Origin of the sequence: Pseudooceanicola endophyticus, from assembly GCF_018760365.1 — a bacterium.
Lineage (GTDB): Bacteria > Pseudomonadota > Alphaproteobacteria > Rhodobacterales > Rhodobacteraceae > Pseudooceanicola > Pseudooceanicola endophyticus.
Window position 1 is genome coordinate 56,217 of record NZ_JAHIAB010000011.1, and the last position, 110,999, is coordinate 167,215.

General features: G+C 68.1%; 108 protein-coding genes, 1 tRNA gene and 1 pseudogene (2 of these 110 cut by a window edge). 43 read left to right on the forward strand and 67 right to left on the reverse strand.

What is annotated here, in order from left to right:
- Positions 1–198 carry the 3' end of a rhodanese-like domain-containing protein gene (locus tag KM176_RS17865; RefSeq protein ID WP_160896102.1) on the forward strand. The gene continues 201 nt to the left of window position 1, outside the view, so only the last 198 of its 399 coding nucleotides appear in the window; the start codon falls outside the window, past its left edge; it ends in the stop codon at positions 196–198.
- 4 nt (positions 199–202) lie between these two features.
- On the opposite strand, the gene KM176_RS17870 is transcribed toward KM176_RS17865, so the two are convergent.
- The 3 genes from KM176_RS17870 to KM176_RS17880 all read right to left on the reverse strand — a co-directional run bounded on the left by KM176_RS17870 (position 203) and on the right by KM176_RS17880 (position 2,069).
- Entirely contained in the window at positions 203–979 is a 777-nt protein-coding gene (locus KM176_RS17870) for an IclR family transcriptional regulator (RefSeq protein WP_160896103.1), read from the reverse strand.
- A 68-nt stretch (positions 980–1,047) separates the two neighbouring features.
- The gene (locus tag KM176_RS17875; protein WP_160896104.1) at positions 1,048–1,482 is read right to left on the reverse strand and encodes a GNAT family N-acetyltransferase; all 435 of its coding nucleotides are present in this window, start codon (positions 1,480–1,482) and stop codon (positions 1,048–1,050) included.
- Positions 1,479–2,069: an HD domain-containing protein gene (locus tag KM176_RS17880; protein WP_160896105.1), complete on the reverse strand. Its 591-nt coding sequence runs from the start codon at positions 2,067–2,069 to the stop codon at positions 1,479–1,481. Before KM176_RS17880 ends, KM176_RS17875 begins: the two co-directional genes overlap by 4 nt.
- Positions 2,070–2,269: 200 nt before the next feature.
- Here KM176_RS17880 and ahcY point away from each other — a divergent pair, with 200 nt between their 5' ends.
- Together ahcY and KM176_RS17890 are read left to right on the forward strand one after the other, a co-directional pair.
- On the forward strand, positions 2,270–3,658 hold the full coding sequence (ahcY, locus tag KM176_RS17885) for an adenosylhomocysteinase (protein ID WP_160896106.1): 1,389 nt from the start codon (positions 2,270–2,272) through the stop codon (positions 3,656–3,658).
- 119 nt (positions 3,659–3,777) lie between these two features.
- Positions 3,778–4,098, forward strand: coding sequence for a hypothetical protein (locus KM176_RS17890; RefSeq protein ID WP_160896107.1), 321 nt, complete (start codon positions 3,778–3,780; stop codon positions 4,096–4,098).
- Positions 4,099–4,179: 81 nt separating this feature from the next.
- Here KM176_RS17890 and KM176_RS17895 read toward each other — a convergent pair whose 3' ends face one another.
- The 5 genes from KM176_RS17895 to KM176_RS17915 all read right to left on the reverse strand — a co-directional run bounded on the left by KM176_RS17895 (position 4,180) and on the right by KM176_RS17915 (position 10,522).
- A complete protein-coding gene (locus KM176_RS17895; RefSeq protein ID WP_160896108.1) occupies positions 4,180–5,721 on the reverse strand; it encodes an alanine/glycine:cation symporter family protein in 1,542 nt (513 codons plus the stop codon).
- Between the two features lie 16 nt (positions 5,722–5,737).
- The gene (locus tag KM176_RS17900; protein ID WP_160896109.1) at positions 5,738–6,175 is read right to left on the reverse strand and encodes a universal stress protein; all 438 of its coding nucleotides are present in this window, start codon (positions 6,173–6,175) and stop codon (positions 5,738–5,740) included.
- A 478-nt stretch (positions 6,176–6,653) separates the two neighbouring features.
- Positions 6,654–7,049: a DUF1761 domain-containing protein gene (locus KM176_RS17905; protein WP_160896110.1), complete on the reverse strand. Its 396-nt coding sequence runs from the start codon at positions 7,047–7,049 to the stop codon at positions 6,654–6,656.
- A 176-nt stretch (positions 7,050–7,225) separates the two neighbouring features.
- A complete protein-coding gene (locus KM176_RS17910; protein WP_160896111.1) occupies positions 7,226–8,023 on the reverse strand; it encodes an undecaprenyl-diphosphate phosphatase in 798 nt (265 codons plus the stop codon).
- A 486-nt stretch (positions 8,024–8,509) separates the two neighbouring features.
- The gene (locus KM176_RS17915; protein ID WP_160896112.1) at positions 8,510–10,522 is read right to left on the reverse strand and encodes a bifunctional DedA family/phosphatase PAP2 family protein; all 2,013 of its coding nucleotides are present in this window, start codon (positions 10,520–10,522) and stop codon (positions 8,510–8,512) included.
- 134 nt (positions 10,523–10,656) lie between these two features.
- Between KM176_RS17915 and KM176_RS17920 the strand changes: the two genes are divergently transcribed.
- Positions 10,657–11,844, forward strand: coding sequence for an MFS transporter (locus tag KM176_RS17920; RefSeq protein WP_160896113.1), 1,188 nt, complete (start codon positions 10,657–10,659; stop codon positions 11,842–11,844).
- Here the strand turns inward: KM176_RS17920 and KM176_RS17925 are convergent.
- The 10 genes from KM176_RS17925 to KM176_RS17970 form a co-directional block, all read right to left on the reverse strand.
- Positions 11,817–12,875, reverse strand: coding sequence for a lysine-2,3-aminomutase-like protein (locus KM176_RS17925; protein ID WP_160896114.1), 1,059 nt, complete (start codon positions 12,873–12,875; stop codon positions 11,817–11,819). The two genes, KM176_RS17920 and KM176_RS17925, sit on opposite strands and share 28 nt — an antisense overlap.
- 84 nt (positions 12,876–12,959) lie before the next feature.
- Positions 12,960–14,312: a cytochrome-c peroxidase gene (locus KM176_RS17930; RefSeq protein WP_160896115.1), complete on the reverse strand. Its 1,353-nt coding sequence runs from the start codon at positions 14,310–14,312 to the stop codon at positions 12,960–12,962.
- Positions 14,313–14,318: 6 nt separating this feature from the next.
- On the reverse strand, positions 14,319–15,959 hold the full coding sequence (locus tag KM176_RS17935) for a phospholipase C (RefSeq protein ID WP_160896116.1): 1,641 nt from the start codon (positions 15,957–15,959) through the stop codon (positions 14,319–14,321).
- Positions 15,960–16,164: 205 nt separating this feature from the next.
- Positions 16,165–16,902 (reverse strand): sulfate/molybdate ABC transporter ATP-binding protein, encoded by a 738-nt coding sequence (locus KM176_RS17940; protein WP_160896117.1) that lies wholly within the window; start codon positions 16,900–16,902, stop codon positions 16,165–16,167.
- Between the two features lie 24 nt (positions 16,903–16,926).
- A complete protein-coding gene (cysW, locus tag KM176_RS17945) occupies positions 16,927–17,787 on the reverse strand; it encodes a sulfate ABC transporter permease subunit CysW (protein WP_160896118.1) in 861 nt (286 codons plus the stop codon).
- Entirely contained in the window at positions 17,780–18,040 is a 261-nt protein-coding gene (locus KM176_RS17950) for a hypothetical protein (RefSeq protein ID WP_160896119.1), read from the reverse strand. Before KM176_RS17950 ends, cysW begins: the two co-directional genes overlap by 8 nt.
- Positions 18,033–18,860, reverse strand: coding sequence for a sulfate ABC transporter permease subunit CysT (cysT, locus tag KM176_RS17955; RefSeq protein WP_160896120.1), 828 nt, complete (start codon positions 18,858–18,860; stop codon positions 18,033–18,035). Before cysT ends, KM176_RS17950 begins: the two co-directional genes overlap by 8 nt.
- Positions 18,861–18,864: 4 nt before the next feature.
- Complete coding sequence (locus KM176_RS17960; RefSeq protein ID WP_160896121.1) at positions 18,865–19,884, reverse strand: sulfate ABC transporter substrate-binding protein; 1,020 nt, start codon at positions 19,882–19,884, stop codon at positions 18,865–18,867.
- 24 nt (positions 19,885–19,908) lie between these two features.
- A complete protein-coding gene (locus KM176_RS17965) occupies positions 19,909–20,112 on the reverse strand; it encodes a hypothetical protein (RefSeq protein ID WP_160896122.1) in 204 nt (67 codons plus the stop codon).
- A 115-nt stretch (positions 20,113–20,227) separates the two neighbouring features.
- Positions 20,228–20,731, reverse strand: a complete 504-nt coding sequence (locus KM176_RS17970) for an RrF2 family transcriptional regulator (protein ID WP_160896123.1) — start codon at positions 20,729–20,731, stop codon at positions 20,228–20,230.
- A 129-nt stretch (positions 20,732–20,860) separates the two neighbouring features.
- Here KM176_RS17970 and KM176_RS17975 point away from each other — a divergent pair, with 129 nt between their 5' ends.
- From KM176_RS17975 to KM176_RS18005, 8 genes are all read left to right on the forward strand, one after another.
- On the forward strand, positions 20,861–21,331 hold the full coding sequence (locus KM176_RS17975; protein ID WP_160896124.1) for an Lrp/AsnC family transcriptional regulator: 471 nt from the start codon (positions 20,861–20,863) through the stop codon (positions 21,329–21,331).
- Positions 21,332–21,541: 210 nt separating this feature from the next.
- The gene (locus tag KM176_RS17980; RefSeq protein ID WP_160896125.1) at positions 21,542–21,844 is read left to right on the forward strand and encodes a hypothetical protein; all 303 of its coding nucleotides are present in this window, start codon (positions 21,542–21,544) and stop codon (positions 21,842–21,844) included.
- A 39-nt stretch (positions 21,845–21,883) separates the two neighbouring features.
- Positions 21,884–22,186: a hypothetical protein gene (locus tag KM176_RS17985; protein ID WP_160896126.1), complete on the forward strand. Its 303-nt coding sequence runs from the start codon at positions 21,884–21,886 to the stop codon at positions 22,184–22,186.
- A gap of 41 nt (positions 22,187–22,227) precedes the next feature.
- Positions 22,228–22,500, forward strand: a complete 273-nt coding sequence (locus tag KM176_RS17990) for a hypothetical protein (RefSeq protein WP_160896127.1) — start codon at positions 22,228–22,230, stop codon at positions 22,498–22,500.
- Positions 22,501–22,727: 227 nt separating this feature from the next.
- On the forward strand, positions 22,728–22,853 hold the full coding sequence (locus KM176_RS25195) for a hypothetical protein (protein ID WP_268946160.1): 126 nt from the start codon (positions 22,728–22,730) through the stop codon (positions 22,851–22,853).
- Positions 22,850–23,605, forward strand: coding sequence for a metal ABC transporter ATP-binding protein (locus KM176_RS17995; RefSeq protein ID WP_160896128.1), 756 nt, complete (start codon positions 22,850–22,852; stop codon positions 23,603–23,605). Before KM176_RS25195 ends, KM176_RS17995 begins: the two co-directional genes overlap by 4 nt.
- A complete protein-coding gene (locus KM176_RS18000) occupies positions 23,602–24,474 on the forward strand; it encodes a metal ABC transporter permease (RefSeq protein ID WP_160896129.1) in 873 nt (290 codons plus the stop codon). Before KM176_RS17995 ends, KM176_RS18000 begins: the two co-directional genes overlap by 4 nt.
- Before the next feature lie 15 nt (positions 24,475–24,489).
- A complete protein-coding gene (locus KM176_RS18005; protein ID WP_160896130.1) occupies positions 24,490–25,383 on the forward strand; it encodes a metal ABC transporter solute-binding protein, Zn/Mn family in 894 nt (297 codons plus the stop codon).
- Positions 25,384–25,464: 81 nt separating this feature from the next.
- Here the strand turns inward: KM176_RS18005 and queF are convergent, their stop codons facing one another.
- Genes queF through queC form a run of 4 tightly spaced genes read right to left on the reverse strand, consistent with a single transcriptional unit; the run spans position 25,465 to position 27,705 of the window.
- Entirely contained in the window at positions 25,465–25,929 is a 465-nt protein-coding gene (queF, locus tag KM176_RS18010; RefSeq protein ID WP_160896131.1) for a preQ(1) synthase, read from the reverse strand.
- Between the two features lie 20 nt (positions 25,930–25,949).
- Complete coding sequence (gene queE / locus KM176_RS18015) at positions 25,950–26,654, reverse strand: 7-carboxy-7-deazaguanine synthase QueE (RefSeq protein WP_160896132.1); 705 nt, start codon at positions 26,652–26,654, stop codon at positions 25,950–25,952.
- The gene (gene queD, locus KM176_RS18020) at positions 26,651–27,004 is read right to left on the reverse strand and encodes a 6-carboxytetrahydropterin synthase QueD (RefSeq protein ID WP_160896133.1); all 354 of its coding nucleotides are present in this window, start codon (positions 27,002–27,004) and stop codon (positions 26,651–26,653) included. Before queD ends, queE begins: the two co-directional genes overlap by 4 nt.
- Entirely contained in the window at positions 27,004–27,705 is a 702-nt protein-coding gene (queC, locus tag KM176_RS18025; protein ID WP_160896134.1) for a 7-cyano-7-deazaguanine synthase QueC, read from the reverse strand. Before queC ends, queD begins: the two co-directional genes overlap by 1 nt.
- A gap of 248 nt (positions 27,706–27,953) precedes the next feature.
- Between queC and KM176_RS18030 the strand changes: the two genes are divergently transcribed.
- The 3 genes from KM176_RS18030 (at position 27,954) to KM176_RS18040 (ending at position 31,959) form a co-directional block, all read left to right on the forward strand.
- The gene (locus tag KM176_RS18030) at positions 27,954–28,982 is read left to right on the forward strand and encodes a sensor domain-containing diguanylate cyclase (RefSeq protein WP_160896135.1); all 1,029 of its coding nucleotides are present in this window, start codon (positions 27,954–27,956) and stop codon (positions 28,980–28,982) included.
- 136 nt (positions 28,983–29,118) lie between these two features.
- Entirely contained in the window at positions 29,119–30,315 is a 1,197-nt protein-coding gene (locus KM176_RS18035) for a D-alanyl-D-alanine carboxypeptidase family protein (protein ID WP_160896136.1), read from the forward strand.
- A 168-nt stretch (positions 30,316–30,483) separates the two neighbouring features.
- Complete coding sequence (locus KM176_RS18040) at positions 30,484–31,959, forward strand: aldehyde dehydrogenase family protein (protein ID WP_160896137.1); 1,476 nt, start codon at positions 30,484–30,486, stop codon at positions 31,957–31,959.
- 61 nt (positions 31,960–32,020) lie between these two features.
- Here KM176_RS18040 and KM176_RS18045 read toward each other — a convergent pair whose 3' ends face one another.
- Positions 32,021–32,488 carry a DUF1203 domain-containing protein gene (locus KM176_RS18045; RefSeq protein ID WP_160896138.1) on the reverse strand — a complete coding sequence of 156 codons (468 nt, stop codon included), beginning with the start codon at positions 32,486–32,488 and terminating at the stop codon, positions 32,021–32,023.
- Positions 32,489–32,581: 93 nt separating this feature from the next.
- Positions 32,582–33,475 (reverse strand): LysR family transcriptional regulator, encoded by an 894-nt coding sequence (locus KM176_RS18050; RefSeq protein WP_160896139.1) that lies wholly within the window; start codon positions 33,473–33,475, stop codon positions 32,582–32,584.
- Between the two features lie 128 nt (positions 33,476–33,603).
- On the opposite strand from KM176_RS18050, the gene KM176_RS18055 reads away from it, so the two are divergent.
- Positions 33,604–34,782 carry an MFS transporter gene (locus KM176_RS18055; protein WP_202397987.1) on the forward strand — a complete coding sequence of 393 codons (1,179 nt, stop codon included), beginning with the start codon at positions 33,604–33,606 and terminating at the stop codon, positions 34,780–34,782.
- Positions 34,783–34,873: 91 nt separating this feature from the next.
- Here KM176_RS18055 and KM176_RS18060 read toward each other — a convergent pair.
- The 4 genes from KM176_RS18060 to KM176_RS18075 form a co-directional block, all read right to left on the reverse strand.
- Positions 34,874–34,949: transfer RNA gene (locus KM176_RS18060), tRNA-Thr, on the reverse strand.
- An 84-nt stretch (positions 34,950–35,033) separates the two neighbouring features.
- Positions 35,034–36,578, reverse strand: a complete 1,545-nt coding sequence (locus tag KM176_RS18065; RefSeq protein ID WP_160896140.1) for a heme biosynthesis protein HemY — start codon at positions 36,576–36,578, stop codon at positions 35,034–35,036.
- A gap of 10 nt (positions 36,579–36,588) precedes the next feature.
- Positions 36,589–37,917 carry a COG4223 family protein gene (locus KM176_RS18070; protein ID WP_160896141.1) on the reverse strand — a complete coding sequence of 443 codons (1,329 nt, stop codon included), beginning with the start codon at positions 37,915–37,917 and terminating at the stop codon, positions 36,589–36,591.
- A 50-nt stretch (positions 37,918–37,967) separates the two neighbouring features.
- Positions 37,968–38,690: a uroporphyrinogen-III synthase gene (locus KM176_RS18075; protein ID WP_160896142.1), complete on the reverse strand. Its 723-nt coding sequence runs from the start codon at positions 38,688–38,690 to the stop codon at positions 37,968–37,970.
- Between the two features lie 113 nt (positions 38,691–38,803).
- Here KM176_RS18075 and tsaD point away from each other — a divergent pair, with 113 nt between their 5' ends.
- From tsaD to KM176_RS18100, 5 genes are all read left to right on the forward strand, one after another.
- Positions 38,804–39,892 carry a tRNA (adenosine(37)-N6)-threonylcarbamoyltransferase complex transferase subunit TsaD gene (tsaD, locus tag KM176_RS18080; protein WP_160896143.1) on the forward strand — a complete coding sequence of 363 codons (1,089 nt, stop codon included), beginning with the start codon at positions 38,804–38,806 and terminating at the stop codon, positions 39,890–39,892.
- On the forward strand, positions 39,889–40,854 hold the full coding sequence (locus tag KM176_RS18085) for an NAD(P)H-dependent glycerol-3-phosphate dehydrogenase (RefSeq protein ID WP_160896144.1): 966 nt from the start codon (positions 39,889–39,891) through the stop codon (positions 40,852–40,854). The genes tsaD and KM176_RS18085 overlap by 4 nt, the downstream gene beginning before the upstream one ends.
- A complete protein-coding gene (locus KM176_RS18090) occupies positions 40,851–41,123 on the forward strand; it encodes a YciI family protein (protein ID WP_215558805.1) in 273 nt (90 codons plus the stop codon). Before KM176_RS18085 ends, KM176_RS18090 begins: the two co-directional genes overlap by 4 nt.
- The gene (locus KM176_RS18095; protein WP_160896145.1) at positions 41,123–41,545 is read left to right on the forward strand and encodes an EVE domain-containing protein; all 423 of its coding nucleotides are present in this window, start codon (positions 41,123–41,125) and stop codon (positions 41,543–41,545) included. Before KM176_RS18090 ends, KM176_RS18095 begins: the two co-directional genes overlap by 1 nt.
- A gap of 191 nt (positions 41,546–41,736) precedes the next feature.
- Positions 41,737–42,744, forward strand: a complete 1,008-nt coding sequence (locus tag KM176_RS18100) for an Ldh family oxidoreductase (RefSeq protein ID WP_160896146.1) — start codon at positions 41,737–41,739, stop codon at positions 42,742–42,744.
- Here KM176_RS18100 and KM176_RS18105 read toward each other — a convergent pair.
- The 6 genes from KM176_RS18105 to KM176_RS18130 all read right to left on the reverse strand — a co-directional run bounded on the left by KM176_RS18105 (position 42,741) and on the right by KM176_RS18130 (position 47,929).
- Positions 42,741–43,502, reverse strand: coding sequence for a sulfite exporter TauE/SafE family protein (locus KM176_RS18105; protein ID WP_160896147.1), 762 nt, complete (start codon positions 43,500–43,502; stop codon positions 42,741–42,743). The two genes, KM176_RS18100 and KM176_RS18105, sit on opposite strands and share 4 nt — an antisense overlap.
- Before the next feature lie 84 nt (positions 43,503–43,586).
- The gene (locus KM176_RS18110; protein ID WP_160896148.1) at positions 43,587–44,249 is read right to left on the reverse strand and encodes a dienelactone hydrolase family protein; all 663 of its coding nucleotides are present in this window, start codon (positions 44,247–44,249) and stop codon (positions 43,587–43,589) included.
- Positions 44,250–44,279: 30 nt separating this feature from the next.
- Positions 44,280–45,359 (reverse strand): 4-oxalomesaconate tautomerase, encoded by a 1,080-nt coding sequence (locus tag KM176_RS18115; RefSeq protein WP_236045364.1) that lies wholly within the window; start codon positions 45,357–45,359, stop codon positions 44,280–44,282.
- A 76-nt stretch (positions 45,360–45,435) separates the two neighbouring features.
- The gene (locus KM176_RS18120) at positions 45,436–46,107 is read right to left on the reverse strand and encodes a 4-carboxy-4-hydroxy-2-oxoadipate aldolase/oxaloacetate decarboxylase (protein ID WP_160896149.1); all 672 of its coding nucleotides are present in this window, start codon (positions 46,105–46,107) and stop codon (positions 45,436–45,438) included.
- A 66-nt stretch (positions 46,108–46,173) separates the two neighbouring features.
- Positions 46,174–47,130, reverse strand: coding sequence for a VOC family protein (locus KM176_RS18125; RefSeq protein WP_160896150.1), 957 nt, complete (start codon positions 47,128–47,130; stop codon positions 46,174–46,176).
- 67 nt (positions 47,131–47,197) lie between these two features.
- Positions 47,198–47,929: a PIG-L deacetylase family protein gene (locus KM176_RS18130; protein WP_160896151.1), complete on the reverse strand. Its 732-nt coding sequence runs from the start codon at positions 47,927–47,929 to the stop codon at positions 47,198–47,200.
- Positions 47,930–48,131: 202 nt separating this feature from the next.
- Between KM176_RS18130 and KM176_RS18135 the strand changes: the two genes are divergently transcribed.
- Together KM176_RS18135 and KM176_RS18140 are read left to right on the forward strand one after the other, a co-directional pair.
- Positions 48,132–49,301, forward strand: a complete 1,170-nt coding sequence (locus KM176_RS18135; RefSeq protein WP_160896152.1) for a LysR family transcriptional regulator — start codon at positions 48,132–48,134, stop codon at positions 49,299–49,301.
- A gap of 129 nt (positions 49,302–49,430) precedes the next feature.
- Entirely contained in the window at positions 49,431–49,916 is a 486-nt protein-coding gene (locus tag KM176_RS18140) for a MarR family winged helix-turn-helix transcriptional regulator (RefSeq protein WP_215558806.1), read from the forward strand.
- A gap of 10 nt (positions 49,917–49,926) precedes the next feature.
- Here the strand turns inward: KM176_RS18140 and KM176_RS18145 are convergent, their stop codons facing one another.
- Positions 49,927–51,231 (reverse strand): aspartate aminotransferase family protein, encoded by a 1,305-nt coding sequence (locus KM176_RS18145; RefSeq protein ID WP_160896154.1) that lies wholly within the window; start codon positions 51,229–51,231, stop codon positions 49,927–49,929.
- Positions 51,232–51,390: 159 nt separating this feature from the next.
- Between KM176_RS18145 and KM176_RS18150 the strand changes: the two genes are divergently transcribed.
- Positions 51,391–52,335: a class I SAM-dependent methyltransferase gene (locus tag KM176_RS18150; protein ID WP_160896155.1), complete on the forward strand. Its 945-nt coding sequence runs from the start codon at positions 51,391–51,393 to the stop codon at positions 52,333–52,335.
- Positions 52,336–52,395: 60 nt separating this feature from the next.
- Here KM176_RS18150 and KM176_RS18155 read toward each other — a convergent pair whose 3' ends face one another.
- Positions 52,396–53,064: an HNH endonuclease family protein gene (locus KM176_RS18155; protein ID WP_160896156.1), complete on the reverse strand. Its 669-nt coding sequence runs from the start codon at positions 53,062–53,064 to the stop codon at positions 52,396–52,398.
- A 65-nt stretch (positions 53,065–53,129) separates the two neighbouring features.
- Positions 53,130–54,329 carry an L-2-hydroxyglutarate oxidase gene (lhgO, locus tag KM176_RS18160; RefSeq protein ID WP_160896157.1) on the reverse strand — a complete coding sequence of 400 codons (1,200 nt, stop codon included), beginning with the start codon at positions 54,327–54,329 and terminating at the stop codon, positions 53,130–53,132.
- A gap of 157 nt (positions 54,330–54,486) precedes the next feature.
- Between lhgO and KM176_RS18165 the strand changes: the two genes are divergently transcribed.
- The 5 genes from KM176_RS18165 to KM176_RS18185 all read left to right on the forward strand — a co-directional run bounded on the left by KM176_RS18165 (position 54,487) and on the right by KM176_RS18185 (position 60,308).
- On the forward strand, positions 54,487–55,650 hold the full coding sequence (locus tag KM176_RS18165; RefSeq protein WP_160896158.1) for a CaiB/BaiF CoA transferase family protein: 1,164 nt from the start codon (positions 54,487–54,489) through the stop codon (positions 55,648–55,650).
- Positions 55,651–55,854: 204 nt separating this feature from the next.
- Positions 55,855–56,757 (forward strand): bifunctional methylenetetrahydrofolate dehydrogenase/methenyltetrahydrofolate cyclohydrolase FolD, encoded by a 903-nt coding sequence (gene folD / locus KM176_RS18170; RefSeq protein ID WP_160896159.1) that lies wholly within the window; start codon positions 55,855–55,857, stop codon positions 56,755–56,757.
- Positions 56,758–56,781: 24 nt separating this feature from the next.
- A complete protein-coding gene (purU, locus tag KM176_RS18175) occupies positions 56,782–57,666 on the forward strand; it encodes a formyltetrahydrofolate deformylase (protein WP_160896160.1) in 885 nt (294 codons plus the stop codon).
- A gap of 311 nt (positions 57,667–57,977) precedes the next feature.
- Positions 57,978–58,733, forward strand: coding sequence for a siderophore-interacting protein (locus tag KM176_RS18180; RefSeq protein ID WP_160896161.1), 756 nt, complete (start codon positions 57,978–57,980; stop codon positions 58,731–58,733).
- Positions 58,734–59,225: 492 nt separating this feature from the next.
- A complete protein-coding gene (locus KM176_RS18185; protein ID WP_160896162.1) occupies positions 59,226–60,308 on the forward strand; it encodes a dipeptidase in 1,083 nt (360 codons plus the stop codon).
- Here KM176_RS18185 and KM176_RS18190 read toward each other — a convergent pair.
- Genes KM176_RS18190 through KM176_RS18200 form a run of 3 tightly spaced genes read right to left on the reverse strand, consistent with a single transcriptional unit; the run spans position 60,300 to position 62,811 of the window.
- Positions 60,300–61,319 (reverse strand): polysaccharide biosynthesis protein, encoded by a 1,020-nt coding sequence (locus tag KM176_RS18190; RefSeq protein WP_160896163.1) that lies wholly within the window; start codon positions 61,317–61,319, stop codon positions 60,300–60,302. The genes KM176_RS18185 and KM176_RS18190 overlap by 9 nt on opposite strands.
- A complete protein-coding gene (locus KM176_RS18195; RefSeq protein ID WP_311136184.1) occupies positions 61,316–62,005 on the reverse strand; it encodes a sugar transferase in 690 nt (229 codons plus the stop codon). Before KM176_RS18195 ends, KM176_RS18190 begins: the two co-directional genes overlap by 4 nt.
- The gene (locus KM176_RS18200; RefSeq protein WP_160896164.1) at positions 62,002–62,811 is read right to left on the reverse strand and encodes an NAD-dependent epimerase/dehydratase family protein; all 810 of its coding nucleotides are present in this window, start codon (positions 62,809–62,811) and stop codon (positions 62,002–62,004) included. The genes KM176_RS18195 and KM176_RS18200 overlap by 4 nt, the downstream gene beginning before the upstream one ends.
- A gap of 160 nt (positions 62,812–62,971) precedes the next feature.
- Between KM176_RS18200 and KM176_RS18205 the strand changes: the two genes are divergently transcribed.
- The 5 genes from KM176_RS18205 to KM176_RS18225 all read left to right on the forward strand — a co-directional run bounded on the left by KM176_RS18205 (position 62,972) and on the right by KM176_RS18225 (position 68,994).
- The gene (locus tag KM176_RS18205; RefSeq protein WP_160896165.1) at positions 62,972–63,808 is read left to right on the forward strand and encodes a flagellar motor protein MotB; all 837 of its coding nucleotides are present in this window, start codon (positions 62,972–62,974) and stop codon (positions 63,806–63,808) included.
- 156 nt (positions 63,809–63,964) lie between these two features.
- On the forward strand, positions 63,965–65,263 hold the full coding sequence (locus KM176_RS18210; RefSeq protein ID WP_160896166.1) for a flagellar hook protein FlgE: 1,299 nt from the start codon (positions 63,965–63,967) through the stop codon (positions 65,261–65,263).
- A 159-nt stretch (positions 65,264–65,422) separates the two neighbouring features.
- Positions 65,423–66,874 carry a flagellar hook-associated protein FlgK gene (gene flgK, locus KM176_RS18215; protein ID WP_160896167.1) on the forward strand — a complete coding sequence of 484 codons (1,452 nt, stop codon included), beginning with the start codon at positions 65,423–65,425 and terminating at the stop codon, positions 66,872–66,874.
- A 3-nt stretch (positions 66,875–66,877) separates the two neighbouring features.
- A complete protein-coding gene (locus tag KM176_RS18220; RefSeq protein ID WP_160896168.1) occupies positions 66,878–67,885 on the forward strand; it encodes a flagellin in 1,008 nt (335 codons plus the stop codon).
- Positions 67,885–68,994: a flagellar basal body P-ring protein FlgI gene (locus tag KM176_RS18225; RefSeq protein WP_160896169.1), complete on the forward strand. Its 1,110-nt coding sequence runs from the start codon at positions 67,885–67,887 to the stop codon at positions 68,992–68,994. The genes KM176_RS18220 and KM176_RS18225 overlap by 1 nt, the downstream gene beginning before the upstream one ends.
- Positions 68,995–69,474: 480 nt before the next feature.
- On the opposite strand, the gene KM176_RS18230 is transcribed toward KM176_RS18225, so the two are convergent.
- Positions 69,475–70,971, reverse strand: a complete 1,497-nt coding sequence (locus tag KM176_RS18230; RefSeq protein ID WP_160896170.1) for a phosphomannomutase/phosphoglucomutase — start codon at positions 70,969–70,971, stop codon at positions 69,475–69,477.
- A 221-nt stretch (positions 70,972–71,192) separates the two neighbouring features.
- Between KM176_RS18230 and glmM the strand changes: the two genes are divergently transcribed.
- On the forward strand, positions 71,193–72,536 hold the full coding sequence (glmM, locus tag KM176_RS18235; RefSeq protein WP_160896171.1) for a phosphoglucosamine mutase: 1,344 nt from the start codon (positions 71,193–71,195) through the stop codon (positions 72,534–72,536).
- Here the strand turns inward: glmM and KM176_RS18240 are convergent.
- The 13 genes from KM176_RS18240 to KM176_RS18300 all read right to left on the reverse strand — a co-directional run bounded on the left by KM176_RS18240 (position 72,533) and on the right by KM176_RS18300 (position 89,095).
- On the reverse strand, positions 72,533–73,522 hold the full coding sequence (locus tag KM176_RS18240; protein ID WP_160896172.1) for a glycosyl transferase family protein: 990 nt from the start codon (positions 73,520–73,522) through the stop codon (positions 72,533–72,535). The genes glmM and KM176_RS18240 overlap by 4 nt on opposite strands.
- The gene (locus KM176_RS18245; protein ID WP_160896173.1) at positions 73,519–76,152 is read right to left on the reverse strand and encodes a nitrate reductase; all 2,634 of its coding nucleotides are present in this window, start codon (positions 76,150–76,152) and stop codon (positions 73,519–73,521) included. Before KM176_RS18245 ends, KM176_RS18240 begins: the two co-directional genes overlap by 4 nt.
- Complete coding sequence (nirD, locus tag KM176_RS18250) at positions 76,152–76,478, reverse strand: nitrite reductase small subunit NirD (RefSeq protein WP_160896174.1); 327 nt, start codon at positions 76,476–76,478, stop codon at positions 76,152–76,154. The genes KM176_RS18245 and nirD overlap by 1 nt, the downstream gene beginning before the upstream one ends.
- Positions 76,475–78,910, reverse strand: coding sequence for a nitrite reductase large subunit NirB (gene nirB / locus KM176_RS18255; RefSeq protein WP_160896175.1), 2,436 nt, complete (start codon positions 78,908–78,910; stop codon positions 76,475–76,477). The genes nirD and nirB overlap by 4 nt, the downstream gene beginning before the upstream one ends.
- Before the next feature lie 67 nt (positions 78,911–78,977).
- Positions 78,978–80,672: an ABC transporter ATP-binding protein gene (locus KM176_RS18260; protein WP_160896176.1), complete on the reverse strand. Its 1,695-nt coding sequence runs from the start codon at positions 80,670–80,672 to the stop codon at positions 78,978–78,980.
- Positions 80,673–80,677: 5 nt separating this feature from the next.
- On the reverse strand, positions 80,678–81,760 hold the full coding sequence (locus KM176_RS18265) for an ABC transporter permease (RefSeq protein WP_160896177.1): 1,083 nt from the start codon (positions 81,758–81,760) through the stop codon (positions 80,678–80,680).
- Positions 81,761–81,931: 171 nt separating this feature from the next.
- On the reverse strand, positions 81,932–83,299 hold the full coding sequence (locus tag KM176_RS18270) for a CmpA/NrtA family ABC transporter substrate-binding protein (protein ID WP_160896178.1): 1,368 nt from the start codon (positions 83,297–83,299) through the stop codon (positions 81,932–81,934).
- 283 nt (positions 83,300–83,582) lie between these two features.
- Positions 83,583–84,764, reverse strand: a complete 1,182-nt coding sequence (locus KM176_RS18275) for a CmpA/NrtA family ABC transporter substrate-binding protein (protein ID WP_160896179.1) — start codon at positions 84,762–84,764, stop codon at positions 83,583–83,585.
- Positions 84,761–85,345 carry an ANTAR domain-containing response regulator gene (locus KM176_RS18280; RefSeq protein ID WP_160896180.1) on the reverse strand — a complete coding sequence of 195 codons (585 nt, stop codon included), beginning with the start codon at positions 85,343–85,345 and terminating at the stop codon, positions 84,761–84,763. Before KM176_RS18280 ends, KM176_RS18275 begins: the two co-directional genes overlap by 4 nt.
- A gap of 94 nt (positions 85,346–85,439) precedes the next feature.
- Positions 85,440–86,573, reverse strand: coding sequence for an ABC transporter permease (locus KM176_RS18285; RefSeq protein ID WP_160896181.1), 1,134 nt, complete (start codon positions 86,571–86,573; stop codon positions 85,440–85,442).
- A gap of 10 nt (positions 86,574–86,583) precedes the next feature.
- Positions 86,584–87,507: an ABC transporter ATP-binding protein gene (locus tag KM176_RS18290; RefSeq protein WP_215558807.1), complete on the reverse strand. Its 924-nt coding sequence runs from the start codon at positions 87,505–87,507 to the stop codon at positions 86,584–86,586.
- Entirely contained in the window at positions 87,504–88,448 is a 945-nt protein-coding gene (locus KM176_RS18295; protein WP_160896183.1) for an HlyD family secretion protein, read from the reverse strand. The genes KM176_RS18290 and KM176_RS18295 overlap by 4 nt, the downstream gene beginning before the upstream one ends.
- Complete coding sequence (locus KM176_RS18300; RefSeq protein WP_160896184.1) at positions 88,445–89,095, reverse strand: CerR family C-terminal domain-containing protein; 651 nt, start codon at positions 89,093–89,095, stop codon at positions 88,445–88,447. The genes KM176_RS18295 and KM176_RS18300 overlap by 4 nt, the downstream gene beginning before the upstream one ends.
- 375 nt (positions 89,096–89,470) lie before the next feature.
- Between KM176_RS18300 and KM176_RS18305 the strand changes: the two genes are divergently transcribed.
- On the forward strand, positions 89,471–89,974 hold the full coding sequence (locus KM176_RS18305) for an HD domain-containing protein (RefSeq protein WP_160896185.1): 504 nt from the start codon (positions 89,471–89,473) through the stop codon (positions 89,972–89,974).
- A gap of 56 nt (positions 89,975–90,030) precedes the next feature.
- Here the strand turns inward: KM176_RS18305 and gyrB are convergent, their stop codons facing one another.
- The 8 genes and pseudogenes from gyrB to rpsT form a co-directional block, all read right to left on the reverse strand.
- On the reverse strand, positions 90,031–92,448 hold the full coding sequence (gyrB, locus tag KM176_RS18310) for a DNA topoisomerase (ATP-hydrolyzing) subunit B (protein WP_160896186.1): 2,418 nt from the start codon (positions 92,446–92,448) through the stop codon (positions 90,031–90,033).
- 174 nt (positions 92,449–92,622) lie between these two features.
- Positions 92,623–93,243, reverse strand: coding sequence for a LysE family translocator (locus tag KM176_RS18315; protein ID WP_160896187.1), 621 nt, complete (start codon positions 93,241–93,243; stop codon positions 92,623–92,625).
- A 5-nt stretch (positions 93,244–93,248) separates the two neighbouring features.
- Positions 93,249–93,557: pseudogene (locus tag KM176_RS18320) on the reverse strand (VOC family protein); the annotation flags it as partial.
- Positions 93,558–93,568: 11 nt separating this feature from the next.
- Complete coding sequence (gene recF, locus KM176_RS18325; protein ID WP_160896188.1) at positions 93,569–94,681, reverse strand: DNA replication/repair protein RecF; 1,113 nt, start codon at positions 94,679–94,681, stop codon at positions 93,569–93,571.
- Between the two features lie 90 nt (positions 94,682–94,771).
- Positions 94,772–95,890 (reverse strand): DNA polymerase III subunit beta, encoded by a 1,119-nt coding sequence (gene dnaN, locus KM176_RS18330; RefSeq protein ID WP_160896189.1) that lies wholly within the window; start codon positions 95,888–95,890, stop codon positions 94,772–94,774.
- 145 nt (positions 95,891–96,035) lie between these two features.
- The gene (locus KM176_RS18335) at positions 96,036–96,836 is read right to left on the reverse strand and encodes a PhzF family phenazine biosynthesis protein (RefSeq protein WP_202397991.1); all 801 of its coding nucleotides are present in this window, start codon (positions 96,834–96,836) and stop codon (positions 96,036–96,038) included.
- A gap of 154 nt (positions 96,837–96,990) precedes the next feature.
- Positions 96,991–98,412 carry a chromosomal replication initiator protein DnaA gene (gene dnaA, locus KM176_RS18340; RefSeq protein WP_160896190.1) on the reverse strand — a complete coding sequence of 474 codons (1,422 nt, stop codon included), beginning with the start codon at positions 98,410–98,412 and terminating at the stop codon, positions 96,991–96,993.
- Between the two features lie 511 nt (positions 98,413–98,923).
- Positions 98,924–99,187, reverse strand: a complete 264-nt coding sequence (rpsT, locus tag KM176_RS18345; protein ID WP_160896191.1) for a 30S ribosomal protein S20 — start codon at positions 99,185–99,187, stop codon at positions 98,924–98,926.
- A gap of 260 nt (positions 99,188–99,447) precedes the next feature.
- On the opposite strand from rpsT, the gene KM176_RS18350 reads away from it, so the two are divergent.
- Positions 99,448–100,554: an NAD(P)/FAD-dependent oxidoreductase gene (locus KM176_RS18350; protein WP_160896192.1), complete on the forward strand. Its 1,107-nt coding sequence runs from the start codon at positions 99,448–99,450 to the stop codon at positions 100,552–100,554.
- A gap of 1 nt (position 100,555) precedes the next feature.
- Here the strand turns inward: KM176_RS18350 and KM176_RS18355 are convergent, their stop codons facing one another.
- Together KM176_RS18355 and mutM are read right to left on the reverse strand one after the other, a co-directional pair.
- A complete protein-coding gene (locus tag KM176_RS18355) occupies positions 100,556–101,332 on the reverse strand; it encodes an enoyl-CoA hydratase (RefSeq protein WP_160896193.1) in 777 nt (258 codons plus the stop codon).
- Positions 101,333–101,398: 66 nt separating this feature from the next.
- Entirely contained in the window at positions 101,399–102,244 is an 846-nt protein-coding gene (gene mutM / locus KM176_RS18360) for a bifunctional DNA-formamidopyrimidine glycosylase/DNA-(apurinic or apyrimidinic site) lyase (protein ID WP_160896194.1), read from the reverse strand.
- Positions 102,245–102,441: 197 nt separating this feature from the next.
- On the opposite strand from mutM, the gene ubiE reads away from it, so the two are divergent.
- Positions 102,442–103,185 (forward strand): bifunctional demethylmenaquinone methyltransferase/2-methoxy-6-polyprenyl-1,4-benzoquinol methylase UbiE, encoded by a 744-nt coding sequence (gene ubiE, locus KM176_RS18365; protein WP_160896195.1) that lies wholly within the window; start codon positions 102,442–102,444, stop codon positions 103,183–103,185.
- A gap of 3 nt (positions 103,186–103,188) precedes the next feature.
- Complete coding sequence (gene ubiB / locus KM176_RS18370; protein ID WP_160896196.1) at positions 103,189–104,721, forward strand: 2-polyprenylphenol 6-hydroxylase; 1,533 nt, start codon at positions 103,189–103,191, stop codon at positions 104,719–104,721.
- On the opposite strand, the gene KM176_RS18375 is transcribed toward ubiB, so the two are convergent.
- The 3 genes from KM176_RS18375 to KM176_RS25300 all read right to left on the reverse strand — a co-directional run bounded on the left by KM176_RS18375 (position 104,718) and on the right by KM176_RS25300 (position 108,689).
- Positions 104,718–105,617, reverse strand: a complete 900-nt coding sequence (locus tag KM176_RS18375; protein WP_160896197.1) for a phosphotransferase family protein — start codon at positions 105,615–105,617, stop codon at positions 104,718–104,720. The genes ubiB and KM176_RS18375 overlap by 4 nt on opposite strands.
- Before the next feature lie 63 nt (positions 105,618–105,680).
- Complete coding sequence (locus tag KM176_RS18380) at positions 105,681–106,364, reverse strand: flagellar hook capping FlgD N-terminal domain-containing protein (protein WP_160896198.1); 684 nt, start codon at positions 106,362–106,364, stop codon at positions 105,681–105,683.
- Positions 106,365–106,379: 15 nt separating this feature from the next.
- Entirely contained in the window at positions 106,380–108,689 is a 2,310-nt protein-coding gene (locus KM176_RS25300) for a flagellar hook-length control protein FliK (protein WP_311136185.1), read from the reverse strand.
- Between the two features lie 113 nt (positions 108,690–108,802).
- On the opposite strand from KM176_RS25300, the gene KM176_RS18390 reads away from it, so the two are divergent.
- The 4 genes from KM176_RS18390 to flaF all read left to right on the forward strand — a co-directional run.
- A complete protein-coding gene (locus KM176_RS18390; RefSeq protein WP_160896200.1) occupies positions 108,803–109,072 on the forward strand; it encodes a rod-binding protein in 270 nt (89 codons plus the stop codon).
- Complete coding sequence (flgN, locus tag KM176_RS18395) at positions 109,069–109,428, forward strand: flagellar export chaperone FlgN (protein ID WP_160896201.1); 360 nt, start codon at positions 109,069–109,071, stop codon at positions 109,426–109,428. Before KM176_RS18390 ends, flgN begins: the two co-directional genes overlap by 4 nt.
- A 214-nt stretch (positions 109,429–109,642) precedes the next feature.
- Positions 109,643–110,854 (forward strand): flagellin N-terminal helical domain-containing protein, encoded by a 1,212-nt coding sequence (locus KM176_RS18400; RefSeq protein WP_160896202.1) that lies wholly within the window; start codon positions 109,643–109,645, stop codon positions 110,852–110,854.
- 82 nt (positions 110,855–110,936) lie between these two features.
- A protein-coding gene (gene flaF, locus KM176_RS18405) for a flagellar biosynthesis regulator FlaF (RefSeq protein ID WP_160896203.1) crosses the window boundary here: on the forward strand, positions 110,937–110,999 show its 5' portion. Its footprint extends 345 nt past the window's final position; 63 of the gene's 408 nt are visible here — the first part of the coding sequence; its start codon is at positions 110,937–110,939; its stop codon lies off the right edge, out of view.

A 110,999-nucleotide genomic window follows, 5' to 3' on the forward strand; every position in this document is an offset into this window, starting at 1 on the left:
GTCGACCCCGAGAGCCCCTATTACCGCGAAGTCTTCGGGCAGGCCGGCAAGCGCTACGTGCTGCACTGCGCCTCGGGCTGGCGTTCGGCGCTGGCGACGCGAACGTTGCAGGAGATGGGCTTTGAGGCGGCGCATCTGAAGGACGGCTTTTCCGACTGGGTGGCGCAGGGCGGCCCGGTCAGCCCGCCCGAGGGCTGAGGCCTCAGGCCTCGGCCACCAGGGCCGTCACCTCGGCGGCGGCGCGGCAGACCAGGGCACCGAAATGCGCATCGGCATCGGGCGGCAGGTTGAGGTCGGGCAGCGACAGGCCGATGGCGCCAAGGGCCTCTCCCTGAGGCAGGCGGATCGCGGCGGCATAGCCATGCACGCGCGATCGGAATTCCCCGCGATCAATGGCATAGCCCGAGGTGATGGTGCGGGCGATATCGGCCTCCAGCGCCTCGGGCGTGGTCAGGGTGCGCTCGGTGTGCCGGCTCAGCTGACCGTCCAGCAGGCCCCGGTAGGTGGGCCAGTCGGTGGCCAGGATCGCCTTGCCGGTGGCCACCGCATGGATCGGTGCGGCGGCGCCCACCGGGATCCAGCTGCGGATCGGCTGGCGGCTTTCGATCTTGTCGAGGCAGGTCATGGTCAGCCCCTCGGCCACCGCCAGGGTCACCGCCTCGCCGGTTTCGCGCGACAGCATCTGCATGGCCGGGGCGGCGAAGCTGCGCAGGTTCAGCCCCTCGACCACCCGGCGCCCGATGCGCCAGCTTTTCAGCGTTGCCTCGTAGCGCTTGTCGGGTCGGTGCCGGACATAGCCCATGACCCGCAGGGTCTGCAGCAGCCGGAAGGCGTTCGACTTGGACAGGCCCAGGTCCCGCGACAGTTCCGACACCCCCATGGCACCGCCGCGCCGCGCCAGAAGCTCCAGCAGCAGCAATCCCTTGGACAGGGTGGAATCCACCCGGGCGTCGGGCGGAATGCGGGTGAGATCCTCCATCTGCGGGATCCTCCGAAGGCGTCTTCTCCGGACTTACGCTAGAAATCCGTGCCGCATGTCACAACTACCTAAAGGTCGTAGCGTTTGAACCGCCGGTCAGGGCCGGTCGGCAAGGTCTCTTCGAAGCCCCGGCTCTGGTAATAGGCCAGGGCGCCGGTGTTGGTGGCGGGGATCTCGGCCCGGATCCAGAGGTAGCCTGCGGCGCGGGCGGCGTCGCAGGTGTGCGTGAACAGCGCCGATCCGATGGCCAGCCCCTCGGGCCCCGGTCGGGTGAAGGTGGCGATGCGGGCGGCGTCGGGATGGTCGGGCAGGGGTTCGATCCATTGCAGCCCCAGCAGCGTGCCGGTGTCGTCCTCGGCCAGGTGCAGCAGGGTGCGCGGCTGGATCAGCAGGGCGCCCAGCTGCGCGGCGGTGGGGCGATCCCCCGCAGGCCGCAGCGTGGCCAGCAGCCGGGACATGGCACCGGTGTCCAGCGCCCCGGCGCGGCGGACATGCGGCCTCATGTCAGGGCCAGCAGCGCAGCGTGGCGGGCGGTGAAGTCGCGGCGCACCTCGACCGGCGGGCGCAGGGTGATCGACAGCCCCTCCAGCAGCGCCGGATCGGGCTTGCCGAAGAAGCGGTTCGCCTCCGCCTCCGAGAAACCCGCGACCGAAGTGGCCTCCATCCATGCGCTGATCCGGTCGGCCTTCTTGATGCGCGTCTTCAGCCCCTTCGGCGTCACCGCCGGCAGGCCGAAACGGATGTGGATCGCGGCGGTCAGCCGGGTGTCGAGCTCTGAATACCCCGGGCCCACGGCGGCCTTCACCGGGCTGATCATGTCGCCGATGACGTATTCGGGGGCATCGTGCAACAGCGCGGTCAGCCGTTCCGCGGCGCCGGCCTGCGGACAGAGCCGGGCAAACAGCGCCTCGACCAGCAGCGAATGCTCGGCCACGGAATAGGCGTAATCGCCCATCGTCTGGCCGTTCCAGCGCGCCACGAAGGCCAGGCCATGGGCAATATCGTCGATCTCGATGTCGACCGGCGTCGGGTCCAGCAGGTCCAGCCGGCGTCCCGACAGCATCCTTTGCCAGGCGCGGGGTTGTTTCATCGGGGTCTCCTTCGGGTGCTCCGGGATCATGACTAGGCCGCACCAATGCCCGTTGCAATTACGGGGATACCAAAGAGGACGGTGGTTTTTTAACAGTTCGGTGGCAAAGCACCCCGGGAAAGCAGGCCCCATGCGTTGCCCCCCTTGGGGAGCGGTGCTACCCCTGTCGCCAATCTTGAAATTTCCCCGTGGAGTGACGGATGACCCAAGACTACATCGTCAAAGACATCAACCTTGCCGAATACGGTCGCAAGGAGCTGGACATCGCAGAAACCGAAATGCCGGGCCTGATGGCCTGCCGTTCGGAATTCGGCGAATCCAAGCCGCTCAAGGGCGCCCGCATCGTCGGCTCGCTCCACATGACCATCCAGACGGCCTGCCTGATCGAGACCCTCGTGGCGCTCGGTGCCGACGTCCGCTGGGCGTCGTGCAACATCTTCTCGACCCAGGACCACGCCGCGGCCGCGATCGCCGCCGGTGGCACCCCGGTCTTCGCGATCAAGGGCCAGAGCCTGGAAGAGCACTGGGACTACCTCGACAAGTCGTTCCAGTTCGAGGACGGCCCGAACATGATCCTGGATGACGGCGGCGACGCGACGCTCTACGTCCTGCTCGGCGCCCGCGCCGAAGCCGGCGAAGACATCATCCCGGTGCCCTCCTCCGAGGAAGAGGCCGTGATCAAGGCGCAGATCGCCAAGCGCATGGAACAGTCCCCGGGCTGGTTCACCAAGGTGCGCGACCAGATCAAGGGCGTGTCCGAGGAAACCACCACCGGCGTGCACCGCCTGTACGAACTGTCGAAGAACGGCCAGCTGCCCTTCCCGGCGATCAACGTCAACGACAGCGTCACCAAGTCGAAGTTCGACAACAAGTACGGCTGCAAGGAATCGCTGGTCGACGGCATCCGCCGCGCCACCGACGTGATGATGGCCGGCAAGGTCGCCGTGGTCTGCGGTTACGGTGACGTGGGCAAGGGCTCTGCCGCATCGCTGGCAGGCGCAGGCGCCCGCGTCAAGGTGACCGAAGCCGACCCGATCTGCGCCCTTCAGGCTGCCATGGACGGCTTCGAGGTCGTGCTGCTGGAAGACGTGATCGCCGATGTGGACATCGTCATCACCACCACCGGCAACAAGGACATCGTCCGCATCGAGCATATGCGCAAGATGAAGGACATGGCGATCCTCGGCAACATCGGCCACTTCGACAACGAGATCCAGGTCGCCGCGCTGAAGAACCACAAGTGGACCAACATCAAGGACCAGGTGGACATGATCGAGATGCCCTCGGGCTCGCGCATCATCCTGCTGTCCGAAGGTCGTCTGCTGAACCTCGGCAACGCCACCGGCCACCCCTCCTTCGTGATGTCCGCATCCTTCACCAACCAGACGCTGGCCCAGATCGAGCTCTGGACCAAGGGCGACGAATACAAGAACGACGTCTACGTCCTGCCCAAGCACCTGGACGAGAAGGTTGCCGCGCTGCACCTCGCCAAGGTCGGTGCCAAGCTGACCAAGCTTTCCCCGGAACAGGCCGCCTATATCGGCGTCACCGTCGACGGCCCGTTCAAGCCGGAGCACTACCGCTACTGATCCCTTTCCGGATCGCGACGAAGGCCCCCGCCGCACGCGGGGGCCTTTCGTTTGCGCGGTCCCCCGCCTGCGACGCGAAGGCCCTTGAAAGCGATCGCGCAAAGGACGATCTGAAGGGGATGAGACATCCGCTGCGCCTCCTGCTGTGTTCCGCCCTGATCCTCGTGCCGCTGGCGGCGGGGGCAGAGGTCGCGTCCCAGCAGGTGCTGGAGAATGCGACAAGCTCCGCACAGGCGCGCTCGGACGCGCTGAAGGCCCAGCAGGACGAGGATGCGAACCAGCTGCGCCAGTTGCGGCGCAAGCTTCAGGACACCGCCGACAAGGCGCGCCCGGCGCCGACGACGCCGCAGTTCGGGGTCAAGAAGAAGAAACCCTCGGCGCTGGACCAGATGAAGCAGAAGCAGGGCAAGCTGTTCATCGACAAGGGTATCGGGAACTGATCGGCCCGCAACCGGCCCTGCCGCAGACATGAAAAAGGCCCCGGACCTTTCGGACCGGGGCCTTTCGCGTCTGTCAGGGGCTTACTTGAACTTCTTGATCTCGCCCGAGCGCAGCCGTGCGAGGTAGTAGCTCAGCTCGTTCTTCACGATCGGCATCAGCAGGTAGAGCGCGATCACGTTGACCACCGCCATCGAGAACAGCATCGCATCCGCGAAGTCGATGACCGGGCCCAGGTTCGCCGCCGCACCGATGATGATGAACAGGCAGAAGATCACCTTGTAGATCACCTCGGAGGTCTTGTTCTCGCCGAAGAGGTAGGTCCAGGCCTTCAGGCCGTAGTAGCTCCAGGAGATCATCGTCGAGAAGGCGAAGAGCACCACCGCGATGGCCAGCAGGTAGGGGAACCAGCTGAAGGCCGATGCGAAGGCCGCCGAGGTCAGCGCCACGCCCGAGACATCGCCCTGGGTGGCGATGCGACCGGCTTCGGCGTTCCAGACGTAAAGGCCGGTGCTGGGATCTTCCTGCAGCATCCCGGTGATGACGATGACCAGCGCGGTCATGGTGCAGATCACCACGGTGTCGATGAAGGGTTCCAGCAGGGCGACGTAGCCTTCGGTGATCGGTTCCTTGGTCTTCACGGCCGAGTGCGCGATGGCGGCAGAGCCGACGCCCGCCTCGTTCGAGAAGGCGGCCCGGCGGAAGCCCTGGATCAGCGCGCCGGTAAAGCCGCCGGCGATGCCGAGGCCGGTAAAGGCGCCCTCGAAGATGCGACCGAAGGCATAGCCGATCATGTCGTAGTTCATCGCGATGATGATCAGCGACACGCCGACGTAGAACACGCCCATGAAGGGCACGACCTTCTCGGTCACCTGGGCGATGGACTTGATGCCGCCGACGATGACCATGAAGGTGATGATGGCCAGCACCAGCCCGGTGATCCAGCCCGGGTAGTCGCCCAGGATGTTGGCCAGCTGCGCATGGGCCTGGTTCGACTGGAACATGTTGCCGCCCCCGAAGGAGCTGAGGATGGTGAAGATGCAGAACAGCACCGCCAGGATCGGACCGCCGGGAATGCCGCGCTCCTTGAAGCCCTTGGTGATGTAGTACATCGCCCCGCCCGAGACCGAGCCGTCGGGATATTCGTTGCGGTACTTCACGCCCAGGGTGCATTCGGTGAACTTCGTCGCCATGCCCAGCAGGCCCGCGAGGATCATCCAGAAGGTGGCCCCCGGCCCGCCGATGCCCACGGCGACCGCGACCCCGGCGATGTTGCCCAGGCCCACCGTGCCCGAGAGCGCCGTCGCCAGCGCCTGGAAGTGGCTGACCTCACCGGCATCCTCGGGGTCCGAATAGTCCCCCTTCACCAGGGAGATCGAGTGCCGGAAGCCCTTGAACTGGATCCCGGCGAAATAGATGGTGAAGACCACGGCGGCCACCACCAGCCACAGGGCGATCCAGCTGAAGTTGGTGCCCGGCAGGTTGGCGAAGATCAGCGCCACGTACCAGCCGGTATATTGCGAGAACAGGTCGTTGATGGTCTCGTCGAGACCCGCGGCCGAGGCCGCCCCCGCGACAGCGGAGAAGAGCACCGCCAGTGCGGCGGTCTTGAGATGGTTCTTCATGGGTTTGCCTCTGCGCTCAGGGTACGATGACGGTGGGAACCGGGGCGCTTTGCGCCAGCCCCAGCGGAACCGAGCCGAAGACCCGGCTGGCCATGGAATTGCTGCCGGAGCGTCCGACGCAGATCATCCGCGCGCCCTTGGCCCTGGTGATCTCGAGGATCAGTTCGACCACCTGGCCGTAACGGATCTCGGCGGTGGCCTCGACGCCGGCGGCGGTGCATTGCGCCAGCGCCGGGGTCAGGATCGCCTCCTGGGCGCGGGCCATTTCCTGCTTGCGGCGGCCGTGGCGCTCCTCGACCTCCTGCGGGGTGAGGAAGGAATAGGGCGACCATTCCAGCACATGCACGATGTGCAGCGCCGCCCCCGATTTGCTGGCCCTGTCGATGGCATAGGCCAGAACTGTCTTGCTGTCGTCGTCGCTCTCGTAGGCAACAACGATTATCTCTTTCGTCATTGAAGTGACTCCCCTTATAAAACCGGGCCCTGTCTTGTGGCTCTGCCTCCCGCAGGAGGCGGCAGTCGGGTCCCGTTTCCGCGGACGATGCCGCATGTGCCAAGCCTGCCTTGCAGGCTTCCCCTTTGTCATTTTTTTTCGCCGCCATGTCCGTCTGGCATGGTACGAACGCGGCCTGTTTCAGCTCTCTCCTTCCGGGCTGCCCCGATTGGCGGGCACTCACTGGATTTTGCTGAGGCGGTCAATGGGAATCGCCCGCGCCGGCCTGCGACCAAGGCACAGGTCCGGCGGGGGGACCGGTCGAATTTTCGATAAACGGAATTTGCGCGGCGGCGGGAACTGGTCTAATCAGACTCCTGACGGCCCAGAAGGCCCGTTCCTTTCAAGAATTCATGCTTGGTGCTGTGGGAGCATCGGGGTGGCGGAGGGTAACGGGTGAGGCCGACCCTCCGTTCTTGTTTGGCGTGCCAGGGGGGCCTCAGAACAGGCCCAGCACGAAGCCGATCACGGTCGGCCCCAGCACCGCGTAGCCCCCGTCGATCAGGATCAGCCGCCAGGCCCGCATGGCGTGGGTGTAGGACATGGCCATCCAGGGGGTGACCAGGAACAGGCCCAGCAGCGCGCCGGTCAGCGCCCCCTGCCAGGGGCCGTGGATCGGAGTCAGCGCCACCAGCTCGTGCAGCACGATCGCGGTCAGCAACATGGTCAGGAAGGCCAGGAAATACGGCAGGGTGTCCCGGGCATTGCGCGGGGCGCCGCGCCGGTCGCAGGGCACGCCCGAGGCCAGGCGCCACTGCTGGCGGAAGCTGCGGTACCATACGGTGCCGACGGCGGATCCGACGAGGGCCGACAGGATGATTGCAACGACGTCCATGCGCTCCTCCCGAGCGGGTCTTTGGGATGTCTTTATGCAATCTTAGGATGAATTCGCACAAGGGAATTCTTGTGGCCGGTCGAGGCGGGGGCGCTGCCCCCGTCGCGCCCCTTCGGGGGCGCGACTCCCCCGGGATATTTCCGGCCAGATGAACGAGCCGGTCCCGGGGAGCAGGGTCAGGCGAGGGTGCCGGCGGAGGCAAGCGCCAGCAGCAGGCCGCCGAAGATCAGGCGGTAGATCGCGAAGGAGGTGAAGCGGTGGGTCTGGATGAAGCCCAGCAGCCATTTCACCGCGATGAAGGCGGTCACGGTCGAGAAGACCACGGCGACGATCAGGGCCGTCCAGTCCTCGTGCACGATGCCGCCGTCCTTGATCTGCGAGAGCAGTTCGAAGCCCGAGGCGGCGTACATGGTCGGGATGCCGACGAGGAAGGCGAATTCGGTCGCGGCGGGGCGGTTCGAGGTGCCCAGCAGCATGGCGATGAAGATCGTCGTCGCCGAGCGCGAGGTGCCCGGGAAGACTCCGGCGACGATCTGCGCGATGCCCACGGCGATGGCCACCGTCCAGGTGATCCGGGCGCGGTCGGGCAGGCGGGCGGCGACGGTTTCCGCCAGGATCATCCAGACGCCGCCGATCACCAGCGCCCAGGCGACGGGGGTGATCCGGGTCGGCAGTTCGAAGCCCATCTTCTTGACGATGAGGCCGAGGACGCAGGTGATCACGAAGGCGACGATGATCTTCTGAAGATAGTCGCGGGCCTCGGGATCGGACCAGCCGGTCAGCAGGCTGACGATGCGTTTCCAGTAGATCAGCGTCACCGCCAGGATCGCGCCGGCCTGGATGACCACGTTGAAGAGTTCGGAGCGTTCGCCCAGCCAGTGCTCGGCGATGATCAGGTGGCCGGTGGAGGAGATCGGCAGAAATTCCGTGATCCCCTCGATGATGCCAAGGAGGGCGGCGTTGATGAAATCCATGGATGTATGATCCTGTGTGCTGCAAATCCGGTCGGGCCGGGACGGGTGCGAACCGCAGGTTTCCCGAGCCTCCCGGGAACTCGTAATGCGCGAATGCGCGGGGGGCTACTGTGCCGTGCGGGGATCGGCGGCAGGGCCCTGCCGGCCCGGCGGCTGCTGCGACGGGGGCGGGGCGGGGCAGGGGATGGCCCCCGGGGGCGAGGAACCCAGCAAAGGGGCCCGCCGCGCCCCTTCATATGTCATTCGTGGAATGCATTGGCCCAATATATACTGGTTTTGCCGGGGGCGCGCTGCGGGCAGGGCCCCGACCGGGGTCCGGACCGGACCGGGGGCGGGGCGCGGGCCCGGGGGCTTGGGATGCGGGGCGGCGGGAGACGGAGCGGGGCGTGCGATCACGCAGCTTTGACCGGCTGCCCGAATTTGGGGCGCTGCTGCGGGCCAAAGCCCAGGCCGGTGCCGGGGCTTTGGCCTCTGGGGGCCGGGTCCTCAGGTTGCGGGAAGGCGCAGGAGGTGCAGCGGACCGCTGACTTGCCAGCGCGTGCCGAACAGATCGGTGGTGCCTCGGGCGTCGGGCCGGGGCAGGAGCTGGTCGCGACCGCCGAGCGCCAGCAGCAGCGCGTTCTGTGCGGCCTCGGGGGTCCAGGTCTCAAGCGGGCCGTCGGGGGCCAGCGCCAGGGCCAGCACCGGGGCGCCCGTCGGGGTTCGTCCGGCCTGCCAGATCCGCAGCAGGCTGTGGCCGTCGGCGCTGCGCAGGGTCAGGTCGGCCGGGCGCGCGGCATGGAAGGCGAAGGCGGCGGTGGCGCCGGCGCGGGGCCGCCCGCCGATGTCCTGGCGCAGTGCCGCGACGACCGATTGCAGGCCGGGCCGGGGCACCTCGGTCCAGCCGTGGCGCTGCAGGATCGCGGCCAGCGCCGCGGCGGGCGCGCCTTCGCTTACTACTGAGACCGGCGGCAGGTCGGCGCCGTCCAGGGTCACGACCTGCAGCGGCAGGCGGCCGTCGGTGATCGCGCCGGCCAGGTCGGCGTAGCTTGTGTCGGCGCGGGCGGGCTGGTCGCGCAGCGGCGGCTGGTGGCTGGCGCCCAGCCAGATCGCCCCGGCCAGCCCGGCCAGCACCACGGGCAGCGCCAGCAGGGGCAGGGGCCTGCGGGATGGCAGAGGCCCGCGCAGCGCCTCGGCCAGGCCGAAGCCGATGACCATCCAGATCGCCCCGACCAGCCAGCCGTTCAGCACGTCCGAGAGGTAGTGCTCGACCAGGTAGACGCGGGTCAGCCCGAGGGTCAGCGCGGTGCCGACACCGGCGACGATGGCGAAGGTCGGGCCGATCAGCCGCTCTCTCCAGAGCACCAGGAACAGGCTGGCGTAAAGCGCGACCGAGATCGCGGCATGGCCGGAGGGGAAGCTGTTGGAGGTTTCCAGGAAGTACCCGATCTCGGGGCGGGCACGCCCAAAGGCGAGCTTCAGCAGCGTGACGGTGAGCGCATCGCCCAGCACCGAGACGGCAAAGCCCAGGGCGGCGGCGCGCCGTCCCCAGAGCCAAAGCCCGGCGATGGCGGCCAGGGTGACGGTGGTGGAGACGGGCACGTGGCCCAGCTGGGTCAGCGCTCCGGCCAGGGCCAGCCCGACGGGCGACCAGTAGGCCTGCGCCAGGTTCGAGACCCGATGGTCCAGCGCCGCCGTCTCGGGGAACAGCGCCAGGTCGAGCGCGCCATCGATGAAGAGGCCGGTGAGATAGATCAGCAGCACCGCCAGCGCGGTGGCCAGCAGGCCGCCGCCATGGCCGGGATCCAGCCGGCGGGCCAGGACCCGGGCGAGGCGCGGAAACCGCGCGGCCAGGTGGCGCGTGGGCGGCCAGGCCGACAACCGCTGGCGCAGGTCGGTCATGAAGCCCAGCAGGGCCGGTCCGCCGCGTCGGATCTGCCGGGTGATGATCCAGGTCACCGCCGTCACCAGCGCCAGCAGCCCCAGCGGAAGCACCAGGCGCGGCAGGTAGGGGGTGATCCGGGCCAGGATGTCTCCGGCGGCATAGCCCATGGCGACATGGACCAGCGCGTAGATCATGGCGCCGAGGATGTTCCAGATCACGAAGGTGCGGCGCGCCATCCCCGAGAGCGCGGCGGCCATGGCGGCAAAGCCGGTGACCGGCCCCAGGAAATGCCCGATCACCAGGGCCAGGGCGCCGCGCCGGCGCACCAGCTCTTGGGCGCGCTGGAAGGTCCGGTTGCGCGACAGGCCCGTCAGCCGGCTGCCAAGCCAGCGGGCGGAATGCCAGCTGGCCTCGCCGCCCAGAACCGCACCGATGGCGACGAACCAGGCCAGGTCGAAGAAATCGAGCTGCCCCAGGCGCACCAGCGAGCCGCCGGCATCCACGATCAGCGTGCCGGGCACGATGACGCCGGTCAGCCACCAGCCCTCCAGCAGGGAGGCGCAGCCGATGATCCAGTAGGCCCAGATGCCGAGGGACTCCAGCGTGGGCAGAAGGTGGCTGACGATGCTGTGCATGAACGGGTCCGGGCAGGGGGGCTTTGGGACCCAAGCTAGGGTGCCCGGGCCGGGGATGCCAGAGCGCGGGATCCCGGGGATTGCGATCCGCCGGGCGCGAGGCGATGGTTCCGGCAACAGCAGCAGGAGCCTTCATGCGACTTTTCCCTGGCCGCCGCACCGCCGGTATTCCCGCCCCGGTCTGGATCCTGGGGCTGGTCAGCCTGCTGATGGATGTCTCCTCCGAGATGGTCCAGAGCCTGATGCCGCTTTACCTGGCCGGCACGCTGGGCGCCTCGGCGCTGGCAATCGGCGCGATCGAGGGGCTGGCGGTCGCGGTGGCGACGGCGACGAAATACATCGCCGGCCTGCTGTCGGACCACGGGCCGGGGCCGAAGAAGCTGGCCGTGCTGGGCTACGGGCTGGCGGCGCTGTCGCGGCTGCTGCTGCCGATGGCGGCCAGTGTCGACACGGTGGTGATCGCGCGCGCGGTGGATCGGGTCGGCAAGGGCATCCGGGGGGCGCCGCGCGACGCGATCATCGCCGCCGTCACCCCGCCCGGGATCCGCGGTGCCAGTTTCGGCCTTCGCAAGTCGCTGGACACGGTGGGCGGTTTTGCCGGGCCGCTGCTGGCGGTCGCGGCCATGGCCGCGCTGGCGGGCAATATCCGGGGCGTCTTCTGGCTGGCGGTGATCCCGGCGGCGCTGGCGGTGCTGCTGCTGGCGCTGCGGGTTCCCGAAACCGCACGGCCCGAGGCGAAGACCCCGTTCCGCCTGGCCGAGGCGCTGCGTCTGAACCGGGCGGTCTGGGGCGTGATCGCGCTGGCAAGCCTGCTGATGCTGGCCCGCTTCAGCGAGGCCTTCGTACTGCTGAAGGCGCTGGATGCCGGGATGGCGGCGACCTGGGTGCCGCTGGCGCTGGTGCTGATGCACGCGGTCTACGGGCTTGCGGCCTACCCGGTGGGCAAAAGATCGGACCGCACGGGAGTGCGGGGGTTGCTGATCCTCAGCCTCGGCTTCCTGATGGCGGCGCATGTGGTGCTGGCGCTGTCGGGCTCGGTCTGGGCCTTCCTGCTGGGCACGGTGTTCTGGGGCCTGCACATGGGCTTTTCGCAGGGCCTGCTGGGGGCGATGATCGCGGGCGCGACGCCGCCTGCGCTGAAAGGCAGCGCCTTCGGCACCTTCAACCTTGTGACCGGGGGCGTGCTGCTGCTGGGCAATGTCGCCGCCGGCGCGCTCTGGAGCGGTTTCGGCCCCGCCGCGCCCTTCTGGGCGGGGGCGGTGCTGTCGCTGGCGGCGCTGCTCTGGCTGCTCTCTCAGCGCTCTTCGGCGCCGTCCAGATAGGGGTGGCAGGCGCCGTGCCGGTCGCGCATCCGGTAGCGGGCGCCGTCCTGCGACACCACCGCGCCCCGCGCCAGCGGCACCTTGCCGGCGCCGCCCGGCAGGTCCAGCACGTAATGCGGGATGCACAGGCCCGAATGGTGCGCCCGCAGCGCCTCGATCAGGTCCTGCCCCTCGGCAATCGAGGTGCGGAAATGCCCGGTGCCACGCGCCAGGTCGCCGTGGTGCAGGTAGTAGGGCTTCACCCGGTTGCGCAGCAGCGCCTTGAACAGCCGCCCCAGCACTTCTTCTGAATCGTTGATCCCCTTCAGCAGCACCGACTGGCTGAGCATCGGGATGCCCCGCCCGACGATCCGGGCGATGGCGGCGCAGGCGGCCTCGGTCAGCTCGTCGGGGTGGTTGACGTGCAGCACCACGAAGGCGGTGGGGCCTGCGGTCAGCGCGTCCAGCAGATCCTCGCTCACCATCTCGGGGGCGGCGACGGGGACGCGGGTGTGGAATCGGGTCAGGCCGACATGCGGGATCGTGGCCAGATCGCCCAGCACCTCGGCCAGCCGGCGCGGCGAGAGGGTCAGGGGGTCGCCGCCGCTGAAGATGACCTCCCAGATCTCCTCATGGGTGCGGATGTAGTCGAGCGCGGCGGCCCGCTGCGCGGAATCGAGGCCGCGCGACCCCGGCCCGACGCTTTCGCGGCGAAAGCAGAAGCGGCAGTAGACGGCGCAGGTCTTCAGCAGGTTCAGCAGCACCCGGTCGTCGTAGCGGTGCACCACGCCCGCGACCGGGGAATGGGCGTCATCGCCGATCGGGTCGTCCAGCTCCTGCGGGGTTTCCGAAAGTTCCTCGGCCGAGGGCAGGTACTGGCGGGCGACGGCGCCCTCGGGATCGGCGTGCAGGATGGTCTCGGACAGGGATTCGGTGACCGAGATCGCGTAGCGGTCGGCCACCTGCTGCAGCGCGGGGGTGATCCCGGCGGGCAGCAGACCCAGATCCTCCAGATCGCCCAGAGAGCGGGCGCCCTTCTTCGCACTTGCCATGACGCCTTCCTTGCGCTGCCCCCGGGGGCCGGGGAAAGCGCGGAATGTACCCTTCCCGCCCAGCGGCGCAAGGGCCGCCGTGGCTTACGGTGCGGGCGGGCTCCAGCCGTCGGTGAGGGTGTCGAGGAAGGCCACGATGTCGCGGACCTCGCTTTCCTCAAGCGCCGGCTGCGCGCCAAGGGGCCGGTCGAAAGGCGGATCCACGGTGTCGAGATTGCCGCGCAGGTCCTTTGGCAGGTCGCTCGGATCGGCCTGCCCGTAGACCAGCTTCGGATCGGTAGAGCGGTCCACGTAGAAGCGCACGACCTCGGGCAGGGTGTGGTAGACGCCGTTGTGGAAGAAGGCGCCCCGGGTCGCCACGTTGCGCAGCGAGGGCGTCTTGAAGAGGCCGCAATTGGCGCGCGGCTTCGCATAGGCATCGTCGCGCATCGGCCCGCAGAGGCCAAGGTCGAACCAGCCGGGATCGGCATTCGCCGGGATCGCCGGGTTGCGGGGCACGCCGAGCGCCTCGTATTCGTAATCGGTGAAGACCGGCGGGCGGCCATCGGCATCGGCGGTGTCGATGTGGCAGTCGGCGCAGTTGCCCTTCTTCGGATCGTTGAACAGCACGCGCCCGCGCTCCTCGGCGGGGGTCAGGGTGGCTTTGCCCGCCAGCCAGGCGTCGTACTTGCTGTCATAGGGGTGGAAGGCCGGATCCTCGACCTGGTAGCGGGCCAGGGCGAACTCGGCCTCGGCGACCAGCAGGGTGTCGTCCTTCAGGATCTGCGGCCCGAAAAGTGCCGAGAGGCGCGCGCCGTAGCCTGTGCGCAGATGCGCCGCCAGGGTCGCGGTGTCGGTATTCGCCATCTCGTAGGGGGCCATCAGCGGGCCGTTCGCCTGGGCCTGCAGGGTCGCCGCGCGGCCATCCCAGAACATGCCGCCCCGGGGCACCATGTTGGCGGCGGCATCGGCACCCTTGGCCTGGGTCGGCGCCAGGGTGGCGACGGCCAGCGTGCCGGTGGCGGGGGCCTGGGTGTTGCCGGAAACCGCCATCGGGCTGGCTTCGCCCTGTTCGTCGGCCTCGCTCACGGGCCCGACCGAGAAGGGTGGCGTGCGGTCGCGATAGGTCAGGGACGGTACGGCGCGGAAGCCGGGCGCGGTGCCCCCGGGCCCGCCCCGGGCGATCTCGGAGGCGCCAAGGTCGCCCTTCACCACCGCGCTGCCGGGACCGGGGGCGAAATGGTTGGCCGGGTCGTGGCAGCTGGCGCAGGACATCTCTCCGGTGCCAGACAGATGGGGGTCATGGAACATGTCGCGGCCCATGGCGGCCATGGCACTAAGTTTGGTGTCGGCATGGGCGGGCAGGCCCGCGCAGAGGATCAGCAGGGCGGTGGACAGGGAAACCCGCCGCGCCTTTGCGCGACGGGTCCGGTCCCCGGCAGGGGGCAAGGGGATCATGCGTCCTCAGCCCTTCGCATTGCCCGTTTCGGGGTCCAGCAGCAGGGGGCCTGCCTTCGGCGCGGCCCAGTCGAACATGCCATTCAGGGACCCCGCCAGCGCATCGAAGGAGCCCTGGCCCAGGCGCTGACCGCCCATCCAGTTGTCTTCGATGAAGCGCATGACCGAGGTCTGGTCGGTCAGGGTGTGATCGACATGGTTGACCTTCGCGTAGGGCGAGACGACCAGCAGCGGCTGGCGGGTGCCGTAGCCGCAGCGGCCCTGGACCGGCAGGCCCGAGACACCCGGCAGCGGCGTTCCGGCACCGCATTTGTCGCCGTTCAGCACGTCATAGCCCGGCACCGGGATCTGCGAGGGGTTCACCACCGCCATGGCGTGATCGTACCATCCGTCGGAGTCGTCATAGGCGATGACGATGGCGGTATCCTTCCAGAACGGCGATTGCTGGATCGCGTTGATCGCCTTCACCACGAAGGCCTGTTCGTCCAGCGGGTCGGAGTAGCCGGCATGGCCGTCCTCGAAGCCCGCGCCCTTCAGGAAGCTGACCTGGGGCAGGTTGCCGGCCTTCAGCGCCGCATAGAAGTCCGTCAGGTCGTACTGGTGGTTGGCGCCGCCGTCATGATCGGTGCCGACGACCTCGGCCGAAGCCGGGCGGGTGTGCTCGGGGTTGGCGGTCGAGGCATAGTACTGGAACGGCTGGTGGTGCGGGATGTAGTCGACCTCGCTGACGTTGGTGACGTCGGAATGGGTCGTGCGCGCGCAGCCGGTGGTGCCGTTGGCATTGGTGGCGGTCAGGTCGAAGCCGCCCTCGAACCAGCCCCAGGTCATGTGACGCGCGTTCATCATGTCGCCGATGTTGTGGCCGCTCATCAGCGCGGTCTTGCCCTTCGAACAGACGTCGCCCGTCGGATCGAGGTCCGAGATCATGGTCCAGTTGCCCTGGCCATCGGGGACGACGCGGCCCTTGTCGTAGCTGCCGTCGGCCTCAAGCTGGTAGCCCGGCGGCAGGGCCATGCCGTTGGTCTGACCCGAGATCAGGTTGATCGCGCCCGGGGTCGAAGGCCCGAAGGTCGTCGAGAAGGAACGGTCGTTCATCGCGTAGTGCTGGGCGTAGTTCCACAGGGCGGTGACGGTGTTGCCGTCGTAATAGCCCATGACCTGCCCCCTGGTGCCGAAGCTGCCGGCGCCGCCGTCCGAACCGCGCCCGGTGTTCTTCGGGAAGAGGTCCATCTTGCCGCCGTCATAGGCGGCCTGTTCGGCGGTATAGCCGTGGTTCTGGTCGGCCGAGGCCGCCTGGGTGCGGTCCATCCGGAACGGGCCCGCCGCGTCGCTGCCATTGGCGGCGCCGGCGTTGGGGTTGTTTTCCAGCAGGCCGGCATGGGCCAGCGTGTCGATATCGTCGGGGGTGCCGGGGGCGGCGGTGAAGGCGGGCTCTCCCTCGGGGTTCGCGGCCTTGGGGTAGGTGGCAAAGTAGTGATCGAAGGAGACGTTCTCCTGGAAGATCACCACCAGGTGCTTGATCGGGGTCGCGGTGTTGGGCGCGGCGGGTGCTTGCGCCATCACCGGCGTGACAGAGGCGGACAGCAGCGCGCAGGCAGCCGTTGCCGCGACGCCGCGATGGGCGAGGCGGGAGGACAGGCGGGACATCGGGGGTTCCTCGCGAAAGCGTTTCGGTGCGACCGGGAAACCGGCCCCGAAGGCGCGCACGGTCCGGGCGGCAAGGGGCTTGCCGCTCCGGTGGCTGGGGCCTGCGGGGCCGGGCTGATCCGGACAGGGCCGGGTTAGGCGCCGCATGTGACAGTTTCGCGATGGCCGTGATCACGCCGGCATCACCGTTTCGAGAGGGGGGTGTTCAGGCCGGCAGGCGGCTTTCCTCGGCGATGAAATTGCGCACGAAGGCGGTTGCGGGGCGGCTGCGGATCTCGGAGGGGGCGCCGACCTGCTCGATCCGGCCCATCGACATGACGGCGACGCGATCGGCGAGGGTCAGCGCCTCTTCCTGATCATGGGTCACAAAGACCGTGGTCAGGCCGGTGGCATCGTGGATCTCGCGCAGGCCGGTGCGCAGTTCCTTGCGGACCTGGGCATCAAGCGCGCCGAAGGGTTCGTCCAGCAGCAACATGCGCGGCTCGGTCGCCAGGGCGCGGGCCAGGGCGACGCGCTGGCGCTGCCCGCCCGAAAGCTGGCCCGGGTAGCGCTGCGCGATGTCGGGCAGGCGGATCAGCTCCAGCAGGTGCTGGACGCGTCGGGCGATCTCGGCCCGGGTGGGGCGTTCGGCGCGGGGGCGGGCGCGCAGCCCGTAGGCGATGTTCTCGAACACGCTCATGTGGCGGAACAGCGCGTAGCTTTGGAACACGAAACCGGCACGGCGCTTCTGGACCGGCGTGCCGATGGCATCCGCCCCGTCCAGCAGCACCCTGCCGGAGCTGGGCTGTTCAAGCCCGGCAAGGATGCGCAGCAGCGTCGTCTTACCCGAGCCCGAAGGCCCCAGCAGCGCCACCATCGCCCCCGAGGGGATCGAAAGCGATACCGGGTGCAGCGCCGGGGTGGCCCCGTAGGACTTGGCGATCTCGTCGATGTCGATATGCACGTCGTGCCTCCTTTGCAGTGGGGATCAGTGACGGCGGGTCGCGGCCAGAAGGTCCGCGTGGCGCCATTCGAGGAAGGATTTCAGCGCCAGCGTCACCAGCGCGAGCGTCGCGAGCAGCGCCGCCATGGAGAAGGCGGCGGTCGAAAGATATTCGTTGTAAAGCATCTCGATCAGGATCGGCATGGTGGTGGTCTGGCCTCGGATCTTGCCCGAGATCACCGCGACGGCGCCGAATTCCCCCATGGCGCGGGCATTGCACAGCAGCACGCCGTAGAGCAGCGCCCAGCGGACATTGGGCAGGGTCACGGTGCGCAACATCCGCCAGCCCGAGGCGCCCAGGGTCAGCGCGGCCTCTTCCTCGGCCCGGCTCTGTTCGGCCATCACCGGGATCAGTTCGCGGGCCACGAAGGGGAAGGTGATGAACAGCGTCGCCAGCACCAGGCCGGGCAGGGCGAAGACGATCTTCAGATCATGGGCCTTCAGCCAGTCGCCCAGCACCCCGCCCGAGCCATAGAGCAGCACCAGCGCCAGCCCCGCCACCACCGGCGAGACCGAGAAGGGCACGTCGATCAGCGTGATCAGCAGCGCCTTGCCGCGAAAGTCGAACTTGGCGATGGCCCAGGCGGCCGCCAGGCCCGCGGCGGCGTTCAGCGGCAGGGCGATGGCCGCGACCAGCAGCGTCAGCCGGATCGCCGCCAGGGCGTCGGGCTGGCCGATGGCCTGAAGGCTGGCCAGCGGCCCGGCGCGCAGGGCCTCGGCGAAGACCACCGCCAGGGGGGCCAGCAGCAGCACCGCCGTCAGCGCCAGCACGACCGAGGAGAGGGCGAGGCGCACGGAGCGCGCCTCGGTGGTGACGGGGGTGGCGTGCAGGGCGGTGTCAGCCATGGCGGGGGACCTCGCGCAGATGGCAGCGGCGGCAGCGTGGCCGGGGGGCGACCCTCATGCCCAGCATCACCGCGCCCAGCAGGGCGCCCGGCACCAGCAGCCAGGCCAGCAGCGCCAGGCCAAGGCCCGCGCCCGCCAGCCCCACCAGAAAGGCCGAGATCAGCCCGATGGCGCCGAAGCCTGCGGCCAGAAGGAACCCTGTGGCCGGGGGAAGCCGGCGGTCGGGGGCGTAGAAGAAAGTTCTGTCAGACATGTCCGATCCTCCGTCGTGTCCAGACCTGGGTGGCATTGATCAGCAGCAGCATCCCGAAAGAGATGCCAAGCATGGCCAGGCCGATGGCCGTGGCCGCGTCGTAGTCGTATTCCTCCAGCCGGATGACGATCAGCAGGGGGGCGATCTCGGTCTTGCCGGGCAGGTTGCCGGCGATGAAGATGACCGATCCGTATTCCCCGACCGAGCGTGCCAGCGACAGTGCGAAGCCGGTCATCAGCGCCGGGCTGAGCACCGGCAGCACCACCCGGCGCAGGGTCGTCCAGCGGCTGGCGCCCAGCGTTGCCGAGGCCTCTTCCCATTCCGGCGCGATCTCGTCGATCACCGGCTGGACGGTGCGCACCACGAAGGGCAACCCGACGAAGATCAGCGCCAGCCAGATCCCGGCCTCGGTATAGGCGATGTGCAGGCCCAGGGGTTCCAGCAGGCGCCCGAAGGCGCCGTTCGGGGCATAGAGCGTCGTCAGCGCAATGCCGGCGACGGCGGTGGGCAGGGCGAAGGGCAGGTCCACCGCCGCATCGATCAGCCGCCGCCCCGGGAAGCGGTAGCGGGCCAGGACCCAGGCCAGCGCCGCGCCGAAGACCAGGTTGAAGAGCGCGGCGATCAGGGCGGCGCGGAACGACAGCAGCAGCGCCGCGCCGACCCGGGCCGATCCCAGGTGATGCAGGACCTGGCCCGGCCCCATCGCCAGCCCCTTGCCCAGCAGCGCCGCCAGCGGCAGCAGCACGACCACCGAAAGCGCGCTTAACAGCAGGCCCAGGGCCAGCGGGAACCCCGGCAGCGGAGAAGAGGTGCGCAGCATCCCCTTACTCCCCGTAGATCTGGTCGAAGATCCCGCCCGATCCGAAGAAGGCGGGCTGCACCTTGGCCCAGCCGCCGAAATCGGCGATCGACATCAGCTGAAGATCGGGGAACTGGGCCAGCTCTGCCGGCGGCACCAGCGAGGTGTCCCAGGCGCGGTAGTGGTTGTGCACCGCCAGGGCCTGCGCCTCGGGGGAATAGAGGTGTTGCAGGTAGGCTTCGGCGGCGGCGCGCTGGTCGGCGTCCTTGATGTTGCCCTCCAGCAGCGCCACCGGCGGCTCGGCCCGGATCGAGACCGAGGGCACGACGATCTCGAACTTGTCATGGCCCAGCTCGTCGAGGGCCAGCAGGGCCTCGTTCTCCCAGGCCAGCAGCACATCGCCGGTGCCGCGTTGCGTGAAGGTGGTGGTGGCGCCCCGCGCGCCGGTGTCCAGAACCGGCACATGCTGGTAAAGCTGGCTGACGTAATCACGCGCGGCGGCCTCGTCCCCGCCATGGGTCTTCAGCGCCCAGCCCCAGGCCGCGAGGAAGTTCCAGCGCGCCCCGCCCGAGGTCTTGGGGTTCGGCGTGATCACCTGCACCCCGTCCTTCACCAGGTCGCCCCAGTCGTGGATGCCCTTCGGGTTGCCCTTGCGCACCAGGAACACGATGGTCGAGGTATAGGGCGCGGAATTGTGCGGCAGCTTGCCTTCCCAGTCCTTCGGCAGGGCGTCGCTGCGCGCGGCAATGGCATCAAGGTCCGAGGCCAGCGCCAGGGTGGCCACCTGGGCATCCAGCCCGTCGATCACCGCCCGGGCCTGCGCGCCGGATCCGCCGTGGCTTTGCTCGATCGTCACGGGGCCGTGGCCCTGATCCTGCCACCACTTGGCGAACAGCGTGTTGTAGGCGCGGTAGAATTCCCGTGTCGGATCGTAGGAAACGTTGAGGATCTTGGTATCGGCGAAGGCAGGCTGGGCCAGCGCCGAGCCGGTCAGAAGCGCGGCCAGGATCGGCCCTGCGCTCCGGGTCAGAAGAGTGCGGGTCATGGAAAGCTCCGGAATAGGAAAGGGTCAGGCCAGCCGGGGATCCGGCGGCAGGATCTGGACGCGCCAGCGGCGCGGGTCGCGGCCCAGCATCATCTCGCGGGCGGCCTGCTCGGTGTCGCGGGCATAGACCGTCAGCAGCCGACCGTTGATCCGGTAGGCCTGGCCGGTGCCGCAGGCCACGAAGCGCAGGGCGCGGACGGGACGCGGAGACGGGGAAACAGGGGACATTCGGGACCTCCTTTCGGGATGGCGGGGAGCAGCCCCGCAATATCCTAAATATCTACCGATCTTGTCGATAAAAGGAGGGAAAGCTTTTGCCGTTCCGGGGAGGACGCGGAGAAGATTATTCTCCGGCGGGGTCCGTCGGCGCGGCCCCGATTTCCCGAGGCGTCGCACCCGCCGCCGCGCGGGCGACGGTTTCTTCAAGAATCGCAGGGGTTTTCAGCAGGTCGTGCAGGGTCAGCGACTCGATCAGCAGCAGGTAGCTGTAGAAGACCTCTCCGAAGATCCGGCGCAGCTGGCAGGTTTCCTCGTCCGTGCAATCGTCGCAGCGCCGGTAGGAGCGGCGCGACAGGCAGGGCAGCGGCGCCATCGGCCCCTCGATCAGCTGCAGCAGCTCGCCCAGGGAAATCTTCTCGGGCGGGCGGATCAGGAAGTAGCCACCCGAGCGGCCCCGCTTGGCCCCGAGGTAGCCCGCCTTGCGCAGATCCAGCAGGATATGTTCGAGGAACCGCTTGGGCGCACCCGAGCGCTGCGCGACCTCTTCGATGGTCAGCGCCTCGCCCGGCTTCAGGGAGCCGAGCGCCATCAGAGATTTCAGGGCGTACTTGGCCTTCTGGGTAATCATGACAGAACTTAAACACCAAATTCACGGCAGGGAAAGTCGGCTTTTCGCCTATACACGATAAACACGGTAGACTTTAAGGTGTTTTGGGTCATGCTGATCCCCGGAAACCGACTCTTGAAAGGGAGCGCGATGAAGCTGGACCGGATCGACCGCAAGATCATTGCCGTTCTGATGGCGGATGCGACGGTGCCTCTGGCGCGGCTGTCCCATGAGGTGGGGCTGACGCAGACGCCGTGCTGGAAGCGGGTGCGCAAGCTTCAGGAGGCCGGGGTGATCCGGGCCCGGGTGGCGCTGGTCGACCCCGAGCACCTGGGCCTGGGGCTGACCGCCTTTGCCGGGGTGTCGGCGCCGGATCAGGGCGCCGAATGGCACCGCCGCTTCGCCGCCGTGCTGGAGGACATCCCCGAGGTGATGGAGGCCTACCGCCTGACCGGCAGTCAGGATTATGTCCTGCGCATCGTGGCCCGCGACATGGCCGACTTCGAGCGCATCCGCAGTGGCCTGACAGAGGCCATTCCGATCCGCGACCTGACCACCAGCTTCGCCCTGCAACGGCTGAAGTCCGAAACGGCCCTGCCGGTGGATACCCGTACCGCCTGAGGCGAGGTCAACCCATCCGACACGCCTATGTGGTGGCTTTTTGGTGCGCTTGTGCACAGTATAAAGTTCAGGAATGGTATTAGTTCAATAATGTAGAAAAGAGTTGCCGACAAACAGCGTCTAATCACCGGCGGCGTGCGGGTCTATCTCTCCTTCATCAGACGCAACACACCGCGTCACCCTTACAAACGCACACGAAGGAACAGACCCATGAAACGCGCAGCTCTTGCTCTTACCGCCCTGATCGCCGCCACCACCGCCGGCGCCGCCTTTGCCAACACCGACGCCGCCTATGTCACCGAAACGGTGCCCGCCTCGGCCGTCTACGCTTCGCCGGAAAACCACGGCATCACCGGCAACGTCACGCTGACCTCGGGCACGAGCGTCCAGAAATCGGCCGCCCTGCTGAACGTCTCCGATCGTCAGGACCGCGACCTCGCTCTGGCCGACAACATCACCGTGACCGCCTTCCCCCGCGCCGACGTGCCCTTCCTGGCCTCCTCGGGCCGCTAACCCCGCGCCGCACCTCTGAGACATGAAAGGATCAATGCCATGAAATTCGCAGCTTCTGCCCTCACCGCCCTGATCGTCGCCAGCACCGCCGGCGCCGCCTTTGCCAACACCGACGCCGCCTATGTCACCGAAACGGTGCCCGCCTCGGCCGTCTACGCTTCGCCGGAAAACCACGGCATCACCGGCAACGTCACGCTGACCTCGGGCACGACCGTCCAGAAATCGGCCGCCCTGCTGAACGTCTCCGACCGTCAGGACCGCGACCTCGCGCTGGCCGACAACATCACCGTGACCGCTTTCCCCCGCGCCGACGTGCCCTTCCTGGCCTCCTCGGGCCGCTGAGCCCGGCCAGGACAGCATCCGGATATGAAAGGAACATGGCCATGAAACGCGCCGCTTCCCTCATGACCGCCCTGCTGGTCGCCACCTCGGCCGGCGCGGCTGCCGCCAATACCGACGTCGCCGCCTACACGAACGAGATGGTGCCGGCCTCGGTGCTCTACTCCTCGCCGCGGGCCCTTGGCCCGGACGGTTCGGTCCTGTCGACCTCCGGCATCGCCCGCCTGCAATCGGCGGCCCTGTCGGATGTTCCGGGCCAGGGGGACCAGAGCCGGACGCTGACCGACCCCGCGCCCGTCACCGGCCTGCCGGACTGACGCCGCACCCGGGCCGCGCGCCCGGACCCCGCAGGGCCAGAAGGCCCTTGCCAGGACCCCGGAGGTCCGTCCCGCCCTTTTCGGGCCGGGATGGCCCTCCGGGGTCTTCTTTGTCGGAATGACGACTCCGTGATCGATGCCGCGAATTTTCCACTTCGGGATTGTAATGTTATAACATCCTGAATAAGGATGCCCGCCAACTCCGGTTCCAGAGCGCGGCCATCGACATGATCCCGAAAACCTCCTTTTCCGTTTCCCTGCTGGGGCGCCCGGCCTGGCAGCGCCTGCTTGGCGCGCTGGCGATCCTGGCCTGCCTCTGGCTGGCGATCCTCTGGGCGGTGGTGCTGCCATGACCTCTGCCGCCATCCGGTTCCAGGACGTGACCGTCGCCTATGACCGGCATCCCGCCCTGCATCACCTGACCGGCAGCTTCGATCCCGGCAGCCTGACCGCCATCGCCGGTCCGAACGGCGCCGGCAAGTCGACCCTGCTGCGTGCCCTGATGGGCGAGCTGGCGCCGGTGACCGGCCGGATCGAGCGCGGTGGACTGGCGTTACGCGACCTGGGCTACCTGCCGCAGGCCGCCGCGATCGAGCGCGGCTTTCCGATCACCGTCGCCGATACGGTGATCCTGGGCGGCTGGCGGCGCATCGGCAGTTTCCGGGGCGTGACCCGCGCGCTGCGGCGCCGCGCCGCCGAGGCGCTTGAGGCCGTGGGGCTGGAAGGGTTCGACGCCCGCCCGGTCAGCGCGCTGTCCGCCGGCCAGTTCCAGCGCGTACTGTTCGCGCGGCTGCTGGTGCAGGACGCCCCGGTCATCGTGCTGGACGAACCCTTTACCGCCATTGACGCCCGCACCACCCGCGACCTGCTGGACATCGTTACCCGCTGGCACGGAGAGGGCCGCACGGTGATCGCCGTGCTGCATGATTTCGATCAGGTCCGGGCGCATTTCCCGCAGACCCTGCTGCTGGCGCGGGACCTGATCGGCTGGGGGCCGACCCGGGACACGCTGACCCCGGCCAACCTGCGCCGCGCCCGTGCCATGGCCGAGGCCTGGGACGAGAGCGCCGCGATCTGCGACATCCCCCCGGAGACCCGCTCATGAGCGTTTATTCCCTGATCTTCCAACCCTTTGCGGAATACGGCTTCATGCGGCGGGCGCTGGTTGCCTCGGTCTGTCTGGGCATCGGCGCAGGGCCGGTCGGCGTGCTTCTGATGCTGCGCCGGATGAGCCTTGTGGGCGATGCCATGAGCCACGCGGTGCTGCCCGGTGCCGCCATAGGCTTTCTGATCGCCGGAAACCTGTCCCTGCTGGCGATGGGGCTGGGCGGGCTGGTGGCCGGGCTCAGCGTGGCCCTGCTGGCCGGGCTGGTCAGCCGCACCACCACCCTGCGCGAGGATGCCAGCTTTGCCAGCTTCTACCTGACCTCGCTGGCGCTCGGCGTGCTGATCGTGTCGCTCAGGGGCTCCAACATCGACCTGCTGCACATCCTTTTCGGCACCATCCTGGCCATCGACGCCCAGGCGCTGGTGCTGGTGGGCACGATCAGCTCTGTCACGCTGGTGCTGCTGGCGCTGGTCTACCGCCCGCTGGTGGCGGAATGCTTCGACCCGGGCTTCCTGCGCGCGGTCGGCGGGCGCGGATCGCTTTATCACGGGCTGTTCCTGTTCCTGGTGGTGCTGAACCTTGTGGCTGGGTTCCAGGCCCTGGGCACGCTGATGGCGGTGGGGCTGATGATGCTGCCCGCAGCCATTGCCCAGCTCTGGGCGCGCAGCCTGCCGGCGATGTTCGCCATCGCCACCGGGGCGGCGGCGCTCTCGGGGTTCGTGGGCCTGCTGCTGTCCTATCACCTGCGTTTCGCCTCGGGGCCGACGATCATCCTGACCGCCAGCGCGCTCTATGCGGTGTCGCTTCTGACCTGTCCGTCCGGCGTGCTGCGCCGGCTTCTCAAACGCCCGCATCTGGCGGGCTGACCCAAAGGAGTTCCCATGAAACCCTTCCTTCGTCCGCTGGCCGGTGCCGGCGTGCTGGCCCTGGCCCTGGCCGGGGCTGCCCAGGCCCGGACCGTCGATGCGGTCGCCAGCTTCTCGGTTCTGGCCGACGTGGTGCAGAATGTCGGCGGTGATCACGTCAAGGTGCGCAGCCTGGTGCCCGCCAACGGCGACCCGCATGATTACGAACCCTCCCCCGAGGATGCCAAGGCGGTGAAATCCGCCGCCGTCACCTTCCTGAGCGGCGAAGGCCTGGAAACCTGGTTCCAGCGTCTGGCCAAGGCCTCGGGCGCGAGCCTGGCGCCGGTGGTGGTCTCCGATGGCATCAAGACCCACAGCTTCGAAGAGGACGGCCGCACCGTCACCGATCCCCACGTCTGGAACAGCGCCGCCAACGTGCTGATCTGGGTCGACAATATCGAGGCCGCCCTGGTCAAGGCCGACCCCGAGGATGCCGATGCGATCCACGCCAGCGCCGAGGCCTACCGGGCCAAGCTGAAGGCGCTCGACGCCTCGATCAAGGCCGCGCTGGCGCCGATCCCGGTGGATCAGCGCAAGGTGCTGACCAGCCACGACGCCTTCGGCTACTATGGTGCGGAATACGACGTGACCTTCCTGTCCCCGCTCGGCGTCTCGACCGAGACGGAGGCCTCGGCTGCCGATGTCGCGGAGCTGATCAAGCAGATCAGGAAGGAAGGCGTGAAGGTCTACTTCCTGGAGAATTCCAACGACTCGCGGCTGGTCAAGCAGATCGCCTCGGCCACCGATGCGCAGCCCGGCGGGGAACTGTACCCCGAGTCGCTCTCTGGCTCCGACGGCCCGGCGCCGAGCTATCTGGACCTGATGGCCTACAACACCAAGCAGATCGTTTCCGCGATTTCGGGCAAGTGATCTGAAAGGGCGCTGGCCCCCGTCAGGGGCGGCGTCCGCAAGAGGGCCTGCCGGGGATTTCCCGCGCAGGCCCTCTTCGTTTCAGCCGCGACCGCGGTAGGGCGGCACGCCCTGGTCGGGGATCCAGACGCTTTCGGGCATCGGGCCGGTCTGCCAGAACACGTCGATCGGGATGCCGCCGCGCGGATACCAGTAGCCGCCGATGCGCAGCCACTGCGGCTCCAGGAACTCGGCCAGGCGGCGGCCGATCGAAACCGTGCAGTCCTCGTGGAAGGCGCCGTGGTTGCGGAAGGCCCCCAGGAACAGTTTCAGCGACTTGCTTTCGACCAGCCATTCGCCCGGCACGTAGTCGATCACCAGATGCGCGAAATCGGGCTGGCCGGTCATCGGGCAGAGCGAGGTGAACTCGGGCGCGGTGAAGCGCACGTTGTAGGCGGTGTCGGCCTGCGGATTGGCCACGCGTTCCAGCTCTGCCTCTTCCGGAGAGGTCGGCAGGACGGTAGCGCCGCCCAGCTGCTTGAGATTGCTGTAGATGGAGTCGGTCATGGGTCGGTCCTTCCTGCGGTTCAGACGCCGCGCTGGTTGCCCCAGACCAGGACATGCAGCTGCGGCAGGACCCGGGGGGTGTACCAGCGGTCGCCGGTGACGGTTTCGATCAGCCAGCGCAGGCGCGCGGTGGCGACATCCAGATCGACCGGCTGGTCCGGATCGACCTCGGGGTTGCCGGGCTGGAGGTAGAGCGGCAGTTCCGGGTGGCGCGCATGGGCATCCCGGGCCCAAGCGTAATCGGCGTCATCGAAGACGACAATCTTCATCACCGCACGGGCCGGGCCGGCGGCCTCCAGGCATTGCGCAAAGCGGTCCCAGTCGGGATTTTCGCCGCTCGACGGTGGCTTGGGGCTGAGCACGAGCGTATCGAGATCGGCGAACCAGGGCTGGGCGATGCTGCCCTGGGTCTCGCAGGCGAAGCGGTATCCCTTGGTGCGGCCAAGCGCGATCAGCGGGCCGAAGTCCTGGATCGCGGGGTTCCCCCCCGAGATCGACACGGTCAGCGGCAGCCCGCCCGAGAGGCGCTCGACCTCGGCCATCACGGCCTCGGGGGTCATTGGCAGCCAGTCGTGACGGTAGCGGCTGTCGACCGCATGCAGGCTGTCGCACCAGCTGCATCGGTAGTCGCAGCCACCGGCGCGCACGAAGACCGTGGGTTCCCCGATCAGCACGCCCTCGCCTTGTATGGTGGGGCCGAAGATTTCGACGATGCGCAGGGTCACGGGCGGTACTCGGCCCAGGTCTTGGGCGTCTCCGAAACCTTCACGGCGCTGGTTTCCGCCCAGCGTTCGCGGCACCAGTCGAAGAAGTGGCGGGCCAGCGCTTCGGCGGTGGAGGGCATGTTCAACACTTCGTTGAGGTGCCGATGATCGAAATGATCGTCGATGTAGTCCTTCAGCGCCTTCAGCTCGTGATAATCGCGCACGAAGCCGTCGCCGTTCAGCCGGTCCGAGGCCAGCTCGACCACCACGACGTAGTTGTGCCCGTGCAGCCGCGCGCATTGGTGATCGGCGGGCAGGTGGCCCAGCTGGTGGGAGGCCGAGAAGTGGAATTCCTTGGTGATGCGGTACATCAGCGGCCCTCCCGCTCGGCAATGGCCTGGCGCCAGAAGTCCGGGTCCTCGTAGGAGGTCGGATCGGGGATGCCGGCCAGTTCGAAGGCCTCGCGGCGCTCGACGCAGGTGCCGCAGCGCCCGCAGTGATGCGCGCCACCCTTGTAGCAGGACCAGGTCTGCGCGAAGGGCGTGCCATGGGCGGCGCCGTCGCGCACGATGTCGGCCTTGCTGAGGTTCACGTAGGGCGTCCAGAGCGCCACCTCGGCATAGCCGTCGAGGGCCTCGCGCTGCATCGCGTCGAAGGCGCGGGCGAAACCCGGACGGCAGTCGGGGTAGATGAAGTGATCACCGCCATGGACCGCGGTGGCGACGGCCTCGTCGCCCTGGGCGGCGGCGATGCCATAGGCCACGGTCAGCATGATGGCGTTGCGGTTCGGGACCACGGTGATGCGCATGGTCTCTTCGGCATAGTGGCCGTCGGGCACCTCCAGGTCGTCGGTCAGCGCCGAACCGGTCAGCGCCGCGCCGATCGCGCGCATGTCGATGACGTGATGCGGCACCGAGAGCCGCTCGGCGGCGTCGCGGGCATAGTCCAGCTCCTTGCGGTGGCGCTGGCCGTAATCGAAGGAGACAAGGCGGGTCAGTTGCCGGGTCCGGGCCGTGACATGGGCCAGGGAAACGGAATCCAGTCCGCCGGAGCAGATGACGAGGGTCTTCATGGTAAAACAGTCCTTGTTTTGATGACCGGGTAGGCTGCGACCGGTGCGCGGGGCTTCTAGAAGGTCGGGACCTGCACCGCAAGGGGGCACCCTGCGGCGGCGAAACCTTGCCGAACCGGCGCGCAGGCGGGCGATCCGGGCGGTTTCGGCCCCATCGGGGGGCTGCGGCGCTTTTCCCAATAGATGAATATTGCATATGCCTTTAACAGGTCCGCAACAGGGCTTTCAGAGAAGAGGCACGGGCGACCATGTTCGATTCCGAAGACGACGTGCCGGCCCCGACCGGCAACGGGGCGCCCCCGCGCGATGCCCCTTTCGAACAGATCGTCGAGCTGGCCCGGCTGGTCCTGGACGTGCCCTTCGCCGAGATTCGCCTGAACGAGCGGTCGCGCGACTGGCTGCGGGCGACCTCGGGGATCACCCTGCCGGGCGGCATTTCCGGGGATCGGTTCTGCACCCTGACCCTGGCCGGATCGGATCCCCTGGTGGTGCGCGACAGCAAGCTGGATCCGCGGTTTCGCGGCCCCCCCGCCCATGTCGGGCCGCCCGGGGGGCGTGCGGGTCTGGGCGTGCCGCTGCACCGGGCCGATGGCCGGCCCTTGGGGGTGATCTGCGCCTACGATATCCATCCGCGCTCCTTCTCCGGGCAGGAGGTGGAGATCATGCAGAACCTCGCCGCCATCGTCCTGAAGGAGCTGGAGCTGCTGGAGCTGGCCGACAGCGACGGTCTGACCGGCGCCATGAGCCGCCGCGCCTGGATGGCTGCCGCCACCCGCCAGCTGGCCGTGGCCCGCCAGAAGGGCAGCCCGCTGGCGCTGGTGATGCTGGATATCGATCACTTCAAGCAGGTCAATGACACCCACGGCCACGGTACCGGCGACCTGGTGCTCAGGGAGCTGGTGCGGCGCTGCCGGGCGCGGCTGCGGCCCGGCGACCTGTTCGGGCGCATCGGCGGAGAGGAATTCGCCGTGCTGCTGCCCGGGCGCGATGCCGAGGCGGCGCGGCGCTGTGCCGAACGGCTGCGCGGGGGGATCGCCGAAACCGCCTTCGAGGATCCGGCGCGGGGGCTGCGCCTGTCGGTGACCGCCAGCCTTGGGGTCTGCCTGGTGCCGGACCATGCCGCCCTGGCCGAGGGGCTGGCCGCCGCCGACGAGGCGCTCTACCGGGCCAAGCGCGACGGGCGCAACCAGTGCTGCCTGTCCCGCGCTGAGGCGCCGCCGCTGCCGCGCGGGGCAGCGGTTTCCCTAGGGGAAGAGCGCCACCTGCCGGGATCGTGATCGCCCCGGGGCCGATCTGGCCGCCGCGGTTCATTGACCCTTGCTTCGGATGACTTCTAGTGTCCGCGCGCGCGACCCTGCCCGGGCGCGCGCAACTCTTCCGATTGCCTTCGATCAAAGGACCCTTGCCATCTCCATGCTCAGCACTGCTTCCCGCCTTCCGATCCTCGCCCTTCTTGGCGGCCTCCTTCTGTGCGGAGCCGGCCCGCTGACGCCCGCTCTGGCGGAGGAGGGCGGCGCGGGGCCGGTGCCGCAGGCCGCGCTCGGGGCGCCGCAGCCGCCGGAGCTGGCGCAGGTGGCCAGCTACGTGGTGATGGATGCCCAGACCGGCGACATCCTGGCCGAGAAGGGCGCGACCCTGTCGCGGGCGCCCGCCAGCCTGACCAAGATGATGACCGCCTACCTGACCTACAAGGCCCTTCAGCACGGGATGCTGAGCCTCGATCAGACCGTGCCGGTCAGCACCGCCGCCTGGAAGGCCGGCGGTTCGCGCATGTTCATCTCGCCCAGCTCGACGGTGACGGTGAACCAGCTGCTGCACGGGCTGATCATCGAATCCGGCAACGATGCCGCCATTGCCCTGGCCGAGGCGGTCGGTGGCACCCAGGACGCCTTCGTCGGCCTGATGAATGCCGAGGCCGAGCGGCTGGGCCTGAAGGACACCCATTACGCCAACGTCTCGGGCCTGCCGGATCCGGGGCTGCACACCACCGCGCTTGACGTGGCGAAGCTGTCGCGGGCGATCATTCTGGACTACCCCCAGTTCCTGCAGATCTCGGCCCAGAAGGACTATACCTTCGACAAGATCCACCAGCGCAGCTGGAACCCGGTGCTGTTCCGCGATCCGTCGGTCGACGGGCTGAAGACCGGCCTGACCGATGCCGCCGGCCATTGCATCGCCGCCACCGCCTTCCGCGACGGGCGGCGGCTGATCACGGTCGAGATGGGCGGGCCGAACTGGTCCTCGGCCACCGATGCGACCGAGGCGCTGCTGGGCTACGGCTACCAGTATTTCGACAACAAGCGGGTCGCCACCGTGGGGGCGCAGGTCGGCGTGCTGAGCGATGCACGGCTGGATCCGGAATCCGTGCCGGTGGGCGCCGCCCGCGACCTGACGCTCAGCCTGCCGGTCGATGGCGCCGATCCGGTGACCGCGACGCTGCACCTGGCGCAGAACCTGCCGGAAACCCTGCCCGCCGGCAGCGAGGTCGGCACGATCTCCTATGCGATGGGGAGCCACGAACTGGCCAGCGTGCCGGCGGTGACCCTGGCCGGGGCGCAGCCCGCCGGCCTGGTGACCCGGGTCATGCGCGACCTGCGCGCCCGCTTCTGATCCCCGCCGCCGCCCGTGGCCCTGCCCGGGCGGCGCCGCGACCTGCCTGCGAAACGCGCCCGGGCCCCGGCCTGCCGCCGCGCCGCCCGGCCTGCGGTCCCGCTTCGTCTTGTCATCGTCCTGCGGCTGCGGCTGCATGGCGGCAACTGCGAGGAATGCGAGGAACGGATGAAGGATCTCCTGTTTATCGACGGGGCCTGGGTGGCCCCCGCCAGCGGCGCCAGCTTCGAGGTGATCGACCCCTCGGACCGCAGCGTCTTCCACCGGGTCGCGCGCGGCGGTCCCGAGGATATCGACGCGGCGGTGCAGGCCGCGCGCCGGGCCTTCGACAGCGGCCCCTGGCCGCGCCTGAGCGGGGCCGAGCGCGGCGCCATCCTGCGCCGCATGGCCGAGGAAATCGCCGCCCGCACCGAGGAGCTTGCGCTGCTGGAAGTGCGCGACAACGGCAAGCCCCTGCCCGAGGCCCGCTGGGACATCGAGGACACCGCCGGGGTGTTCCACTACTACGCCGGCCTGGCCGAGGCGCTGGAGGCCGAGGGCCCGCGCGACATCCCCCTGGGGATGGAGGGGTTCAGCGCCAGCGCGGTGCGCGAACCGATCGGCGTGGCGGGCGCGATCATCCCCTGGAACTTTCCCATGCTGATGGCCGCCTGGAAGATCGCGCCGGCGCTGGCCGCCGGCTGCACCATGGTCCTCAAACCCTCCGAGCTGACGCCGGTCACGGCGCTGGAATACGGCGCCATCGCCCAGGCGGCGGGCCTGCCGCCGGGGGTGCTGAACATCGTCACCGGCTTCGGCGCCGAGGCCGGGCAGCCGCTCTCGGAACATCCCGGCGTCGACAAGCTGGCCTTCACCGGCTCGGTGCCGACGGGGCGCCGGATCATGGCCGCCGCCGCGCGCGACATCAAGGCGGTCAGCCTCGAACTCGGGGGGAAGTCGCCGCTGGTGGTCTTCGCCGACACGCCGCTGGAGGAAGCCGTCGAATGGATCCTGTTCGGCATCTTCTGGAACCAGGGAGAGGTCTGTTCGGCCACCTCGCGGGTGCTGGTCGAGGCGCCGCTCTACGAGGCCCTGCTGGCGCGCCTGGCCAAGGAGGCGGGCCGGATCCGCATCGGCCCGGGGCTGGAAGAGGGCGTGCTGCTGGGGCCGCTGGTCAGCGCGGGCCAGCAGGAAAAGGTGCTGGGCTGGATCGAGCGGGGCCGCCGGGAGGCCCGGCTGGTCTGCGGCGGCGGCGTGCCTGCGGGGCTGGAGGGCGGCTGCTACGTGGAGCCGACGATCTTTGCCGATGTCCCCGAGACGGCCTCGATCTGGACCGAGGAAATCTTCGGCCCGGTGGTCTGCGTCGCCCCGTTCGAGACCGAGGCCGAGGCGATCCGCCTGGCCAATGACAGCCGCTTCGGCCTGGCGGCGGCGGTGATGTCGACGGATCTGGACCGGGCCGAGCGCGTGGCCCGCGCCTTCCGGGCCGGGATCGTCTGGATCAACTGTTCCCAGCCGACCTTCACCGAGGCGCCCTGGGGAGGCTACAAGCAATCCGGCATCGGGCGGGAACTGGGCGAGTGGGGGCTGTCCAACTACCTGGAAACCAAGCAGATCACCCGCTACGACCGGCACCGTCCCTGGGGCTGGTACCTGAAAGGCTGAGCCCCGGGTCTGGCGCCCGGCCCTTGCGCCGCCCCGTGCGCCAGACCCGGGCCCGGGACGATCACGCCGAGCGGGTCAGCCGGGCCTGCCAGCAGTTGTTGCGGGCCGAGCGCAGGTCGACGAAGGCCACCTCCGGTCGGGCCAGCAGCGCATCGGCATAGGCGGCGATCTCTGGCACCGGGGTCACCTGGCCGGTGCCGTAGACGATGCGCTCCTCGGCGCAATAGCCTTTCAGCAGGTAGTCGGGAGAGACCAGGATCGCGGGCAGGCTGCCTTCGGCGGCGCTGTCCGGGGCACAGGCATCGGCGCAGAGAAAGACCGGCCCGGTCTCGGCATAGGGCTGCAGGCTGACGAAGGGGCGGTAGGCCAGAACCAGCATGGCCGCCCCCTCGGGGATCATCCGCAGGCAGCAGCGGCAGGGCGCGCCGCCGTCGCTGCGCTGCCGCTCGGGGGGATTGCCATAGGCATCCGGCGCCCCGCCGCGAAAGGACTCGGCGGTGGCGACGGGCATTCCGTGAAATCTGGGCATTCTGAACTCTCCGTTGCGATGGCCCGGTCAGACCATGCCGCCGGTCGCCGCGCGACCCGGATCCTGCGCATTGCGCCGGCAGGGCAGGGGCTGTCAGCCCATCCGCTCGGCCAGGAAATCGACCAGGGCGCGGATCCGCGCGGGCACCGGATCCGCGCCGACGAACAGCGCGTGCACCGGGTGGGCATCTGCGCCGGGAAACTGCGCCAGGATCTCGTGCAGGCGTCCCGCCCGGATATCCTCCTCGACCGCGAAACGCGCGACACGGGCAATGCCCAGCCCCGAGACCGCCAGCATCCCGAGGGCCTCGCCGCTGTTGGCCCGGAAACGGCCGCCGACCTGCACCTCTTGCCGGGCGCCGGCAACCCGGAACGGCCAGCGCGCCCGACCGGGGTCGAAGCTGAACAGCAGGCAGTCGTGGTTGCGCAGCTCCTCGGGGTGGCGCGGCGTGCCCTGGGCGGCAAGATAGGCGGGCGCGGCGACCACCACCATCGGCTCCTCTCCCAGCTTGCGGGCCCGTAGCCGGCTGTCGGCCAGCCGGCCGAAGCGGATGGCGACATCGGTGCCCCCCTGCGCGGGATCCTCCAGCAGGTCGGTCAGGGTCAGGTCGATCCGGAGCCGGGGATGGCGGTGGGCGAATTCCTGCAGCAGCGGCACGATCTTCAGCCGCCCGTGGGACACCGCCGCCGAGATCCGCAGCAGCCCCGAGGGCGGGCCATCCGCCGTGATCTCGGCCTCGGCGCGGTCCAGCTCTGCCAGCAGGCGGCGGGACATGGCGGCGAACAGGTGCCCCTCTTCGGTCAGGGTCAGCGACCGGGTGGAGCGGGTCATCAACCGCAGGCCCAGCCGCCTTTCGCAGCGATCCAGGGTGCGACTGACCCCGGACGGCGTCATCCCCAGCCGCAGCGCGGCGGCAGAGAAACTGCCCTCCTCGAGGATGGCCACGAAGACCTCCATTTCGCGGAACCGGTCGGCCTGATGCGTCATCTTTGCCTTCCATTCAAGAATGACTTGCCCGCCATGCCCCTAATGCCGGGCGGGGATGTCGTCCATAGCGGGGGTCTGCGGAGGCGCGCAGCCGCGCGTCCCGACCATCTTTGAACGGGACGGAACCGATGAAACCCCTTAAATCCCTGAAATTCAATCCGGCTCTTGCGGCGCTGTCGCTGGGGTCCTTCACGATCGGGCTCACGGAATTTGCGCCGATGGGGCTGCTGCCGGTCCTGGCCCGGGATCTGCAGGTGCCGATTCCGGCGGCGGGGCTGGTGGTGACCGCCTATGCCTTCGGGGTGATGATCTTTGCCCCCATCGTCACATTGGCCGGGGGGCGCCTGGCCCGCAACCGGCTGCTGATCCTGCTGGCACTGATCCTTGCGGCGGGCAACCTGCTGGCGGCGGCCGCGCCGGGCTACGCGCTGCTTCTGTGCGCACGGGTGCTGACGGCACTGTGCCAGGGCAGCTTCTTCGGCGTCGGTGCGCTGGTCGCTGCCGCCCTGGTGACGCCGGGCCGGCAGGCCGGGGCGGTGGCGGCGGTGTTCATGGGCCTGACGGTCGCCAATATCGCCGGGGTCCCCGCCATGACCGCCCTGGGAGAGGCCGCCGGCTGGCGGATCCCCTTCCTGCTGCTGGCCGGGCTGGGGCTGGTGACACCGCTGGCGCTGCTGCGGGTGCTGCCGCATCTGCCCGCGCCCGCCGGCAGCAATGTCCGGGCCAAGCTGCGGGTGCTGCTGCGCCGCCCGGTGCTGGGGGCGCTTGGGCTGACGGTGCTGACCTCGACCGGGCAGTTCACCGTCTTCACCTATGTCGCGCCGATGCTGCAGCACGGGCTGGGGGCCTCGACCGGGTTCGTGACGCTGGCGCTGATCGTCGTCGGGCTGGGCATGGCGGCGGGCAATCACCTTGGCGGGATTGCGGCGGACCGGTCGCTGCGCGGCACGCTCATCGTCACGCTGATGGCGCTGATCCTGCTGCTGGGCGGCCTCTCGGCCTGCCTTGCCGTGCCGGGGGCGGTGCTGGGGCTGCTGTTCGTCTGGGGCGGGCTGTGCTTTGCTCTGGTGCCGACCATGCAGATGCGGGTCATGGCGGCGGCGGCAGAGGCGCCCAGCCTGGCCTCCTCGGTCAATATCGGCGCCTTCAACCTGGGCAACGGCCTGGGGGCAGTGGTCGGCGCGGCGGTCCTGAACGCGGGCGGAAGCTATCCGGCGATCCCGCTGGCCAGTGCCGTTGTCTTCGCGGTGCCGCTGGCGATCGTGCTGCTGAAGGGGCGGCGGGGCAGAGCGGCGGTGCAGGCCTGAAGAGGCGGGCGTCGCCCCGTGCAGTGCCCCGTGCGGGCAAAGGTCTGCGCGATGGCGCAGATCTTTCGGCATGTTCGGAGAGGGGTGGAAGTGGTGCCGGTGAAGGGACTCGAACCCCCGACCCCATCATTACGAATGACGTGCTCTACCAGCTGAGCTACACCGGCACTTCCGTACCAGCGCCCCGAAACGGGAACCCGTCGGGGCGCTGGTGGCGGGGCTATAGCATCGCTGCCCCGGCTGGGAAAGTGCTATTTTCGCGCTGCTTGCGCGGAATCGTCGCTTTCCTTCGGCGGCAGCACCTCGGCCTCGGGCACCACCTCGGCGGTCGGTGCCGCAGGGGCGGCGGCTTCGGGCGCCGGCGGGGTGGCGGGGGCCGAAGCAGGCGTCGGAGCGGGGGGCGTCGCCATGGTCTCTTCCAGGCGGCCGACGATCAGCGGCAGCATCTGCTGGGACATGCCCGACTGCACCTCGGCGGCGGGAACGTCCTTCCAGGCCAGGGTGTCGAAGGCGCCGCAGTTCTCACATACCGGCTGCCATTCCGCATGGATGTGGTGGCAGTTCTCGCAGGTCCATTGCGGACCGCGCGGGGCGGTGACGGCGCGCGCCAGCCAGCCCTTCACCACCGCGTCGGAAGAGCCCTCTCCGCGTTCGATCGCCGCCATGATGGTCAGCGCGCGGGCATCGGGTTTCTCCTGCGCGAGGTGGCCCATGGCGCGCCGTGCGGCAGGGAAATCCTCGGCGGCGATCAGCAGCTCGGCCTGCAGCAGGCGGGTCTCGCGGTGCTCGGGATGCAGGCGGGTCAGGGTGGCGAAACGCTTGACCCGGGCGGCGGGGCTTTCGTCGGGCTCGATGGCGGCGAAGGCGGCGGCCAGGTCGGGATGCGGCGAAGCCTCCCAGGCCTTTTTCAGCACGCGCACGGCGTATTTCGACTTGCCCTCGTCCATGTAGGCGCGGGCCGCGAAGACGGCGGCGGGGATCAGATCGGGCGAAAGCTTGTTGGCCTCGATGGCCGCTTCACGGGCCTCGATAGAGCTTTCCTCGGCGATCACGGCCTTGGCTTCCGACAGCGCCAGCACGGCGTCGCGGCGCTTGTGCAGGTCGCGCGGCATGGAGCCGTGGCGCAGCTTGGCCTTCAGCGTGTCGCGCGCGCCCTTCCATTCCCCGGCCCCGGCCTGAAGCTGCAGCAGGGTGTCCTGGATCTCGGCGTGCTGGGGTTTCAGGGCGAAGGCCTTCTGCGCCAGTTGCAGCGCGGTTTCGGTGTCGCCTGCGGCCAGCTTCTGCTTCATCAGGCCGCGCACGCCCACGAAGCGGGTCTTGTCGCTGTTCAGCAGGCGCTTGTAGCTTTCCTCGGCCTTGCGCTTGTCACCGGCAACCTCTGCGGCCTGGGCGGTCAGCAGCGTGGTCAGTTCCGGGCGGGCCAGGTAGCGTTCGGCACGGGCGGCCTTGTGCATGGCCAGACGCCCTTCGCCGGAGGCCAGCGCCATCATGCCTTCCGACAGCGCCTCGAAGCCCTTGCGTTCGCGCGAGCGGTTGAAATAGCGCGACATGGCGGTTTCGTCGCCGTTGATGAAGCGCAGCGTGGCGACCAGCAGGCCGGCCAGCTTGATCACGATCCAGATCGCCAGGACCAGGACCAGCAGCGCGATCACCGATTTCAGCGGCGTGAGGTTGAATTCATAGGCACCGAAGGCGATGCGGACGCCGCCCTCCAGCTCTAGCAGGTAGCTGGCGCCGAGCGCGGCAGCAGCCACGATCAGGACGAAGACGACGATTTTGACGAGCGACCAGAGCATCCGGAATTCCTCAGTTCAGGTTGTCGGCCGAGAGGGTCTCGGCGGCGGCAAGGGCGTTGGCGCGGGCATCGGCGAGCGCACGCCAGTCCTGCATCTGGGTCTGCGCCTGTTCGGGCAGGGCATCGAGTTCGGCAAGCGCCTCTTTCAGCTTGCCGGCCTTCAGGTCGGCTTCGGCGCGCGACAGGATGGCGTCGGCGCTGTCGCCTTCCTGCGGCGTGAGCGAGCGCACGCCCAGCTGATCCTTGAAGAAGCCGATGACCGAGGTGCCGGCTCCCTTGCCCTCGCGCGTGGCGGCCAGGGCATCGCGGGCGGCATCGGGGAATTTCTCGCGCAGGGTGGCCATCGGGGTGATCCCGTCGGTGGCATGGGCGGAAAGCGCCTCGGGCACGTCCAGGCCTTCCTGCTGCAGTTCGGCAAGGACATCCTGATAGGGCGCGCCGGTATCCAGCGCCGAGGTCAGCTTGACCATGGAGGTGCGGATCGCGGTGCTGCGCTCGGTGGCGACGGCATCGGATTTCATCTTCTGGGCTTCGCCGATCATCGACTGGATCTCGCTGGTCTGCGAATCCATCGCGCTTTTCAGCCGGTCGAGTTCGGCCTTGTAGGCATCCACCGTGTCCTGGGAGGGGCCGGCGGCGGTCTTCGGGGCGTTTTCCAGCGCGGTGACGCGATCCGCCAGGCCCGAGACCTGCGCCGAAAGATCGGCAACGGAACTGTTGAGCTGGCTCAGCTGGTCGCCCGGCAGTTTCGAGGCCAGATCCGAAAGCTGCGTCTTCTGCTGGTCCAGCTGCTCCTGAAGGGAGGGGCCGGCGGGTTTCAGGAAGGGCGCGCCCTCGGGGTAAAGGTACAGCGCGCCGCCGAAGCCGATGGCGGCGGCGACGATGCCGCCCAGCAGCGCCGGGAAGAAGCCGCCGCGCCGGACGATGACGGTTTCCTTCTGCGGTTCCGGCGCCGGTTCGGGGATCGGGGCGGGGTCGGGCATGGCGGCCGTTTCGGGCTCTGCCTCGGTGCGGGGGTCATGTTCGGGGGCGACAAGGGTCACGTCCGGCGTGTCTTCGGCGGGCGTTTCATCGGAGCGTGCCGCGGCGATCCCGGGCGTGTCTTCGGCAGGGCCCTCCTCCTGCGGCACCTCCCCGGGCGCGGCGGATACCGGCGTCGCCTCGGCGGTGGTCTCCGGTTCGGCGGTGGCGGGCGTGCTGTCGTCCTTGCGCGGATCGTGCTCGGGGGCGGCAGGAGGGGTCTCCTCCGTCGCCTCGGTGCTAAGTCCGCCCTTGTCCTCCAGCGGTGCCTGCGCCTTGGGTCCGGCCTTTGTCTTGTCGTCGTCCTGCTTGTCGGCCACCGATCAATCCCTTTTCGATTCCAATAATTGCGACACAGCGCGCCAGCAGCTTAGTCACAGGGTCCCCCTGCCTCAAGCTGGAGCGCCGCGGCGATAAGTCCATTGGTCACGGCCACCATGGATTCGCCGTCCGGATGGGCGGCATGGCAAAGCCGAAACCTTTCCAAACCATTGAGCTCCGCCGCCACCGCAGGGCTGATCGCCGCCAGAAAAAGCGGCGCGGTGCCATGCCAGCCCTCGGCGAAAAGTCGCCCGGTACGCGGAGAATAAATCGGCGCCACAACAGGTTGTGACCCCGACATAAGGGCCCGTGCCTCTGTCGTGAAGGGCTGTGAGCGCTGACGGTAGGCACAAAGGCTGCGGACGGCCAAACCTTCGGCATTCAGCCGGGCGGCCAGGTCGCCGCGCTGGTGCTCGCCATGCAGGTGCAGCAGCGGCCCGGCAGGCCCTGCGTCGCGGATCAGGGTGAACAGCGCCTCGGCATCGCCCCCCGCACTTTGCACGGTGCAGCCGGCCTCGCGCGCGGCGCGCGCCGTGGCATCGCCCACGCAATAGGCAATCGTGCCGGGGCGGATCCGCCCGGCGGCGGCCCGCACCCCGTTGCGCGAGGTGAAGATCAGCGCCGCGTCTGCGGGCAGGGGGGGCAGCGGCTCGGGCTGGATGGCGATCAGCGGACTGTGCCGCACGGCCAGCCCGGGGTGGTCCCGGCGCAGGCGTTCGCCCAGGGCCGGGCCCTCCGGCGCGGGCCGGGTGATCAGAACGATGGGCGCCATGGGCTCCTCCCCGACAGGCCAACCGCCGCGTGGCGGATTGTTCGCATCCCTGCCAGGTGTTACCTGCGGAGCAGCACCACCGCAATGAAGACCCGGCACTTGGGGGCAAGACCATGAGCGAGATGACCATCCTCGGGATCGAAAGCAGCTGCGACGACACCGGCGCAGCCGTGCTGCGCGGCGGTCCCGGCACCGCGACCGTGCTGTCCTCGGTCGTGGTCGGGCAGAACGAGCTGCACGCGCCCTTCGGCGGCGTCGTCCCCGAGATCGCCGCCCGCGCCCATGCCGAAAAGCTGGACGGCTGCGTGATCGAGGCGCTGGACCAGGCCGGCGTGTCGCTGGCCGAGATCGACGCCATCGCCGTCACCGCCGGGCCCGGGCTGATCGGCGGGGTTCTGTCGGGGGTGATGTGCGCCAAGGGGATCGCGGTCGCGACCGGCAAGCCGCTGATCGGGGTGAACCACCTGGCGGGTCATGCGCTGACCCCCCGGCTGACCGATGGCGTGACCTTCCCCTACCTGATGCTGCTGGTCTCGGGCGGGCATTGCCAGTTCCTGCTGGTGCGTGGCCCCGAGGATTTCACCCGCCTCGGCTCCACCATCGACGATGCGCCGGGCGAAGCCTTCGACAAGACCGCCCGCCTGCTGGCGCTGCCCCAGCCCGGCGGCCCCTCGGTCGAGGCCGAGGCCCGCAACGGCGATCCGAAACGCTTTCCCTTCCCGCGCCCGCTGCTGGACCGCCCCGGCTGCGACCTGAGCTTTTCCGGGCTGAAGACGGCGCTGCTGCGCCAGCGCGACGCGGTGATGCTGGGCGATGCGCTCTATGCCAAGGACCGCGCCGATCTTTGCGCGGGCTTCCAGGCCGCCGTGGTCGATGTGCTGCGCGAAAAGACCCGCCGCGCGCTTGAGCTGTATCTGGCCGAAGCCCCGGCGGTGCCCACCCTGGCGGTCGCCGGGGGCGTTGCCGCCAATACCGCGATCCGGGGCGCGCTGACCGATCTGTGCGCCGGCCTCGGCGTGGCGTTCACCGCGCCGCCGCTGAAGCTTTGCACCGACAATGGCGCGATGATCGCCTATGCCGGGCTGGAACGCTTCGCTGCCGGAGAGGCCGACGACATGACGCTGGCCGCCCGCCCGCGCTGGCCGCTCGACAAGCGGGCTCCGGCGGCGCTCGGCTCCGGCAAGAAGGGGGCCAAGGCATGATCGCGATCCTCGGGGCGGGGGCCTTCGGCTCGGCGCTGGCGATCTCCATTGCCCGGGGCGGCACGCCGGTCTGGCTCTGGGGCCGGAGTCCTGAAACCATGGCGCAGATGCAGGCCGACCGGCTCTGCCCGCGCCTGCCCGAGGTGGCGCTGCCGCCGCAGATCACCTGTGCCTCCGACATGGCCCTGCTGCCCGGCGCAGGCCCGGTGCTGCTGGCCACCCCGATGCAGACCCTGCGCAGCCTGCTGGAAACCCATGCCGACCGCCTCAGGGGCCGCCAGCTGGTGCTGACCTGCAAGGGGATCGAGCTGTCCACCGGCCTGCGGGCCTCCGAAGTGCTGGCCCAGGTCCTGCCCGATGCGCTGCCGGCGGTGCTGACCGGGCCCAGCTTTGCCGCCGACATCGCCCGTGGCCTGCCCACCGCGCTGACCCTGGCCTGCGCCGACCCCGTGCTCGCCAAGACCCTTCAGGCGCAGCTTTCCACCCCGAACCTGCGCCTCTACCGCAGCCCGGACGTCACCGGCGCCGAACTGGGCGGCGCGCTGAAGAACGTCATCGCCATCGCCTGCGGCGCCGCCATCGGCGCGGGCCTCGGCGACAGCGCCCGCGCCGCGCTGATGACCCGCGGCTATGCCGAGATGCAGCGCCTCGCGACCCGCCTCGGCGCCCGTCCGGAAACGCTGGCCGGGCTCTCGGGCTTCGGGGACCTGACGCTCACCTGCACCTCGTCGCTGTCCCGGAACTACCGCTTCGGCCTGTCGATCGGGCGCGCAGAGGCCTTCGACCCTTCCGTCACCGTCGAAGGCGCCGCCACCGCGCGCGCCACCGATGCGCTGGCCGCCAGCCTCGGCCTCGACATGCCGATCACCCGGGTCGTCACCGGCCTGGTCGAAGCCCGCCTCGACGTGAGCGAGGCGATGCATGAACTGCTCAACAGACCCCTGAAGGAGGAACGCCCGTGACCTATCTGCTCATGGCCTGGGACAAGCCCGGCGCCCTGGAAACCCGTCTCGCCAACCGCGAGGCGCATCTGGACTACGTGAAATCCACCGGCAAGGCGCTCTATGGCGGGCCGTTCATGGATGACGCGGGCCAGATGGCGGGCTCGATGCTGGTGCTCGACATCACCACCGCCGAAGAGGCGCAGACCTGGGCCGCAAACGACCCCTACGCCAAGGCCGGCCTCTTCGAGAAGGTGGAGCTGCGCCCCTGGAAGAAAGTCTTCGGCTGATGCGTTACTGGCTCTTCAAGTCCGAGCCCGCGACCTGGTCCTGGCAGGATCAGGTCGCCAAGGGTGCTGCGGGCGAGGAATGGGATGGCGTGCGCAACTACCAGGCCCGCAACTTCATGCGCGAGATGGCCCTGGGTGATCGCGGCTTCTTCTACCATTCCCAGTCGGAAAAGGCGGTGGTCGGCCTGATCGAGGTCTGTGCCACCTCCCATCCCGACAGCAAGGCCGATGATCCCCGCTGGGACTGCGTCGATATCCGCGCCCTGAAACCCCTTGCGACCCCGGTCTCCCTCGCGACGATCAAGGCCGACCCGCAGCTGGCCGAAATGGCGCTGGTAAAGATGTCCCGCCTCTCGGTCCAGCCGGTGAGCGAGGCCGAGTTCCGCCACATCTGCGCCCTGGGCGACACCGATCCGGACTGATCCCCGGCTCGGTCTCATCTGGCCAAAAATATCCCAGGGGAGTCTCCGCAGGAGACGGGGGCAGCGCCCCCTCCTGCACCGCCCGTTCCCCCGTACCGTCCCCCGCCCCCGCGTCGCCCCTTGACCACGCCGCCCGTCGGCGCATCACTTCGGGTCGACGAAGTGAAGACGCAGCAGCAACGGGGCGCAACATGACCTCCTCCTCCCTTACCCCCGCCGAGGCCACGGCCCTGGTGATCCGCACGCTGGAACGTTGCCGGACCGGTGCCGACAATGCCGCCGCCGTGGCCCGTGGCCTGATCGGCGCGGAGCTGGCCGGGCAATACGGCCACGGCCTGCGCCGGATGCCGGCCTATGGTGGCCAGGCGCTCTCGGGCAAGGTCGACGGCTTTGCCACCCCGGCGCTGAAGGTGCTGAAACCGGGGGCGGCCCTGGTCGATGCCGGGCATGGCTTCTCCTACCCGGCGCTCGACCTGGCGCTGGATTGGCTGCCGCGCGCGGCGCAGGCCAACGGCATCGCCATTGCCGGGATCTGCAACTCCTCCCATGGCGGCGTCGCGGGCCTGCCGGTCGAACGCCTGGCCGAGGCCGGCTGCCTCGGCATCATGGTGGCCAATGCCCCCGCCTCGATGGCGCCCTGGGGCGGCAAGCGCCCGCTCTTCGGAACCGATCCGATCGCCTTCGCGGCCCCGCTTGAGGGGGCCGATCCGGTGGTGGTCGACCTGTCGCTCTCGAAGGTCGCCAAGGGCAAGATCATGGCCGCCCGCCAGAAGGGCGAACCGATCCCCGAGGGCTGGGCCCTCGACATCGACGGCAATCCGACCACCGATGCCGAGGCGGCGATGAAGGGGACCATGGTGCCGATGGGCGATGCCAAGGGCACCGCCCTGGCGCTGATGGTCGAGATGCTCTGCGCCGGGCTGATCGGCGCCCATTACGCCTGGGAGGTGCCGGGGGATGCCTTCTTCGACCTGAAGGGCCCGCCGCCGGGCATGGGCCAGACCCTGATCGCCATCGATGCGGGCACCTTCGGGTCCCATGTCACGGCGCGGCTGGCCGAGATGGCGGTGCAGCTGGAAGGGGTCGAGGGCGCCCGCCTGCCGGGCCGCCGCCGCCAGCAGACCCGCCGCCGGATCGCCGCCGAGGGCATCGCGGTCGATGCGGATCTGATGGCCCAGATCGAGGCGCTTGGCCGCTAAACGCCCAGAAGACTGCGCCCGGCCGACCAGATCAGCCGGGCGGAGATCACCAGCAGCACGATGTCGAGGGCGCGGCGGAAGCTGCGGTCGCTCATCCGGGCCAGCAGCAGCTTGCCGGTGAAGGTGCCCAGCAGCCCGGCGGCGATCATCAGCGCCATGAAGCCGATCCAGGGCCCGTAGGCAAAGCCCAGCGTGCCGAAGGCCAGCGCCTTCAGCAGATGCTGCAGCGTCATCATTACCGCCTGGGTGGCGACATGCTCCTGCCGGGGCAATTGCAGGCTTTTCACGAAATTCGCCACGAAGACGGCGGTGGCCCCGAAGAACATCGCCAGGAAGGCGGCGATGAAGCCGTTCAGCGCCGGCAGCCGGGTCATCCAGCGCGGTGGTTTCGAGAAGACCGACCAGATCACGAAAAGTCCCACCCCCAGCTGCACGACGGCCGGCGGCAGGCTGACCGAGATCGAGCCCCCGAGCGCCACGCCGAGCGCCGCGCCGATCCCGAAGATCGCCGTCACCTTCCAGTGCGCATGGGCAAAGAACATCAGTCCCCGGAAGAAGTTCGATCCCAGCTGGATCACCCCGTGCACCGGGATCAGCGCCGCCGGCGGCATCAGGCTGGCCAGCACCGCCAGCAGCAGCGTGCCGCCCCCGATGCCGAGCGCCACGGTGATGAAGGAGGTGAAGAAGCTGACCACGGCCAGGAACAGCGCCACATGGGGCGCAAGACCGCTGAACAGGAAGGAGGCAAGATCGGACATGATATCGGATGGGGCCTTACCGGCAGCGCCTGCGCCCGGTTGCCGGTGTCGCATGCATATTTGGGGAAAGATGAAGGGGGCGGGTCAGCTCAGGACCTTCTCCAGGAAGGTCTCGGCACGGGCATGGGCCAGGGCCGCGGCCTGGGGGAGGAACATCTCGGGGCGTCTTTCATTGGCGAAGGCATGGCCGGCCTCGTAGAAGAAGACCTCGGCCTGGTCGGGCCAGGTTTCGGCCAGCCGGGTCACCAGATCGACGGGGGTGTGATCGTCCGACAGGCCGAAATGGCCCTGGAAGGGCGTGGTCAGCGGCTGGTCCAGCAACTGCCCGAGGCGGGTGCCGTAGAAGGAGACCGCGCCGGCGATCTCCAGCCTCTGGGCCGCGGCAAGGGCCAGCCCGCCGCCCCAGCAGAACCCCAGGACCGCGACCCTGCCACCCCGGCGGCGCAGGTGCTGCACGGCGGCGTCGATATCGGTCAGCGCGCTGTCCGTTCCGGTTTCCAGCATGGCGGCGCGGGCGGTGTCGATATCGTCGAAAGGGATCACCAGGTCACGCCGGACCCGGTCGAACAGCGCCGGGATCGCGACATCGTAGCCAAGGGCGGCGTAGCGCGTTGCCACCTCCTTCAGCTGGTCGGTCAGGCCGAAGATCTCCTGCAGGAGGACCAGCCCGCCCCGGCGCGGCCCCTCCGGCGCTGCGATCCAGCATCCCAGGCTGTGGCCGTCATCGGCGGTCAGGCGGATCATCATCGGCAGGGTCCTCCCGGAAGGCGGCCCGCGTCAGGGAAAGACGCGCCCGTCAAAGAGCTTGCGGGCGGTGCGCAGGGTGCCCGCCGCGCTGATCGTGCCGTCGGCGGCGGTCTCGATCAAGACCTCTGCCGCCCCCGAGGGATGTTCGACGCGAAAGCGCCCGTCGGGGGGAAGCTGCGCCACCCCGGCCGCCGGAGAACCGGGCAGCAGGCAGGCCGAGGCCACGGTGACGGCGGCGAAGACCCCGATGGAGGCATGGCAGCGGTGCGGGATGAAGCTGCGGGTATTGATTGCCCCGCCGGCGCGTGGCGGCGACACCAGGGTCATCTTCGGCACGGATTTCGCGGACACGTCGCCCAGCTGCATCATCGGACCGGCCTGCAGGCGGATCGCTTCCAGCCGGGCCTTCAGGGCGGTATTGGCCTCCAGCGCGGCGCGGGTCTCGGTGCCGGTGATGCCAAGGTCGGCGGCGCGCAGGATCACGCAGGGCATGCCGTTGTCGATCAGCGTGCAGTCCAGCCCGTCGATCACATCCACCCGGTTGCCGGTGGGCAGCATGACCCCGCCCCCGGTCATCGAGCCCGCCAGCCCGGTGAACAGCAGCGGCACCGGCGCATGCTGTCCCGGCACGCCGTCGATCCGCGCGGTCCCGCGATAGCTGACCCGGCCCCCGGGGGTCGCGACCTTCGCCACCGCCACCTCGCCGGTGTTGCGCATGTGGATGCGCACCGCGGTCAGGCCCTCCTGCGCGGGCACCAGCCCGCGCTCGATCGCCGCCGGGCCGACACCGGCCAGGATATTGCCGCAGCCCTGGGCATCGCTGACCAGCGGCTGATCCACGAAGACCTGCAGGAACAGGTAGTCCACATCCGCATCGGGCCGCGACGGGGGCGACAGGATCGCCACCTTGGAGGTCAGCGGATCCGCGCCCCCGATGCCGTCGATCTGCGCCGGGTCCGGGCTGCCCATGATCCGCAGCAGCAGCGCATTCCGCGCCGCCACATCCTGCGGCAGGTCGCGGGCCAGGAAATACGCCCCCTTGGAGGTCCCGCCACGCATCCACAGGCAGGGAATGCCATCCGCGCTGTTCATCGCCGTCCTCGCTTTCATCTTTCCGAAAATATGGCGGGGGAGTCTCCGCAGGAGACGGGGGCAGAGCCCCCCGGCCCGGCCCGCCCAGGGCGCCTCAGATGTATTTCAGCCCCTTGGCCTCCAGCCGCGGCCGCATGTCGTAGATATCAAGACCCAGCTCTCCGGATGCCAGGCGCAGCCGTTTCGCCTCTTCCGCCGCCAGCCGTGCCTCGGTCTTCTTCAGCACCGCCTCCGCATCGGCGCATTTCACCACGCAGACGCCGTCGTCATCGGCGCAGATGATGTCGCCCGCCTCGATCACCTGGCCGGCGACCACCACCGGCACGTTGACGGAGCCCAGCGTCTCCTTCACCGTCCCCTGGGCCGAGACCGCCTTGGACCAGACCGGAAAATGCATCGCCCGCAGGTCGGCGGTGTCGCGCACGCCCGCGTCGATGATCAGCCCGCGACAGCCGCGCGCCTGGGCCGAGGTCGCCAGCAGGTCGCCGAAATAGCCGTTGTCGCAGGGCGAGGTCGGCGCCAGCACCAGCACGTCGCCCTCCTGCAACTGCTCGATGGCGACATGCAGCATCCAGTTGTCGCCCGGCGGGGCCGAGATGGTGACGGCAGTGCCCGCGATCTTCACGCCCTGCTGGATCGGGCGCAGGTAGGATTGCAGGCAGCCGATGCGGCCCTGCGCCTCGTGGACGGTGGCCACGCCGGCGGCGCCGAGGGCGTCGATGATCGCCTGGGGCGCGCGGGGGATGTTCTGGACGACGACAGCCATGGGGGCTCCTTCGGGCTTTGGGGGCCGCGCCGGAGGGCGCAGCCAGAGAGGGGCAGGCGGCCTTGGTTACTTGGCCTTCACGGGCGGGGTGCCATGGGTGTGGAAGCTCTCGATGGTCTTCAGGCCCCAGGCCTGGCCCTTCTTCCGGTCGGCCTCGGTCCAGACGACGGTTTCCCAGTCGGGATCCAGGATCAGGCGGGCGCCGGCATTGGCCAGCTCCACCCGGTTGCCGGCGGGCTCCCAGACGTAGAGGAAGAAGGTGTTCTGGATCGCGTGCTTGTGCGGCCCTGTCTCGATATGGACGCCGTTCTCCAGGAAGATGTCGGCGGCGCGCAGGATGTCCTCGCGCTGGTCGGTGGCATAGGTCACGTGGTGGAACCGGCCATGGCCGCCGCCGTGTTCCTCGGTGCAGGCCAGGTCATAGCCCTTGTTGTTCACCGTGAACCAGCAGCCACCGATCCGCCCGTTGTCGAGCTGGATCATCTCGGTCACCCGCGAGCCGAGGCAGGTTTCCATGAAGCGACGGAACTCCGTCACGTCCGAGGACAGCAGGTTCAGGTGGTCGAGGCGGCGCGGCGCGGCCCCGGTGTGATGGAAGCGCGAGGCATTGTTCTTCAGCGCCGGTGTGTCGGCGCCCTCGGCCTTGAACTTCACGGTGTCGAAGTAGATCTCGAAGACATGGCCGAAGGGGTCCTCGAACTGGAAGGCGCGGCCGTGGTTCAGATCGCCCTCGATCCAGCCCCTGACCTTGTAGCCGCTTTCCTCGATGGCCTTCACGCGGCGCTCCAGCGCCTCGGGGCTGGCGGCGCGGTAGCCGATGTGGCCGACGCCGGTGGTGTCGGATTTCGTCAGCTTCAGGGTGCAGAATTCGTAATCGTCCCAGGCGCGCAGATAGGCGCTGGTCTCGGTCTGGGCGCTCAGCTTCAGGCCGTAGACGCGGGTGAAGAAGTCGAGGCTTTCCTCGAACTTGTCGGTCAGCATCTCGACGTGGCCGAGGTGGGCGATGTCTCCGTAGCCGGACATGTGGGTCCTCCAGAATGGGGTAGGGCCGGCGCGGGATCCGCACCGGCAGGCAGGGCAGGGCCCGGAATTACAGTTCGTCGACGGTGCGCGGGAAAATCGACTGGAAGCCTTCGGCATATTTGCAGTCGCGCCCGCCGGACATGCCGCCGGAGTTGCGCTTGAAGTGGTTGGCGCGCTGCTGGGCGACCCGGGTATAATAGTCCCACAGGTGGATCTGACCCTGGTTGCACTCCATCGCGGCGCGCTTCTTTTCCCAGACCGGCGTGATGTCGAGGAAGGTGTCGGGCTTCCAGCCCATCTGCTCGGTCTGGTGCGGCTCGAACAGGTAAAGCTGCGGCGCGCCCAGCACCTTTTCGCCGGGATTGTGGCCCCAGGCCTGGGCGATCATCCGGCACTCCAGCGCCACCTGCGACATGTACATGTGGTCGGTGTTGTAGGGGTCGTACTGGCTGTGGCTCATCATGAATTTCGGCTGCACCTTGCGGATCAGGTCGACCAGCTCGTACTTGTCCTCCTGGTCCAGATGCAGCGGGTAGTCGCCCTTGTCGAAGCAGACCAGCTCGTGCACGCCAAGGGCTTCGGCGGCGCGCTCGGCCTCGCCGCGGCGGATGTCCTTCACCTCCTGAAGCGCCTTGCCCTCCTTCCACAGGCGGGCAGATTCGCCACGCTCGCCGAAGGACAGGCAGGCGACGGTCACGTTGTAGCCCAGCTCGGTGTGCAGGGCGATGGCGCCGCCGCAGCGCCAGACGAAGTCCGCGGCATGGGCGGAAATCACCAGCGCGGTGGGTTTGTCGGTCATGGAGGTCTCCTCGGGTCTTTGCGGCATCCTGCGGCGCGGGACGGGATTTGCCAAATTTGAAGGCCGGCGCTATTCATAAGCTGAGGCTATAAGGATTTCCGTTCCGGCGCCGGGTGGTGCGGGGCAGAAGGCGGTGAACGCGAGGGGTTTCGCCCGGATTTCACCATAATTTCCGCGCAATGCCGGGCCGGGAGGGACGGGGATGAAATGGAACCTGCGGCACCTCAGGGTGTTTCTGGCGACGGTGCGGCAGGCCTCGGTGTCGCGCGCGGCAGAGCTGTGCCACCTGTCGCAGCCGGCGGCCAGTCAGGCGCTGGCCGGGCTGGAGGCGGCGCTGGAGCAGCCGCTGTTTCATCACCGGCCGAAGGGCCTGTTCCCGACCCCCGCCGGAGAGATGCTGGCGGCCCGGGTGGCGCGGGCGCTGGCCCGGCTGGACGCGGCGGCGCAGCCGCTGGCGCCGGGCCTCGCGCTGCGGGTCAGCACCGCGCAGCTTCAGGCGCTGATCGCCGTCCATGGCTTCGGGAATTTCACCCTGGCGGCGCGCCATCTTGGGCTGGCCCAGCCCACGGTGCACCGCGCCGTCACCCATCTGGAGCGCGAGGCCGGGCGGGCGCTGTTCGACCGTTCCGCCACCGGGATCCGGGCCACCCGGGCCGGCGAGGCGCTGGCCGGCGCCGCCCGGCTGGCCTTCGCAGAGCTTGACCAGGCGGTGATGGATCTCTCGGAGCTTCAGGGCCGCGAGGCCGGGCAGATCGTCGTCGGGGCGATGCCACTGTCGCGCAGCTTCCTGCTGGGCCGGGCAATCATCGCCTTCCGGGAAACCCGGCCCAACATCCTGCTGCGCATCGACGAGGGGCCCTATGCGGATCTGCTGACCGGGCTGCGCCGGGGCGAGATCGACTTTCTGATCGGCGCCCTGAGAGAGCCTTTACCGATCGGCGACGTGGTGCAGACGCCGCTGTTCCCGGACGAGATGATCCTGGCCGTGGGCCCGCAGCATCCCTTGTTGCGCCGGCCCGGCGCACCCCTGGAGGAGATGCGCGCCTACCCCTGGATCGTTGCGCGGACCGGAACACCGGCGCGGCGCCTGCTGGACCGGCTCTTCGAAGGGCAGCCACTGCCCGCCAGCCTGATCGAGACCGGATCGCTGGTTCTGATGCGTCAATTAATGCAGAATTCCAATCACATCGGCTTCATTTCAAAGTTGCAGGCTGCCGCCGAAATTGAATTGGGCCTGATGGTTCCCCTCAGCGGCGAATTGCCCGGAACGCAACGCAGCATCGGAATTACCGTGCGAAGGGATTGGTTTCCGACGAAATCCCAGCAGGCACTTTTGTCGGAAATCCGGGGCGCGGTGCGGAACGAGGCCTGATCCGATCTTCGCCCGGAAGAGTTCCCGCGCGCCGCACACGTCCTGCGGTCTTTCGCGCGATGGTTGCAATTCGATGCCGGATTTACTATGAATGCATACAGGTGTTCTTGTAAAAAGGCGCGTAAATAATTGGGTAGTCATCAAAAACTCGACCAAGCGGTCACAGAAATAACGGGACAATATGATCTTCTGGACAGCCTTGCTCATTTGATTCGCCGGGGGCATTTCTTTTCCGAAAGTATGTACACCAGCAATCTGGGAACCTTTGACATCACCTCTCGGCAGATGGTCCTGCTGATCGCGATCGGGCAGAATCCCGGCGCGTCCCAGAAGGCTGTCGGAGAGATGGTGGCTTTGGACGTCAATACCGTCAGCGACACGTTGCGGCGGATGGAGCGCAAGGGCCTGATCCTGCGCGAGACGTCCAAGCTGGACGCGCGGACAATCTGTCTGCGGGTCACGGAAAAGGGATTCCGGCAAATGCAGGCCATGCAACCGGCCCTGCAGAGCTACAATGAAGCCCTGCAGGATCGGCTGACGGAGGAGGAAGCGGTGCAGCTGAAACGGCTGATCCGCAAGATGCTTCAGCTGGAGGTGACGGCCCCCGCGGCCTGAACCTTTCCCGTCAGCCTGTCGCGGCACAGAGCGCGGCGTCGAGGATCTCGACGCCCGCATCAATCTCTGCGTCCGTGATGATCAGCGGCGGCGCGATCCGGAAGACCCCGCCCATGGCGGGCAGCTTCACGATGTTCATCGACAACCCGCGCGCGAGGGCCTCCTCGGTGATGCGGGCGGACAGGTCGTGCGCGGGGGCCTTGCTCTGGCGGTCGGTGACGACTTCCAGGCCGACCATCAGGCCGCGGCCGCGCACGTCGCCGATGCAGTCGTGCTTCTGCTGAAGCGCCAGCAGCCCGTCGCGCAGCCGCGCGCCGGCGGTTTCGGCGCGCGCCATCAGCCCCTCTTCGGCAACCACGTCCAGCACCGTCAGCCCCACCGCCGCCGGCATCGGATCCGAGACATGGGTGGTGTAGAACAGGAAGCCGCGCCGGTGCGCCTCTTCCTCGATCTCGGTCGTGGTCAGCACGGCGGCCAGCGGCAGGCCGGCGCCCAGGGTCTTCGACAGAGTCAGGATGTCGGGCGTCACGCCATCGCGCTGGTAGGCGAACATCGTGCCGGTGCGCCCGACGCCGGTCTGCGCCTCGTCGAGGATCAGCAGCATCCCGCGTTCCTCGCATTTCGTCTTCAGCGCCTTCAGATAGCCATCGGGCAGCGGAATGATCCCGCCCGAGGACAGGATCGGTTCGGCGATGAAGGCGGCGAGGCTGCCGGTGCTTTGCGCATCCACCAGGTCGAAGGCGTCATCCAGTTCCCGCTGCCAGTCGAGACTGCCATCGGCATGGGTGAAGCGGGGGCGGTAGGCATTGGGCGCGGGAATGGCGTAGTTGCCCACGGGCGCGGGCCCGTAGCCACGCCGCCCGGCGCTGAAGGTGGCGGCATTGGCGGCCCCGGTCATGCCGTGCCAGGATTTCGAGAAGGCGACGATCTCGTGCCGGCCGGTGACCAGTTTCGCCAGCCGGATCGCGGCCTCGTTGGACTCGCCCCCGGTCGAGAGCAGCATCACCTTGTCGAGCCCCGGCGCCAGCGCGGCAAGGCGGGTGCACAGATCGACGACCGGGCGCGACAGCATCCCAGAGAACAGGTGGTCCAGCCGCCCGGCATAGTCGCGCACCGTTTCGACGATGCGGGGGTGGGCGTGGCCCAGAAGGGCGCTCATCTGGCCGGAGGTGAAATCCAGGATCGCCTCGCCGTCGGCGCCGTAGACATGGCAGCCCTCGGCGCGCTCGATGATCTTGCGGTCGAAGCTGCCGCCGTAGCGCATCACGTGGGCGTCGACGGCGGACCAGAAGGCGGGGTCTTCATTGCGGCTCATGGGGGATCTCCGGGAAGGTGCGCGGGCAGGCTAGGTCCGCGGGCCGGGCGGCGGCAAGGGCGCTGCGGGGAAGGGGGCATGGGAACGGAAAATTAAGCCTTTCTGCCCACCGTTCCGCAGACCGGGGTGCCCGGCGGATCAGCAGAAGGGTGATGCGGAATGGAGAGCGAGGCGATCGAGACGAGGGCCCTGGCCTGGCGCGCGGATCAGCGCGTGGCCTGGCCGATGAAGCGGCTGGGACATGCGCAGCTGGGCGCGACCGAGGGGGCGATGATCTATCACCTGGCCCGCGACTGGGTGTCGGGGCGCCGCCCGGTGGTGGAGCTGGGCTCTTTCCTGGGGGCGAGCGCGTCGCTGCTGGGCAAGGGGCTGATGGAGAATCCGGGCTGGGACGGGGCCGCGCATCTGCACTGCTACGACCTGTTCGAGGCGAAGTTCGGCAACATGGCGGCCTTCATCCGCGACCGGATCGACCCGAGCTTTCGCGACGGAGAGGATTTCCTGCCGCTGTTTCGCGGTCAGACCGAGGAGGTGGCCCCGGCGATCACCATCCACAAGGGCGATTTTGAGGCGGCGAAGTGGCGCGGTGGGCGGATCGACCTGCTGTTTGTCGACATTTCCAAGACCCCGGCGCTGAACCGGGTGATCCTGGAGCGCTTCTTCCCGGGCCTGGAGCCGGGCGAGGGGCTGATGGTGAACCAGGATTTCCACAATCCGGGCAATCCCTGGGTGCAGACCTCCATGGGCTATCTGCTGGACTATTTCGAGGTCCTGGAGCCGCGCGCGGATGACAGCGTGCTGATGCGCCTGCGCCGCCCGATCCCGACGGAGGTACTGGTGGCGGCGGGCCGCTACGAGACGCTGAGCGGGGCCGAGCGTCTGGCCCGGGTGGAGCGGCTGATCGCCGCCTGGCGGGGCGCGGGCTGGGATGCGCGCTACCTCGAGCTGGTGCAGGCGCGGCTGCTGATCCAGGCCGGGGCGGTCAGCGAGGGCCATGCGCTGATCGAGGCCGCGCGGGCGGCGGCCGGTGCGCCCGATCCGCAGGGCCACTTCTTCTGGGAGCAGCGCTGCGAGACCGTGCGCGGGGGGCTCTGGGCGGAGTGAGGGGGCGCTGCCCCCGTCGCTGCGCGACTCCCCCGAGGTATTTGGAACAAGAAAATGGGTTCAGGTGCCGGCCTGCGGGCAGGCGCCGGATTCGATCCGGGCAAAGCCGCGGCTTTCCGTTGCCGAAAGGGTCAGGCCGTAGCTTTTGACCAGCTTCTCGAAGTCCTGGATGTAGGTGCAGCGGTAGGCGTTGTTGCCGGGCATCCAGTCCAGCGGGCCCTTGGCGCCCTTGGAGCGGTTGGCGGAGGCGGAGGCCGCCACCAGATTGGCCGGATCATTGGCGAAACGTTCGGCCTTGGCACTGTTCCAGCGATTGGCGCCGTGATCCCAGGCCCATTTCAGCGGCACGATATGGTCGATGTCGAGATCGGAGGCGGTGCGGAAGGTCTTGCCGGTATAGGGATCGATCCACTTGCCGCTTTTGACCGTGCAGCCGCTTGAGGACAATTTGGCCCGGCTGAGCGAGGTCGAGGAGAGCAGCTCCGCCCGGGTGTCGAGGCAGTCGTGATCGGCATCGCTCCAGCCACCGAAGAAGCTGCGTTCGTAGCCCTCGGGGGCGGAGGCGCTGTGGCTGCCGCCGAGGTCGGGCAGGTGCAGGCCGGGCAGCCCCAGGGCGGAAAGGTCCAGCGAGGAGAGATCCAGCGCAGCGAGATCGGCGGGCAGCTTGTCCTTCAGCGGTTCGAAGAACAGCAGGCCCAGGGTGACGAGGATGAAGATCAGGCGTTTCATGCCCCCGCGATACGCAGGGGCAGGGGGCGGAAACAGGGTGTCGCAGCGTCAGGCGCCAGGCGGGATCACGCGGAGGCGGGGCCGAGCAGCCTGTCGGCCACCAGCGTGCCGATGGGCAGGGCCGAGGTGGCCGCCGGCGAGGGGGCGTTGCAGACATGGAGCATGCGCGGGGTCTCGCGGAAGACGAAATCGTGCAGCATCGTGCCGTCGCGCCGCACCGCCTGGGCGCGGATGCCGCAGGTCATCGGGGTCAGGTCCGTCAGTTGCAGTTCGGGGCAGTAACGGCGGCATTCGGCCAGGTAGCGCGCCTTGAAAAGCGAATTGCCCAGCTCTTTCAGCCCGGGACGCAGGAAGCGGGCGATGCTGCGCCAGAAGCCGGGGAAGGCCATCATCTCGGCAGTGTCGCGCAGGTTGACGGAGAATTTCGGATAGCCTTCGCGGGCCAGGCCCAGCATGGCGTTCGGGCCGACCGAGACCGATCCGTCGATCATCGGCGTCAGATGCGTGCCGAGGAAGGGCAGGCCGGGTTCGGGCACCGGGTAGATCATGGCGTGAACGATGCTGTCGAGGCGCGGGGCCAGGCGGTAATATTCGCCCCGGAAGGGCACGATGCGCAGGTCGAGGTCCAGTCCGGCCAGCCGCGCCACCCGGTCCGACTGCAGCCCGGCACAGGCCACCAGCCGCCGCGCCTCCAACTGGAAGCCGGGGCCCGAGACGGTGACGCCACCGGCGGTTTCGGTGATCGCCCCGGGGCGGGTGCCATAGCGGATCTCGGCGCCCTGCTCGGTGATCTCCTTCGCCATGGCCTGCAGAAGCAGGGTGTAGTTCACGATGGCGGCCTCGGGGACGAAGATGCCCTTCAGCGCGGTTACGGCGGGTTCGCGGCGCATCACCTCTTCGCCCGGCAGAAGCTCGGCCCGAATGCCGTTCTCTGCGGCGCGGCCATGCAGGGCGTCGAGGCGGGGGATTTCCTCGGGACGGGTGGCGACGATCATCTTGCCGCGGGTCTCGTAGGGGATGGCGTGCTGCTGGCAGAATTCCTTCGTCCGGGCCGCGCCCTCGCGGCAGAGCCGCGCCTTGAAGGAGCCCGGCGCATAGTAGATCCCGGAATGGATCACGCCGGAATTGTGGCCGGTCTGGTGCAGGCCCAGGCGGGGTTCCTTCTCCAGCAGGACGAGGCTGGCGCCGGGGGTGCGTTGCAGCAGGGCGCGGGCGGTGGCCAGTCCGACGATGCCGCCGCCAATGACGCAATAGTCGTGTTGCATGGTGCGATCCTCCTTCGTCATGCAAGCAAATGCGGGGGGCGGCTGTCCATCGGAACCTGCGGTGATGTGTGCGGCGCATCAACCCATGAGGTTTTTGCGTTTCATTCAGGGGGGCGCGCCCGCTAGACATGAGGCCGGATCATCAAGGGGGCAGATCATGACCACGCAAGACGGGGCCGCACCGCTGGCCGGGCTGAAGGTGGTGGAGCTGGCGCGCATCCTGGCCGGACCCTGGATCGGCCAGACGCTGGCGGATCTGGGCGCCGAGGTGATCAAGGTCGAAAGCCCCGCCGGGGACGATACCCGCACCTGGGGCCCGCCCTTCATCGAACGTCCCGACGGGCGCGGCGGCACCGAGACGGTGGCCGCCTATTTCCATGCGGCGAACCGGGGCAAGACCTCGGTCATCTGCGATTTCTCGGACCCTGAGGATCTGGCGCGGGTCAAGGCGCTGATCGCCGGGGCCGACGTGGTGATCGAGAACTTCAAGCTGGGCGGGCTGAAGAAATTCGGCCTGGATTACGAGAGCCTCGCGGCGGAGAACCCCGGCCTGGTCTATGCCTCGGTCACCGGGTTCGGGCAGGACGGGCCGCGCGCAGCGCAGCCGGGCTATGACTTCCTGATCCAGGGGATGTGCGGGATCATGGACCTGACCGGCGATCCGGCGGGAGAGCCGCAGAAGATCGGCGTCGCGTGGATCGACATCTTCACCGGGCTTTACGGGGTGATCGGCATCCAGGCGGCGCTGGCCGAACGGGCGCGCTCGGGACGGGGGCAGCACGTGGACCTGTCGCTGCTGGACAGCGGTGTGGGCGTGCTGGCCAATCAGGCGATGAACCAGCTTCTGGGCGGGGTGACGCCGAAGCGGCTGGGCAATGCCCATCCCAATATCGTGCCCTACCAGGTATTTCCGGCCTCGGACGGGCATCTGATCATCGCCTGCGGCAATGACCGGCAGTTCGCCGCGCTCTGCCGGATGCTGGATCTGGGCGATCTGGCCTCGGATCCCGATTATGCCACCAACCCGGCGCGGGTCGCCCATCGCGATGGGCTTTGCCCGCGGATCGCGGCGGCGACGGCGGCGCGCAGCAAGGCCGATCTGATCGCCGCGCTGGAGGCCGCCGGCGTGCCCGGCGGGCCGATCAACACCGTGGCCGAGGCGCTGGAGGATCCGCAGATCGCCGCTCGGGGCATGGTGGTGGAACCGGAGGGGATCGCCGGGCTGCGCACGCCGATCCGGTTCTCGCGCAGTCCGCTGGTGCTGGAGAAGGCCGGGCCGGCCCTGGGCGCCGGGCAGTGGCGATTCACCGACCCGGACTGAGCGGGGCGCTGGTGCGGGCGCGGATCGGAAACATCCGGGCGCCTGCGGAAACTCCGGCCCGGGTCCGGTCGCTCGCAGCGCAAATTAGGTCGCCTGCGGCGCAGTCGGGTGCTGTTTCTTCGGAGGAAAGTCCGTTACGGCAGGGCGCATCGCTGCGCCCTCTCTTTCGCGGGCGACCGGCAGGAACAGGACACCGAGGAACAGATGACTGCAACGATCATTGACGGCAAGGCTTTCGCCGCCGACGTCCGCGCCCGCGTGACCCAGAAGGTCGCCGCCCTGAAGGAAGACCATGGCCTGGTGCCCGGCCTGGCCGTGGTTCTGGTGGGCGAAGACCCCGCCTCTCAGGTCTATGTGCGCAACAAGGGCAAGCAGACCGTCGAATGCGGCATGAACTCCTTCGAGCACAAGCTGGACGTCGAGACGCCCGAGGCCGACCTGCTGGCGCTGATCGACAAGCTGAATGCCGACGAGGCCGTGCATGGCATCCTGGTGCAGCTGCCGCTGCCCAAGCATATCGACGAGGCCAAGGTGATCAACGCGATCACGCCGGCCAAGGATGTCGACGGCTTCCACATCTCGAACGTGGGCCTGCTGGCGACGGGGCAGAAATCCATGGTGCCCTGCACGCCGCTGGGCTGCCTGATGATGCTGCGCGATCACCATGGCAGCCTGTCCGGGCTGAACGCCGTGGTCGTCGGCCGCTCGAACATCGTCGGCAAGCCGATGGCGCAGCTGCTGCTGAAGGACAGCTGCACCGTGACCATCGCGCATTCGCGCACCAAGGACCTGGCCGAGGTCTGCCGTGGCGCCGATATCCTGGTCGCCGCCGTCGGCCGCCCCGAGATGATCACCGGCGACATGGTGAAACCCGGCGCCACCGTGATCGACGTCGGCATCAACCGCATTCCCGCCCCCGAGAAGGGCGAGGGCAAGTCGCGCCTTGTGGGCGACGTGGACTTCGCCTCTGCCTCCGCGGTCGCCGGCGCGATCACCCCGGTTCCGGGCGGCGTCGGTCCGATGACCATCGCCTGCCTGCTGGCCAATACCCTCACCGCCTGCTGCCGCAAGCACGGGCTGCCCGAACCCGAAGGCCTGACCGCCTGATTCCTCTCTCCTGAAAGCGAAACCATGAGCGAATATATCCTGACCGTGACCTGCCAGACGCGCCGTGGCGTGGTGGCCAAGATCTCGGGCTACCTGTCCGAGATGGGGTGCAACATCCGCGACCTGGCGCAGTTCGACGATACCGAGACGGGTCGCTTCTTCTCGCGTTGGACCTTCGTCAGCGAGACCGGCGCCACCCATGACGACCTGACCGGTGGTTTCGCGGCTGTCGCGGAGGAGTTCGACATGGAGTGGGCGATCCACGATCCGGGCGAACGGATGAAGGTCGTGCTCATGGTTTCGCGCTTCGGGCACTGCCTGAACGACCTGCTGTACCGCTGGCGCATCGGCGCGCTGCCGGTGGATATCGTCGCCGTGGTGTCCAACCACATGGACTACCAGAAGGTCGTCGTGAACCACGACATCCCCTTCCACCACATCAAGGTGACCAAGGAGAACAAGCCCGAGGCCGAGGGCCGCATCATGGACGTGGTGCGCGATACCGGCGCCGAGCTGATCGTGCTGGCGCGCTACATGCAGGTCCTCTCGGACGAGATGTGCGAGAAGATGTCGGGCCGGATCATCAACATCCACCACTCGTTCCTGCCCTCCTTCAAGGGTGCGAACCCCTACAAGCAGGCCTATGAGCGTGGTGTGAAGCTGATCGGGGCGACCTCTCACTACGTGACCGCCGATCTCGACGAAGGCCCGATCATCGAGCAGGACACCGTGCGCGTCACCCATGCCCAAAGCCCCTCGGACTACGTGTCGCTGGGCCGGGACGTGGAAAGCCAGGTGCTGGCGCGGGCGATCCACGCCCATATCCACCACCGCGTCTTCCTGAACGGCAACAAGACCGTGGTCTTCCCGGCCAGCCCGGGCTCCTACGCTTCCGAGCGCATGGGCTGAGGCCGGCCCGACAGGCGCTGCGAAAGGCCCGGAGCATTGCTTCGGGCCTTTTTGTGTCCGGCCTTCGCTGGCCGAGATGCCCGATAAAACAACGATTGCAGTCCTGCAAAGGCCTGTCTGCATGGGGAAAACGCCCCCATGATCTTCGGGGTCTTGCGCTTTCCGGTGCGGCAATGATAACCTGAGTGAAATTGTCCGGATTGTGCGGGCACGTAAGCGTTAACGTCAATCAACGCGCAGAGACGAACGGCTTTGGCCGTCCGCTTCCTGCGCGTGCACCCTGCTGCGCCGGACGGCCTGAAAGGACTGATATGACGACCGAAACCCTTCCCACTCCGGTAATTGAACGCCACCGCTTCGAGATCCGCCGCCGTGCCCTGACGGTGACGAAGAAGGAGATGCTGACGCCGCAGATGATCCGGCTGACGCTGACCAGCCCGGACCTGGCCGATTTCGCCAGCGCCTCCTTCGATGATCACGTGAAATGCTTCTTCGACGTCGCGGGCGCGGAAAAGCCCGCGATGCGCGACTACACCCCCCGCCGTTTCGACACCGAGGCCTGCGAGCTGGTGCTGGACTTTGCCGTGCACGAGGCCGGCCCGGCCACCGCCTGGGCCGTCGCGGCCGAGGTCGGCTCGGTCCTCAACATCGGCGGGCCGCGCGGCTCGCGCAAGATCACCGGTCCGATCCTGCACTGGGTGCTGATCGGGGACGAGACCGCGCTGCCGGCCATCGGCCGCTTCTGCGAGGAGGCGCCTGCCGGCACCAAGGTCACCGTGATCGCCGGCATCCGTGATGCCGCCGAGGAGCAGGTCTTCGACACCGCCGCCGATCTGGATCTTCGCTGGGTGCACCGCGGCGAGGCCGTGACCGATCCTGCGCCGCTGCTGGAGGTCCTTCAGGGGCTGGACCTGGCGCCGCAGACTTTCGTCTGGACCGCCGCAGAGGGCAGCGTGACCCAGGCACTGCGGGCCTGGCTGCTGGACAGCGGTCATCCCCTGGTCTGGACCAAGTCGGCTGGCTACTGGGTGCGCGGGACCGCCGAAAGCAAGGTCGATTTCGACTGATCCCGGGCCGGGCCAGCGGCAGGAATGCTGCGGGTCCGCCGCCGTTTTCTGCCGATGCGAAGATCGTGCTGGCGAATCGTTCCCCTTCCATGCCAAAGATATCCCCGAGTCGTCCGGCCATGGGATAAATCCGTGGAATGCCAGGCGCCGGTTTGGAACTTTTCCATAAAAATCAAAAACCTGGACTCGGACTCTGGCTGTGGAAAACCGCTTGGGTGCGGATCCCGTTCCGGCAACACTCCCCAAGGTTTTTCCCGCATCCTGACGCGACTTCGTGGGACTCGGGCGCTTTGCAGCTGCGGCGCCCTTTATTCCGATATGTGAAATATGCCCGGGCAGGTGGCGGCTGACGGATCTTCGGGCAGTATGCCAGGAATTTCGCCGGGCAAGGCCGGGGGCAATAGGATTGCGCGTGGAAGTTCCCTGCCCCGGACGACAGTCTGGCGCCCGGATCGCCTGCCTGACGCGGGCGCCAGGAAAAGGACCTGCCTGATGAGCGTTTCGACTTCGGATCTTCCTGCAAACCGGCCTCTGGTGTTCGACGGGCACAACGACCTGGCCCTGAAGCTTCTGCTGGGAAAGTTGACGCCGGACGACATCTGGACCGGGACGGGCACCGGCCACATCGACATGGCGAAGGCGCGCGCGGGCGGCTTTGCCGGCGGCTTCTTCGCGATGTTCGTGCCCAGTGCGGGCGGGTTCGACCTGAGCGAACTGGTCCGGGCCAGCTACGACATCCCGCTGCCCGCCCCGGTGCCCCAGGCGGAGGCGCTGCGCCAGACCCGCCGCGCTGCCGAGGGGCTGGAAGCCTTGCAGGAGGCCGGGCTGCTCGAGATCTGCACCTCGACCGCACAGATCGAGGCGCTGATGGGCGGGCCGAAATGGGCCGCCATCATGCACCTTGAGGGGGCCGAGGCCATCGATCCGGATTTCCGTGTCCTGGAAGAGCTTTACGACCGCGGCCTGCGCTCTCTCGGGCCGGTCTGGAGCCGGCCCACCGACTTCGGCGAGGGCGTGCCCTTCCGCTTTCCCTCGGATCCCGACACCGGCAATGGCCTCACCGCGCTTGGAAAGGAGCTGGTGCGGGAATGCAATCGCAAGCGCATCATGATCGACCTGTCACATCTGAACGCCCGCGGGGTCGAGGATGTCGCCGCGATCACCGATGCGCCTCTGGTGGCGACCCATTCCAACGCCTGGGCGGAATGCCACCATGCCCGCAACCTGACCGACCGCCAGCTGGAAATGATCGCCGAAAGCGACGGCATGGTGGGGATCAACTTTGCCACCGCCTTCCTGCGGCCCGATGGCCAGATGTCGGCGGATGTCTCGCTTGATCCGCTGCTGCGCCATTTCGATCACATGGTGTCGATCCTGGGCGAGGACCGGATTGGCCTGGGGTCGGATTTCGATGGTGCCGTGGTGCCGACCGAGATGGGCGATTGTGCCGGCCTGACGGCGTTGCGCACCGCGCTGCGCCGCCACGGCGTGGATGAGGCGATGATGGAAAAGCTGGCCTGGAAGAACTGGATGCGGGTGCTGCGCAAGACCTGGGGCGAAGCGCCCTCAGCCTGATCCGGCCAGGCGTGCCGGGTCCCCGGCCCGGGCCCAGTGCAGCAGGGCCCGGGCGGCGGCCTCCTCCTCCTGGGCGTCGGCCAGCCGCTGCAGGTCCTGCAGGGCTGCCGACAGGGTGCGCCGCGGTTCTGCCCGCAGGTCCAGCCGCAGCAACCGCCGGTCGGGGGGCCAGGGCGCGCCGGTCAGCGGGGCCTCGTGCAGCTTCTCTCCGGCGCGCAGCCCGGTGACGCGTATCGGGTAGCGCGCGGGATCGAGCCCGGCCAGCCGCAGCATCTGCTGCGCCAGCGTCAGGATCGGCACCGGCGCCCCCATGTCGAGCGCCAGCGCCTCGCCGTTCTCGGCCCGCAGCCCGGCCTGCAGGATCAGCGATACCGCCTGCCCGAGACTCATGAAGTAGCGGGTGGCGGCGGGATCGGTCAGGGTCAGCGGCTGGCGCCGGGCAATCTGCCGGGCAAAGCGGGGCACCACCGACCCGCTGGACCCCAGCACGTTGCCGAAGCGCACCAGCGCAAAGCGGCTGCCGGGGCTGCGGCGTCCGGCCTCCTGCACGATCTCCTCGGCCAGCCGCTTGCTGGCGCCCAGCACGCTGACCGGGTCCTCGGCCTTGTCGGTCGAGATCAGCAGGAAGCGCTGCACGCCCGCCTCGGCGGCGGCTTCGGCAAGGGTGCGGGTGGCCAGCACGTTGTTGCGGATCGCTGCGCAGGCATTGTCCTCAAGCAGCGGGAGCTGCTTGTAGGCGGCGGCATGGATGATCATGTCCACGCCCTCGTCTCGCAGCAGCCGGGTGATCAGCGCGCCATCCCCGGCCGAGCCCAGCACCGGCCGCCAGGGCCCCTCCGGCAGGTCGGTCAGGATGGCATGGAGAGCGGGCTCCGACTGGTCGAGCAGCAGCAGGCGGGCGGGCGGCTGGCGCGCCAGCTGACGGCACAGTTCCGCCCCCACCGATCCGCCGGCCCCGGTCACCAGGATCCGTCGCCCGCGATAGCCCAGCCTGTCCCTGTCCCTGTTCATGGTCGTCTTCGTCTGTTTCCGGTTGCAGCGAAACGGAAAACCGTAAGGATTTGGGAAAGGCCGGGGCGCCGGCGCGGCAGGGCCAGGCGCAGCGTTGCCAGCAGGATCCAGAGGTCCAGCGCCGGGCTGCGCCGTCGGGCGTAAAGCAGGTCCAGCCGCGCCTTCGCCGGGATGCAGCGGGCCAGGTAGCGCGCCTCAGTCTCTGCGGCGCTGCGGCAGGGCGCCAGCAGCCGGCGCTCCCAGGCGCCCAGGCGCAGGGTGGCAAGGCCGGTCAGGCCGGGGCGGCAGCACAGAACCCGGGCGTAAAGCGCCGGGCGCGCGGCGACGTAGCGCGGCAGCGGCGGGCGCGGTCCGACAAAGCTCATGTCGCCGATCAGGATGTTCCAGAGCTGCGGCAGCTCATCGGCGCGGCTGCCGCGCAGCCAGACCCCGGCACAGGTGATCCGCCGCGCCTTGTCGCCACCTGAGACACCGGCATCCGCCGGATCGGGGCGCATGGTGCGGAATTTCAGCATCCGGAACGGTCGTCCGCCGCGACCGATCCGTGTCGAGCGGTGCAGCACCGGACCGCCCTGCAGCAGCCGCAGCCCAAGGCCGATCGCCGCCGCGAGGGGCAGCACGACGGGCAGCAGCAGCAGCGCCAGCCCGAGGTCGCCCAGGCGTTTCCAGAGCGGCAGGTCCGTCATGCCGGGGCCTTCAGCCGGATCTGGGCCAGCAGTCCTTCGGCGGTGCCGCTGTCCTCCAGCGTACCGAAAAGCCGGGCCAGCCGGTGGCCGTCCAGCGCGACCTCCGGCAGGGCGTCGGGCGGGGCCGGGTGCCAGGCGATGTGCCGCCCGGCGGCTTGCAGCAGCGCCTCCATGGCGACGGGGCGGGGGCCGGCGACGTTCAGGCAGGGCGGGCAGGGCACATCCGGACGGGCCAGCCAGAGCAGCATCCTCGCCAGGTCATTTGCGCCCAGGTAGCTGCGCCGGGGGCCCCGTCCGTCGGCGAAGCGGTCCAGCCGCACCGGGTCGTCTGCCGCCGGGTCGGCCAGGGCGGGGGCCAGGGAATCGGCTCCGGCAACATTTCCCAGCCGCAGGATGCAGCACTCCGGCCCGGCGCGGTGCCGCCGCTGCCACTGTGCAAGCGCCTGTTCCATCAGCCATTTCGACTGTCCGTAGCGGCTTTGCGGTTGGGCGGCGCCTTCGTGGCAGCGACCCGCCGGCAGTGTCCCGTAGACGGCGGCACTGGACAGGTGGATCACCCGGCGCAGGCCGTGGCGCTGCGCAAGCGCCTGGGCGCGCAGGGCCAGCCGGGCATTGTCCCGCAGGGGCCCCGCGTTGCCGGTCCGGCCCCAGAGCGCGACCAGCGTGGCGCAGGCAGGCAGGGGGGGCAGGCTGTCCAGCTGCCGGTGCGGCAGCCAGAACACGCCGGGGCCCGACAGCCCCGCGGCCTTCAGCAGGCGTGCCACGCGGCCCGTGCCGCCCAGCAGGAGAAGAGGAGAAGGTGGCATCGTGCACTCCGTCCCGATCCGACAAGGCTTGGGCCGAAGTGGTTAATATCCGGTGAGCCCTTTCCGCCCTGGCGCCGCCCGGATCCGACGGGCCGCCGTTAAGTGCTTTGCAAGGCTTCGCCGCTAGACCGGATCCCGGGTGAGAACACGGGTGGTGGATATGGCCGGACCAGCGAATGGTCAGCCGATCATCATCAAGAAGAAGAAATCTGGCGGCGGCGAAGGGCACCATGGCGGGGCCTGGAAGGTCGCCTATGCGGATTTCGTGACGGCCATGATGGCCTTCTTCCTGTTGATGTGGCTGCTGAATGCAACGACGGAAAAGCAACGCAAGGGGATCGCGGATTACTTCTCTCCGACGATTCCGCTGAACCGGGTGTCCGGGGGTGGTGACGGCGCCTTCGGCGGGGACACGGTCTTTGCCGAGGATGCCCTGCCGCAGGCCGGTACCGGGGCGACATCGGTCAATCCTTCGCAGGAGGCGAAGGCCAGTGGCGCGCAGTCCCAGCCCTTCGAGAAGGAGCAGGAAGAGCAGCGCCTGGAAGAGGTCCGCGACAAACTGATGGCGCTGTCGGGCGAAAGCGATGTGCACCAGGAGATGATGAAGCACATCACCACCCGGGTCACCGACGAGGGGCTGGTGATCGAGCTTTTCGATACCGACACCGTGCCGCTGTTCACCGCCGAGACCGCCTTGCCCGGCGCCCTGCTGGAGCGGATCGCGGCCATGCTGGTGCGGGTGACCTCGATCGTGAAGAATCCCATGGCGGTTGAGGGGCATGTGCGCGCCCGGCCCATCGTCGTGAACCAGAATCCGGTCTGGGACCTGTCCACCGGGCGGGCCGAGGCCATGCGGCAGCTGCTGATCCAGCAGCACCTGCCCGATGCGCGCGTGATCCGGGTGACCGGCCATGCGGATCGCGAACCGGCGGTGCGCAACACTATGTCGCCGCGCAACAATCGGCTGGAAATCATCCTGCTGCGCCAGGTGAAATGACCTGATGCGGCCGACCGGCGCCGGGCAAAGCCCCGGTCCGGTCAGGGAGAATCCCCGGGGACCAAGTCCCGATCATTTTATCTGTTAGGTCCATCTTAAGGCCGCGCGCCTAGCTCTGTGTTCGACGGAAAGTCGATGCAGCAGAAAGGCGTGTTCATGACCATTTCTTCCTCCATGAATGCGGGGGTCACGGGGCTCTTCACGAACTCCACGCGGCTGGCGGCCATTGCCGACAATATCGCGAACTCGTCCACCTACGGCTACAAGCGGGTGGAGGCCGATTTCCATTCCATGGTGATCGGGGCGAACAATGGCGGCTACGTGGCGGGCGGTGTCCGGGCCACCACGCAGCGCCTGATCGACGAGAGCGGTCCGCTGGTGACGACCTCCAATTCCACCGATATCGCGGTGCGGGGGCGCGGGCTGATCCCCGTGGCCTCGGCCTATCAGGTCGCCTCCACGGGGACCTTCGACACCATGATGCTGGCCACCACGGGCAGCTTCCGCACCGATGAGGATGGCTATCTGGTCACCGAATCCGGCCTGGCCCTGCTGGGCTGGCCCGCCGATGCCACCGGGGCGATCCCGCTGTATCCGCGCGACACCAGCGACGGGCTGGAACCGGTGCAGATCAATGTCAACGAGCTGACCGGCGAACCCACGACCACGGTCAGCCTGGGGCTGAACCTGCCGGCGACAAAGGCCTATGCCGGGTCGACCGAGGATGCCGAGCAGCTGTCGATCGAGTATTACGACAACCTCGGGATCTCTGAAAACCTGGTGGTGACCTTCACGCCTACCGGGACGGTGAACGAATGGCAGATGGAGATCACCGATTCCGCCTCGTCCGGGGCGGTGGTCGGCGATTACATCCTGACCTTCGATGACAGCCGGACCGCCGGCGGGACCCTGGCCAGTGTCGCCGACAACACCGGCAACCCCGGCGCCAGCTACGACAGCACGACCGGCACCATGGTCGTCACCGTCGCCGGTGGCCCGATCGAGCTCGACATCGGGGTGCTGGGGCTCAGCGGCGGGCTGACCCAGCTGTCCGACATCTTCGCCCCGACGGCGATCGAGAAGGACGGCTCTCCGGTCGGCAACATGACCTCCATCGAGGTCGATGCCAACGGCTATGTCCATGCCTATTACGACTCGGGCGTGCGGCGGACCCTCTACCAGGTGCCGCTGGCCGACCTGCCCAACGTGAACGGCATGTTCAGCCTGGACCGGCAGACCTACCTGCCCTCGCCGGCCAGCGGCGCCTATTTCCTGTGGAACGCGGGCGAGGGGCCGACCGGGGACGTGGTGTCCTTCGCGCGCGAGGAATCGGCGACCGACGTGGCCTCGGAACTGACCGACATGATCCGCACCCAGCGGGCCTACAGCTCCAACGCCAAGGTGTTCCAGACCGTGGACGAGATGCTGCAGGAAACCACCAACATCAAGCGCTGATCCGGCGCCTTCCGGTGGCGCCCCCGGGCACCACCGGCCCGACCGCTCCGCCCCGGTGACCTGAGGCCCCGCATCGCCGGGCCGCGCCGCGCCGGGCTCCGGATCCGGCCCTCCGACCGGGGGGCCTTCAACCAAGGCAACCAAGGCAAGGACCGAGAGATGAGCTTGTCCACCGCCCTTTCCAACGCGCTCTCGGGGCTGACTGCCTCTTCCCGGGCCGCTGCCGTCGTCTCCTCCAACATCTCCAACGCGATGACCGAGGGCTATGGCCCCCGGCAGCTGGAGGTTTCGGCGCGCACCAATGCGGGGGGCGGCGTCAATATCGACGGCATCACGCGCAGCATGGACGCGGCGCTGGTGGGCGATGCGCGCACCGCCATGTCGGGCCTGTCCTACCAGGACACGCTCTCGACCTACTACACGCGCATGGAAGACATCATGGGCACGCCCGAGGACAGCTATTCGCTGACCGGGCGGATCGCCACCTTCGAAAGCAGCCTGGTCACCGCGGCCTCGCGTCCCGACCTGCCCGAGCGGCTGACGGACGTGCTCTATTCCGCGCGGGACGTCGCCAGCGGGTTCGAGGAGGCCTCCGACACGATCCAGTCGCTGCGCATGCAGGCCGATTCAGAGATCGCCGCGGCAGTGGATCGCACCAATGAGCTGCTTCAGCAGGTGAAGGAGCTGAACGTGCAGATCACCACGGCGATCAACACCGGCTCGGATGCCAATGCGCTGATGGACCTGCGGCAATCCACCATCGACACCCTGTCCGAGATCATTCCGGTGACCGAGACCAGCCGCGATCACGGCGCCATCGCGCTGTTCACGCCGGGCGGTGCAATCCTGGTGGACGGCCAGGCCGCCGAGCTGGGCTTCACCCGCACCAACATGATCACCGCCAACATGACCCTGGACGCGGGGCTGCTGTCGGGGCTGACGATCAACGGGATCGAGATCGATACCGGCAATGCCTCGGGGGCCATCGGCGGTGGGCGGCTCGCTGCCCTGTTCGAGATCCGCGATGACCTGGCGGTCGAATCCCAGAGCCGGCTCGACACCGTGGCCCGCGACATGATCGAGCGCTTCCAGGACTCCGCCCTCGACACCACCCGGGCCTCCGGGGATGCCGGGCTGTTCACCGACGAGGGGGCGGTCTTCAGCGCCGCGGACGAGGTCGGCATTTCCGCCCGGATCGGGATCAACGCCATCGTCGACCCGGCCCAGGGCGGTGAGACCTGGCACCTGCGCGACGGCCTGGGTGCCACGGTGATCGGCAGTGTCGGCGATGCCTCGCTGCTGCAGGACATGGTGGCGGCGATGCAGGAGGCCAGGGTACCCTCTTCCTCGGCCTTCGGCAGCTCCGGCCTGTCGGCCTCGGCCCTGGCTGCCAGCCTGCAGAGCTTTGCCGGGACCGAGGCCAATGCCGCCGACAACCGGCTGGCCTTTGCCCAGGCCCGCCAGTCCGAGGTGAAGGAGCGGCTTCTGGCCGACGGGGTCGATACCGACGCCGAGATGCAGCGCCTTCTGGTGATCGAGCAGAACTACGCCGCCAACGCCCGCATCGTGCAGGTGGTGGACGAAATGCTGCAAATCCTGATGGAGATCTGAGCCATGACCATTACCTCGATTGGCGACCTCGCGCAGAGCTTCATGCTGCGCCAGCAGAGCACCGATCTGAAGACGCGGATGAACCAGCTGGTGCAGGAGTTCTCCTCCGGGCGCACCGCGGATGTCTCGCGGCACCTGTCGGGCAGCTATGCCTACCTGGCGGATGTGGAGCGCAGCCTGTCGCTGCTGCAGGGCTATGACACCGCCGCCTCCGAGGCGCTGACCTTCACCGACGCGATGCAGGCCGCGCTGGAGAATTTCCAGACTGTCGCCACCGGCCTCGGGCTGGATGCGCTGAGCGCCGGGAACGGGCGCCTGCCCGAGGCGATCCGCAACATTTCCCTCAGTGCGGGGGGCGAATTCTCGCTTCTGGTCAACACGATGAACAGTCAGGTCGGCGGGCGGGCGCTGTTTTCCGGCGTGGATACCGATACGCCGCCGCTGGTCTCGGGAGAGGAGATCCTGGACGAGTTGCGCACGGTCCTGTCCGGGACCAGCACGGTGGCGGATGTGCAGACGGCGCTCGACGCGTGGTTCGACACCTCCGGCGGCGGGTTCGAGACCTTCGCCTACCAGGGGGCGACGACCTCTCTGGTGCCGTTCCAGCTGGGCGAGGGAGAGTCGGTCGATCTCGACCTCAGGGCAGATGATACCGGGGTGCGGACACTGCTGAAATATGCCGCCATGGCGGCGCTGGCGGCCGATGCCACCCTGGGCTTCGATACCGATACCCAGGTGGAGCTGATGTTGACGGCCGGGGAAGGGCTCTCTTTCGAGCAGACCCGCCTGGTCGAGATACGGGCCAACCTCGGCTATGCGCAGAACCGGGCCGAGGACAGCCGGACCCGCATCTCGGCCGAGCGCACCAGCTACGAGATCGCCCGCACGGAACTCCTGTCGGTCGATCCCTACGAGGCCGCGACCCGGCTGGAGGATGTGCAGTTCCAGCTTGAGGCGCTCTATTCCGTGACGGTGAAGCTGTCGCGTCTGTCGCTGACCAATTACCTGTGATGGGTCTGCGGCTTCTCCTCGTGCTGTTGCTGGGCCTGTGCCTGGCGGGTGGCGGCGCCCAGGCCCAGCAGGTGCGCATCAAGGACCTGGTGGAATTCGACGGGGTGCGCGGCAACGACCTGGTGGGCTATGGTCTGGTCGTGGGGCTGAACGGCACCGGGGACGGGCTGCGCAACGCGCCCTTCACCGAAGAGATCATGTCCAACATCCTGGAACGCCTCGGGATCAACGTGACCGGAGAGCAGTTCCGCCCCAAGAATGTCGCCGCCGTCTTCGTCACCGCCGAGCTGCCGGCCTTTGCCCGGGCCGGGGGAACGATCGACGTGACGGTCTCGGCCATCGGGGATGCGAGTTCCCTTTTGGGGGGCACGCTGATCATGACGCCGCTGAACGCGGCGGACGGACAGATCTACGCGGTGGCCCAGGGCACGGTGATCGCCGGTGGCGCCTCGGCCCAGGGGGCGGCGGCGCAGGTGGTCCAGGGGGTGCCGACGGCGGGGGTGATCCCCTCGGGGGCCCGGGTCGAGCGCGAGGTGGCCTTCGAACTGGCGGGGATGAAGTCCATCCGGCTGGCGCTGCGGACCCCGGATTTCACCACCGCGGAACGGATCGAGACGGCGATCAACGGCACTTTCGGTCGCGGCGTGGCCCGCATGATGGATGCGGGCACGGTCAGGCTGGACATAGCGGGAACGCAGATGCCCTCGGCGGCCCATGCGCTTGGACGGATCGAGAACATTCTGATCGAGCCCCAGCGCAAGGCCCGGGTGGTGGTGGATCAGCGCTCCGGAACCATCGTGATGGGGGATGACGTGCGGATCAGCCGGGTGGCGGTCAGCCAGGGCAACCTGACGCTGCGGATCGAGGAGGCGCCGATCGTGGTGCAGCCCAACCCCTTCGCCGAGGGGCAGACCGTGGTGGTGCCGCGCTCCAAGGCCGATATCCAGGAAGAGCCGGGGATCGGCCTGGCCGAGGTGCCGACCGGAACCTCCCTGTCAGAGGTGGTGGCGGGGCTGAATGCGCTGGGGGTATCGCCGCGGGACATGATCGACATCCTGAAAAGCATAAAGGCCGCCGGGGCGCTGCATGCGGAGTTCATCGTGCGCTGATCGGTTGGCTTGGACAGGCAGGCATCTGACCCCGGGATGCGGAAATACGGTCGGATCCTTGGCTGGGTGGGCGCCGGAGCCGGGGTCGCGATGGATGCCGGGAGGCCCAGCGCCGGGACGCGGAAAGGCGGCCGGATCCCCGAGAGGGGGCAAGGGAGCCGGGCAACCCCTGTGACCGCGGCCTCGGTGGGAACGCAATGACCCACCGCAGGTCGGGGCAGGTCGAGCCCTCTGTCCATGGCATCGGGATCACGGATCTCCCGATTTGGGCTCGCCTGAGGGCAGAACGGTTCCCTCCGGAACGGGCAGGAGCTGTTGGTCCGGGCGAAAGCAAGATCGGGCTTGTCCCGGGGCGCGATCAAGGACCCTTTTCGAGAGCCGAGAGCCGAGAGCCGAGAGCCGAGAGGGGGCACCAGACAAAACGGGGCCGCGATGCTGCCCCGTTTCCTGTTCTTCCTGCCGGCGCTGGGCCGGATCCGTTCAGAAGGTCTGGTCGTAGGCGCCGACGCCGGGTTCCGTGCGGATGATGCCGTCAATCTCGTTGAAGATCGCGCGCATCTCTGCCTCGGACACGGCGCTTTCGCAGACCACCACCAGGTTCGGCGTGTTCGAAGAGGCGCGTACCAGCCCCCAGGAGCCGTTTTCCAGGACCACGCGGGCACCGTTGACGGTGACGACCTCCCGGATCGGCTGTCCGGCGAAGGGCCTGCCCGCCTCGGCCAGGGCGAGGATCTTCGCCACGATGCGCTCGAGGATCTGGTACTTGTCCTCGTCCGCCGCATGGGGGGCCATTGTGGGCGTGGAATAGGTCCTGGGCAGGGCCTTGCGCAGGTCCGACATCTTCTTTTCGGGGGTGCGGTCCATCAGCTTGCAGATCTCGAGCGCGATGCGCAGCCCGTCGTCGTAGCCCCTGCCGATCGGCGCCGCCAGGAAGTGGTGGCCGGATTTGTCGAAACCCGCCAGGGCGCCCAGCTCCTGCATGCGGCGCTTCATGTGGCTGTGGCCGGTCTTCCAGTAATCGACCCTGGCGCCGCCCGCGATCAGCACCGGATCGCTGGCGAAAAGACCGGTGGATTTCACATCCGCCACGAAGGTCGCTCCGGGATGGCGTCCGATCAGGTCGCGCGCCAGGATGACGCCCACCTTGTCGGCAAAGATCTCCTCTCCGGTGTCGTCGACCACGCCGCAGCGGTCGCCGTCACCGTCGAAGCCAAGCGCGAAATCCGCCCCCGATGCCCTGACCGAGGCCGACATGTCATGCAGCATTTCCATGGCCTCGGGGTTCGGGTTGTAGGCCGGGAAGGTGTAGTCGAGCGCGGTGTGCGAGGGCACGACCTCGACCCCGATCCGCTCCAGCAGGGCCGGGGCAAAGGCGCCTGCGGTGCCGTTGCCGGTGGCGCAGACCACCTTCAGCCTGCGGGTCATCCGGAAATCGCCGACCAGGTCGTCCATGTAGGCCTCCCACACGCCCTCGACGACTTCGAAAGAGCCGCCCGCGCGCGGCACGCCCCTGCCGTTCAGGACGATGTCCTTCAGCTCGGTCATCTCGTCCGGGCCATGGGTCAGCGGCATGGAGAACCCCATCTTCACGCCGGTCCAGCCGTTCGGATTGTGCGAGGCGGTGATCATCGCGATGGCCGGCACGCCCAGGTGAAAGGCGCTGAAATAGGCCATCGGCGTGATGCAGGGGCCGATGTCCTTCACCGCCACGCCGGCCTGCATCAGGCCCAGGACCAGGGCATTCTTGATGGCCAGCGCATAGTCCCGGTAATCGTTGCCGACGGCGATCACCGGGGCCACGCCGTGCCGGTGCATCTGGGTGCCAATGCCCAGGCCCAGGGCGGTCATGCCGGGCAGGTTGATCTCATCGGGGTATTTCCAGCGCACGTCGTATTCCCGGAACCCGGTGGGCTTGATCATCGGCTCGCGCAGGAACTCCCAGCTGTTGGGGGTGACGGTGGAAAGCGGTTTCTTCATCAGGAGAGGTCCGGGCAGGGGATCAATGAACGGCAGTCCCTCCGAGTGGTAGCCACAGTGGGCAAACCGTTCAATGCTGCCGGCGGCACGGACTTGCCGGAAATCCCCCCCCCCGCCGGGTTCGGGGCTTCCTGCCGATGCGTCGTTCCGGCGCGCGGGCGAATGGACAGGGCAGGGTCGCCCCCCTATATGCCTAGGAAAAGAGCGAAGGGGACAGGCGCATGGCGGAGAAATTCTTCGGAACCGATGGGGTTCGGGGGCTGGCGAACAGCTGGCCGATGACTGCCGATGTGGCGCTGCGCCTTGCCGCTGCGGCCGGGCGCTATTTCCGCCGCGACGCCAGCCTGGAACACCGCGTGGTGATCGGCAAGGACACCCGCCTGTCGGGCTACATGCTGGAAAACGCGCTGACCGCGGGCTTCACTTCGACCGGTATGAATGTCTTCCTGCTGGGCCCGGTGCCGACGCCCGCCATCGGCTACCTGACGCATTCCCTGCGCGCCGATGTCGGCGTGATGATTTCCGCCAGCCACAACCCGGCCCATGACAACGGCATCAAGTTCTTCGGCCCCGACGGCTTCAAGCTCTCGGACGAGGCCGAGGCCGAGATCGAGCGCCTGCTGAACGAGGGCGTGCCTCCTGCCCAGCCGCAGAACATCGGCCGCGCCCGCCGGTACGAGGACGCGGGCGGTCGCTACGTCGAATATGCCAAGAACTCCCTGCCGCGGTCGACCCGTCTGGACGGGCTGAGGGTGGTGCTGGATTGCGCCAACGGCGCCGCCTACAAGGTCGCCCCCCAGGTCCTTTGGGAACTGGGCGCCGAGGTGATCACCATCGGGGTGGAGCCCAACGGCTTCAACATCAACAAGGATTGCGGCTCGACCAGCCCCGGTGCGGCGGCCAAGCGCGTGCTGGAAACCCGGGCGGATCTGGGCATCTGCCTGGATGGCGATGCCGACCGGGTGATCCTGATCGACGAGACCGGACGCGTGGCCGACGGCGATCAGATCATGGGGCTGATCGCCAGCCGCTGGAAGGCCGAAGGCCGCCTGAAGGGCGATGCGCTGGTCGCCACGGTGATGTCGAACCTTGGGCTGGAACGCTGGCTGGAAGGGCAGGGCATCGGGCTGGAACGCACCGCCGTGGGTGATCGCTACGTGGTCGAGCGGATGCAGAAGAAGGGCTTCAACCTGGGCGGCGAACAGTCCGGCCATATCGTGATGACCGACCATGCCACCACCGGCGACGGGCTGCTGGCGGCGCTGCAGTTCCTGTCGGCTATGGTCGAGACGAAGCGGCCGGCTTCGGAGCTGGCGCAGGTCTTCCAGCCGGTGCCGCAGAAGCTGGTGAACGTGCGCTTTGCCGCCGGGAAGACGCCGCTCGACAGTGACGCGGTGCAATCGGCCATCGCGGCCAGCGAGGGCGATCTGGGCACTGCCGGGCGGCTGCTGATCCGCAAGTCCGGGACCGAGCCGCTGATCCGTGTCATGGGCGAGGCCGAGGACGAGGGCCTGCTGGACGCGGCCATCGACCGCGTCGTCCAGGCCGTGAAGGCCGAGGCCTAATCGGAGACCTTCAGCCCCGCGCGCGCCTCCCAGAGGTGGCGCGCGGTGGTTTCGGGCGCGGCGACCCCCAGCGTGTCGAGCGCCAGCGCCGCCGTGCCGATGACGATGGCCTCGGCGAAGGGATCGGCCCAGTCGCCGGACCAGAGCTGCGACAGCAGCGCCGCATCGGTCCAGCCCTGGTTCAGCTTGCCTGTTTCCTCCAGGATCGCGGGGGCCGTGCCCTCGTGCCACTCGCCGTTGCGCAGCCCGTAAAGGGCGATGGATTTCATCGGGTTGCGCTCGAACTCCCCGCCGCCGCCCTTGATTACGCTCAGCGCGCTCTGGCCCAGCAGCTTGCCGGCGTCAGCCTGCAATTCGCGGTAGGGCGGGTGGAAGACCCCCTGCACGCTGGCCGGTGCCTTGGCGGGGTTCAGCACCCGCAGCACGGTGTTCACGCAGGAGCGCAGGTTGAATTTCTCGCGCAGGCGCAGCAGCTCCAGCAGGCCCGGCTGGAAGGCTTCCAGCGGCAGATAGGCGATGCCCTGGCGTTCCAGCAGCTCTCCGGCATGGGGGACCGAGGTCGCGGCGGTGATCCCGGCATGGGGCAGGGCATCGCGGACCGAAGCCGCCTCGGCCATGTGGGCGGCGGAATTCCAGCCGTGGATCAGCACCGGGTGGCCAGCCCCGGCCACCAGCCGCGCGGCCAGCAGGAAGAAGGGCAGCCCGCGCGTCCGCCCGGCGGCATAGCTGGGCCAGTCGAGCGCGGGGGGCGCGATCTGCGGCAGGGTTTCGCGGGCGGCCTCGGCAAAGCCCGCGATCTCGTCCGGGACCTCGCCCTTCATGCGCAGCAGCATCAGGATCGCGCCGACCGCTTCGGGGTCGGCGCGGCCCGACAGGATCACCTCCATCACCTCCCGCGCCTCGTCCCGGGTCAGGGACCGCGACCGCCCCGGGCCACGGGCCAGGGTGCGGACATGCGGGGCGAGGAGGTGCGGGGTCTCGGTCATTCGGCGGCTTCTCTCCTTGGGATGCGGGCCAGAAGCTCGGCCAGTTCCGGCCGGCAGGACCCGCAATTGGTGCCTGCCCTCAAGGCTTGGCCGATCTGGTCCACCGAAACAAGGCCCTGTTCGGCGATGGCCGACAGGATCGTGTTCACGCCGACGCCGAAGCAGGCGCAGACCGTCGGGCCGGGATCGGGCATGTCGGCGCCGACGCGGCCCGACAGCGCATGGGGTGCCTCTTCGCCCGGCAGGCCCGCCAGATAGTCGCGCATCACCGCCACGGGTTCGGCGGCGGCAAAGAGCGCGGCCTTCAGCCGGCCCCCTTCGTGGAAGGCGATGCGGAAGCCGCCCCGGCGCGGGTCGGACACCACCTGCACCTCGCCGCCCTCGATCCCGAAAAGCGCGCGCGCCCAGGCTTCCCAGTCTGCGGGCGCCTCGGTGCAGGCGATCTCGGCGCGCCAGCCCTGGGCGGTTTTCGCCTGCGCCCAGTAGCGGGTTCCGGGCGTGAACCGTTCGGTTGCCACGGCGAAGGCGTAGAAGGCGGCGCGGAACGGTTGCACGTCGCAGACGGCGGCCTTGCTTTCCGGCTGACCCGAGACCGGATCGACCACGGGCGCGACCAGCGCGTCGATCCGGGCCGAAGGGGCGGTCTCTGCGGTCCAGTGCATCGGCGCGAAGACCTCTCCGGGCTGGACGCGGTCGGTGATCAGCGCGCGCAGGATGCCACGGCCCTGCGGGCTTGCGACCTGCACCAGAGCGGCGGGCGCCAGTTTCAGCCGGGCGGCATCCTCGGGGTGGATCTCGAGGAAGGGTTCGGCCAGATGCGAGGACAGTTTCGCCGATTTCGCCGTGCGGGTCATCGTGTGCCACTGGTCGCGGATCCGCCCGGTGTTCAGGCGGAACGGGTAGCGCGGCCCGGTCTGGGCAGCGGGTTCGCGGTGGTGCAGCGGCAGCATCCGCCCCTTGCCAGAAGGCGTGAAGAAGCGCCCGTCGGCAAAGAAGCGTCCGCCCTGGCGGCCATCGGTCACCGGCCAGCGGGTGGGTTTCATCTGGTCATAGGCGCTGTCGGTGATCCCCTTCAGGCCGGAGATGTCGAAATCCAGACCGAAGCCCCCGGCGATGCCCGACAGGGTGGCATATTCGCGGAAGATCTCTTCGGGGCCCTGGTAATCGAAGGCGTCGCGCCAGCCCATGCGGCGGGCGACCTCGGCCATGGCCCACCAGTCGGGGCGGGCCTCTCCGGGGGCGGGCAGCACCGCGCGCTGGCGCGAGATCGTCCGGTCCGAATTCGTCACGGTGCCCGATTTCTCGCCCCAGGCGGTGGCGGGCAGCAGCACGTCGGCCAGCCGCGCGGTATCCGTGCGGTCGGTCACATCCGAGACGACGACGAAATCGCAGCCCGCGATGGCGTCGCGCACCCGGTCCGCATCGGGCATGGACACGGCGGGGTTGGTGTGGATGATCCAGAGCGCCTTGATCCGCCCCTCGCCCACGGCGCGGAACATGTCGACGGCCTTCAGGCCGGGCTTTTCGGGCATGGCGGGGGCATCCCAGAACTGCCGGACCGCCTGGCGGTGATCAGGGTTCTCGATCTCCATGTGGCAGGCCAGCATGTTGGCCAGGCCGCCGACCTCGCGGCCACCCATGGCATTGGGCTGGCCGGTGACGCTGAACGGGCCGCAGCCCGGCTTGCCGATGCGCCCCGTCGCCAGGTGGCAGTTCAGGATCGCGTTGACCTTGTCGGCGCCGGAAGAGCTTTGGTTGACGCCCTGGCTGAACACGGTGACGACCTTCTCGGTGCCGACCCAGAGCTGGTAGAAGCGTTTCAGCAGCAGCGGATCCAGCCCGGTGACGGTCGGATCAGAGTCCGAGGCCGCGGCAATGGCCTCTTCGAAGCCGTCGATGTGGTCCAGGAACGGGCCGTCCACCGCGCCCATGTCGTAGATCGCCGACAGCAGGCCGTTGAACAGCGCCACGTCTGATCCGGGCCGCAGCGGCAGGTGCAGATCGGCGATGTCGCAGGTCGCAGTGCGGCGCGGGTCGATGACGACGATCTTCATCTCGGGCCGGGCTTCCTTGGCGGCGCGGATGCGCTGGAACAGCACCGGGTGGCACCAGGCGGTGTTCGAGCCGGTCAGCACGACCAGATCGGCCAGCTCCAGATCCTCGTAGGTGCCGGGCACGGTGTCGGTGCCGAAGGCGCGCCTGTGTCCCGCCACGGTCGAGGCCATGCAAAGCCTTGAGTTCGTGTCGATATTCGCCGTGCCAAGGTAGCCCTTGGTCAGCTTGTTGGCGATGTAATAATCCTCGGTCAGCAGTTGCCCCGAGACATAGAGCGCCACCGAATCCGGCCCGTGACGGGCCACGGTGTCGCGGAATTTCTCCGCCACCAGGTCAAGCGCCGTGTCCCAGTCCGCGCGCGCGCCCTTGATGACGGGATGGAGGAGACGGTCATCCAGACCGACCGTCTCGCCGAGGTTGGTGCCCTTGGAGCAGAGCCGCCCGCGGTTCGCGGGATGCTCCGGATCGCCGCGGACCGCCAGCCCGCCTGCCCCATCGGGGCGCAGAAGAACGCCGCAGCCGACGCCGCAATAGGCGCAGGTGGATCGGGTTTCAGGCAGGCTGGAGCCGTCCATCAGGCCGCACTCCTCTTGCCGACAGAGGCGCCATCCAGCAGCAGCCGGCCGCCCTCGATCTTCAGCGGGAAGGTCGGGATCTGGTGACCGTCGGTGCCCTCGCCGGTCTCAAGCGAGAAGACGGCGTTGTGCAGCGGGCAGGTGATCTTCTTGCCGTGCACGATGCCTTCCGACAGCGGGCCCTGCTTGTGCGGGCAGGTGTTGCCGATGGCATAGGCCTCGGTTTCGCTGCTGCGCACGATGGCGACGCAGCCCACGGGGGTCTTCACCACGCGCGAGCCCCGGACGGGGATGTCGTTCAGGTGTCCGATATCGATCCAGCTCATTCTGCGGCCTCCAGGGTGATGTCTGCCAGGGGTTGGTACTGCTCGGAGTGGTTCTTGACGTGATCCGCCCAGGGATCCTTGCGGTAGACGCTTTGCGAGATCTCGAAGCGTTCGTTCAGGGCAGCGCGTTCCTCGGCGTTCGACAGGGTGTCCTTGACCCAGTCGAGACCGACCTTGGCGACCCATTTGTAGGGCCGGTCGAGGTACTTGGCGTTCTCGCGGTAAAGCTGCATGAAGGCGGCGATCCACTCGATCGCTTCCGCTTCGGTCTTCGCGTCGATCAGCCGTTCGGTTTCCTTCACATCCATGCCGGCGGCGCCCGCGACCCCGATCTGGTAGCCGCTGTCGACGCAGACCACGCCGATGTCCTTGCAGGTGGCCTCGGCGCAGTTGCGCGGGCAGCCCGAGACGCCCAGCTTGACCTTGTGCGGCGTCCAGGAGCCCCAGAGCTTCTTCTCCAGCTGGATGCCGAGGCCCGAGCTGTCCTGCGTGCCGAAGCGGCAGAACTCCTTGCCGACGCAGGTCTTCACCGTGCGCAGACCCTTGGAATAGGCGTGACCCGAGACCATGCCGGCCGCGTTCAGGTCATCCCAGATCGCCGTCAGGTCCTCTTTCTTGACGCCCAGAAGGTCGATGCGCTGACCGCCGGTGACATGCAGCTTGGCGCCGTATTTCTCGGAAGCATCTGCAATGGCGCGCAGCTCGTCGGGGGTGGTCATGCCGCCCCACATCCGCGGCACGACCGAATAGGTGCCGTCCTTCTGGATGTTGGCATGGCGACGCTCGTTGACGAAGCGCGATTGCAGGTTGTCCTGATATTCCAGCGGCCAGTCGGCCAGCAGGTAGTAGTTCACCGCCGGGCGGCAGACATGGCAGCCGTTCGCGGTTTTCCAGCCCAGTTCCTGCCAGACGGCGGCTTCGGATTTCAGCGCCTTGGCCTTGATCAGGCGGCGGATGTCTTCGTGGGTATGGTCCGAGCAGCCGCAGATCGACTGTGCCGCGGGGATGACGAAATCATCGCCCAGCGTCACCGCCATGACCTGTTCCACCAGTCCCGTGCAGGTCCCGCAGGAGGCCGAGGCCTTGGTCGTGGCACGAACATCCGCAAGCGTATGGGCGCCGTTCTTCACCGCGTTGACGATGGTGCTCTTGCAAATGCCGTTGCAGCCGCAGATTTCCGCATCATCCGGCAAGGCTGCAACGGCTGCCAAAGGGTCCCCGGAGGCACCTCCCTGGAAGGCCGGGCCAAAGATCAGCGTGTCGCGGATGTCCGAGACATCGGTGCCGTCCTTCATCATGCCGAAGAACCAGTTGCCGTCGGCGGTGTCGCCATACATCACGGCGCCAAGGATCTTGTTGTCCTTCAGCACGATGCGCTTGTAGACGCCGCGCGCGGGATCGCGGAAGACGATGTCCTCGCGGTCCTCGCCCTCGGCGAAATCCCCGGCGCTGAACAGGTCGCAGCCCGTGACCTTCAGCTTGGTCGACACGTCGCGGTGCACATAGCCCGCCGCTTCGCCCACCAGCGTCTTCGCGGCAACCTTGGCCTGGTCGTAGATCGGCGCGACGAGGCCGAACAGCATCCCGTCCAGTTCCACGCATTCGCCAAGCGCCAGAATGTCGGGATCCGAGGTCTGCATCGTCGCATCGACATGGATCGCGCGACCGGTGGCCAGGCCGGCCTCTTTCGCCAGCGCGACGTTCGGGCGGATGCCCACGGCCATCACCAGCAGGTCGCAGGGCAGCACGGTGCCGTTGTCCAGCTCAAGCCCCGTGACCTTGCCGTTTTCCCCGAGGATCTGCTTGGAGTTGGTCGCGCACAGCACCTTGATGCCACGGCCCACCAGCTCCTTGCGCAGCAGGTAGCCGGCGCTTTCGTCAAGCTGGCGCTCCATCAGGTGGCCCATGATGTGCACGACGGTGGTGTCGACGCCCTGCGCGTGCAGGCCAGCGGCGGCTTCCAGACCCAGCAGGCCGCCCCCGATGACGACGGCGGAGGACCCTTCGGTCTTGCCCAGCTCCATCATGCGGTAGGTGTCTTCAAGGTCGCGATAGGCGATCACGCCCTCCAGGTCATGACCCGGCAGCGGGATGATGAACGGGTTCGACCCCGTCGCGATCACCAGCTTGTCGTAGGGCAGGACGTCGCCGTTCTCGGCGGTGACGGTCTTGGCCGCGCGGTCGATCGCCACGACCTTCTCGCCGAAGCGGGTGGTCACGCCCTGGTCGTCGTACCACTGGGCATTGTGGGTCTCGATCTGCTCGTAGGTCTTCTCGCCCGAGAGGACGGGAGAGAGCATGATGCGGTTGTAGGTCCCGCGCGGTTCTGCGTTGAAGAGCGTGACATCCCAGTCGCCGCCCTGCTCGAAAAGATGCTCCAGCATCCGCCCGGAGGCCATGCCGGCACCGATCACAATCAGCTTCTGTGCCATGGGTCTGATCCTTCGTAGGGTCTTGTTGCGGTAACGGCAGGAGAGCTGCCGGGAGGGGGAGGCGGCCTTACTCGGCCGCGATCTTCGTCGGAGCCGCGGCCTTCGCCTTGGGCTTCGCGCCATGTTCGTACTCTTCGAGGAAATCGAGCACTTCCTGGCGGTAGTGGTAGTAATCGGGGTGGTCGAGCAGCGCCTTGCGGGTGCGCGGACGGGGCAGGTTCACATCGGTGATCTTGCCGATGGTGGCCTGCGGGCCGTTGGTCATCATCACCACGCGGTCGGCCAGCAGGATCGCTTCGTCGACGTCATGGGTGACGCAGATCGCGGTGACCTTGGTGCGCGACCAGACCTCCATCAGCACTTCCTGAAGCTCCCAGCGGGTCAGGCTGTCGAGCATCCCGAAGGGCTCGTCCAGCAGCAGCAGCTTGGGGCTGAGGGCGAAGGCGCGGGCGATGCCGACGCGCTGCTTCATGCCGTTGGACATGGAATGCGCCGGACGGTCCATCGCATCGCCCAGACCGACGCGCTCCAGGTAGTATTCCACCACGTCCTGACGTTCGGCACGGCTGGCCTTGGGATAGACCCGGTCGACCCCGATGGCGACGTTCTCCTTGGCGGACAGCCAGGGGAAGAGGTTCGGCGCCTGGAAGACCACGGCGCGTTCCGGATCGGCGCCTTCGACGTCGTAGCCATCTAGCTTGATCACGCCCTTGGAGATCGCGTTCAGACCGGCGGTCATGGTCAGCACGGTGGACTTGCCGCAGCCTGAATGGCCGATCAGCGAGATGAATTCGCCGCGATCCATCTTCAGGTTGAAATCCTCGACCACGGTCAGCGGACCCTTGGGCGTGGGGTAGATCTTGTGCAGCTTCTCGAAGGACAGGAAACGGTTGTCCAGCATTCCCTTCTGCGCGTCGCTGACGGCTTTGGGCAGGTTGTCGTGGGTATGGATCGCCTCGACATTCGGTAGCGTACGGTTGCCGTCGGACTTGGCCTCGATCCCCGCGTCCATCAGGTAATTGGTGACCTTTGCGCGCAGCGCCTTGAAAGTGTCGTCGGTGTTCATCGCCGAGCGGTCCCGGGGGCGGGGCATCTCGACGCGGAATTCCTCGCCCAGGGTGCCGTCGGGGTTCAGCGCAATGATGCGGTCGGCCAGCAGGATGGCCTCGTCCACGTCGTTGGTGATCAGCACGCAGGTCTTCTTGTCGGCGTTCCAGATCGCCTCGATCTCGTCCCCGAGGTTGGCGCGGGTCAGCGCGTCGAGCGCCGAGAGCGGCTCGTCCAGCAGCAGCACCTCTGGGTTCATGGCCAGCGCCCGGGCGACGTTGACGCGCTGGCGCATCCCGCCCGAAAGCTCTGCCGGACGGCGCGAGGCGGCGTGGCTGAGGCCCACCATCTTGATGTATTTCGCGACGGTCTGCGCCTTCTCGACGCGGCCCATCTGCGGGAAGCAGCTATCGAGGGCGAGCTGCACGTTGCCGGCCACGGTCAGCCAGGGCATCAGCGAGTAGTTCTGGAAGATCACGCCGCGCTCGGGGCCGGGGCCCTCGATGCGCTTGCCGCGAAAGCTGACCTGGCCCCTGGTCGGGAATTCGAGGCCCGCCATCAGGTTGATCAGGGTGGTCTTGCCGGTGCCGGAGAAGCCCAGGAGGACGAGGAATTCGCCCTCATGGACCGTCAGGTTGATGTCCTTGAGGACATGGGTGGCCTCGGTGCCTTCGCCGAAGCTTTTCGAAACGTTCTGGAAGTCGATGACGGCCATGGGGATCACCGGTTGTTCGAGAAGGTGAAGAGGGATTGCAGGGCGAACATCACGCGATCGAGCAGGAAGCCGATGATGCCGATGGTGAAGACCGCGACCATGATCTTGGCGAGCGAGGAGGAAGAGCCGTTCTGGAATTCATCCCAGACGAATTTTCCGAGGCCGGGGTTCTGGGCCAGCATCTCGGCGGCGATCAGCACCATCCAGCCCACACCCAGCGACAGGCGCAGCCCGGTGAAGATCAGCGGCAGGGCCGAGGGAAGCACCAGCTTGGTGATCTTCTGCCAGGTGCCCATCTTGAGGACCCGGGAGACCGAGATCAGGTCCTTGTCGATGGAGGCCACGCCAAGCGCGGTGTTGATCAGCGTCGGCCAGAGCGAGCAGAGCGTCACGGTGATGGCCGAGACCAGGAAGGATTTCGCGAACAGGCCGTCGTTGGTGGTGTAGACCGCCGAGACGACCATGGTGACGATGGGCAGCCAGGCCAGCGGCGAGACCGGTTTGAAGATCTGGATGATCGGGTTCAGCGCAGCGTTCGCGGTGACGGAAAGACCGGCGGCGATGCCAAGGGGGATGGCGACGACAGAGGCGACAAGGAAGCCGAAGAACACCGTCTTGATTGAGGTCCAGATCTGTTCGTAGTAGCTGGGCGCGCCGGTATAGGGGATGGTCTTCACCTGGTCGGCCTTGCCGGCGGCGATCAGGCGTTCGTTGCGGGCCTCGACGCGTTCCTCGAACTTCTGCTTGTCGGCGGCGGTGCGCAGGGCGCTTTCATGCAGGCTGACGGCCTCTTCCCAGACCTGGGCGGGGCCGGGCACGGCGCCGAGCGAGGTCTGGACCTTCGGCGCCAGGGTGCCCCAGAGCAGCAGGAAGCAGGCGATGGCCAGCAGCGGCACGCCGAGCAGACGCCAGACGTCCTTCATCTGGGCCTTGGGGTTGTCGCCGGCCAGCGCCTTCAGGATCGGGGTGATCCAGGCCAGGCCGAGGACGCGGAACCACTTGTCCGCGGTGTTGATGGTGGTGAAGAGCTTTGCGCGGCGCGCTTCGCGGGCCTCTGCGCGTGCAAAATCGGGATCGACGGTGGTCATTGTCAACTCTCTGATCTGACGGGCGGAACCCGCATTATCCGTGAAAAGCCGGGACGACGGGGACGCTCGCGCCTTCGGCGCATCGCCCCACCCGCCGTCCCGTCAGGCTGGAAGAGGGAAACAGGCAGTCCTCTGGAGGGGGAACTGCGGTACTCGTTACGGGTGAGGGGGTCAGCCCTGGATGTCGGACCCCACGACCTTCTGATCGTCCTTCAGGCCGATCGGGAGGCTGTCGATGTAGGCATTGGGCTGCTTGCCGTCGAAGCCGATGCCGTCGATCACGTCGGAGGCCGGCGTCGGATCCTTGTAGCCATCGCTGGACCAGTCGAAATCGGCCTCATTGGCCAGGCCCTCGTCGACCAGGGCGCGGGCGGCCTTGAGGAAGATCTCGGGCTTGTAGACGGATTTCGCGACCTCGTCGTACCAGCTGTCGGGGTGACCTTCGGCGATCTGGCCCCAGCGGCGCATCTGGGTCAGGTACCAGACCGCATCGGAGTAATAGGGGTAGTTCGCATTGTAGCGGAAGAAGACGTTGAAGTCGGGGACCTCGCGCTTGTCGCCCTTTTCGTATTCGAAGGTGCCGGTCATCGAGTTGGCGATCACCTCGGCATCGGCGCCGACGTAGTTCGGCTGGGCCAGGATCTTCACCGCCTCGGCGCGGTTGGCATTGTCGTTCTCATCCAGCCACTGGGCGGCGCGGATCAGCGCCTTGGTGACGGCGAGGGTGGTGTTGGGATATTTCTCGGCGAATTCGGCGGTGATGCCGAAGACCTTCTCGGGGTTGTTCTTCCAGATCTCGTAGTCGGTCACCACCGGCACGCCGATGCCCTTGAAGACGGCCTGCTGGTTCCAGGGCTCGCCGACGCAGTAGCCGGAGATGGTGCCGGCCTCGAGCGTGGCGGGCATCTGGGGCGGCGGGGTCACCGACAGCAGCGCCTGGGCGCCGATCTGGCCCGAGACATTCTCGGGCGAGTAGTAGCCGGGGTTGATGCCGCCGGCGGCCAGCCAGTAGCGCAGCTCGTAATTATGGGTGGAGACCGGGAAGACCATGCCCATGTTGAAGGGCTTGCCCTCGGCGTTGAACTTTTCGATCACCGGCTTCAGGTAGGAGGCCGAGATCGGATGCGCGACCTTGCCGTCCGCATCCAGCGGCAGGGCGGGCTTCATCATGTCCCAGACCTCGTTCGAGACGGTGATGCCGTTGCCGTTCAGGTCCATGGAGAAGGGGGTGATGATATGCGCCTGGGTGCCGTAGCCGATGGTGGCGGCGATCGGCTGGCCGGCCAGCATGTGCGCCCCGTCCAGCGTCCCCGAGATCACGCCATCCAGCAGCACCTTCCAGTTGGCCTGGGCTTCGAGGGTCACGAAGAGGCCCTCGTCGTCGAAGAAGCCCTGTTCATAGGCCACGGCCAGCGGCGCCATGTCCGTCAGCTTGATGAAGCCGAAGGTCAGCACGTCCTTTTCCAGGTTCTCGGTCACGGCGAAGGCCGGCGTCACCAGAGCGGTCGAAAGACCCAGTGCCAGAAGCAGTTTGTTCATTGATTCACCCCGTTAGTAGAAGCCCGGGGATCGTTCCTCGTCCAACCGGGCCAAACACGAAAAGCCGCTACGACATGCGCCGGAAACCATGTGGTTTCAGCGAGTCGAGCGGCTCTGCTCAGTCAACCCAATCGGTGGGAAAATGCGTGAGGCGGGCGCCATTGCCTGCCTGTAGGGTCGTTAAACCGGATTCGCTGACGTCGGGCAAACATTCTCTGGGCAGGAAGGGAATGTTTTGCGATAACGGCGCCGGAAGACCGGATGCGGATCAATTCTTGGGCGGTTATTTCCCGCTTGGCTCAAAAACGCGGCCATCGAAGAACCGGTCCGGCAGCAGTGAAAGCCGTCCGGAGGCCGAGGCGATGGAGGTTTCCTGGGCAATCGCCCCCTCGATCTTCATCGAGGCGCCGGGCAGATCGGCTTCGGTTCCCGCCAGGGCATCGCGGTGCAGGTCAGACCGGAAGGCGGCACGCCCGGCGCGCAACGCCTGATCGCGGTCCAGCCCGGTGCGCGCGGCCAGCTGCAGGGCGATCCATTCCGCCTGGCTGCGCCAGGGGAAGGTTGCGCAGCCGCGGTGGAAGCCGACGAACTGCGCCACCTCGCGGACCTCGCCACGGGCATTGATCACCATCCGCCCCGAGAGCGCGCGGTCCAGGATCTCGGCCGGCAGGTCGAGGTATTCGGGACGGGCCAGCAGCTCGGCGGTGAGGCTTTTGGATTCCGGAGCCGCGAGCCAGCGCCCGGCGCGCCAGGTGGCCCGAACCAGCCGGCCCAGCAGCTCGTCCTCGCGCTCGGCCCAGTCGGTGCGGGTGGCCAGCACCTTTTCCGGGGCGAAGGCCCAGATCGCGCGGCCCGGCAACAGCAGCTCTCCGGCGGCGTTCTCGACGGTGATGGAGCCCCAGGGCTCTCCGACGCAGAAGGCGTCCAGCTCTCCGGCGGCCATGGCATCGGCCATCAGCGCGGGGGGCACGGTGCGGATCAGCACGCTTTGCGGGGCGGGCAGGCCGACGGCGTTCAGCCAGTAGTACAGCAGCTCGGCATGCATGGAGAAGGGGAAGGGCACGCCGATGCGCAGCGGCCGGTCGGCGGGCTTGGCGGCCAGCAGCGCCTGGCCTGCGGCCAGCGCGTCGTTGAAGGCGAAATCATGGCCGACGGCGCGCAGGCGCTCGGCCAGCGCGTTCGAGACGCCGATGACATTGCCGTTGACGTTCAGCACGGAGACCGCCGAAAGCGCCGCCCCGGTGCCGCCCAGCCCCAGGGCCGAGGCCACCGGCACCGGCGACAGCATATGCGCGGCCTCGACCCGGCCATAGACCAGCATGTCGCGCAGCGAGGACCAGGAGGGCGCCTTCAGCAGGTCAAGCGCGATGCCCTCCTCGGCGGCAAAGCCCATCTCCTGCGCCACAACGAGGGGCGCCGCATCGACAAGGCCGATGAACCCGACCGAGAGTGCCGTGGCCTTCATCCCAGCAGCCCCGCGGTCGAGACCAGCGCCTGCGCCACGTCGGCGACGCGCTTGCCCTGGTCCATGGCGGCCTTGCGCAGCAGGGCATAGGCCTCGTCCTCGCCGACGCCGCGGGCCTTCATCAACATGCCCTTGGCACGGTCGATGACCTTGCGCTCTTCCAGGGCCTTCTTGGTGGCGGCCAGCTCGGTGCGCATGCGCTGGAACATGTGGAAGCGGGCAACGGCGGCATCCAGCACCGGCTTCACCCGGTCGGGCGCCATGCCGGCCACGACATAGGCGGAAACGCCGGCCTCGATCGCGGCGCGGGTCAGGCTGTCGTCGGTCTGGTCGACGAACATCGCGACGGGGCGTTCCAGCGGGCCGGAGGCCAGCGTCAGCTCTTCCATCATGTCGCGCGAGGGGTTGGCGATGTCGATCAGCACCATGTCGGGATTGTGGTTGCGGATCGAACGGGCCAGCCCGGTGGTTTCCGCGATGACATGGATGTCGAAATCTCCGGCGGCGCGCAGGCTGTCGACGATCAGCAGCGCGCGGTCCCGGTCCGGTTCGACGACGATAATGGAAAGCTTGTCGGCCATGCTTCGGGAAATGCCCCTGTTTACGCGACGTTGTAAAGCCGCCTCCGCGAGGCGTGATGAAGAATCCGCCGGGGCGCCGAAAAAAGCGGCGGGGTCAGTCCAGGGTCCGGCGGAACCGCAGGAGCGCCGCGCCGGACAGCACCACCACGAAGAGCGCCAGCGCCCAGAGCGGCCCGGCGACATCGGCAGGCCCCGCCCCCTTCAGCATGACGCCCCGGATCAGCCGCAGGAAATGGGTCAGGGGAAAGACCTCTCCCAGGGCCTGCGCCCAGGCGGGCATTCCGCGGTAGGGGAACATGAAGCCCGACAGCAGCAGCGAGGGCAGGAAGAAGAAGAAGGTCAGCTGCATGGCCTGCATCTGGGTGCGCGACAGGGTCGAGATCAGGTAGCCCAGGATCACCAGCGCCAGCACGAAGACCAGCACCCCCAGCAGGATCAGCCAGAGCGCGCCGACGAAGGGCACGCCGAAGATCGCCTTGGCCGCCGCTAGCACCACCGCCACCTGCACCGCGCCGACGCAGAGATAGGGCAGCACCTTGCCCAGCATGATCTCCAGCGGGGTGGCGGGCATCGACAGCAGGTTCTCCATGGTGCCGCGCTCGGTCTCGCGGGTCAGCGCCATGGAGGTCATCATCACCATGGTCAGTTGCAGGATCACCCCCAGCAGGCCGGGCACGATGTTGTACTGGGTGATGCCCTCGGGGTTGTAGCGCTTGTGCACGATGACCGAGAGTTGGGCGGCTTCCGCCTCGGGGGTGGGGGTGGTGCCGGTTTCCCGTTGCAGGGCCTGGGTCGCCACGGTCGACAGGGTCGAGACCGCGCCGGAGGCAACCGAGGGATCGGTGGCATCGGCCTCGATCAGGATCTGGGGATGGTCGCCCCTTTCGACCCGGCGCCCGAAATCCGAGGGCACGGTGACCACGAAGGAGACGGCGCCGCGCGCGATCAGCGCCTCGGCCTCGGCGGTGCTCGCATTGGGATAGGTGAAGCGGTAGTAGCCCGTCAGCTCAAGCGCGCTGACCATGGCGCGGGTAAAGCGGTCTTCGGTCGGCGCGACAAGGGCCGCCGGCAGCGCCTTGGGATCGGTGTTGATGGCAAAGCCGAACAGCATGAGCTGCACCAGGGGCAGGCCCAGCATCATCCCGAAGGTCAGCTTGTCGCGCCGCATCTGGATGGCTTCCTTGCGCAGCAGCGCGAAGAGCCGGATCAGGGACAGGAGGCGGATCATCGGGGCGCGCTCATGACATGTTGTCCTGCGACTGGCTCATCAACCGGATGAAGACATCCTCCAGGCTGGTTTCGGCAGGGCTGAGGGTGCAGCCGGTCTCCTGCGCGACGGCACTGGCCGAGCGCTGGAGGAGGGCGGCATCGCTGCCCACCACATGCAGCGTGTTGCCGAAGGGGGCGACCTGTTCGACCCCGGGCATCCCCGTCAGGCGTTTCGCGGCGGCGTGGACCGCCGCGCCCTGCATCATCAGCGTGGTCAGGCCCGCGTCGCGCACCACCTCGGTCACGCTGCCCCGGGCCACCAGCCGCCCGTAGGCGATGTAGTTGATGCGGTGGCAGCGCTCGGCCTCGTCCATGTAGTGGGTCGAAACGAGGACGGTCAGCCCGTCGCCCGCCCGGGCGTGAATCTCGTCCCAGAATTCGCGCCGCGCCTTCGGGTCGACCCCGGCGGTGGGTTCGTCCAGCAGCAGCAGTTTCGGCTTGTGCATGAGGCAGGCGGCCAGCGCCAGGCGCTGTTTCCAGCCGCCCGACAGCGACCCGGCCAGCTGATCCCGGCGCGAGGTCAGGCCCAGATCCGCCAGCGTGTCGCGCACCACGGCGCGGGCGGGACGCAGATCGTAGAGGCCGGCGACGAAGCGCAGGTTCTCCTCGATCGTCAGGTCCTCGTAGAAGGAAAACCGCTGGGTCATGTAGCCGACCTCGCGCTTGATGGCGCGGCCCTCGCGGCGGATGTCGTGGCCCAGCACGCGGCCCGCGCCGGCATCGGGGGTCAGCAGGCCGCACATCAGCCGGATCGTCGTCGTCTTGCCGGACCCGTTGGGCCCGAGGAAACCGGCGATCTCTCCGCGCGCGACGTTCAGCGTCACGTCATCGACCACCCGCCGCCCGCCGAAGCTTTTCGTCAGGCCACGGACCTCGATGGCGGGGGCGGTCACGATCCCGCCCCGGGCAGGGTGACGCTGACGATCTGGCCGGGCTTGAGGGCGCTGCCGTCGGTGGGCCGGGCCTCGATCAGGTAGACCAGCTTCTGACGGTTCTGGAGCGAATAGATCACCGGCGGGGTGAATTCCGGCCCGTCCGAAACGTAGCTGACGCGGGCCTGAAGGCCGGGGGCGCAGGCATCGCATTCGACATCCAGCAGCGCGCCGGGGGCGATGCGGGCGACCTCGGCCTCGGGGACGTAGAGGCGCAGCTTCACCGCGCCGTCGGCCAGCATCGAGAGCACCGGGGCCGAAGGACCGGCGACCTCGCCTCCGGTGCGGATCACGTCGTCGATGGTGCCGGTGGCGGGGGCGCTCAGGCGGCGCTGGTCCAGCGACCACTGGGCCTTGTCGCGGGCGGCCCTGGCGCCCTCCACGGTGGCTTCGGCGGCGGCGATCTCCTGCGGGCGGGCGGGCAGGCGGGCGACGGCCAGCGTCGCCTCGGCCTCGGCCACGGCGGCATGGGCGACCTTGGCGGCGGTGGCGGCATCGTCGCGGTCGGCCTGGGTGGCGGCGCCGCGCTCGTTCAGCTTGGCCAGCCGGTCGGACTGGCGGTCGGCTTCCTCGGCCTGGGCACGGGCCGAGGCCAGGGTGGCCTCCAGCACGCGGATCTCCTCGGGGCGCTTGCCCTCGCGCAGGTCGGCCAGGGAAGAGCGCGCCTCGGCCAGGGCGGCTTCGGCCTGGGCCAGGGCGATGGTGGCGTCGCGGTCCTCCATCTGCACCAGCAGGGTGCCGGACGATACGCGGGCGCCGCGCGCGACCTCGACCGAGCGGATCTGCGCGGTCTCGATCGGGGCGATCAGGGTATAGTCGCCCTCCACATAGCCGGTGGCAAAGGGGGCGGGGGTACAGGCGGACAGCAGGCCCGCCAGCAGGGGGATCGTGCACAGGATCATCGCGTGTCCTTCCCGGCCAGCGCCCGGTCGAGCATGGCATCGAGGTTGCAGGCCAGGGTGGCGGCGATGGCGGGTGCCTGGTCGGGGCCCGGGCTGTCCCAGCCCAGCCGTCGGCTGATCAGCCGTGCGCCGATGCGGAAATAGACGATCTGGCCGATCAGGGTGAAGCAGCTCAGGCAGACGGCCTCGCTTTCGGCGGGCTGCCCGGTGACGGTGGACCAGAGCTCGCACAGCTCCCGGTGGCGGCGTTCGAACAGGCGCTCGTACAGGCGGTCAGCGGCATCGCCGGGCTCCTGCATCTGGCGCAGGACGAAGCCCGCGATCTCGGGGGCGGCGGGGGCGGTGACCAGGAAGCGGGTGATCGCCTCGAGCATGGCGTGCAGCCGCTGCCGGGCGACCTCCGGGGGAAGAGGGCCTTCCAGCGCGGGACCTGCCGCGCCGTCGATCCGTTCCGTCACCGCCGAGAGGCAGGCGTCATGCAGGCCGGCCTTGCCGCCGAAGTGATAGGCGATGGCCGAGATGTTCGCCCCGGCCCGTTTCGCGATGGCCCGGGTGGAGGTTGCGGCATAGCCCTCCTGTCCGAACAGGACGAGGCCTGCGGCGATCAGCCGGGCGGGGGTGGCATCGGGGGCGGGCTGGTCGGTCATGTCTGAAACCCTAGTTCAAACGATTGATTTAAAGTACCACGCATCTTGCCGCAGGGGAAGGCTCTGGCCGCTACGGCGCCGGAGCGGGAGGATGGCCGCACCGAATCATCGGCTCGGACTGGCCAGAATACATCCTGTGATTGCGTTTCGGGGCGGGAGGTCTGAATCCGGCGGATCGCGCCAAAGGAACGCCGCAACGCAGCAAAACCCGTGAAAATCGCGGAAAAAGCACCGATCACGGGGCCAAACCTGCCCTTGCGTCATTCCGCTAGGGCGCTCAGATCAACCCTGCCTTGCAAGCTGCTCATGCCAGTGAAATATGGACGTGACAAATATCTGCCTGGTGCCAATCCTTCGCGCGAGGAGGTGCCGAAGATGGACGATTCAGCGCGCACGGCGCGTGATTTTGCAATTGAACTGCATGACGGTCAGATCGACAAGTTCGGAAAAGACTATTCGGCCCATGTGATCCACGTGGGTCAGATGCTGGCAGACTACGGCTGGGAGTACGAGGCGGTAGGATATCTGCACGACGTGGTGGAGGACTGCGGCGTGTCGCTTCAGGAAATCGAGGACCGTTTCGGCGAGACGGTGCGCAACGGGGTCGACGCGGTATCGCGGCGCCGGGGCGAGGATTACGAGCAGGACTACCTGCCAAGGGTTCTGCAGAACGAGTTGGCGCTGCTGGCCAAATACGCGGATTGCCGGGACAATTTCGGCAAGATCCACCTGCTGCACGATCCCGAGCAGGCGGCCCGCGACAAGAAGAAGTTCGGGACCATGCTGCGCAAGCTGGAAGGCCTGCGCCCGGAACTGACCCGCTGGGGGCCGCCGCCCCGACTGGTCTATGCCGATGGCCTCTGGGTCGAGGATGCCTGAACGCAAACGCCAGCCCGGGGGCTGGCGTTTTTCGTTCGGGATCCTGCGAGAGGGCCTCAGAAGTCGAGGTTTTCCACGTTCAGCGCGTTCTGCTGGATGAACTCGCGCCGCGGTTCCACCACATCGCCCATCAGCTTGGTGAACAGGTCGTCCGCCTCGGCCATGTCCTCGATCCGAACCTGGAGCAGGGTGCGGGCATCCGGGTCCAGCGTGGTTTCCCACAGCTGGTCGGGGTTCATCTCGCCCAGGCCCTTGTAGCGCTGGATCGACAGGCCCTTCTCGCCCTCGCTCAGGATGGCGCGCAGCAGTTGCAGCGGGCCGTAGATGACCTGGGACTTGTCCTTGCGCACCAGCGTCGCGGGGGTGTTGTAGACCTCCTGCAGGGCGCGGGTGAAGGAGCCGGTGCGGCGGGCTTCGCCCGAACGCAGCATCGGGCCGTCGAGCGTGCGAACCTCTTCCACGCCGCGCAGGATGCGGGCCAGGCGGATGCCCTTGTCCTGGGTGATGCGGCCCTGCCAGCCACGCTCGTATTCCAGCGCGATCAGGTCGAGGCGCGCGGCCACCTTGTCGGCCACGCCCTGAAGGTCGGCATCCACCGCGCCCGGGACGAAGGCCCCTGCGATGGCGGCCTGTTCCAGGATGTGGCGCTGGTAATGGGTCGGGAAGGCATCAAGGACGCGTTTCAGCTGGCGGGCCTTCTCGACCACGTCGCGCAGGTCCTGCCCGGCAAGTTCGGAGCCGTTGCCGAGGCGCAGCACGGTGTTGTCGATGCCGTGGTCGACCAGGAAGTCGTCCATCGCCGCCTGATCCTTGAGGTAGACCTCGGATTTCCCGCGCGAGGCTTTGTAGAGCGGCGGCTGGGCGATGTAGAGGTAGCCGCCCTCGATCAGCTCGGGCATCTGGCGGTAGAAGAAGGTCAGCAGCAGGGTGCGGATGTGGGCGCCGTCGACGTCGGCGTCCGTCATGATGACGACCTTGTGGTAACGCAGCTTCTCGATGTTGAACTCGTCCCGGCCGATGCCGGTGCCGAGCGCCATCACCAGGTTGCCGATCTCGGCAGAGGACAGCATCCGGTCGAAGCGGGCGCGTTCCACGTTCAGGATCTTGCCGCGCAGCGGCAGCACGGCCTGGGTGCGCCGGTCGCGGCCCGTCTGGGCCGAGCCCCCTGCGGAGTCACCCTCCACCAGGAAGACTTCGGTCTTGGTCGCGTCCTTCTCGGAGCAGTCCTTGAGCTTGCCGGCCAGGAAGTTCACGTCGAGCGCGGTCTTGCGGCGGGTCAGCTCGCGCGCTTTGCGGGCGGCCTCGCGGGCGAGCGCGGCCTCGACGATCTTGCCGACGATGATCTTGGCTTCGTTGGGGTTCTCCTCGAACCACTCGGACAGCTTCTCGTTCACCAGGCTTTCGACCACCGGGCGGACCTCGGAGGAGACCAGCTTGTCCTTGGTCTGGGAGGAGAACTTGGGATCGGGGACCTTCACCGAGAGCACGCAGGTCAGGCCTTCGCGGGCATCGTCGCCGCTGAAGGTGACCTTCTCGCGCTTGGCGATGCCGCTCTCCTGGGCGTATTTCGTCAGCGTCCGGGTCAGCGCGGCACGGAAGCCCGCCAGGTGCGTGCCGCCGTCGCGCTGCGGGATGTTGTTGGTGAAGGGCAGCACCATCTCGTTGTAGCTGTCGTTCCACCACATCGCGACCTCGACGCCGATGCCGTCCTTCTCTCCGGTGATGAAGATCGGGTCGCTCATCACCGAGGTCTTGGAGCGGTCGAGGTATTTCACGAATTCCCGCACGCCGCCGTCATAGAAAAGCTCGCTGCGCAGGGATTCCGCCGGGCGGTGATCCTCAAGGATGATCCGCACGCCGGAGTTCAGGAACGCGAGTTCCCGCAGGCGCTTTTCCAGCGTGTTGTAATCGTAGTCGAGGTTCGAGAAGGTCTTGTCGGAGGACAGGAAGCGGACCTCGGTGCCCTTCTGGCCCTCGGCATCGCCGACGACCTTCAGGGGGGCGACGGTCTGGGAATGTTCGAAGCGGACGTAGTGCTCCTTGCCATCGCGCCAGATCCGCAGTTCCAGCCAGTCCGACAGCGCGTTCACCACCGAGATGCCGACGCCGTGCAGGCCGCCCGAGACCTTGTAGGAGTTCTGGTCGAACTTACCCCCGGCGTGTAGCTGGGTCATGATGACCTCGGCCGCGGAAACGCCTTCCTCGGCGTGGATGCTGGTGGGGATGCCGCGACCGTTGTCGCGCACCGAAACCGAGTTGTCGGCATGGATCGTCACGGTCACGCGGTCGGCATGGCCGGCCAGCGCCTCGTCGATGCCGTTGTCCACGGCCTCGTAGATCATGTGATGCAGGCCGGAGCCATCATCGGTGTCGCCGATATACATGCCGGGACGCTTGCGGACGGCATCCAGGCCCTTGAGAACCTTGATGGAATCTGCGTCGTATGTCGGCTGGGTCTGTTGGGCTTCCGCCATGCGTCGGGCATCCTCTTCACTTTGGTCAAGTTATAGCCACTGGGCGCGGCAATGTCACGTCGCTGACACGTGTTTCGGGGCCCTTGGTAGCGCCTTGCCGGTGCGGTCGCGCACAGAGTTCGCCCCTGCCGGGCGAAGCCTCCGGCGGAGGTATTTTCCGACAAGAAAATGCGCTCAGGTGAAAGGGATGATCAGCCCGACGAGGATCATCAGCCCGCCCGCGAACAGCGTCGTGCGGCGCATCCAGACCGGCGAGGTCAGCCGGGCGCGCAGCCGGTGCACGAGGGCGGCGAAGGCCAGGTTGCCGAGGAAGGGCACGCAGACCGAGATCAGCACGATGGCGGTGACATCTGTGGCGGTGACGCGGCTCAGGTCGAAGAAGCCGGGCAGGATGCCCATGTAGAAGAGGATCGCCTTCGGATTGCCGAGGATCACCGCGATGCCGGCCAGGAAGCCCGCCCACTGGCCGGGGCGCATCAGCCGGCTGTCGCTGGAAATGCCCTGTCCGGCATGGCGCAGGACCTGCACGCCCAGCACGAGGAACAGAAGGGCGCCGACATAGCGCAGCACCGTCAGCAGGCCCGCGACATGGGCCGCCAGCAGGCTGATGCCCAGTGTCGCCAGCAGTGGCCAGAGCGCATCGCCCAGCGTCACGCCAAGCGCCAACGGCCAGGCTGCCGCGAAGCCGCCCGAGAGCGTGCGCGCGGTCAGTGCCAGCCAGACCGGGCCGGGGGTCATGAACAGCACGAACATCGCCACGGCATAGAGCGCGAGGTCGGAGAGGGAGAGGGTCATTCCGGCTCCGGCAGGGTCAGGCGGCCCGTGGCGCCGGCGGCCAGGGCGGCCTGCCAGGCGGCATCGACGCCGTCGCGGTCGGTAAAGTTCTGTGCGAGGGTCGCGGCGCCGGTGCCGAGCGGCGCATCGGGCCGGCCCTGATCCTGGGCCAGGTCCTGCAACCCGAAGAGACCAAGCGCCATGCCGTCGAGCTGGTAGAAGACCACGCCCTCGGGCGCGGCGGCGGGCTGCCACCCGAGGGCAGCGTAGAAGGCGCGGGCGCGGTCCAGATCTGCGACGCCGAGGGTCACCAGGGTGATGCGCTGGACGGGCAGGCTCATGGCGCTCATGGGGCGGTCCTTTCCTCGGCGCGGCTTTCGCCGGCCTCTTCGGTCACCTCGAGGTACTGCGCCCGCTCCCCGAGGCCGGTGAACAGCTCCGGGCCCGTGCCGGTCATCCAGGCCTGGGCGCCGAGGGCGCAGATCTCGTCATAGAGGGCGGCGCGCCGGCCCGCGTCAAGATGGGCGGCGACCTCGTCCAGCAGCAGAATGGGGGGCGCGCCGAAATCCCGCGCCAGCCCCCGGGCATTGGCCAGGATCAGGCTGACCAGCAGGGCCTTCTGCTCTCCGGTGGAGGCATCGCGGGCGGCAATTCCCTTGGCGGACCAGAAGGCCTCCAGGTCGACCCGGTGCGGGCCGGTCAGGGTGCGTCCGGCGGCCATGTCGCGCCGCCGCCCCTCCGCCAGCGCGGTGCGCAGGTCGGCCTCTCCGGCGGGCAGCTCTCCCTCCGCATGAGAGAGCGACAGCGCGGGGGCGGGAAAGGCGGTCTCGGCCTCCTCGGTGGCCTCGGCGATCAGCTGCAGCGCCTTCAGGCGGTTCGACTGGATCTCGGAGCCCGCCTCGGCCATCTGCCGCTCCAGCGCCAGGTACCAGTGCTGGTCGCGCTGCTCGTCGCGCAGCAGGCGGTTGCGTTCGCGCATGGCCTTCTCGTAGACCAAAGTCGCCTCGGCATGGCCGGGAACGATGCTCAGCACCATGCGGTCCAGGAAGCGCCGCCGCCCCTCGGCGGCCTCGGTCCACAGCCGGTCCATGGAGGGCACCAGCCAGAGCACCCGCGCCACGCGCCCAAGCGCCACCTGCGCCGCCGCCTTGTCGTCGATGCGCAGCGCCCGGCTCTGCCCCGGCTCGGCACGCATCTCGACTTCGTGCACCTGGTGAAGCGATCGCAGGATCCCCGACAGCCGCCAGCCATAGCCCTCGGGGCGGCGCGACAGCTCTTCGGCCAGGGCCCGGCGCAGTCCCCGCCCGGGCGAAAACATCGACACCGCTTCCAGCACGTTGGTCTTGCCGGCGCCATTCGGCCCCCACAGGGCGACGGGCCGGCCATCGGCCCGGATCGAGCCCTGCCGCCAGGAGCGGAAATGCGACAGGTCCAGCCGGGTCAGGCAAAGCTTCCCCACGGGACCCGCCCCCTCATTTTCTTGTTGATAAATACCTCCGCCGGAGGCTTCGCCCCGCTAGGGGCGAAATCCCGAGCGGCATCAGCCGTTTCAGACGCGCATCGGCATCACGACATAGACCGCGCTCTGGTCATTGCCTTCGCGCATCAGCGTCGGGTCGCCGGAAGAGTTGAACAGGAACACCGCGTTCTCGCGATCGACCTGGCTGGCGATCTCCAGCAGGTATTTCGCGTTGAAACCGATCTCCAGCCGCTCGTCGCCATAGGCCACGGCCAGCTCTTCCTCGGCGGCGCCCGAATCCGGGGCGTTCACCGACAGGATCAGCCGGTCCTCGTCCAGGCTCAGTTTCACCGCGCGCGAGCGCTCGCTGCTCACCGTCGCGACCCGGTCCACCGCCTTGGCGAACTCGCTCGCGTCGACTTCCAGGCGGCGGGTGTTGTTCATCGGGATGACGCGGGAGTAATCCGGGAAGGTGCCGTCGATGACCTTGGAGGTCAGCGTGATCTGCGGCGTCGCGAAGCGCACCTTGGTTTCGGAAACCGAAACCTGAACCTCCAGCTCGTCGTCATCCAGCAGCTTGCGCAGCTCGCCCACGGTCTTGCGGGGCACGATGACGCCGGGCATGTCCTCGGCTCCCTCGGGCAGGGGGGCGTCGATGCGCGCCAGGCGGTGGCCGTCGGTGGCCACGCAGCGCAGCACCCGGCCATCCTCGCCCTCGGCAACATGCATGTAGACGCCGTTCAGGTAGTAGCGGGTCTCTTCGGTCGAGATGGCGAATTTCGACTTGTCGAACAGGCGGCGCAGGACGGGGGCCGGCGCCGTGAACCCGGAGGCATATTCCGAAGAGGCCATCACGGGGAAATCATCCTGCGGTAGGGTCGCGAGGTTGAACATCGAACGGCCCGCCTGCACCACGAGGCGCCCGGCACCGGCTTCCTCGGACAGGGTCACCATGGCGCCGTCGGGCAGCTTGCGGACGATCTCGTGCAGGGTCACCGCCGACACGGTGGTGGCACCGGCGCGTTCGACCATGGCGGGAGCCTTGTCGACCACCTCGATGTCCAGGTCGGTGGCGCGGAACATCACGTCAGCGCCCTCGGCCTCGATCAGGACGTTGGCCAGGATCGGAATCGTGTTCCGCCGTTCAACCACGGATTGCGCCTGGGCAACCGCTTTCAGGAGAACCGCGCGCTCAATGCTGAATTTCATCGTTTCCATCCTGTTCCCGCCCGGCCCCGTGCCGGGACCGGAAAGCTACCCGTTTTATGCGCCAGCACAACGGGTTTCTTGAAGTTCCGTCAGGAAAACGGGCATCTCCTTGCCGCCGGGCCACATCCGGCCCCTGCCTCCCGGGTCAGGTGGGCATGATCCGCAGCATGGCGTCCATGTAGGTGATTGCCTGGCCCTCCAGGTAGACGCGGTCTCCCTCCAGCCGGCAGGCGATCTGGCCGCCGCGCCGCGACAGCTGCGCCGCGCTCAGCCGGGTGCGGCCCAGGCGCTCGGCCCAGAGCGGCACCAGCGTCGCATGGGTGGAGCCGGTCACCGGATCCTCGTCGATGCCCGAACCGGGGACGAAGTAGCGCGACACGAAGTCGATCGAGGCACCGGGCGCGGTGATCACCAGCCCCATCGGCGCCAGAAGCCTGAGCTTGGGCAGGTTCGGGCGGAAGGCCAGGATCGCGGCGGCATCGGGCAGCTCGGCAAAGAGGTTGCCGGGGCTTTGCCACAGCGGCGTCCCCTCGGGCAGATCCGAAAGCGCCTCGGCCCAGTGGGCGGGCAGGGGATCGGGCATCGGCTGGGGCGGGCGCACTGGCAGGTCCAGTTCGTAGCCCGCATCGGTGGCGGTGACGCGCAGGGTGCCGGCCAGGGTCTGGAAGGCCAGGGTGCCGCTGGCGCCGTATTCGGTGGTCAGCACATGGGCGGTGGCCAGGGTGGCATGGCCGCAGAAATCGACCTCGGTCTGGGGTGTGAACCAGCGCAGATCCCAGCCGGAGCCCTCTGCCGCGGGCCGCGCGAAGGCGGTTTCGGCCAGGTTGTTCTCCATGGCGATGGATTGCATCACCTTTTCGTCCAGCCAGTCATCGAGGATCAGGACCCCCGCCGGGTTGCCCGAGAACAGCTCGGCCGAGAAGGCATCGACCTGGAACATGCGCATGCGTCTTCTTCCTTTCCGCGAGGGCTGAACCGGGGGTAGCGACCCTTGCCGCAGCCCGCAAGGCATAGCCCTTCAAATGACGAAGACCCGGCACGCGGATCCGGGCCGGGTCTTCGGAATTAAGCTTGCTAGGGGGAAAGTTAGCCCGAAAGGCTTATTCTTCCAGCGCGCGGCGCAGCATTTCCAGATCGTCCGCGATCTGGGCATCCTGCTGGCGCAGCTCCTCTATTTTCTTGACCCCGTGCATTACCGTGGTGTGATCGCGCCCGCCGAAACGGCGCCCGATTTCGGGCAGCGAGCGGCGGGTCAGCTTCTTGCACAGGTACATTGCCACCTGGCGGGGGCGGGCAAAGCTGCGCAGCCGCTTCGGACCGATCATGTCGCTGAGGCGGATGTTGTAATGCTCGGCCACCTGTCGCTGGATTTCCTCGATCGTCAGCTTGCGCTCGGAGGAGCGCAGCACATCCGACAGGCAGTCCTGGGTCAGTTCCAGCGTGATCTCGCGGCCCACCAGAGAGGCGAAGGCGAAGAGGCGCGTCAGCGCACCTTCCAGCACCCGCACGTTGGTCGAGATGCGATGCGCCAGGAATTCCATCACGCCATCGGCGACGACGATTTCCGGGTGCTTCAGCTGGAAGGCATCGACCTTGGACTGAAGGATGCCCAGCCGCAGTTCGTAATCGGTCGGATGCAGGTCGACCACCAGGCCCGAGGACAGCCGCGACGACAGACGGGCGGGCAGCTGCTTGATCTCGTTCGGGGCGCAGTCGCCCGACAGGATGATCTGCTTGTTGTGTTCGACCAGTGCGTTGAACGTGTGGAAGAATTCCTCCTGGGTGGAATCCTTGCCGGCGATGAACTGCACGTCGTCGACCATCAGCACATCGACGTTCCGGAACAGCGCCTTAAAGTCCATCATCTTCTTTTCGCGCAGCGCCTGCACGAAACGGTACATGAACTGCTCTGCCGACAGGTAGACGACGTTCAGGTTCGGATCCTGCGCCTTCATCTCCCAGGCGATGGCATGCATCAGGTGCGTCTTACCAAGGCCGACGCCGCCGTAGAGGAACAGCGGGTTGAATTCCACTTCGCCGCCAGAGGCGACGCGGCGCGCGGCGGCATGGGCCAGCTCGTTCGGCTTGCCGACGACGAAGCTGTCGAAGGTGTAGCTGGGATCGAGCGGCGCCGGACGCAGCATGCGCTCCTGCATGGAGAGGTTCTCGGCGGAGACGCCGGTGGATTCGGCGGCAACGGGGGCGGCGGGTTCGTATTCCGTCGGGGCGGCGGCGGGCATGGCCTGGTTCGTGTTCACGGCCGGGGCGGGGCGAAGGCCCGGACGGATCACGTTGAACTCGATTCGACGCACGTTGTCCTCGACCTGGGAGAGCTCTCCCAGGATCAGATCGCCGAAGTTCCGCTGCACATAGGTGCCCATGTAGGCGGAGGGCGCCGCCAGGGTCGCCACGCCGTTCTGGACCGAGGCCAGCTCAAGCGGCGCGATCCAATGGGTGTAGTTGTGCTCGCCGACGGATTTCCGGAGATTCTTTTTAAGTTCGCCCCACATTTCGTTGGTCATCTCTTTAACTCTTTATCCCCAGTTCCGTTCGTCTTACCCCCGGCCCGCGCCTAAACGGACCCGCGCGTCACATCCCCTTTCATCGGGAAACACTGATTCCCCCCGTGCCGCCCAGATGGACGAAACAGGGTTACCCCCGTCTCACGGACGGGTGGTCTTCAGGGGTCACGTATCCCGTGGCGGTGCGCGGTTGCGCACAACCCCAGGATGCATGACCTTGCGTCAGTGCTTGGACATCGTGACCGTTAAGCATCCTGGAAATCCGAATGGTTTCCGGGCTTTGGCTGGTCGGCGGTACTGGATGTACCGCGATGTCCCCCCCAAGGCGAAGTGACTCGCAAGGCTGAAGTTATCAACTCCAGAGAGGCCCTTACAACAGCACAACGCGCTTGACTCGGACTCTGTCGGAGGGAATCGGAGGGCTGTTGCCGATGGGTGGCAGGCGGCCACCGGGCACGAAAAAAGGCGCCGCCTCAGCAGCGCCTTTGATCTCAATCGCTTGCCAGCGTGATTAGGCGATAGCCTTCACACGCGAGGACAGACGCGACATTTTCCGCGAAGCGGTGTTCTTGTGCACGACGCCTTTGGTCACGCCGCGCATCAGCTCGGGTTGAGCGGAGCGCAGTGCAGTTTCGGCGGCGTTCTTGTCGCCCGATGCGATCGCCTCTTCCACCTTGCGAAGGAAGGTGCGGATACGCGAGCGACGTGCCTTGTTGACGTCCGTGCGACGTTCAATCTGACGGGCACGTTTCTTCGACTGAGGCGAGTTGGCCATATTCGTATCGTCCCATGGTTTCGGGGTTGAGCAATCTGAAGCCGGGTCCTTAAGGCCGACTCGCCCCCAAGTCAACAGCGCAAAGCCATCGAAAGCGCGGATCGGTGGAAAACTCCGCCCTCGGGGGTGCGGAATCTCTTGCATGGGGGGCGGACGCACGCAAGATGATCCTGCAACGGGGTGTTTCCAGCGGTCGTTCGGGCGGCCGAAAGGGGGCGATTCCCGTTCTGGCACGAGGAGGTGCCGCAGGAGGCGCGTCGGTGAACAGTTTCGATGTGATCGTGATCGGAGGGGGAATCGCCGCTCTGACGCTGGCCAGCCGCCTGGCGGGATGCGCCCGGGTGGCCGTTCTGGAACGTGGCGGCCAGCCGGTTGGCCAGGACGGCGAACCGACCAGCCCGGCGCTGACGCTCAGTTTCGGGCGCCCCGAGATACAGGCGCTGAGCCTGGCCTCCGAACCCTTCTTCACCGATCCGCGCCGACCGCTCAGCGTCAGCCGGGGGCTGATCTTCCTGGCCCGGGACGATCAGCGCGCCCAGCTGTGCGCCCGGGCGGACCGGCTGGCCCCGCTGGGGCGGCACCGCTGGCTTGATCCCGAGGAGCTGGGGCTGCGCCTGCCGCTGTTGCGGCCCGGCTACGCGGTCTCGGCCCTGATGGAGGACCGGGCCCGCGACATCGACCTGGCCGCGCTGCAGGCCGCCCTGCTGGAGCGGCTGCGCCGCCGCGGCGCCCGGCTGCTGAGCGGCAACGAGGTTGCCGCGCTCAGCTACGCCCACGGCTCCTGGACGCTCTCGGCCCAGGGCGGCAGCTACCGGGCGCCGGTGGTGGTCAATGCGGCGGGGGCCTGGGCCGGGCAGGTGGCGGCGCTGGCGGGCGCCCTGCCGCTGCGCCTGGCGGCGCTGCGGCGCACGGCGCTGCGGCTCGATCCGCCGCAGGATCTGGCGGCGGCCCAGCTGCCGATGGTGGTGGATGCGGAAGAGCGTTTCTACATGAAGCCCGACGCAGGCCACCTTCTGGCCTCGCCCGGAGAAGAGCACCCGGGGAGGCCCGATGTCCCGGTCGGGGCCGAAACGCTGGAGGTCAGCCTCTGCGCCGATCGCCTGCGGGCGCTGTCCGCGATGCGGCTGGGCCCGGTGACGGCGGCCTGGACGGGGCTGCGGACCTATGCGCCCGACCGGCTTCCGGTCTGCGGCTTCGATCCCGGGCGCAAGGGGTTCTTCTGGCTGGCCGGCCAGGGGGCGTCGGGGATCCAGACCGCGCCGGCGCTGGCGGGCCTGGCCACCGACCAGATCACCGGTGAACCGGGCGCCGATGCCCGGCGATGGGGCGCCGATCCGACCCGGCTCTCGCCGGCGCGTTTCGCGTGACTCAGCGGTCGCGGAACTGCGGTTCGCGTTTTTCCAGGAAGGCGGTCATGCCCTCCTTCTGGTCCTCGGTGGCGAACAGCGCGTAGAACATCCGCCGTTCGTAGAGGATGCCCTCGGACAGCGGCGTTTCGTAGGCGCGGTTCACCGCCTCCTTCGCCGCCATGACCGAGATGACGCTCTTTTCGGCGATCTTGCCGGCGGCGCCCATCGCCTCTTCCATCAGCTTCTTCACCGGCACCACGCGGCTGACCAGCCCCGAGCGTTCGGCCTCGGCCGCATCCATGAAGCGCCCGGTCAGGTTCATGTCCATGGCCTTCGACTTGCCGACAAAGCGCGTCAGGCGCTGCGTGCCGCCCAGGCCCGCCATGACGCCCAGATTGATCTCCGGCTGGCCGAACTTGGCGGTCTCCGAGGCGATGATGAAGTCGCACATCATCGCCAGCTCGCAGCCGCCCCCCAGGGCATAGCCCGACACGGCGGCGATGATCGGCTTGCGGATGCGCGCGATCGCCTCGGTTTCGGCGGTGAACATGTCGCCGGCGAAGGCATCGGTAAAGCTCTTCTCCGCCATCATCGCGATATCGGCCCCGGCGGCAAAGAACTTCTCCTGCCCGGTGATCACGATACAGCGTACCTTGTCGTTCTTCTGGGCCGCGGTCAGTGCCTCGGCCAGTTCGCCCAGCAGCACGTCGTTCAGCGCGTTCATCGCGTCCGGCCGGTTCAGCCGGACCAGCGCGATATGGTCCTCGATGTCGACGATCAGCGTCTCATAGGCCATGGGTAAGGTGTCCCTTCGCTCGAGATTTAGGGACGATTCCCTAGCAGGCTGGCCCGGGTGATCAAGTTATCTTTGGCATTGCGGGCAGTAGAAGCTCGACCGGCCGGACTGAACGAGGCGTCGAATCGTGGTCCCGCAGGTCCGGCAGGGTGCCCCCTCGCGACCGTAAACATCGAAATTGTGCTGGAAATAGCCCAGTTCCCCATCGGCCTGCCGGTAATCGCGCAGACTTGATCCCCCTGCCGCGATCGCCTCCTCCAGGACCTCCCGTATGACGGGCGCCAGGGCCTCCAGACGCGCTGTGGCAATCCGGTCACAGCGCCGGGCCGGGGAAATGCCCGCCCGGAACAGCGCCTCGCAGATATAGATGTTGCCCAGCCCCGCCACGACCGACTGATCCAGCAGCCCGGCCTTGATCGGGCTCTTGCGCCCCTTCAGCGCCGTCACCAGCGTCTCGCCGGAAAACCCGTTGCCCAGCGGCTCGGGTCCCAGCCCCGCCAGCAGCTTGTGCTCCTCGGCCCGCGCCGTCTCCACCAGGTCCATGGAGCCGAAGCGGCGCGCGTCGTTGAAGGTGATCCGCGCCCCGTTCGACATGTCCAGCACCACGTGGTCATGTTTCTGCACCGCCGGATGGTCATGCACGAAACGCCCCAGCGGATCGCCCGACACCGTCATCCGCCCCGACATGCCCAGATGGATCAGCAGGCTCTCCCCCGAGGCCAGATCGGCCAGGATGTATTTCGACCGCCGCCGCAGCTGCAGCACCTTCTGCCCCGCCAGCCGTTCGGCCATGCGTTCGGGGAAGGGCCAGCGCAGATCGGGCCGGTTCACCGCCGCCCGCGCGATCACAGCACCTTCCATGGCCGGCGCCAGCCCCGCCTTCACCGTCTCGACCTCGGGCAATTCGGGCATCGGCCCCTCCCATTTTCTTGTTCCAAATACCTCGGGGGGAGGCTCCGGCAGGAGCCGGGGGGCAGCGCCCCCCTGCGGCGCTCCGCCACCCGGGGCCACGCCCCGCATTGCAGCCGCCGGTCCGAACCCTATAAGGAAGGGCACCGCAGCAGGCAATTGCGGCCCCCGCAAGGCTCCAGACGAAGGCCAGACGATCCATGGACGAACAGACCACCCATTTCGGCTTCACCGACATCCCCGAGAGCGAGAAGGCCGGCCGCGTCCAGGGCGTGTTCAATTCCGTCGCCTCGAAATACGACGTGATGAACGACGCCATGTCCCTCGGCATCCACCGGATCTGGAAGGACGCGATGATGGACTGGCTGGCGCCGCGCCCGGGGCAGAAGCTGCTCGACGTGGCCGGCGGCACCGGCGACATCTCCTTCAAGTTCCTGGCCCGCGCCGGTCATGGCCATGCCACCGTCCTCGACCTGACCGAGCCGATGCTGGTCGAAGGCCGCAAGCGCGCCGAGGCCGCCTCCATGGCCGACAGCCTCGACTGGGTGACCGGCGATGCGATGAAGCTGCCGTTCCGCGACAACACCTTCGACACCTACACGATCTCCTTCGGGATCCGGAACGTCACCCGCCCCCAGGAGGCCCTGAACGAGGCCTATCGCGTCCTGAAACCCGGCGGTCGCCTGATGGTGCTGGAGTTCTCGCAGATCCCGACGCCGGCGCTGCAATGGGCCTATGACCGCTACAGCTTCAACTGCATCCCGGTGATGGGCCAGATGATCGCCGGCGACCGCGACAGCTACCAGTACCTCGTCGAATCCATCCGCAAGTTCCCCGACCAGGAGACCTTCCTGGCGATGGTCCGCGCCGCGGGCTTCGAGAATGCCAAGTACCGCAACCTGACCCTCGGGATCGCGGCGCTGCATTCCGGCTGGAAGATCTGATCCATGCGCGGACCGCACAATATCTGGCGTCTGGTCCGGACCGGCGCCACCTTCGAACGCACCGGCGCCATGGGGGCGATCCTCGACGCCTATGATGCGCCGCCGCTGCTGCGGCTCGCGGCCCGCGTGATCGGCTGGCCCTTCCAGTTCCTCGGCTTCGACGGCGATCCCGAGATGCCGCCAGTGCCGCGTGCGCTCTCCGCGCTCGGCCCCGCCTACATCAAGTTCGGCCAGATCCTCTCGACCCGCCCCGACGTGGTGGGCCCCGACCTGGCCCAGCAGCTGCGCATCCTCCAGGACAAGCTGCCGCCCTTCGGCCCCGAAGCCGCCCGCGCGGTGATCGAGGCCGATCTGGGCGACAAGCTGGAGACCCTCTATTCCGAGTTCTCCGAGCCGGTGGCTGCCGCCTCGATCGCCCAGGTGCACCGTGCCCGTCTGCGCGACACCGGCGAAGACGTCGCGGTCAAGATCCTGCGCCCGAACATCGAACGCGCCTTCCGCAAGGATATCGACGCCTTCTATCTGGCCGCCTCGCTGATCGAGTCGCTGTCGCCCGCCTCGCGCCGGCTGCGCCCCTCAGAGGTGATCCGGCATTTCGACGGCGTGGTGAAATCCGAGCTCGACCTGCGTCTCGAAGCGGCCTCCGCCTCGGAATATGCTGCCAACACCTCCGGCGACGGCGGCTTCCGCCTGCCCAAGGTGCACTGGGGCCTGTCCTCCAAGCGGGTGATGACGATGGGCTGGGCCGATGGCCTGCCGCTGGGCGACAATGCCGCGCTCGATGCCGCCGGGATCAACCGGGCCGAGCTGGGCGAACGGGTGCTGACGCTGTTCCTGAAACACGCCCTGCGCGATGGTTTCTTCCATGGCGACATGCACCAGGGCAACCTCAAGGTCTCCGCCGAGGGCGAGCTGCTGGCCTATGATTTCGGCATCATGGGGCATATCGACGAATACACCCGCCGGGTCTACGCCGAGATCCTCTACGGCTTCATCCGCCGTGATTACCAGCGCGTCGCCGAGGTCCATTTCGAGGCCGGATACGTGCCCGCCGACCAGGATGTCGATGAATTCGCCCGTGCCCTGCGCGCTGTCGGAGAGCCGATCTTCGGCATGGATGCGACGCGGATCTCCATGGGGCGTCTGCTTAGCTATCTCTTTGAAGTGACGGATCGTTTCGGGATGCAGACCCGGACCGAGCTGATCCTGCTGCAACGCACCATGGTGGTGGTCGAGGGCGTCTCGCGCTCGCTGCATCCGCAGATCAACATCTGGGAAGTCGCCAAGCCGGTGGTGCAGGAATACATCGCGCAAAGCATCGGCCCCCGGGCGCTGGCCCGCGATCTGGCGCTGACCGCCAAGGTGATGGCGCGCTTCGGCCCCCGCCTGCCGGGCATGGTCGAGAAGGCGCTGATCCAGCAGATCGCCGAGCCGAAGGCCGAAACCCTGAATCGCTGGCCGATCCGGCTGGTCTGGGGCGTGGGCGGCGTGGTGCTGGGCGTGATCGCGGCTGCCGCCATCGCGGGCGGTCTCTAACGCCCTGTCGCGGCTTCCAGGGCCGCGATTTCCAGCGCTGCCGCCCGGGCGTCGGGCGCCGATCCGCGACGGGCGCGCCACAGGCAGTAGGCGGCGATCCGGGCCTGCAGGAACGGGATCAGGCGCCGGTAGCGGGCCGCGCCGTCGGGATGGCCCGCCCAGTAGTCCGCGGCGATCCGCGCGGCGGTCCCGGGATCCAGGGCCTTGCCCCTGTACAGCCAGTGCATCGCCGGAGACAGCATCAGCGCCAGGTCCAGGCAGGGATCGCCCACCGCCGGGCATTGCCAGTCGATCAGCCGCTCTCCTTGGGGGGTCAGGATGACATTGCCGGGCACCGGATCGCCATGCAGGAAGCAGACCGGGCCTTCGGCAATCCTGTCGTCGGGCAGGCGTGCCAGCAGGGCTTCGCTGTCGGGCCCGTGCCCCAGTTGCGCCCGGATCGCCTGGCGCAGCGTCTCGGACCCGTTGGGCGCGGCGCGCAGACCCGGCGGGCAGGGGCGGGCATGAAGGCGTCGCAGCAGCCCGGCGGCCTCCGGGGCGGGCAGGTCGGCTTCGGCCCAGCTGGGACCGGGCAGGTGGTGATAGAGGATGCAGGAGCCTTCGGACGTGTCCTGCGTGGCGGCCAGCCGGGGCGCCAGGCCGGTGTCCGCCAGCGCCCGCAGTGCCGCCGCCTCGGCCCGGGCATCGTTGGGAAACAGCGCCGAAGCCGCCGCCGGGCGGTAGAGCTTGACCACCAGGTCGCCTCCGGGCGTCGCGACCCGCCAGGCGCGGTTGCTGCGTCCGCCCGACAGCGGCTGCCAGCCGTCCTGCGGCAGGCCCAATCCGGGCAGGGCCGCGCGCAGGGTCTGCGCCAGTCTCTCGTGTCCCTGCTCCGTCTCCGCGCCGCTGCCGTCCATCTGCCCGCCTGACTAGACCTTCGGCCTTCCTAGGCAAGCGGCCCGGGGCAGGCAAGCGGCGCTTCAGCCAGGGGCGCGCAGCCCGTAGATCTCGGAGGCGGAAACCATGTCGCCGCCGCGGGTGATCAGCATGGTCTGGCCACCGACCAGCCGCGCCTCGGTGATCGGGGTGTAGCTTTCGGCCTCGGTGGTGGAAAGCAGCTCCTCTCCGGAATAGCTCTCCACCTCGAAGGTATAGCGCCCCTTCGAAAGCGTGGCGCCCCCGCTGCCGGTGCCCGCCCAGTCGATCGTGTCGCTGCCCACCGCGATCTCCTGCCGGGAGACCACGGTGCCGGCCGCATTGTGCACCACCAGCACGGCGGCATCCGCACCGGTGTCGATCTGGGGCGCCACGGTGACCGGGGTGTTGCCGTCGAAATAGGCCGGCGTGGTAGAGCGTGCCTCCATCCCGACCCAGTTCGCGAGGTCGGACATGCCGGCGGCGGCCATCTGGCTGACCAGAGATTCCAGAAGGTTGTTCGTCAGCACCTGCTGCTCGACCGAGGAGAAGGTCGCAAGCTGTACCGCGTAATCCGAGGAATCGACCGGGTTCAGCGGGTCCTGGTTCTTCAGCTGGGTCGAGAGCATCTTCAGGAAGGTCTCGAAATCCGAGCTGATGACCGGCTTGGCCGTGGTGTCGACGGAAGAGGCGGTGGAGCTGCTGGTGGCTGCCGCAGCAACGGCGCTGGTGGTCTGGATGTCGGCCATGTCGGTTCTCCGGTGTCAGAGCCTGATGTCGATCTTGTCCGGCACGGTGGCCGGCGGCGGCGTGTCGCGATGTGGTTCGGCAGCCTCCCGGGGTTCGGGCGGGGCGGAGGGCTGACCGGAGTGTCCCGGGCTTTGTCCCTGACCTTGCCAAGCCCCCTGCCCCTGCCATCCCCCCTGTCCCTGGCCGGTCTGCTGGCCATTGACCGAGATTTCGACCCGGGCATAGCCGAGGTTGCGATAGCTTTGTTCCAGTTGGGAAATATGGCGTCGCATCAGGTCCGATGTCTCGGCCCGCTCGGCGGTCAGATGCAGCATCACGGCGCCGTCCTCCGTGCGCAGTCTCAGGGTGACGCGTCCAAGTTCCTCGGGTTCCAGGCGCAGTTCCGTTTGTCCATCGGGCATCTGGCGGGTGGCTGTCAGGATCTGACGCGCGATATGGGCCCCCTGGGAGGCTGGCTGGCCTGGCAGGGAAGCGGGCGTGGTCGGGCGCAGCAGTTCGGGCAGCGCCTCGCCTCGGGTCAGCCCTTCGGGGCTGCGGACCGGATCCGGACCCAGGACCTTCTCTTCTGGGAGGGACCGCCCCGGCGATTTGGGGGCGGGGGGGATTTCGGGAGGCCGCGCCATGGGGGCGATCATGGCCGGGGCGGGGCTTTGCTGGTTCGTGGGAGTGGAGGGCGTGGCCAGGGGGCCGGGAGCGGTGGCTTCACGGGGAGGCATGCCCGGAGGCTCTGAGAGGCGCCGGATCGGTGTGGCCTGTTTCGCAGAGGGCGTCGGGGGCAGGAGTGGAGGGGATGTCGTGGCCGGGCCCGTCCTGTCCGGGGCGCCGGCGGAGCGTGCCACGGTGTCTGGTCGCTGCGCCGGAAGGATCGAGGGCGGCAGATCCGGGTCCGGAAGGCCGGGCGCCGCAGGGATCTGGACCGGTAGTGTGGTCGTCACGGTTCCACTGTCCAACGGTCGTGCCTGGGCCGTGCGGTCGAAGGGCGCCACGGGCAGGGGGCGCGAGGCTGCCTCGGGCAGAAGCGACTCGGGCCTGCGCAAGGGCGTTTCGGGCGCGGGGGCTGCAGGGGAGGCCGGTGCCGTTGTTGGTTCGCCCATTGGGGGCGGGGCGGATAGCCGCGCGGCGACCGGGACCTGGGGTTCGGGCTTTGGTGCAGGCGGGGTGGGGGCTTCTGTCCCGCGCACCGGAACGGGGTCGCGTACAGGGGCGGAGAGGCTCTGCGGCGCCTGCGGGGCCGGGAGTCTGGCCTCGACGTCGGACGAGGCCTTGAGCGGTGTCGCGGAGGACTGGCCGGAAAGCGCCGGGGCGACCGGCTGCGGCGTTTCCGGACCTGCGGGCAGGACGCCGGCCAGCTTCCCGGAGGATTGGACCTGCTGGGTCGCCCTGGGCGAGGTCGTGTCGCTTCGGCGCGCCTGTGACAGGGGGATGCCCTGCTCGGGCTGCGGCATGGGAGCGTGGGAGGGGGAGAGCTGTCGCTTAGGCGCCATGTCGGGCTGGCTTGCAGCCACTGCACGCGGCGGCCGGGCAGGGGATTCCGCGGTGGCGGCGGGCCGGGGCGCTTTGGCCTCCAACGACGCCACGACGGACGGCAGCGGGCGGGGCCGCGCGATTTCGGGCACGGTTGCGGAGTGGGTGGCGAGGGGCGCCGGGGCCGAACTCTGCACCGGTGCCGTCGCCGCGGGGACCGGCGCAGCAGGGATTGGCGCCGCGGTGGGAGGGGGCATCGAAACCGCCGCCGGAATGGGCGGGGCAATATTCTGGACCAGGCTTTCCTGCGGCACCGGTCGCGATGCCTTTCGGGGCAGCTGCAGTTGCGCGGCTGGCGGCAAAGCGATCTCCGTTGCAGCCTGCTGCGGCGTGGTTTGAGGCGGCACTGGCGCCGTCGAAGATGCCGCAGACATGACAGGCATGGGGGCCGGAGCCCGGGAGGCAGCGGGCGGCGGCGCCTGGGTGAAGCCCGGGAAGCCGACCGGCAGGACCGCCGCATGAAGCGAGCGACGGGACCGGGAGGGCAGCGTTTGCGCCGTTTCCGGGGCCGGCATGTCCGGTTCGTCCTCGCCCGTCTCGAAACGGAAATCTGCATCTTCGGGGCCATCTTCCGGCTGCGGGTCAGGCGGCTCGGAGGCTTCGGCCTCGCTCTCCGGCGGTCGTGGTGGCGGCGGGGGGGCGTCCGGCGCCGGTCGGGCGGTATCCGCTTCCAGGGCAAAGACCAGATCGAAGGAAATCCGATCCCCGGGGAGGGTCTGTCCTTCTTCGGTCCGGGCAGGGGGCAGCCCCCGGGCCGTGCCGGAGGAGGTCGTGAACAGGGGCATGTCCGGGAATGTCATCTTGGCCTCCGGGAGTTCTTCCGCGTCGTCTCAGATTGCCGTCACACGGTTACCGCTTCTTTACCGCTGCTCCGCCATCCTGCGGAAACTGGTTCAAATTGGAGCTGAGGCCGATGCCCGATCCCGTACTCCCTCCCGTGCCGGGGTTGCCGGTGCGTGATCCGCGTAGCTGGGCCGCGGCGCAGGACCTGGAAGCCAGCTTCCTGTCCGAGATGCTGGCGTCGGCGGGTCTGGGCACGGTGCCCGAAGCCTTCGGTGGCGGCGCCGGGGAGGCGCAATTCGCCTCCTTCCTGCGGGAGCAGCAGGCCCGGGCCATCGTGGCGGCGGGGGGCATCGGCCTGGCAGAGCAGATCTATCAATCCCTTCTGGAGAAACCGAGATGACAATCGACCCGCAACATGCGCTGATCGAGGCGCTGGACAGTCTGCTGGAACAGGAGCGAGAGGCCCTTGTGGACGGTCGGCTGAGCGCGCTGCCGGAAATTCTGGAGCGCAAGGAACAGCTGATCGACAGCCTGAACGAGATGACCGGCCTTGCATCGGTCGATCTGCAGCCCTTGCGTGGAAAAGTGATGCGCAATCAGGCTCTTCTGGATGGGGCGCTGAAGGGGATCCGGTCTGTCGCGAACCGGTTCTCGACGCTGCGGCGGATGCGCCGGACGCTGGAAACCTATGATGACCAGGGGCGAAAATCCTCTCTGGTTCGGGCGCGCGACAACACGCTGGAGAAGCGGGCCTGAGTGCCGGGAATTTGACTTAAATGCCGGGAAGGCGCCCCCCGGCATTTAGGATTCCGTTAGCAATTTGACGTCATTGTTCCCCTGCATCCGATCGGATGGCGCGAAGTCGGAAAAACGCCGAATCTTCGCACTGGTCAGAACGACATCTCCACCGTCCCGCAAGGACGGGATGCCAGCACGGGCGTAAAGCGCCCATTGACCAAAGGAACACTCAATGTCCAGCATTCTCACGAACAACAGCGCCATGGTGGCTCTGCAGACCCTGAAGTCGGTCAACAAGTCCATGACCAGCATTCAGGGCGAAATTTCGACCGGCAAGAAAGTTGCCAGCGCGAAGGACAACTCGGCGACCTGGGCCATCTCGAAGGTGATGGAATCGGACGTAAAAGGCTTCAAGGCCATTTCCGAAAGCCTCGCTCTGGGCGAATCGACCGTCTCCGTCGCACGCTCCGCCTCCGAAACCGTGACCGATCTGCTGACCCAGATGAAGGGTAAGATCGTCGCGTCCCAGGAAGAGAACGTCGACCGCGACAAGATCCAGACCGACATCGACGCGCTGAAGGACCAGATCGCGGCCGTTGTCGGCGCGGCCCAGTTCAACGGCCTGAACCTGCTGTCCAACACCGACAGCACCGCCGATACCGGCACCGTCAATATCCTGTCCTCCCTCGACCGCTCCGGCAGCGGCGTCGCGGTCAGCGAGATTGCCGTTTCCAAGCAGGACCTTGGCCAGGGAGCTGCCACCGCCGGTACCACCGCCGGTACCGCCGTGACCGTGTCGGGCGCCTCGGCGGCTGCCAGCGGTGGCACGGTGGACTACGACCTGTCGCCCTCGGACAACGGCTACGGCACGTCGTTCGAATTCTCTCTCGCCATGGGCTCTTCGACCATCGAGGCCACCTATGTGCAGCGGGACGGCGAAACCGCCGAGAACGCGGCTGAGCAGCTGGCCATGCGCCTGAACTTCGCGCTTGCCGATGCCGGGGAGACGGACTTCAGCTTCACGGCGGATGGCACGACCCTGACGGTGACCAACAACTCGACCGCAGCCCTGGCGACGGCTGCGACCGACTTCACCGTGACCACGGACGGCACCGCCGGCGGTGGCCTGGAACTGCTCGACAGCATCGACGTGACCTCGGCCAATGGCGCCGCGGCCTCGCTTGCGGCGATCGAGGGGCTGACCCAGCTGTCCATCGATTCGGCAGCCTCCTTCGGTTCCGTTGAGGGACGGATCGGTACCCAGTCGGAATTCATCAGCTCGCTGATGGACTCCCTGAAGTCGGGCATCGGCACTCTTGTCGATGCCAACATGGAAGAGGCTTCGGCGCGTCTTCAGGCGCTCCAGGTGCAGCAGCAGCTGGCCGTTCAGGCGATGTCGATCGCCAACCAGGCACCGCAGACGCTGCTCTCGCTCTTCCGATAAGGCGAGGCAACTGACCAGGGGCGCGCCTGACGCGCCCCTGACGAGGTTCGTGAAATCTCACCTTTGACTGGAAGGATTCCAAGTGACTGCTCATGCTCAAGCACTGCGCGCTTACGGGCAGGCCTCGAACCCGATCCGCACGCCG

Coding starts and splice junctions, on each gene's coding strand:
- KM176_RS17870 (WP_160896103.1), bottom strand. CDS start 979: ATGGAGGATCTCACCCGCATTCCGCCCGACGCCCGGGTGGATTCCACC.
- KM176_RS17875 (WP_160896104.1), bottom strand. CDS start 1,482: ATGAGGCCGCATGTCCGCCGCGCCGGGGCGCTGGACACCGGTGCCATG.
- KM176_RS17880 (WP_160896105.1), bottom strand. CDS start 2,069: ATGAAACAACCCCGCGCCTGGCAAAGGATGCTGTCGGGACGCCGGCTG.
- ahcY (WP_160896106.1), top strand. CDS start 2,270: ATGACCCAAGACTACATCGTCAAAGACATCAACCTTGCCGAATACGGT.
- KM176_RS17890 (WP_160896107.1), top strand. CDS start 3,778: ATGAGACATCCGCTGCGCCTCCTGCTGTGTTCCGCCCTGATCCTCGTG.
- KM176_RS17895 (WP_160896108.1), bottom strand. CDS start 5,721: ATGAAGAACCATCTCAAGACCGCCGCACTGGCGGTGCTCTTCTCCGCT.
- KM176_RS17900 (WP_160896109.1), bottom strand. CDS start 6,175: ATGACGAAAGAGATAATCGTTGTTGCCTACGAGAGCGACGACGACAGC.
- KM176_RS17905 (WP_160896110.1), bottom strand. CDS start 7,049: ATGGACGTCGTTGCAATCATCCTGTCGGCCCTCGTCGGATCCGCCGTC.
- KM176_RS17910 (WP_160896111.1), bottom strand. CDS start 8,023: ATGGATTTCATCAACGCCGCCCTCCTTGGCATCATCGAGGGGATCACG.
- KM176_RS17915 (WP_160896112.1), bottom strand. CDS start 10,522: ATGCACAGCATCGTCAGCCACCTTCTGCCCACGCTGGAGTCCCTCGGC.
- KM176_RS17920 (WP_160896113.1), top strand. CDS start 10,657: ATGCGACTTTTCCCTGGCCGCCGCACCGCCGGTATTCCCGCCCCGGTC.
- KM176_RS17925 (WP_160896114.1), bottom strand. CDS start 12,875: ATGGCAAGTGCGAAGAAGGGCGCCCGCTCTCTGGGCGATCTGGAGGAT.
- KM176_RS17930 (WP_160896115.1), bottom strand. CDS start 14,312: ATGATCCCCTTGCCCCCTGCCGGGGACCGGACCCGTCGCGCAAAGGCG.
- KM176_RS17935 (WP_160896116.1), bottom strand. CDS start 15,959: ATGTCCCGCCTGTCCTCCCGCCTCGCCCATCGCGGCGTCGCGGCAACG.
- cysW (WP_160896118.1), bottom strand. CDS start 17,787: ATGGCTGACACCGCCCTGCACGCCACCCCCGTCACCACCGAGGCGCGC.
- KM176_RS17950 (WP_160896119.1), bottom strand. CDS start 18,040: ATGTCTGACAGAACTTTCTTCTACGCCCCCGACCGCCGGCTTCCCCCG.
- cysT (WP_160896120.1), bottom strand. CDS start 18,860: ATGCTGCGCACCTCTTCTCCGCTGCCGGGGTTCCCGCTGGCCCTGGGC.
- KM176_RS17960 (WP_160896121.1), bottom strand. CDS start 19,884: ATGACCCGCACTCTTCTGACCCGGAGCGCAGGGCCGATCCTGGCCGCG.
- KM176_RS17965 (WP_160896122.1), bottom strand. CDS start 20,112: ATGTCCCCTGTTTCCCCGTCTCCGCGTCCCGTCCGCGCCCTGCGCTTC.
- KM176_RS17970 (WP_160896123.1), bottom strand. CDS start 20,731: ATGATTACCCAGAAGGCCAAGTACGCCCTGAAATCTCTGATGGCGCTC.
- KM176_RS17975 (WP_160896124.1), top strand. CDS start 20,861: ATGAAGCTGGACCGGATCGACCGCAAGATCATTGCCGTTCTGATGGCG.
- KM176_RS17980 (WP_160896125.1), top strand. CDS start 21,542: ATGAAACGCGCAGCTCTTGCTCTTACCGCCCTGATCGCCGCCACCACC.
- KM176_RS17985 (WP_160896126.1), top strand. CDS start 21,884: ATGAAATTCGCAGCTTCTGCCCTCACCGCCCTGATCGTCGCCAGCACC.
- KM176_RS17990 (WP_160896127.1), top strand. CDS start 22,228: ATGAAACGCGCCGCTTCCCTCATGACCGCCCTGCTGGTCGCCACCTCG.
- KM176_RS25195 (WP_268946160.1), top strand. CDS start 22,728: ATGATCCCGAAAACCTCCTTTTCCGTTTCCCTGCTGGGGCGCCCGGCC.
- KM176_RS17995 (WP_160896128.1), top strand. CDS start 22,850: ATGACCTCTGCCGCCATCCGGTTCCAGGACGTGACCGTCGCCTATGAC.
- KM176_RS18000 (WP_160896129.1), top strand. CDS start 23,602: ATGAGCGTTTATTCCCTGATCTTCCAACCCTTTGCGGAATACGGCTTC.
- KM176_RS18005 (WP_160896130.1), top strand. CDS start 24,490: ATGAAACCCTTCCTTCGTCCGCTGGCCGGTGCCGGCGTGCTGGCCCTG.
- queF (WP_160896131.1), bottom strand. CDS start 25,929: ATGACCGACTCCATCTACAGCAATCTCAAGCAGCTGGGCGGCGCTACC.
- queD (WP_160896133.1), bottom strand. CDS start 27,004: ATGTACCGCATCACCAAGGAATTCCACTTCTCGGCCTCCCACCAGCTG.
- queC (WP_160896134.1), bottom strand. CDS start 27,705: ATGAAGACCCTCGTCATCTGCTCCGGCGGACTGGATTCCGTTTCCCTG.
- KM176_RS18030 (WP_160896135.1), top strand. CDS start 27,954: ATGTTCGATTCCGAAGACGACGTGCCGGCCCCGACCGGCAACGGGGCG.
- KM176_RS18035 (WP_160896136.1), top strand. CDS start 29,119: ATGCTCAGCACTGCTTCCCGCCTTCCGATCCTCGCCCTTCTTGGCGGC.
- KM176_RS18040 (WP_160896137.1), top strand. CDS start 30,484: ATGAAGGATCTCCTGTTTATCGACGGGGCCTGGGTGGCCCCCGCCAGC.
- KM176_RS18045 (WP_160896138.1), bottom strand. CDS start 32,488: ATGCCCAGATTTCACGGAATGCCCGTCGCCACCGCCGAGTCCTTTCGC.
- KM176_RS18050 (WP_160896139.1), bottom strand. CDS start 33,475: ATGACGCATCAGGCCGACCGGTTCCGCGAAATGGAGGTCTTCGTGGCC.
- KM176_RS18055 (WP_202397987.1), top strand. CDS start 33,604: ATGAAACCCCTTAAATCCCTGAAATTCAATCCGGCTCTTGCGGCGCTG.
- KM176_RS18065 (WP_160896140.1), bottom strand. CDS start 36,578: ATGCTCTGGTCGCTCGTCAAAATCGTCGTCTTCGTCCTGATCGTGGCT.
- KM176_RS18075 (WP_160896142.1), bottom strand. CDS start 38,690: ATGGCGCCCATCGTTCTGATCACCCGGCCCGCGCCGGAGGGCCCGGCC.
- tsaD (WP_160896143.1), top strand. CDS start 38,804: ATGAGCGAGATGACCATCCTCGGGATCGAAAGCAGCTGCGACGACACC.
- KM176_RS18085 (WP_160896144.1), top strand. CDS start 39,889: ATGATCGCGATCCTCGGGGCGGGGGCCTTCGGCTCGGCGCTGGCGATC.
- KM176_RS18095 (WP_160896145.1), top strand. CDS start 41,123: ATGCGTTACTGGCTCTTCAAGTCCGAGCCCGCGACCTGGTCCTGGCAG.
- KM176_RS18100 (WP_160896146.1), top strand. CDS start 41,737: ATGACCTCCTCCTCCCTTACCCCCGCCGAGGCCACGGCCCTGGTGATC.
- KM176_RS18105 (WP_160896147.1), bottom strand. CDS start 43,502: ATGTCCGATCTTGCCTCCTTCCTGTTCAGCGGTCTTGCGCCCCATGTG.
- KM176_RS18110 (WP_160896148.1), bottom strand. CDS start 44,249: ATGATGATCCGCCTGACCGCCGATGACGGCCACAGCCTGGGATGCTGG.
- KM176_RS18115 (WP_236045364.1), bottom strand. CDS start 45,359: ATGAAAGCGAGGACGGCGATGAACAGCGCGGATGGCATTCCCTGCCTG.
- KM176_RS18120 (WP_160896149.1), bottom strand. CDS start 46,107: ATGGCTGTCGTCGTCCAGAACATCCCCCGCGCGCCCCAGGCGATCATC.
- KM176_RS18125 (WP_160896150.1), bottom strand. CDS start 47,130: ATGTCCGGCTACGGAGACATCGCCCACCTCGGCCACGTCGAGATGCTG.
- KM176_RS18130 (WP_160896151.1), bottom strand. CDS start 47,929: ATGACCGACAAACCCACCGCGCTGGTGATTTCCGCCCATGCCGCGGAC.
- KM176_RS18135 (WP_160896152.1), top strand. CDS start 48,132: ATGAAATGGAACCTGCGGCACCTCAGGGTGTTTCTGGCGACGGTGCGG.
- KM176_RS18145 (WP_160896154.1), bottom strand. CDS start 51,231: ATGAGCCGCAATGAAGACCCCGCCTTCTGGTCCGCCGTCGACGCCCAC.
- KM176_RS18150 (WP_160896155.1), top strand. CDS start 51,391: ATGGAGAGCGAGGCGATCGAGACGAGGGCCCTGGCCTGGCGCGCGGAT.
- KM176_RS18155 (WP_160896156.1), bottom strand. CDS start 53,064: ATGAAACGCCTGATCTTCATCCTCGTCACCCTGGGCCTGCTGTTCTTC.
- lhgO (WP_160896157.1), bottom strand. CDS start 54,329: ATGCAACACGACTATTGCGTCATTGGCGGCGGCATCGTCGGACTGGCC.
- KM176_RS18165 (WP_160896158.1), top strand. CDS start 54,487: ATGACCACGCAAGACGGGGCCGCACCGCTGGCCGGGCTGAAGGTGGTG.
- folD (WP_160896159.1), top strand. CDS start 55,855: ATGACTGCAACGATCATTGACGGCAAGGCTTTCGCCGCCGACGTCCGC.
- purU (WP_160896160.1), top strand. CDS start 56,782: ATGAGCGAATATATCCTGACCGTGACCTGCCAGACGCGCCGTGGCGTG.
- KM176_RS18180 (WP_160896161.1), top strand. CDS start 57,978: ATGACGACCGAAACCCTTCCCACTCCGGTAATTGAACGCCACCGCTTC.
- KM176_RS18185 (WP_160896162.1), top strand. CDS start 59,226: ATGAGCGTTTCGACTTCGGATCTTCCTGCAAACCGGCCTCTGGTGTTC.
- KM176_RS18190 (WP_160896163.1), bottom strand. CDS start 61,319: ATGAACAGGGACAGGGACAGGCTGGGCTATCGCGGGCGACGGATCCTG.
- KM176_RS18195 (WP_311136184.1), bottom strand. CDS start 62,005: ATGACGGACCTGCCGCTCTGGAAACGCCTGGGCGACCTCGGGCTGGCG.
- KM176_RS18200 (WP_160896164.1), bottom strand. CDS start 62,811: ATGCCACCTTCTCCTCTTCTCCTGCTGGGCGGCACGGGCCGCGTGGCA.
- KM176_RS18205 (WP_160896165.1), top strand. CDS start 62,972: ATGGCCGGACCAGCGAATGGTCAGCCGATCATCATCAAGAAGAAGAAA.
- KM176_RS18210 (WP_160896166.1), top strand. CDS start 63,965: ATGACCATTTCTTCCTCCATGAATGCGGGGGTCACGGGGCTCTTCACG.
- flgK (WP_160896167.1), top strand. CDS start 65,423: ATGAGCTTGTCCACCGCCCTTTCCAACGCGCTCTCGGGGCTGACTGCC.
- KM176_RS18220 (WP_160896168.1), top strand. CDS start 66,878: ATGACCATTACCTCGATTGGCGACCTCGCGCAGAGCTTCATGCTGCGC.
- KM176_RS18225 (WP_160896169.1), top strand. CDS start 67,885: ATGGGTCTGCGGCTTCTCCTCGTGCTGTTGCTGGGCCTGTGCCTGGCG.
- KM176_RS18230 (WP_160896170.1), bottom strand. CDS start 70,971: ATGAAGAAACCGCTTTCCACCGTCACCCCCAACAGCTGGGAGTTCCTG.
- glmM (WP_160896171.1), top strand. CDS start 71,193: ATGGCGGAGAAATTCTTCGGAACCGATGGGGTTCGGGGGCTGGCGAAC.
- KM176_RS18240 (WP_160896172.1), bottom strand. CDS start 73,522: ATGACCGAGACCCCGCACCTCCTCGCCCCGCATGTCCGCACCCTGGCC.
- KM176_RS18245 (WP_160896173.1), bottom strand. CDS start 76,152: ATGGACGGCTCCAGCCTGCCTGAAACCCGATCCACCTGCGCCTATTGC.
- nirD (WP_160896174.1), bottom strand. CDS start 76,478: ATGAGCTGGATCGATATCGGACACCTGAACGACATCCCCGTCCGGGGC.
- nirB (WP_160896175.1), bottom strand. CDS start 78,910: ATGGCACAGAAGCTGATTGTGATCGGTGCCGGCATGGCCTCCGGGCGG.
- KM176_RS18260 (WP_160896176.1), bottom strand. CDS start 80,672: ATGGCCGTCATCGACTTCCAGAACGTTTCGAAAAGCTTCGGCGAAGGC.
- KM176_RS18265 (WP_160896177.1), bottom strand. CDS start 81,760: ATGACCACCGTCGATCCCGATTTTGCACGCGCAGAGGCCCGCGAAGCG.
- KM176_RS18270 (WP_160896178.1), bottom strand. CDS start 83,299: ATGAACAAACTGCTTCTGGCACTGGGTCTTTCGACCGCTCTGGTGACG.
- KM176_RS18275 (WP_160896179.1), bottom strand. CDS start 84,764: ATGAAGGCCACGGCACTCTCGGTCGGGTTCATCGGCCTTGTCGATGCG.
- KM176_RS18280 (WP_160896180.1), bottom strand. CDS start 85,345: ATGGCCGACAAGCTTTCCATTATCGTCGTCGAACCGGACCGGGACCGC.
- KM176_RS18285 (WP_160896181.1), bottom strand. CDS start 86,573: ATGATCCGCCTCCTGTCCCTGATCCGGCTCTTCGCGCTGCTGCGCAAG.
- KM176_RS18295 (WP_160896183.1), bottom strand. CDS start 88,448: ATGATCCTGTGCACGATCCCCCTGCTGGCGGGCCTGCTGTCCGCCTGT.
- KM176_RS18300 (WP_160896184.1), bottom strand. CDS start 89,095: ATGACCGACCAGCCCGCCCCCGATGCCACCCCCGCCCGGCTGATCGCC.
- KM176_RS18305 (WP_160896185.1), top strand. CDS start 89,471: ATGGACGATTCAGCGCGCACGGCGCGTGATTTTGCAATTGAACTGCAT.
- gyrB (WP_160896186.1), bottom strand. CDS start 92,448: ATGGCGGAAGCCCAACAGACCCAGCCGACATACGACGCAGATTCCATC.
- KM176_RS18315 (WP_160896187.1), bottom strand. CDS start 93,243: ATGACCCTCTCCCTCTCCGACCTCGCGCTCTATGCCGTGGCGATGTTC.
- dnaN (WP_160896189.1), bottom strand. CDS start 95,890: ATGAAATTCAGCATTGAGCGCGCGGTTCTCCTGAAAGCGGTTGCCCAG.
- KM176_RS18335 (WP_202397991.1), bottom strand. CDS start 96,836: ATGCGCATGTTCCAGGTCGATGCCTTCTCGGCCGAGCTGTTCTCGGGC.
- dnaA (WP_160896190.1), bottom strand. CDS start 98,412: ATGACCAACGAAATGTGGGGCGAACTTAAAAAGAATCTCCGGAAATCC.
- rpsT (WP_160896191.1), bottom strand. CDS start 99,187: ATGGCCAACTCGCCTCAGTCGAAGAAACGTGCCCGTCAGATTGAACGT.
- KM176_RS18355 (WP_160896193.1), bottom strand. CDS start 101,332: ATGGCCTATGAGACGCTGATCGTCGACATCGAGGACCATATCGCGCTG.
- mutM (WP_160896194.1), bottom strand. CDS start 102,244: ATGCCCGAATTGCCCGAGGTCGAGACGGTGAAGGCGGGGCTGGCGCCG.
- ubiE (WP_160896195.1), top strand. CDS start 102,442: ATGGACGAACAGACCACCCATTTCGGCTTCACCGACATCCCCGAGAGC.
- ubiB (WP_160896196.1), top strand. CDS start 103,189: ATGCGCGGACCGCACAATATCTGGCGTCTGGTCCGGACCGGCGCCACC.
- KM176_RS18375 (WP_160896197.1), bottom strand. CDS start 105,617: ATGGACGGCAGCGGCGCGGAGACGGAGCAGGGACACGAGAGACTGGCG.
- KM176_RS18380 (WP_160896198.1), bottom strand. CDS start 106,364: ATGGCCGACATCCAGACCACCAGCGCCGTTGCTGCGGCAGCCACCAGC.
- KM176_RS25300 (WP_311136185.1), bottom strand. CDS start 108,689: ATGACATTCCCGGACATGCCCCTGTTCACGACCTCCTCCGGCACGGCC.
- KM176_RS18390 (WP_160896200.1), top strand. CDS start 108,803: ATGCCCGATCCCGTACTCCCTCCCGTGCCGGGGTTGCCGGTGCGTGAT.
- flgN (WP_160896201.1), top strand. CDS start 109,069: ATGACAATCGACCCGCAACATGCGCTGATCGAGGCGCTGGACAGTCTG.
- KM176_RS18400 (WP_160896202.1), top strand. CDS start 109,643: ATGTCCAGCATTCTCACGAACAACAGCGCCATGGTGGCTCTGCAGACC.